This window comes from Marinicella pacifica (genome assembly GCF_014636635.1).
GTDB lineage: Bacteria > Pseudomonadota > Gammaproteobacteria > Xanthomonadales > Marinicellaceae > Marinicella > Marinicella pacifica.
This window is the reverse complement of the sequence record NZ_BMEO01000002.1, coordinates 288357-403699: the sequence shown is the minus strand read 5'-3', so window position 1 is coordinate 403699 and position 115343 is coordinate 288357. Positions and strand designations below refer to the sequence as shown.

Annotated in this window: 101 protein-coding genes, 2 tRNA genes and 3 pseudogenes (2 of these 106 cut by a window edge); 56 read left to right on the top strand and 50 right to left on the bottom strand. The window is 46.2% G+C overall.

Features of this window, described 5'->3' with window-relative positions:
- The 3 genes from gyrB to IEV16_RS03850 form a co-directional block, all read left to right on the top strand.
- A protein-coding gene (gene gyrB / locus IEV16_RS03860) for a DNA topoisomerase (ATP-hydrolyzing) subunit B (RefSeq protein ID WP_188364350.1) crosses the window boundary here: on the top strand, positions 1-983 show its 3' portion. It extends 1399 nt beyond the left edge of the window; 983 of the gene's 2382 nt are visible here — the last part of the coding sequence; its start codon lies off the left edge, out of view; its stop codon occupies positions 981-983.
- Positions 976-1887 (top strand): Grx4 family monothiol glutaredoxin, encoded by a 912-nt coding sequence (grxD, locus tag IEV16_RS03855; protein ID WP_188364349.1) that lies wholly within the window; start codon positions 976-978, stop codon positions 1885-1887. The genes gyrB and grxD overlap by 8 nt, the downstream gene beginning before the upstream one ends.
- A gap of 222 nt (positions 1888-2109) precedes the next feature.
- A tRNA-Lys gene (locus tag IEV16_RS03850) sits at positions 2110-2185 on the top strand.
- 278 nt (positions 2186-2463) lie between these two features.
- Here the strand turns inward: IEV16_RS03850 and IEV16_RS03845 are convergent.
- The 3 genes from IEV16_RS03845 to xth are packed head-to-tail and all read right to left on the bottom strand — an operon-like array spanning position 2464 to position 4341.
- Positions 2464-3030, bottom strand: coding sequence for a YceI family protein (locus IEV16_RS03845; RefSeq protein ID WP_188364348.1), 567 nt, complete (start codon positions 3028-3030; stop codon positions 2464-2466).
- Between the two features lie 7 nt (positions 3031-3037).
- A complete protein-coding gene (locus tag IEV16_RS03840; protein ID WP_188364347.1) occupies positions 3038-3559 on the bottom strand; it encodes a cytochrome b in 522 nt (173 codons plus the stop codon).
- Positions 3560-3573: 14 nt separating this feature from the next.
- Positions 3574-4341 carry an exodeoxyribonuclease III gene (xth, locus tag IEV16_RS03835; protein WP_188364346.1) on the bottom strand — a complete coding sequence of 256 codons (768 nt, stop codon included), beginning with the start codon at positions 4339-4341 and terminating at the stop codon, positions 3574-3576.
- A gap of 164 nt (positions 4342-4505) precedes the next feature.
- Between xth and ruvC the strand changes: the two genes are divergently transcribed.
- From ruvC to IEV16_RS03785, 10 genes are all read left to right on the top strand, one after another.
- On the top strand, positions 4506-5021 hold the full coding sequence (gene ruvC, locus IEV16_RS03830) for a crossover junction endodeoxyribonuclease RuvC (RefSeq protein ID WP_188364345.1): 516 nt from the start codon (positions 4506-4508) through the stop codon (positions 5019-5021).
- Positions 5018-5620 carry a Holliday junction branch migration protein RuvA gene (gene ruvA, locus IEV16_RS03825; protein ID WP_188364344.1) on the top strand — a complete coding sequence of 201 codons (603 nt, stop codon included), beginning with the start codon at positions 5018-5020 and terminating at the stop codon, positions 5618-5620. The genes ruvC and ruvA overlap by 4 nt, the downstream gene beginning before the upstream one ends.
- 3 nt (positions 5621-5623) lie before the next feature.
- Complete coding sequence (gene ruvB, locus IEV16_RS03820; protein WP_188364343.1) at positions 5624-6661, top strand: Holliday junction branch migration DNA helicase RuvB; 1038 nt, start codon at positions 5624-5626, stop codon at positions 6659-6661.
- Positions 6658-7065: a YbgC/FadM family acyl-CoA thioesterase gene (locus tag IEV16_RS03815; RefSeq protein ID WP_188364342.1), complete on the top strand. Its 408-nt coding sequence runs from the start codon at positions 6658-6660 to the stop codon at positions 7063-7065. The genes ruvB and IEV16_RS03815 overlap by 4 nt, the downstream gene beginning before the upstream one ends.
- Positions 7066-7084: 19 nt before the next feature.
- Positions 7085-7753, top strand: coding sequence for a protein TolQ (gene tolQ, locus IEV16_RS03810; protein ID WP_229728233.1), 669 nt, complete (start codon positions 7085-7087; stop codon positions 7751-7753).
- Between the two features lie 2 nt (positions 7754-7755).
- The gene (locus tag IEV16_RS03805) at positions 7756-8169 is read left to right on the top strand and encodes an ExbD/TolR family protein (RefSeq protein WP_188364341.1); all 414 of its coding nucleotides are present in this window, start codon (positions 7756-7758) and stop codon (positions 8167-8169) included.
- A gap of 12 nt (positions 8170-8181) precedes the next feature.
- A complete protein-coding gene (locus tag IEV16_RS03800; RefSeq protein WP_188364340.1) occupies positions 8182-8949 on the top strand; it encodes a cell envelope integrity TolA family protein in 768 nt (255 codons plus the stop codon).
- Positions 8950-8986: 37 nt separating this feature from the next.
- Complete coding sequence (tolB, locus tag IEV16_RS03795) at positions 8987-10234, top strand: Tol-Pal system beta propeller repeat protein TolB (RefSeq protein WP_229728232.1); 1248 nt, start codon at positions 8987-8989, stop codon at positions 10232-10234.
- Positions 10235-10251: 17 nt separating this feature from the next.
- Positions 10252-10671 (top strand): OsmC family protein, encoded by a 420-nt coding sequence (locus IEV16_RS03790; protein WP_229728231.1) that lies wholly within the window; start codon positions 10252-10254, stop codon positions 10669-10671.
- A 97-nt stretch (positions 10672-10768) separates the two neighbouring features.
- Positions 10769-12652 carry a GGDEF domain-containing protein gene (locus tag IEV16_RS03785; RefSeq protein WP_188364338.1) on the top strand — a complete coding sequence of 628 codons (1884 nt, stop codon included), beginning with the start codon at positions 10769-10771 and terminating at the stop codon, positions 12650-12652.
- On the opposite strand, the gene IEV16_RS03780 is transcribed toward IEV16_RS03785, so the two are convergent.
- On the bottom strand, positions 12625-14421 hold the full coding sequence (locus tag IEV16_RS03780) for an ABC transporter transmembrane domain-containing protein (RefSeq protein ID WP_188364337.1): 1797 nt from the start codon (positions 14419-14421) through the stop codon (positions 12625-12627). The genes IEV16_RS03785 and IEV16_RS03780 overlap by 28 nt on opposite strands.
- 117 nt (positions 14422-14538) lie before the next feature.
- Between IEV16_RS03780 and IEV16_RS03775 the strand changes: the two genes are divergently transcribed.
- The 4 genes from IEV16_RS03775 to IEV16_RS03760 all read left to right on the top strand — a co-directional run bounded on the left by IEV16_RS03775 (position 14539) and on the right by IEV16_RS03760 (position 18223).
- Positions 14539-15384: an alpha/beta fold hydrolase gene (locus IEV16_RS03775; RefSeq protein ID WP_229728244.1), complete on the top strand. Its 846-nt coding sequence runs from the start codon at positions 14539-14541 to the stop codon at positions 15382-15384.
- A 6-nt stretch (positions 15385-15390) separates the two neighbouring features.
- Complete coding sequence (locus IEV16_RS03770; RefSeq protein WP_188364335.1) at positions 15391-16917, top strand: B12-binding domain-containing radical SAM protein; 1527 nt, start codon at positions 15391-15393, stop codon at positions 16915-16917.
- Positions 16910-17809 carry a 1-aminocyclopropane-1-carboxylate deaminase/D-cysteine desulfhydrase gene (locus tag IEV16_RS03765; RefSeq protein ID WP_188364334.1) on the top strand — a complete coding sequence of 300 codons (900 nt, stop codon included), beginning with the start codon at positions 16910-16912 and terminating at the stop codon, positions 17807-17809. The genes IEV16_RS03770 and IEV16_RS03765 overlap by 8 nt, the downstream gene beginning before the upstream one ends.
- Positions 17810-17875: 66 nt before the next feature.
- Positions 17876-18223: a DUF4870 family protein gene (locus IEV16_RS03760; RefSeq protein WP_188364333.1), complete on the top strand. Its 348-nt coding sequence runs from the start codon at positions 17876-17878 to the stop codon at positions 18221-18223.
- Here the strand turns inward: IEV16_RS03760 and IEV16_RS03755 are convergent.
- Positions 18220-18660 (bottom strand): DUF2231 domain-containing protein, encoded by a 441-nt coding sequence (locus IEV16_RS03755; RefSeq protein WP_188364332.1) that lies wholly within the window; start codon positions 18658-18660, stop codon positions 18220-18222. The two genes, IEV16_RS03760 and IEV16_RS03755, sit on opposite strands and share 4 nt — an antisense overlap.
- Positions 18657-19001 (bottom strand): hypothetical protein, encoded by a 345-nt coding sequence (locus IEV16_RS03750; protein ID WP_188364331.1) that lies wholly within the window; start codon positions 18999-19001, stop codon positions 18657-18659. The genes IEV16_RS03755 and IEV16_RS03750 overlap by 4 nt, the downstream gene beginning before the upstream one ends.
- A 98-nt stretch (positions 19002-19099) precedes the next feature.
- On the opposite strand from IEV16_RS03750, the gene IEV16_RS03745 reads away from it, so the two are divergent.
- Both IEV16_RS03745 and IEV16_RS03740 read left to right on the top strand, forming a co-directional pair.
- On the top strand, positions 19100-19735 hold the full coding sequence (locus IEV16_RS03745; protein WP_188364330.1) for a helix-turn-helix transcriptional regulator: 636 nt from the start codon (positions 19100-19102) through the stop codon (positions 19733-19735).
- Positions 19732-20214, top strand: coding sequence for a methylated-DNA--[protein]-cysteine S-methyltransferase (locus tag IEV16_RS03740; RefSeq protein WP_229728230.1), 483 nt, complete (start codon positions 19732-19734; stop codon positions 20212-20214). The genes IEV16_RS03745 and IEV16_RS03740 overlap by 4 nt, the downstream gene beginning before the upstream one ends.
- Here IEV16_RS03740 and IEV16_RS03735 read toward each other — a convergent pair whose 3' ends face one another.
- Entirely contained in the window at positions 20215-22779 is a 2565-nt protein-coding gene (locus IEV16_RS03735) for a serine/threonine-protein kinase (RefSeq protein ID WP_188364329.1), read from the bottom strand.
- Positions 22780-22890: 111 nt separating this feature from the next.
- Between IEV16_RS03735 and IEV16_RS03730 the strand changes: the two genes are divergently transcribed.
- The 3 genes from IEV16_RS03730 to IEV16_RS03720 all read left to right on the top strand — a co-directional run bounded on the left by IEV16_RS03730 (position 22891) and on the right by IEV16_RS03720 (position 26691).
- On the top strand, positions 22891-23442 hold the full coding sequence (locus tag IEV16_RS03730; protein ID WP_188364328.1) for an NADPH-dependent FMN reductase: 552 nt from the start codon (positions 22891-22893) through the stop codon (positions 23440-23442).
- A 2-nt stretch (positions 23443-23444) separates the two neighbouring features.
- Positions 23445-23831: a DUF302 domain-containing protein gene (locus tag IEV16_RS03725; RefSeq protein WP_188364327.1), complete on the top strand. Its 387-nt coding sequence runs from the start codon at positions 23445-23447 to the stop codon at positions 23829-23831.
- A 337-nt stretch (positions 23832-24168) separates the two neighbouring features.
- Complete coding sequence (locus IEV16_RS03720) at positions 24169-26691, top strand: heavy metal translocating P-type ATPase (protein WP_188364326.1); 2523 nt, start codon at positions 24169-24171, stop codon at positions 26689-26691.
- Positions 26692-26785: 94 nt separating this feature from the next.
- On the opposite strand, the gene IEV16_RS03715 is transcribed toward IEV16_RS03720, so the two are convergent.
- From IEV16_RS03715 to IEV16_RS13540, 3 genes are all read right to left on the bottom strand, one after another.
- On the bottom strand, positions 26786-27514 hold the full coding sequence (locus tag IEV16_RS03715; RefSeq protein WP_188364325.1) for a hypothetical protein: 729 nt from the start codon (positions 27512-27514) through the stop codon (positions 26786-26788).
- A 285-nt stretch (positions 27515-27799) separates the two neighbouring features.
- Complete coding sequence (locus IEV16_RS03710; protein WP_188364324.1) at positions 27800-28579, bottom strand: acetoin reductase; 780 nt, start codon at positions 28577-28579, stop codon at positions 27800-27802.
- Between the two features lie 102 nt (positions 28580-28681).
- The gene (locus IEV16_RS13540; RefSeq protein ID WP_188364323.1) at positions 28682-28786 is read right to left on the bottom strand and encodes a transposase domain-containing protein; all 105 of its coding nucleotides are present in this window, start codon (positions 28784-28786) and stop codon (positions 28682-28684) included.
- Between the two features lie 159 nt (positions 28787-28945).
- Between IEV16_RS13540 and IEV16_RS13600 the strand changes: the two are divergent.
- Both IEV16_RS13600 and IEV16_RS13595 read left to right on the top strand, forming a co-directional pair.
- Positions 28946-29089, top strand: a pseudogene (locus IEV16_RS13600) (transposase); the annotation flags it as partial.
- The gene (locus IEV16_RS13595; RefSeq protein ID WP_443093945.1) at positions 29072-29215 is read left to right on the top strand and encodes a pentapeptide repeat-containing protein; all 144 of its coding nucleotides are present in this window, start codon (positions 29072-29074) and stop codon (positions 29213-29215) included. The pseudogene IEV16_RS13600 and the gene IEV16_RS13595, both read left to right, overlap by 18 nt.
- Before the next feature lie 48 nt (positions 29216-29263).
- Here the strand turns inward: IEV16_RS13595 and IEV16_RS03695 are convergent, their stop codons facing one another.
- Positions 29264-30190: an NHL repeat-containing protein gene (locus tag IEV16_RS03695; protein WP_188364321.1), complete on the bottom strand. Its 927-nt coding sequence runs from the start codon at positions 30188-30190 to the stop codon at positions 29264-29266.
- A 230-nt stretch (positions 30191-30420) separates the two neighbouring features.
- Here IEV16_RS03695 and IEV16_RS03690 point away from each other — a divergent pair.
- The 3 genes and pseudogenes from IEV16_RS03690 to IEV16_RS03680 form a co-directional block, all read left to right on the top strand.
- Positions 30421-31224 (top strand): annotated as a pseudogene (locus IEV16_RS03690) (IS982 family transposase); the annotation flags it as partial.
- Positions 31225-31419: 195 nt separating this feature from the next.
- A pseudogene (locus IEV16_RS13530) lies at positions 31420-31626 on the top strand (transposase); the annotation flags it as partial.
- A 370-nt stretch (positions 31627-31996) separates the two neighbouring features.
- Positions 31997-34117 (top strand): S9 family peptidase, encoded by a 2121-nt coding sequence (locus IEV16_RS03680; protein WP_229728229.1) that lies wholly within the window; start codon positions 31997-31999, stop codon positions 34115-34117.
- A gap of 106 nt (positions 34118-34223) precedes the next feature.
- Here IEV16_RS03680 and IEV16_RS03675 read toward each other — a convergent pair whose 3' ends face one another.
- Positions 34224-37355 carry a VPS10 domain-containing protein gene (locus IEV16_RS03675; RefSeq protein ID WP_188364318.1) on the bottom strand — a complete coding sequence of 1044 codons (3132 nt, stop codon included), beginning with the start codon at positions 37353-37355 and terminating at the stop codon, positions 34224-34226.
- 14 nt (positions 37356-37369) lie between these two features.
- A complete protein-coding gene (locus IEV16_RS03670; RefSeq protein WP_188364317.1) occupies positions 37370-38122 on the bottom strand; it encodes a LolA family protein in 753 nt (250 codons plus the stop codon).
- 420 nt (positions 38123-38542) lie between these two features.
- Here IEV16_RS03670 and IEV16_RS03665 point away from each other — a divergent pair, with 420 nt between their 5' ends.
- Together IEV16_RS03665 and IEV16_RS03660 are read left to right on the top strand one after the other, a co-directional pair.
- Positions 38543-40222, top strand: a complete 1680-nt coding sequence (locus IEV16_RS03665) for a hypothetical protein (protein ID WP_188364316.1) — start codon at positions 38543-38545, stop codon at positions 40220-40222.
- Positions 40223-40245: 23 nt separating this feature from the next.
- Positions 40246-41067 carry a DUF4097 family beta strand repeat-containing protein gene (locus tag IEV16_RS03660; protein WP_188364315.1) on the top strand — a complete coding sequence of 274 codons (822 nt, stop codon included), beginning with the start codon at positions 40246-40248 and terminating at the stop codon, positions 41065-41067.
- A gap of 99 nt (positions 41068-41166) precedes the next feature.
- Here IEV16_RS03660 and IEV16_RS03655 read toward each other — a convergent pair whose 3' ends face one another.
- Complete coding sequence (locus tag IEV16_RS03655; RefSeq protein ID WP_188364314.1) at positions 41167-43023, bottom strand: hypothetical protein; 1857 nt, start codon at positions 43021-43023, stop codon at positions 41167-41169.
- A 294-nt stretch (positions 43024-43317) separates the two neighbouring features.
- On the opposite strand from IEV16_RS03655, the gene IEV16_RS03650 reads away from it, so the two are divergent.
- Entirely contained in the window at positions 43318-43920 is a 603-nt protein-coding gene (locus IEV16_RS03650; RefSeq protein ID WP_188364313.1) for an HD-GYP domain-containing protein, read from the top strand.
- Between the two features lie 369 nt (positions 43921-44289).
- Here IEV16_RS03650 and arfB read toward each other — a convergent pair whose 3' ends face one another.
- Complete coding sequence (gene arfB / locus IEV16_RS03645) at positions 44290-44709, bottom strand: alternative ribosome rescue aminoacyl-tRNA hydrolase ArfB (RefSeq protein WP_188364312.1); 420 nt, start codon at positions 44707-44709, stop codon at positions 44290-44292.
- Between the two features lie 377 nt (positions 44710-45086).
- On the opposite strand from arfB, the gene IEV16_RS03640 reads away from it, so the two are divergent.
- Both IEV16_RS03640 and IEV16_RS03635 read left to right on the top strand, forming a co-directional pair.
- Positions 45087-46310 (top strand): hypothetical protein, encoded by a 1224-nt coding sequence (locus IEV16_RS03640; protein ID WP_188364311.1) that lies wholly within the window; start codon positions 45087-45089, stop codon positions 46308-46310.
- A complete protein-coding gene (locus IEV16_RS03635) occupies positions 46307-47188 on the top strand; it encodes a hypothetical protein (protein WP_188364310.1) in 882 nt (293 codons plus the stop codon). The genes IEV16_RS03640 and IEV16_RS03635 overlap by 4 nt, the downstream gene beginning before the upstream one ends.
- A gap of 141 nt (positions 47189-47329) precedes the next feature.
- Here IEV16_RS03635 and IEV16_RS03630 read toward each other — a convergent pair whose 3' ends face one another.
- The gene (locus tag IEV16_RS03630; protein WP_188364309.1) at positions 47330-48754 is read right to left on the bottom strand and encodes a pectate lyase precursor; all 1425 of its coding nucleotides are present in this window, start codon (positions 48752-48754) and stop codon (positions 47330-47332) included.
- A gap of 426 nt (positions 48755-49180) precedes the next feature.
- Here IEV16_RS03630 and IEV16_RS03625 point away from each other — a divergent pair, with 426 nt between their 5' ends.
- From IEV16_RS03625 to IEV16_RS13490, 3 genes are all read left to right on the top strand, one after another.
- On the top strand, positions 49181-49798 hold the full coding sequence (locus IEV16_RS03625; protein ID WP_188364308.1) for an HD-GYP domain-containing protein: 618 nt from the start codon (positions 49181-49183) through the stop codon (positions 49796-49798).
- A 104-nt stretch (positions 49799-49902) separates the two neighbouring features.
- A complete protein-coding gene (locus IEV16_RS03620) occupies positions 49903-50457 on the top strand; it encodes a DUF6438 domain-containing protein (RefSeq protein ID WP_188364307.1) in 555 nt (184 codons plus the stop codon).
- A 230-nt stretch (positions 50458-50687) separates the two neighbouring features.
- On the top strand, positions 50688-50822 hold the full coding sequence (locus tag IEV16_RS13490; protein ID WP_268234394.1) for a hypothetical protein: 135 nt from the start codon (positions 50688-50690) through the stop codon (positions 50820-50822).
- 41 nt (positions 50823-50863) lie between these two features.
- Here the strand turns inward: IEV16_RS13490 and IEV16_RS03615 are convergent, their stop codons facing one another.
- Genes IEV16_RS03615 through tehB form a run of 5 tightly spaced genes read right to left on the bottom strand, consistent with a single transcriptional unit; the run spans position 50864 to position 57036 of the window.
- On the bottom strand, positions 50864-52522 hold the full coding sequence (locus tag IEV16_RS03615) for an acetolactate synthase large subunit (RefSeq protein ID WP_188364306.1): 1659 nt from the start codon (positions 52520-52522) through the stop codon (positions 50864-50866).
- A complete protein-coding gene (locus IEV16_RS03610; RefSeq protein ID WP_188364305.1) occupies positions 52519-53682 on the bottom strand; it encodes an L-lactate dehydrogenase in 1164 nt (387 codons plus the stop codon). Before IEV16_RS03610 ends, IEV16_RS03615 begins: the two co-directional genes overlap by 4 nt.
- Positions 53679-55307 (bottom strand): FAD-dependent oxidoreductase, encoded by a 1629-nt coding sequence (locus IEV16_RS03605; RefSeq protein ID WP_188364304.1) that lies wholly within the window; start codon positions 55305-55307, stop codon positions 53679-53681. Before IEV16_RS03605 ends, IEV16_RS03610 begins: the two co-directional genes overlap by 4 nt.
- Positions 55308-55310: 3 nt before the next feature.
- Positions 55311-56441 carry an NAD(P)/FAD-dependent oxidoreductase gene (locus IEV16_RS03600; protein WP_188364303.1) on the bottom strand — a complete coding sequence of 377 codons (1131 nt, stop codon included), beginning with the start codon at positions 56439-56441 and terminating at the stop codon, positions 55311-55313.
- Positions 56442-56460: 19 nt separating this feature from the next.
- Positions 56461-57036 (bottom strand): tellurite resistance methyltransferase TehB, encoded by a 576-nt coding sequence (gene tehB / locus IEV16_RS03595; protein WP_188364302.1) that lies wholly within the window; start codon positions 57034-57036, stop codon positions 56461-56463.
- Between the two features lie 218 nt (positions 57037-57254).
- Between tehB and IEV16_RS03590 the strand changes: the two genes are divergently transcribed.
- On the top strand, positions 57255-58445 hold the full coding sequence (locus IEV16_RS03590) for a GGDEF domain-containing protein (RefSeq protein ID WP_188364301.1): 1191 nt from the start codon (positions 57255-57257) through the stop codon (positions 58443-58445).
- Between the two features lie 109 nt (positions 58446-58554).
- On the opposite strand, the gene IEV16_RS03585 is transcribed toward IEV16_RS03590, so the two are convergent.
- Complete coding sequence (locus IEV16_RS03585; protein ID WP_188364300.1) at positions 58555-60222, bottom strand: serine hydrolase domain-containing protein; 1668 nt, start codon at positions 60220-60222, stop codon at positions 58555-58557.
- 145 nt (positions 60223-60367) lie between these two features.
- Between IEV16_RS03585 and IEV16_RS03580 the strand changes: the two genes are divergently transcribed.
- Complete coding sequence (locus IEV16_RS03580) at positions 60368-60967, top strand: ATP cone domain-containing protein (RefSeq protein ID WP_188364299.1); 600 nt, start codon at positions 60368-60370, stop codon at positions 60965-60967.
- A 44-nt stretch (positions 60968-61011) separates the two neighbouring features.
- Here IEV16_RS03580 and IEV16_RS03575 read toward each other — a convergent pair whose 3' ends face one another.
- From IEV16_RS03575 to IEV16_RS03565, 3 genes are all read right to left on the bottom strand, one after another.
- On the bottom strand, positions 61012-61524 hold the full coding sequence (locus IEV16_RS03575; RefSeq protein ID WP_188364298.1) for a GNAT family N-acetyltransferase: 513 nt from the start codon (positions 61522-61524) through the stop codon (positions 61012-61014).
- 53 nt (positions 61525-61577) lie between these two features.
- The gene (locus IEV16_RS03570) at positions 61578-63428 is read right to left on the bottom strand and encodes a M48 family metallopeptidase (protein ID WP_188364297.1); all 1851 of its coding nucleotides are present in this window, start codon (positions 63426-63428) and stop codon (positions 61578-61580) included.
- Positions 63429-63669: 241 nt separating this feature from the next.
- Positions 63670-63745, bottom strand: a tRNA-Thr gene (locus IEV16_RS03565).
- A gap of 185 nt (positions 63746-63930) precedes the next feature.
- Here IEV16_RS03565 and IEV16_RS03560 point away from each other — a divergent pair.
- The 3 genes from IEV16_RS03560 (at position 63931) to IEV16_RS03550 (ending at position 66555) form a co-directional block, all read left to right on the top strand.
- Complete coding sequence (locus tag IEV16_RS03560) at positions 63931-64683, top strand: FAD-binding oxidoreductase (RefSeq protein WP_188364296.1); 753 nt, start codon at positions 63931-63933, stop codon at positions 64681-64683.
- A gap of 36 nt (positions 64684-64719) precedes the next feature.
- Positions 64720-64947, top strand: a complete 228-nt coding sequence (locus IEV16_RS03555; protein ID WP_188364295.1) for a hypothetical protein — start codon at positions 64720-64722, stop codon at positions 64945-64947.
- A gap of 264 nt (positions 64948-65211) precedes the next feature.
- Positions 65212-66555, top strand: a complete 1344-nt coding sequence (locus IEV16_RS03550) for a M28 family metallopeptidase (protein ID WP_188364294.1) — start codon at positions 65212-65214, stop codon at positions 66553-66555.
- A 5-nt stretch (positions 66556-66560) separates the two neighbouring features.
- On the opposite strand, the gene IEV16_RS03545 is transcribed toward IEV16_RS03550, so the two are convergent.
- Positions 66561-67226, bottom strand: a complete 666-nt coding sequence (locus IEV16_RS03545) for a hypothetical protein (protein ID WP_188364293.1) — start codon at positions 67224-67226, stop codon at positions 66561-66563.
- A 191-nt stretch (positions 67227-67417) separates the two neighbouring features.
- On the opposite strand from IEV16_RS03545, the gene IEV16_RS03540 reads away from it, so the two are divergent.
- The 3 genes from IEV16_RS03540 (at position 67418) to IEV16_RS03530 (ending at position 69805) form a co-directional block, all read left to right on the top strand.
- A complete protein-coding gene (locus IEV16_RS03540) occupies positions 67418-67663 on the top strand; it encodes a type B 50S ribosomal protein L31 (protein WP_188364292.1) in 246 nt (81 codons plus the stop codon).
- Positions 67664-67836: 173 nt separating this feature from the next.
- A complete protein-coding gene (locus IEV16_RS03535) occupies positions 67837-69126 on the top strand; it encodes a citrate synthase (RefSeq protein ID WP_188364291.1) in 1290 nt (429 codons plus the stop codon).
- Complete coding sequence (locus IEV16_RS03530; protein WP_188364290.1) at positions 69098-69805, top strand: class I SAM-dependent methyltransferase; 708 nt, start codon at positions 69098-69100, stop codon at positions 69803-69805. Before IEV16_RS03535 ends, IEV16_RS03530 begins: the two co-directional genes overlap by 29 nt.
- On the opposite strand, the gene IEV16_RS03525 is transcribed toward IEV16_RS03530, so the two are convergent.
- Positions 69802-71313 (bottom strand): peptide ABC transporter substrate-binding protein, encoded by a 1512-nt coding sequence (locus tag IEV16_RS03525; RefSeq protein ID WP_188364289.1) that lies wholly within the window; start codon positions 71311-71313, stop codon positions 69802-69804. The two genes, IEV16_RS03530 and IEV16_RS03525, sit on opposite strands and share 4 nt — an antisense overlap.
- Before the next feature lie 28 nt (positions 71314-71341).
- Here IEV16_RS03525 and IEV16_RS03520 point away from each other — a divergent pair, with 28 nt between their 5' ends.
- Positions 71342-72700, top strand: coding sequence for a glutamate--cysteine ligase (locus IEV16_RS03520; RefSeq protein ID WP_443093944.1), 1359 nt, complete (start codon positions 71342-71344; stop codon positions 72698-72700).
- Between the two features lie 34 nt (positions 72701-72734).
- Here the strand turns inward: IEV16_RS03520 and IEV16_RS13515 are convergent, their stop codons facing one another.
- Positions 72735-77213: a WD40/YVTN/BNR-like repeat-containing protein gene (locus IEV16_RS13515; protein WP_188364287.1), complete on the bottom strand. Its 4479-nt coding sequence runs from the start codon at positions 77211-77213 to the stop codon at positions 72735-72737.
- Positions 77214-77340: 127 nt separating this feature from the next.
- Positions 77341-78813: a sodium/proton antiporter NhaB gene (nhaB, locus tag IEV16_RS03510; protein WP_188364286.1), complete on the bottom strand. Its 1473-nt coding sequence runs from the start codon at positions 78811-78813 to the stop codon at positions 77341-77343.
- Positions 78814-79032: 219 nt separating this feature from the next.
- Between nhaB and IEV16_RS03505 the strand changes: the two genes are divergently transcribed.
- Positions 79033-81078 carry a hypothetical protein gene (locus IEV16_RS03505; protein WP_188364285.1) on the top strand — a complete coding sequence of 682 codons (2046 nt, stop codon included), beginning with the start codon at positions 79033-79035 and terminating at the stop codon, positions 81076-81078.
- 26 nt (positions 81079-81104) lie between these two features.
- Here the strand turns inward: IEV16_RS03505 and IEV16_RS03500 are convergent, their stop codons facing one another.
- The 5 genes from IEV16_RS03500 to pal form a co-directional block, all read right to left on the bottom strand.
- A complete protein-coding gene (locus IEV16_RS03500; protein ID WP_188364284.1) occupies positions 81105-83624 on the bottom strand; it encodes a serine/threonine-protein kinase in 2520 nt (839 codons plus the stop codon).
- A gap of 80 nt (positions 83625-83704) precedes the next feature.
- On the bottom strand, positions 83705-84385 hold the full coding sequence (queC, locus tag IEV16_RS03495) for a 7-cyano-7-deazaguanine synthase QueC (protein WP_188364283.1): 681 nt from the start codon (positions 84383-84385) through the stop codon (positions 83705-83707).
- Between the two features lie 14 nt (positions 84386-84399).
- Positions 84400-85056 (bottom strand): 7-carboxy-7-deazaguanine synthase QueE, encoded by a 657-nt coding sequence (gene queE, locus IEV16_RS03490; protein ID WP_229728228.1) that lies wholly within the window; start codon positions 85054-85056, stop codon positions 84400-84402.
- Positions 85053-85922 (bottom strand): tol-pal system protein YbgF, encoded by an 870-nt coding sequence (gene ybgF / locus IEV16_RS03485; RefSeq protein ID WP_188364282.1) that lies wholly within the window; start codon positions 85920-85922, stop codon positions 85053-85055. The genes queE and ybgF overlap by 4 nt, the downstream gene beginning before the upstream one ends.
- Before the next feature lie 73 nt (positions 85923-85995).
- The gene (gene pal, locus IEV16_RS03480; RefSeq protein ID WP_188364281.1) at positions 85996-86523 is read right to left on the bottom strand and encodes a peptidoglycan-associated lipoprotein Pal; all 528 of its coding nucleotides are present in this window, start codon (positions 86521-86523) and stop codon (positions 85996-85998) included.
- 421 nt (positions 86524-86944) lie between these two features.
- Here pal and IEV16_RS03475 point away from each other — a divergent pair, with 421 nt between their 5' ends.
- Positions 86945-87799 carry a hypothetical protein gene (locus IEV16_RS03475; RefSeq protein ID WP_188364280.1) on the top strand — a complete coding sequence of 285 codons (855 nt, stop codon included), beginning with the start codon at positions 86945-86947 and terminating at the stop codon, positions 87797-87799.
- Between the two features lie 16 nt (positions 87800-87815).
- The gene (locus tag IEV16_RS03470) at positions 87816-89069 is read left to right on the top strand and encodes a DUF4785 domain-containing protein (protein WP_188364279.1); all 1254 of its coding nucleotides are present in this window, start codon (positions 87816-87818) and stop codon (positions 89067-89069) included.
- Between the two features lie 43 nt (positions 89070-89112).
- Here IEV16_RS03470 and IEV16_RS03465 read toward each other — a convergent pair whose 3' ends face one another.
- From IEV16_RS03465 to IEV16_RS03455, 3 genes are read right to left on the bottom strand one after another with little or no spacing between them, the layout of a single operon-like run.
- Positions 89113-89682 (bottom strand): lysophospholipid acyltransferase family protein, encoded by a 570-nt coding sequence (locus IEV16_RS03465; protein WP_188364278.1) that lies wholly within the window; start codon positions 89680-89682, stop codon positions 89113-89115.
- A complete protein-coding gene (gene paaZ / locus IEV16_RS03460; protein WP_188364277.1) occupies positions 89682-91739 on the bottom strand; it encodes a phenylacetic acid degradation bifunctional protein PaaZ in 2058 nt (685 codons plus the stop codon). The genes IEV16_RS03465 and paaZ overlap by 1 nt, the downstream gene beginning before the upstream one ends.
- 10 nt (positions 91740-91749) lie before the next feature.
- Entirely contained in the window at positions 91750-92235 is a 486-nt protein-coding gene (locus IEV16_RS03455; protein WP_188364276.1) for a DUF4442 domain-containing protein, read from the bottom strand.
- Positions 92236-92337: 102 nt separating this feature from the next.
- Here IEV16_RS03455 and IEV16_RS03450 point away from each other — a divergent pair, with 102 nt between their 5' ends.
- Positions 92338-96648 carry a hybrid sensor histidine kinase/response regulator gene (locus IEV16_RS03450; protein ID WP_188364275.1) on the top strand — a complete coding sequence of 1437 codons (4311 nt, stop codon included), beginning with the start codon at positions 92338-92340 and terminating at the stop codon, positions 96646-96648.
- On the opposite strand, the gene msrC is transcribed toward IEV16_RS03450, so the two are convergent.
- From msrC to glnA, 3 genes are all read right to left on the bottom strand, one after another.
- Entirely contained in the window at positions 96645-97103 is a 459-nt protein-coding gene (gene msrC, locus IEV16_RS03445; RefSeq protein WP_188364274.1) for a free L-methionine (R)-S-oxide reductase MsrC, read from the bottom strand. The genes IEV16_RS03450 and msrC overlap by 4 nt on opposite strands.
- Positions 97104-97508, bottom strand: coding sequence for a large-conductance mechanosensitive channel protein MscL (gene mscL / locus IEV16_RS03440; RefSeq protein WP_268234393.1), 405 nt, complete (start codon positions 97506-97508; stop codon positions 97104-97106).
- A 100-nt stretch (positions 97509-97608) separates the two neighbouring features.
- On the bottom strand, positions 97609-99012 hold the full coding sequence (gene glnA / locus IEV16_RS03435; protein WP_188364273.1) for a type I glutamate--ammonia ligase: 1404 nt from the start codon (positions 99010-99012) through the stop codon (positions 97609-97611).
- A gap of 146 nt (positions 99013-99158) precedes the next feature.
- Here glnA and IEV16_RS03430 point away from each other — a divergent pair, with 146 nt between their 5' ends.
- Positions 99159-100508: a mechanosensitive ion channel family protein gene (locus tag IEV16_RS03430; RefSeq protein ID WP_188364272.1), complete on the top strand. Its 1350-nt coding sequence runs from the start codon at positions 99159-99161 to the stop codon at positions 100506-100508.
- Here the strand turns inward: IEV16_RS03430 and eno are convergent, their stop codons facing one another.
- From eno to IEV16_RS03410, 4 genes are all read right to left on the bottom strand, one after another.
- Positions 100509-101798: a phosphopyruvate hydratase gene (eno, locus tag IEV16_RS03425; protein ID WP_188364271.1), complete on the bottom strand. Its 1290-nt coding sequence runs from the start codon at positions 101796-101798 to the stop codon at positions 100509-100511.
- Positions 101785-102627, bottom strand: coding sequence for a 3-deoxy-8-phosphooctulonate synthase (gene kdsA / locus IEV16_RS03420; RefSeq protein WP_188364270.1), 843 nt, complete (start codon positions 102625-102627; stop codon positions 101785-101787). The genes eno and kdsA overlap by 14 nt, the downstream gene beginning before the upstream one ends.
- 8 nt (positions 102628-102635) lie before the next feature.
- The gene (gene pyrG, locus IEV16_RS03415) at positions 102636-104267 is read right to left on the bottom strand and encodes a CTP synthase (RefSeq protein WP_188364269.1); all 1632 of its coding nucleotides are present in this window, start codon (positions 104265-104267) and stop codon (positions 102636-102638) included.
- Between the two features lie 189 nt (positions 104268-104456).
- On the bottom strand, positions 104457-105092 hold the full coding sequence (locus tag IEV16_RS03410; RefSeq protein ID WP_188364268.1) for an energy transducer TonB: 636 nt from the start codon (positions 105090-105092) through the stop codon (positions 104457-104459).
- 142 nt (positions 105093-105234) lie between these two features.
- Between IEV16_RS03410 and IEV16_RS03405 the strand changes: the two genes are divergently transcribed.
- Positions 105235-105774 (top strand): pseudouridine synthase, encoded by a 540-nt coding sequence (locus IEV16_RS03405; RefSeq protein WP_188364267.1) that lies wholly within the window; start codon positions 105235-105237, stop codon positions 105772-105774.
- On the opposite strand, the gene folK is transcribed toward IEV16_RS03405, so the two are convergent.
- The 5 genes from folK to ftsB are packed head-to-tail and all read right to left on the bottom strand — an operon-like array spanning position 105771 to position 108213.
- Positions 105771-106283 (bottom strand): 2-amino-4-hydroxy-6-hydroxymethyldihydropteridine diphosphokinase, encoded by a 513-nt coding sequence (folK, locus tag IEV16_RS03400; protein ID WP_188364266.1) that lies wholly within the window; start codon positions 106281-106283, stop codon positions 105771-105773. The genes IEV16_RS03405 and folK overlap by 4 nt on opposite strands.
- 25 nt (positions 106284-106308) lie before the next feature.
- Positions 106309-106677 carry a SirB2 family protein gene (locus IEV16_RS03395; RefSeq protein WP_188364265.1) on the bottom strand — a complete coding sequence of 123 codons (369 nt, stop codon included), beginning with the start codon at positions 106675-106677 and terminating at the stop codon, positions 106309-106311.
- A gap of 41 nt (positions 106678-106718) precedes the next feature.
- Positions 106719-107204, bottom strand: a complete 486-nt coding sequence (gene ispF, locus IEV16_RS03390) for a 2-C-methyl-D-erythritol 2,4-cyclodiphosphate synthase (protein ID WP_443093939.1) — start codon at positions 107202-107204, stop codon at positions 106719-106721.
- Entirely contained in the window at positions 107197-107922 is a 726-nt protein-coding gene (locus IEV16_RS03385; RefSeq protein WP_188364264.1) for an IspD/TarI family cytidylyltransferase, read from the bottom strand. The genes ispF and IEV16_RS03385 overlap by 8 nt, the downstream gene beginning before the upstream one ends.
- 3 nt (positions 107923-107925) lie before the next feature.
- A complete protein-coding gene (gene ftsB, locus IEV16_RS03380; RefSeq protein ID WP_188364263.1) occupies positions 107926-108213 on the bottom strand; it encodes a cell division protein FtsB in 288 nt (95 codons plus the stop codon).
- 148 nt (positions 108214-108361) lie between these two features.
- On the opposite strand from ftsB, the gene IEV16_RS03375 reads away from it, so the two are divergent.
- From IEV16_RS03375 to IEV16_RS03355, 5 genes are read left to right on the top strand one after another with little or no spacing between them, the layout of a single operon-like run.
- Positions 108362-109273 carry an ABC transporter ATP-binding protein gene (locus IEV16_RS03375; RefSeq protein WP_188364262.1) on the top strand — a complete coding sequence of 304 codons (912 nt, stop codon included), beginning with the start codon at positions 108362-108364 and terminating at the stop codon, positions 109271-109273.
- 8 nt (positions 109274-109281) lie between these two features.
- Positions 109282-110523: an ABC transporter permease gene (locus IEV16_RS03370; protein WP_188364261.1), complete on the top strand. Its 1242-nt coding sequence runs from the start codon at positions 109282-109284 to the stop codon at positions 110521-110523.
- On the top strand, positions 110520-111686 hold the full coding sequence (locus IEV16_RS03365; RefSeq protein ID WP_188364260.1) for an ABC transporter permease: 1167 nt from the start codon (positions 110520-110522) through the stop codon (positions 111684-111686). Before IEV16_RS03370 ends, IEV16_RS03365 begins: the two co-directional genes overlap by 4 nt.
- A gap of 50 nt (positions 111687-111736) precedes the next feature.
- Positions 111737-112597, top strand: a complete 861-nt coding sequence (gene ypfJ, locus IEV16_RS03360) for a KPN_02809 family neutral zinc metallopeptidase (RefSeq protein ID WP_188364259.1) — start codon at positions 111737-111739, stop codon at positions 112595-112597.
- Positions 112598-112627: 30 nt separating this feature from the next.
- On the top strand, positions 112628-113134 hold the full coding sequence (locus tag IEV16_RS03355; protein ID WP_188364258.1) for an acyloxyacyl hydrolase: 507 nt from the start codon (positions 112628-112630) through the stop codon (positions 113132-113134).
- Here the strand turns inward: IEV16_RS03355 and IEV16_RS03350 are convergent.
- Positions 113105-114562 (bottom strand): gamma-glutamyltransferase, encoded by a 1458-nt coding sequence (locus IEV16_RS03350; protein ID WP_188364257.1) that lies wholly within the window; start codon positions 114560-114562, stop codon positions 113105-113107. The genes IEV16_RS03355 and IEV16_RS03350 overlap by 30 nt on opposite strands.
- A gap of 65 nt (positions 114563-114627) precedes the next feature.
- On the opposite strand from IEV16_RS03350, the gene hemL reads away from it, so the two are divergent.
- Positions 114628-115343, top strand: the 5' portion of a protein-coding gene (hemL, locus tag IEV16_RS03345) for a glutamate-1-semialdehyde 2,1-aminomutase (protein WP_188364256.1). Its footprint extends 559 nt past the window's final position; only the first 716 of its 1275 coding nucleotides appear in the window; its start codon is at positions 114628-114630; the stop codon falls past the right edge of the window.

Here is a 115343-nt window from a genome sequence, read left to right as displayed (position 1 = left end):
TCACTGCTTTGGGTTGTGGTATTGGCCCTCAGGAATTCGATGCGGATAAACTGCGTTACCACAAAATCATTATTATGACAGACGCGGACGTGGATGGTTCGCATATCCGTACGCTGCTTTTAACCTTTTTCTATCGCCAGACCCCTGAACTGATTGAACGCGGACATGTTTATATTGGTCAGCCACCATTGTATAAGGTTAAAAAAGGCAAGCAGGAGCACTACATGAAAGATGACGAGGAGATGAATGAGTACCTGTTAAACCGATCATTGGATAATATTCAGCTTTACCATCATCGGGATCAGCCTCCCATTACCGATGATGTTTTATACCGTCTGGTGAAAGAGCAAACCGAAGTGCGTTTAATAACGGAAAAGTTGTCGCTGGTGTATGATGAGAAAGTGATTAACACCCTGATGCAATTACCGCGACTTGAAAACAGCCAACAGGCTCCTGATCAGCACTGGTTGGACCAGGCCACACAATATTTAAACCGGGACAATCGCATTGGAATAGAATGGAAGCTTGCACATAATGCAGAAGACAATACCCTGGTGTTTGCCAAAAACAGCAACGGTTTAGTTGAACAAACGGTGTTGACAGATTTATTCTTTAAATCCAAAGACTATAAAAAAATGATGTCTGTGGCTGAAAAAAACAGTGATTTGATCAGTCAGGAAGCTTATTTAATGAAAGATGAGAATGAAATACCCGTAAAAAGCTTAAATGATGTGCTCAGTTACTTACTGACAACAGCGAAAAAAGGTTTAACCATCAGCCGTTTTAAGGGCCTGGGTGAAATGAATCCGGATCAGTTATGGGAAACCACCATGGACCCGGAAACCCGCCGTTTACTTCAGGTTACCATTGAAGATGCGGTGGCCGCGGATAAAGTGTTTTCCACCCTGATGGGTGATGTGGTGGAACCAAGAAGAGAATTTATACAAACAAACGCATTAAATGCAGGTAATTTAGATGTCTAATATAGATCAAGCCGTTAAACAGAGAATTGACGATTTAATACAGTCTGATAAAGTATTTTTATTTATGAAAGGCAACCCCCAAACGCCGATGTGCGGATTTTCCGGTAATACTGTGAAGATGCTCAATGATTTATTGGGTAACCAATACAGCACATTTAATGTCCTCGAGGATAATGCCATTCGGGAAGGTATTAAAACATACAGCGACTGGCCCACCATCCCACAATTGTACATTAACCAGGAATTTGTGGGGGGTAACGACATTATTTCTGAAATGTTTAACACCGGCGAATTACACGAAATGCTGGGCTTAAAAAAACCTGACCGCACGCCGCCTGAAATGAGCATCAGTGATGAGGCATTGAATCATATTAAAGAGGGTATGAAAGAGGCGGGAAGCCATAAACTGTTTTTATCCATTGATGATCAATTTAATACCCGATTTAGCCTGGATACCCCCAAAGGCTATGAAGTGGTGGCCACAGTCAAGGATTTAGATATTTACATGGATATCGGCACAGCGGAGCGGGCGCAAAATATTGAAATTTCATGGATTGAAGAATTACAAGGATCCGGTTTACGCATTAAAAATCCCAATGAACCACCCGCTGTACAAGAGCTTTCGGTGGCTGAATTGCAGGATTGGTTTGATACAGACAACGCTGAAAATCCAAAAATATATGATGTCAGGCCGGAAGATAAGGTGGCAGAAGGAACGGTTCCAGGCGCCAAACGCTTGGACAAAAATGCCATTGAAGAAATTGAATCCATGGACAAAGAAACCCCCTTGGTATTTTTATGCCAGGTGGGGCAGTCTTCCATGGCGGCTGCTGAATACTTTCGGAAAAAAGGATACACCAAGGTGTTTAATTTAACCGGTGGTTATAACGCCTGGAATGATTAAAAAGGTTGTCTCAATTAAGTAAAAAGCGCCTGACACTGGGCGCTTTTTTTATCGGCATCATAATAATTTAATCGAACAAGGGAATTGATGGATTCTTTGATTTTATATTAGATTTAAATTATTTCAAATTAATGGATAAAAATCCTTGCCTATTATTCCCAGATAATTTATCATTTCGCACCTCAATGAGACATGGCGTCTCATGTCTCAGACTTCCTTTATGGGTCGTTAGCTCAGCTGGTAGAGCAGTGGACTTTTAATCCATTGGTCATAGGTTCAAATCCTATACGACCCACCATTTCCCCAAAAAATAGACATTTCCTTTATTTTTTTGTTGTGTACTGCATTTAATATAAATATGGTTAAAAAATAACCAAAAAACCATCCACATATAATGACAAGTAAAAACAAATAAAATATTTTATTATCAATAATTTATAAGTTTTAATAATTGTTTAAATGGCTTTATATTAAAGATGAACTGGGTCATAGCCTAAAAACACTAATTTCAAACAAACTGACAAGCATAAAAAAACCACCGATGAACGGTGGTTTATAAATATGAAAAAAAATAAATTATTTTTTAATACCTTCTACTGATACCGTTAGATATAGTTTTTCAGAAGAAGGACCTAAACTTCTTTTAATTTTATAATCGCTTAAATTAATTTCTGTGGTGGCTTCGTAACCACGTCGGTGACCACCCCAGGGATCATCGCCGGCGCCCACAAACTGCACATCCAATTCAACTTCATTGGTGACACCATTAATGGTTAAATCACCGGTCATGGTGCCGTGACCGTCTTTGGTGGGTGTAAATGAAGAACTGACGAATTGGGCTGTTGGGTATTTGGCCACATTTAAAAAATCATCACTGCGTAAATGTTTGTCGCGTTCGGCATGATTTGAATTCACGCTGCCCGTTTGAACGGTCATTTCAATGGACGCTTTTTCAGGCGCATTCTCATCATAGGTAAATGAACCGTCAAAATTATCAAAACGGCCATACAACCAACTAAAACCCAAATGCTGAATTTTAAACTGGACAAAGGCGTGTTGCCCTTTGATATCCAAATCATACTCTGCCGCTTGAGCGGACAAAGTGCCCAAACCAAGAACTAAATAGTAAATAAACTTTTTCATACGTCTCCTAAATCATACGTTTTAAAGTGTCATCTTTATCGATAAAGTGATGTTTGACCGCACCGATGACATGAAGTGCCACAAATCCAATGAGAATATAGGCACCATATTCATGAATCCAACCCATAGTATCCACCACAGCACCTGAAAATTCTGTTAAAGCCGGTAAATGAATAAACTCAAACAATATTTTTGGCTGACCTTGAGCGGTCATCATCAGATAGCCGGTCATCACCAATGCTGTCACAAACACATAGAATAGAAATTGAATAAGCTGCGACAAAATGCGTTCAAAGGGTTTCACCGGAGGTGATAATCGTTTTTGCTGACCCGCGAAAAGTCGAATAATTTTAATTAACCAGACCAACATTAGTAGCATACCAAATGCGTAGTGTAATTCCGGCAGCCGGTTATACCAGGGACTGTAATAATCCAGTTCGACCATATACCAGCCACTGATGAACATAAAAAATATCAACAGGGCACTGAGCCAGTGAATTATTCGCGTTGTAAGGGTATATTTGTTCATAGACTACTCCGGTATTACCAATCAAACTCTGCCACCACGGGCGTGTGATCTGATGGTCGTTCGTTTTTTCTTGGTTCGAGATCGATATATGCGGCTGACAAGGTTTCACTGAGTTCATCACTGGCCAGAATTAAATCAATGCGTAAACCCATGCCGCGGGAGAATTTATTCATACGATAATCCCACCAGCTAAAATAGCCACCCTGATCATGTAGTAATCGAAAACTGTCCTGAAAACCCAGATCTAAAATACGGTTTAAAGCGCTTCGTTCTTCGGTGGTACAGAGGATTTTCTCATGCCATTTTTCAGGATCATGCACATCACGGTCATCCGGTGCAATATTAAAGTCACCCAAAACAATGACATTTTGGTAGTCATTGAGTTGTTGGTCGAGAAAGTCCGTGACCTTTTGTAACCAATTAAGTTTATAAGCAAATTTTTCGGTGCCCGGTGCCTGTCCATTAACCACATAAAGATTAACCACGCGGATATCATCAATGGTTGCCGCCAGGATACGGCGTTGTGGATCATCCAAACCTTCAATATCCGTAACAACATCATCCGGGGTTTGTTTGGCAATCATGGCCACCCCGTTATAGGTTTTTTGACCGGAAAAAACCACCTGATAACCGGCTTCCTCAATGGCTTTTGCCGGAAACACCTCATCGGTGATTTTGGTTTCTTGCAGCGCCAGCACATCCGGCTGTTCATGTTCAAGCCAATCAAGCACTTGCGGTAAGCGAACTTTTAGAGAGTTAACATTCCAACTGGCAATTTTCATACACTAAACAAATGATTATCAAAACAATGATTATAGTGAAAATAAGATAATCATTCAGCCAATTGACAACAATCACATAACAATTTAACGTCGCATCCCTTAAAATGTAGTCCTATGATAATGATTAAAAACCAATCAATGACCTGTTTCTATGAGATACATGCATGTTACGAATTTTAGGGATTGATCCGGGTTCGCGTTACACCGGAATTGGTATCATTGATGCCAGACAACAGCAACTAAGCTATGTTCACCATGAAACCATTCGTTGTGGAAACGGTGACTTTCCAGAACGTCTGGGTATTATTTTCAAGGGAATCAATGAGATTATTAGACAGTACAACCCCCATGAAATGGCCATTGAAACGGTTTTTATGGCTAAAAATGCCCAATCAGCGATAAAACTGGGGCAGGCACGCGGCGCAGCCATTTGTGCCACTCAGGCACAATCGGTTAAAGTCCATGAATATGCGCCCAAAGCCATCAAACAAGCGGTCGTGGGAAAAGGGGCAGCAGCCAAGACACAAGTACAATATATGGTTGGTTTATTACTTAACTTACAAGACAAAATACAAGAAGATGCGGCCGACGGCTTGGCAGTGGCCATTTGTCATGCCAATAACCGTTGGGCCCAACAACACGTCATGGCCGGTCGAACCGGTAGCTGGAGAAATTTGTGATTGGACTCATCAAAGGCCAATTGGCACACACCGAACCCCCTTCACATGTGATTATTGATGTGCAGGGTGTGGGCTATGAAATAGAAGTGCCCACGTCGGTGTTTTTTGAATTGCCGGAATTGAACAAGGATATTCAACTGATAATCCATCACCTGGTGCGCGAGGATGCCTCTATATTGTATGGATTCAGGAGTTTTTCCCAGCGACAGTTATTCAGAACGCTTCTTAAAGTTAATGGTATCGGTGCCAAATCCGCACTGGCGGTGCTATCCACCATGAGCTCGGCGGAATTCGCCCGGGTAATCGATGAACAAGACATGGCCGCCATTACCCAGGTACCGGGAATCGGTAAAAAAACCGCACAGCGCTTAATCATTGAAATGAAAGACAAGGTGAATATCGGTGAATTAGGTGGTACAAAAGACAGTGCGCAACCGGCCCGTCTCGGGGTTCAAAGTGAAGCAGTCAGTGCCTTACAGTCTTTGGGGTTTAAACCCCAGGAAGCGCGTCAAATTGTGAATAAAATCACCCAAGAAAATAAAGACCTGGCGGTTGAAGAGGTGGTGCGCTTGAGTTTAAAACAACAGGGAGGACAATAAGTGATGGAATTTGATCCAGAGCGCATTATTGATGCCCATAACACCGATGCCAGGGAGTTAATCATCGAGGCCAGCATACGACCGCAAAAAATAGAAGAATACCTCGGTCAAACTGAAGTCAAAGCTCAGATGGCGTTGTTTATTGAGGCTGCTCGAAAACGACAGGAAGCGCTCGATCATGTGCTTATTTTTGGTCCGCCGGGTTTGGGCAAAACCACCTTGGCCCATATTGTGGCCCATGAAATGGGGGTTCAATTGCGTCAGACTTCGGGGCCGGTTTTGGAAAAAGCCGGTGACCTGGCGGCTTTGCTCACCAATCTGCAGCCACATGACGTGTTGTTTATCGATGAAATTCACCGTTTATCACCGGTGGTTGAAGAGGTTTTGTACCCGGCGATGGAAGATTTTCAGATTGATATCATGATTGGCGAAGGACCGGCAGCACGTTCCATTAAACTGGACTTACCGCCTTTTACGCTGGTGGGTGCCACCACCCGGGCGGGTTTATTGACATCACCCTTGCGCGATCGTTTTGGCATCGTACAACGGTTACAGTTTTATGCGGTGGAAGATCTGGCTCATATCGTGGCGCGTTCAGCGGATATTTTAAATATTGAAGCTGAAGAAGGCGGTTGTCTGGAGGTGGCCAGACGTTCAAGGGGCACACCACGGATTGCGAACCGGTTATTACGCCGGGTTCGCGATTATGCAGAAATCAAGGGAGATGGTATCATTACGCAACAATTAGCAGCAGATGCCATGAATATGCTGCAAGTTGATCAACGCGGTCTGGATGAAATGGACCGTAAATTACTGGAAGTGATAACCGTCCAGTTTGAAGGCGGCCCGGTGGGCATTAATTCGCTGGCCGCGGCTTTAAGTGAAGAGCGTGGCACAGTGGAAGACGTGATTGAGCCATATCTTATCCAGCAGGGCTTAATGGCACGCACTGCGCGGGGACGCATTGCCACCCGTTTAACCTGGCAGATTATGGGTTTAAAACAACCGAAAAATCCCAACCGGGATTTGTTTGAAGAATGAATGACTTTTGTTATAAATGCCGTGTTTATTATGAACACACGGATGCAGGCGGTGTCGTATATCATGGGCGATATGTGAATTTTTTTGACCAGGCGCGCACCGAGTGGTTGCGTTATCATGGACTTGAACAAAATCAAATGCGCCGCGAAGCCGGTGTCTTGCTGGTGGTACACGGTATACAAATTGATTATTTACAACCTGCATTCTTAGATGATGAACTGCTGATTGATTGCCGGGTCAAAAGTCACAGCGGGGTCAGAATGGTGTTAGTACAATCCATTCGAATTGCAGATAAGCTGATTGCCAAAGCCGAAGTGACGGTGGTGAGTGTAAACGATCAACGGTTTAAACCAATGCGGTTTCCAACGCGATATTTAAACAAACTGATTGGTCAAAATGATTAGTTAACCATAGGAGCGTCTTGTGAACGACAGCGGACAATTTTATTTGGATATTATATTGAGTGCTTCATTGCCGGTTAAAGTGGTGATGTTGATTCTTATTCTGGCCTCGGTTTGGTCGTGGCTGATTATCTTCAGTAAAGGCAAAGTACTGGCCGATGCCCGTAAAAAGGCGAAAAAATTCGAGGAACATTTCTGGTCAGGGGTTGATTTGAATAAACTCTACCAACAACTTAACAGCAAAAAATCCAACGGAATAGCGCGCATTTTTACCGCCGGATTCAGTGAATTTCAACGTAAAAAGCAAAGCGGTCAGATCACCGTTAATTCGGTGGAAAGTGCTGATCGCGCCATGCGGGTGGCTTTGGGTCGTGAAATTGAAGATCTGGAGTCCCAGTTACCGACACTCGCCACCATCGGCTCCACCAGTCCTTATATAGGCTTGTTTGGAACAGTCATTGGGATTATGTTGTCTTTTCACGCCCTGTCTGATGTCACCCAGGCCACCATTGCCCTGGTGGCGCCGGGTATTTCAGAAGCCTTGATTGCCACCGCTATGGGTTTGTTTGCCGCCATTCCTGCGGTGATTTTTTATAACCGATACAGTGATAAGGTGGAACGCATTTATAGTCAGTATGATGCGTTTAAAGATGAGTTTTCGGCCATATTGCACCGCCAGATTGGTGAATAACGATGCGCCGACAACGTAAACTCAATGCTGAAATTAATGTGGTGCCTTACATTGACGTGACTTTGGTGTTACTGATTATTTTTATGATCACCACACCCTTGTTAAATCTCGGGGTGGACGTGAATTTACCAGAAGCCAAGGCCAATACCATCGACATTGATTCAGAACCGGCGGTAATCAATGTCACCGACAAAGGCGATTTGTATTTAAGTATTGGCGGTGAATATGAATTGTTAGACAGCCAAACCTTAGAAAAAAAACTGGCAGCCTTTGTTAAAGTCAATCCCGATGTGCCGATTATGATTGGCGCCGATAAAGCCGTGTCTTACGGTCAGGTCTATCAGGCCATGGCGGTGGCGCAACAAGCCGGGGCTAAAAAAGTGGGTTTGATCAGCGAGCCGATAAAACCGGATTAACCATTTATGGCCATGCACAAGGAACAAAAAAAGGCCCTGTTCTATTCTGTGGCATTACATGTTGTGTTGGTACTGTTGCTGTTTTTGGCCAACGGTCAGCAGGTGATAACACCGCCCAAGGGCATGGCCATTGAGGCCGAAATTGTGGATTTAAGCCAACCCATATCGGCGCCTGAGCCAAAAAATGAGCCAACTATTGAACCAAAACCCGAGCCTGAACCCGAGTCTGAATCTGAACCCGAACCCGAACCGGAACCCGAACCTGAGCCAGAACCTGAGCCACCAAAACCTGATCCGGCTGTCTTAAAACGCCAACAAGAACAGGCCGAGCGTTTAAAGAAACTGGAAGAACTCAGAAAAAAACGCCAGGCCGCTGAAGCCGCTGCTGAGGCACAGAAAAAACCTGAACAAGAACCCGTACAAACCACCATGGATAACAATGAACAAGAACCCAGTGGTCCCATCGGTACACCGGATGGCCGGGTTGGTCAGGAACCCAGCCTGCTAAACCGATACATTGCGGCCATTCAGGCGGATGTCACCCGACAATGGGCCCGACCTGTCGGAACCCCATCGGGATTGAAGTGTCAGATAAAGGTCAACCAAATTCCCGGCGGCGGGGTGATAAATGTCAGCATCGGCAGCCCCTGTAATGCGGATACGGTGGTGAAAAATTCCATCATCAATGCGGTTAAAAAAGCCGATCCATTGCCTTATGCCGGTTTTGAACCGGTGTTTGAACGACGACTTAATTTTATTTTTCAGTATCAAGGAGACTGACTTTATGCGAATACTCTTGACCTTATGCGTCCTAATAATGAGCCAACAGGCTCTGGCACAATTAAATATCACCATTGATGGCGGCAGCGCCAGTGCCATCCCCATTGCCATCACCGATTTTGTGTACCCGGAGGGTCCATTAAGTACCGACATCAGCGCCGTGATACGGAATGACCTGGCACGCTCGGGTCAGTTTGCACCGCTCGCCAAAGACCTGCTGGTGGAGCACCCCGCTGCCGATGCCGATATTAATATGGGTACCTGGCGTTTATTAAAAGCCGATTATCTGGCCTATGGTTCAATTCAGTCGGTTTCAGCCGGACGCATTGAAATCCGCTTTCGCTTATCTTCAGTGGCGGATCAAAAACAGTTGCTGGCCTTAACATTACCGATTAAAACCGATCAACTGCGTGCCGGGGCCCACTTTATTGCCGATAAAATATATGAAGAAATCATCGGCGTGCCCGGTGCATTCTCCACCAAGCTGGCATATGTGACGGTCACTGAAAACGCCAGTGGCGTTCATTATCAGCTGGTGGTTTCAGATGCCGACGGTTTTAATCCCCAATCGCTGGTCACGTCAAAAGAACCGCTGATGTCGCCGGCCTGGTCTGCTGATCGACAACGTCTGGCCTATGTATCTTTTGAACAAGGTAATTCCGCCATTTATATACAAAATCTGAAAACCGGAGAACGCACCTTGATGGCCAGTTTTAAAGGGATTAACAGTGCCCCAAAATTTTCTCCGGACGGCAGGCAACTGGCGGTGACCTTATCAAAAGGTGGTAATCCGGATATCTACAGCATCGATTTGTCCACTCAGGCAGTGACCCAACTCACCACCCATTGGGCCATCGACACCGAACCGGAATGGTCAGCGGACGGTCGGCGGGTTTTCTTTACCTCGGATCGTGGTGGTAAACCCCAAATTTATCAGCTTGATATCGCCTCCAAAGATGTCAGCCGGATTACTTTTGAAGGCGATTACAATGCCCGCGCCAGCCTCTCATCGGATGAAACTTATCTGGCCATGGTGCATGGTAATAATAATAATTTCAAAATTGGCTTATTGCACCGACCATCAGGAACCCTGCAATTGTTATCCAAAGGCCCCTTAGATGAATCCCCCAGCTTTGCGCCCAATGGCTCCATGGTTTTATATGCCACCAAGAACAGCTTGAATCAGGGGGTGCTGCGTGCAGTGTCCTTGGATGGTCAGACCACCAATGATTTGGTGTTATCAGACGGCAGTGTCCGTGAACCGGCCTGGTCGCCTTTGAATTAGGATGCATGATGTCAAAAGTGAACATTAAAACAGACTGGGTTGATAAGTACACCTTTATCAGCAGCAACGAAGACAATCAAAGTCTTATCATGGATGCACAAGTGGATGCTGAAGACAGCAAAAAAGCACCCACTCCCATGGAAGTGGTGCTGATGGGTTTAACCGGTTGTGCCGGTATTGATGTCAAAATGATACTCACTAAAGCGCGCCAACAGGTGCGCGCCATTCACATTGAAGCCAGCGGTGAACGGGCTGATGCGGTACCGGCAGTGTATACCAAAATCCATCTCCATTTTAAAGTCAGTGGTCAAAATTTAGACGATAAACAAGTGGCCAGGGCCGTGCAACTATCCGCCGAAAAGTACTGCTCGGTGTCAAAAATGTTGGAAAACAGTGTGCTAATCAGCCATGATTATTCTGTGGTGAAATCAAAATAAAATTCAAATATTGCAACTGATAGATCGCTCATTTCACAGCGCATAAAAATTATCGTATACTAATAAGTTCTTTAGGGTTTTGTGGGATGACAAGATAATGATATCAACCGTTTTTAAACCGGTCTTTTTAGGTTTTATCGGATCAATGTTTTTGAGTTTGGGCATGGTTTATGCCGCGGAGTTTGAAACGGCGGATGAAGAATTTCAAAAATTGACATCAGATCAGGCCAAATTGGCATGGGTTGAAAAGTATCAGTCTCAAGTGGCGCAGTGGCCGGTGCTTGATCAGGCCTATTTTTATCACCGTAAAGGCCTGGCTTTGGAAGTCAACGACGACATTGAAGGCGCCAAACAGCAGTTCAAAAAATCCATTCAATTATTTAAAAGCCTCGACACAACAGATCCGGGTTTGGTTAAAAGCCTGATAGATTTGGCCTATATGAAATACCTGCAGACCAACGATACCAAGGTTTATTGTCCCGATCGTCAAGAAGCTGTTGAGGTCGCCAGAAAAATAAATCACCCCGAAGCCTTATCGGCTGCTTTAATCCAGTTGGCGTTTTGTTTTCAAAACGGTTTTGACGAATTAACCCGGAGCCTTTCGGTGTTAGAAGAAGCCGCTGATGTGGCGAAAGAAAATAACCTGGCTCAGGGGAATCTGGCCATGATTTATAACGCCACCGGTAACCTATACCGCGCCAATCAGATCCATCAGCAAGCCTACGATTATTATCAAAAAGCCCATCAATTGTGGGTGGATCAGGATGACACCCAGGATATATTTAACATGCTCCACAATATGACCAGTGAAGCCATTGCTTTAGGTCATTGGGAACTGTCTGAAAATCATATTAAAGCCATGTATAAAATGGCTGAGCAATACCCGGATTTTAGTGACTTTCAGTTTTTTGCCGAATTTAATGCCGGGCAGCTGGCCTATACCCAACAAGATTTTAAAGGGGCCATCAGGGCCTATCAGGCAGCGCTGGCTTTGAAAAACACGACGCCCGAACAGTATTTTGTCAATATTGCACAAGGCCGTCTGGCAGTGGCGTATTTTCGTCTCGTGCAATATGACCAGGCTTTTCAGGCGGCTGATCAATATTTGACCGAAACAGATGTAAACAATGCCAAAGACTTTATTAAAGAAATCCATGTGATTGACCTGTTTTCACAATATAAATACGCCGAGGCTTTACAAGCATTTTGGGACATACTGGACAACACCGAGGACAATAACCGCCATTTTGTGAAAAATGCCGTGGCTTTACAGGCGATACGGTTTGGTGAAAATTTGGATGCATTACAAAACCAGGCCTCTCAGCAACAGCTGGCGATTAAACAACTGGAACTGGAACAACAACAAAAACAAACCCAAATCAACCAATTAACCGCCGTGGTGGTGGGTTTAATTGCCCTGGTCGCAGTGATCACTGCCTGGTTTTTATACCGGTCAAAAAAACACCATCAGATACGCGCCCGCCGGGATTATCTGACCCACATTGCCAATCGACGGCATATCATCAAAGTAGGACGCAGACTGTTGGCACAGTGTCAGCGTAAGCAACAGGATTTCTCGGTTATTATTATCGATATTGATGATTTTAAACCGATTAATGATGAATACGGCCATGCCGTTGGCGATGTGGTTATTAAGCAAGTGGTCAACACCATGCAATCAGGTCTGAGCGACAATCAGTTCCTTGGACGGATTGGAGGAGAGGAATTCTTGTTATTATTACCCGGTGTTAATAAAGGTCGGGCTTTTGCAGTGGCTGAACAGATTCGTCAACAGGTGGCCGGTAAAGCCATTGTGGCTGATGGCATCCGATTAGCCATCACGGTCAGCCTGGGTGTGGCAGTTAATCAGCCACCGGTGACCCACTTTGAAGAGCTGCTTAAGCGCGCCGACGATGCCATGTACCAGGCTAAAAAAGCCGGTAAGAACCAGGTTCAGCCTGTATCTTCTACTGCATTGTGAATAAACTGTAACTTCGCCAATCGGCCATACAGCGCGTTATGTTTCAGTAATTCCTGATGGCTGCCTGAAGCCACCAATTCCCCGTTATCCAGGACCAATATGTTGTCGGCTTTTTTGATGGTCGCCAGACGATGGGCAATCACCAACGTGGTGCGATTTTGCATGAGTTTATTCAAAGCCCGTTGCACCATTTGTTCGCTTTCGGCGTCCAGGGCGCTGGTGGCTTCGTCCAATAACAACACCGGGGCATCAGTCATAATGGCCCGGGCAATTGAAAGACGTTGTGCCTGGCCACCGGATAACCGCACACCGCGCTCACCTAAATAGGTGTCATAACGTTCAGCCAGGTTTTCGATAAATTCATGGGCATGGGCGGCTCTGGCGGCCGCTTCTATGACCACGCTGTCGGCATGGGGGCGGCCATAGGCAATGTTTTCTGCTGCTGAGGTGGAAAACAAGGTGGCATCCTGTGCCACCAGCGCAAACTGTTGCCGCAATTCGAGCAGGTCGTACTGATTAATGTTGACACCATCAATCAGAATTTCACCCTGTTGTGGTTCATAAAAGCGCATCAACAATTGAAATAAAGTTGATTTGCCGGCACCTGAGGGCCCGACCACCGCCACGGTTTGTCCCGGAACAATTTCAAAAGAAATGTCTTTTAAAACCGGTTTATCCGGTTGACTGGGATAGGCGAAGGTGACCTGATTAAATACCAGGTTACCCAGCACGGTATGTGCAAAGCGTTTGGGCTCTGGTGGCGATTGAATCGGGTTTTCGGTGTGCATGAGCTCCACAATGCGCTCTAACGCTCCCGCGGCTTTTTTTAGCTCACTCCAGACATTGGTTAATGCGCCGGTGGAGGTCGCCGCCATTACCGCATACATCACGAATTGACTCAAGGTGCCGGCAGTCATGGCGCCGCTGATAACGTCTTTAGCACCCAGCCACAGCACCAGAACAATGCCGCCAAATACAACACCACCAATCATCACCATCAGAATTGTGGTCATGCGTATAGAATTGATGGCCGCATCAAAGGCACGATTAACGGCCTCAAAAAAGCGTGCTCGCTCGCGTGTTTCCTGGCCGTAAGATTGCACCGTATGGATGGCGTTGATGGTCTCTGTGGCCAGGGCGGATGAATCGGCGATGCGGTCTTGTTCAATACGGGAAAGGCGTTGGATTTTCCGACCGGTCACCACCAGAGGAATCACCACCACCGGAATCAGAAAGCCGATATACATGGCCAGTTTCGGACTGGAAATAACCATCATGATGATGGCACCAATAAAGGTCACAAATGAACGCAAGGCAATGGAAAAGGTGCTGCCCACCACGGTTTCAACCAGGGTGGTGTCGGTGTTGATGCGCGACAGAATTTCACCGGTTTTGGTGGTTTCAAAAAATTCAGCCGATTGACCAATGACTTTGCCATAGACTTTTTTGCGCAAATCCGTCACCACCCGCTGGCCAATCCAGCTGACCCAATAATAGCGCAATGAGGTAAATACAATCATGGCAATGGACACTGCAAACACCAAAATAAAATACTGACTCAAGCGGGATGAGTTTTCAGCGGAAAAACCCAAATCAATCATCAATTTAAAAGCAACCGGAATACTCAAATTGGCTGCCGCACCGAGTATCAGAAACAGCAGGGCCGTTAAAATTGCATTTTTATAGGGTCGCAACAAAGGCAACACCAGTTTAAGCTGGGTCAGGGCTGCTTTTTCCGGTTCGTTGCTGTGGTTTTTAGATGAAGCCATAGCGATGATTTAAGACAAAGGCCAATTATACGTTGTCAATCGGCGTGTATATAGGAGATTTCTCTGTGAATATGCGATAATCTCAACTCTTTTCATAAACTAAAACACCTGTTTTTGATGTCACAATTCCCTTTTCAATTTTGGCCGGCCAAAGACCGAAGTCATAACAACCGACAGGCCATCTACTTTGCCCATGCCAACGCCTATCCGCCGGCCAGTTACCAGGCCATTATTGACGGTTTGCGTGAGATGGCACCGGTGATAAGTTATTTACAACGACCACTTTGGCCCACACCACCTGAACCTGAAACTGTGACCTCCTGGCATGATTTTGCGGATGATGTGATGGGTTTTTTTAAACAGGAAAAAATTACCCATGTACTGGCCGTGGGTCATTCCATGGGTGCGGTGTCGTCTTTTCTGGCTGCCACAAAACGTCCGGATTTGTTTAAAGCGCTGGTCATGATTGAGCCGGTGGTTTTTAGCCGAGGCTTTTGTTGGTTGAATCGAATCTTGCCGCGGTTTATTCGCCACCAAGTGCCATTGATTAAAAAAACCCTGCTCCGACCGGATCAATGGCCGAGTTTACAAGCGGCTTTTGATTTTCACCGCCGCACCCGTGCTTTTAAGCGGGTCAGCGATGAACAACTGTGGCAGTTTATTAATGCCGGTGTCAAAGCCGATAACACCGGCACGTTTCGACTGGCTTTTGATAAACACTGGGAAGCCCATATTTATCAGACCGTGACACCTTTCAGAAAACAACTGTTACAAAGTACTTTGCCTGTACTGGCGTTGCGTGGTGCCGAGACCGACACCATTCCGGCGGCTTTTTGGCAGCGTTGGCACAGTAACAACAATCATCAGCTCGTCGAAATTCCAAATAGCAGCCATTTATTACCCATCGAAAGACCCGAACAGGTGCTTTCTCATGTGATACCCTTTATCGAAAAGTATCAATAACAGACCATGAACACCGTGCTAAAAACACAAACCGCCACTCCGGATATTTTACTGACCACTTTGAACAGTAAGTACATCCATGCGGCCTTTGGTTTGCGTTATCTGATGGCCAATTTGGGTGAGCTACAGTCACAGGCACAATTACTGGAATTCACCATTCATGACCGGCCGATTGATATGGTTGAAAAAATCATCGAAAGCGGTGCCAAAATTGTCGGTTTCAGTGTATATATCTGGAATGTCACCGAAACCAATGAAGTGGTGCAGCTGTTAAAAACGGCTCAGCCGGACATCACCGTGGTGTTAGGCGGCCCCGAAGTCAGCCATGTACCTGATCAACCACTGGTGGTGTCCTGGGCAGACTATGTCATTAAAGGGCCGGGCGAACGCAGTTTCAGAAAGCTCTGCGAATCCCTGTTAAACCGGGAAAAACCTGCCCATCCTGTCATCCAGGGCGAAAGCGTGCCTTTGGAACAGCTGATTATGCCCTATGACTGGTACAGCGAAGAGGATTTAAAAAACCGCATTATCTATGTGGAAGCTTCACGCGGTTGCCCCTTTAAATGCCAGTTTTGCCTATCGGCATTGGATAAAACCGCTAAAGCCTTTACCTTGGATCGTTTTCTGGCAGAAATGGATCGCTTATACCGCCAAGGCGCTCGAAATTTTAAATTTATTGACCGTACTTTTAATTTAAAAATAGCCGATGCGGTGAAGATTATGGAATTCTTTTTAGCGCGCATGGACGATGATTTAACCGTACATTTTGAAGTCATTCCTGATCGCTTGCCGGATAAACTCAAAGACGTTATTCTGAAATTCCCACCCCACAGTTTACAGTTTGAAGTGGGGGTACAGACATTTGATCCAGAAGTACAACAATTGATTCAACGACGCCAGGATAACGACCGCTCAAAAGACAATATTCGCTGGATTTGTGAACACAGCCGCGCCCATATGCATGCGGATTTAATCTTCGGTTTGCCCGGTGATACCCTCACGGGTTTTGGTGACAGTTTTAACCAGTTATATGCCCTGAATCCACAGGAAATTCAGGTAGGCATATTAAAACGCCTGCGCGGTGCGCCGATTAATGCATTGACTCAGGAATATAACATGGTGTATTCCCCGCTGCCGCCTTATACCGTACTGCATACCCGTGATATCAGCTTTGAAGAATTACAGCGGGTCGGGCGTTTTGCCCGATACTGGGATATTTTCGCTAATTCCGGTCGTTTTCAGAACACTCTGCCGCTGTTGCTTAAAGACGATGCCTTTAAACACTTTATGGCCTTTTCAGATACCCTGTTCCGGGTCGAACAAAGCACCTGGAAAATATCCCAGCGCCGCCAGTTTGTTTTATTGTATCGTTTATTAAAAGACTATTTTGATGTTCAGGAAACGGTTTTAATGGCCGCTTTACAGGCTGACTTTGACCAAACCGGTGAAAAAGGCCGACTGAATGTCTTATTGAGACAAAATAAACAAGACAAAAGCTTTGTGGCCAACAAGCGCCAACAGCAGCATGGCTGAAGCCACACCGATTGAAAGCATCACCCTGCATGGTGTGAAAGTCTGGGTTAAACGTGAAGATCTGAATCACCCCATCATCCAGGGCAATAAACAACACAAACTCAAATACAATCTCATTCAAGCCACACAACAAGGTGCCGATACGCTGGTGACCTTCGGCGGTGCCCACTCGAATCATTTGCTGGCCACAGCTTACGCCGCGCAGCAGTCCGGTTTTAAGTCGCTGGGTATCGTGCGGGGTGATGAATTAAAACACGCCGAAGAGAACTGGTCAGATACGTTGAAACACTGCCGTCAGTTCGGCATGCAACTTGAATTTGTCCGTCGTGCAGATTACCGATTAAAACAACACAGTAAAGTGGTTCAGACTTTATTGAATGGTTTGGGTTCGACGTTTATTATTCCCGAAGGTGGCAGCAATACGGTGGCTGTTCAAGGGGTTGCAGAATGGTTACAAACCATTAAGACACAGTTAAAAGAACACCCAAGCCATATTATTTGCCCGGTAGGTACCGGCGGCACCCTGGCGGGGATTATCGCCGGTTGTGGGCTGAATCAGTGGCACTGTCAGGTTATCGGCATCAGTGTATTGAAAGGTTTACACAGTGTAAAGCATGCTATTAATCAATGGCTTAGCACCTACAACCGAAACCTGAAATTACCGAGTTGGCAAATAAACCATGAATTTCACGGTGGCGGCTATGCCAAATCAACAGCTGATATGTTGCACTTTGGAAGACAATTTAAGGCATCCAACAATGTCGCTTTGGATAAAATCTACAACCTCAAATCCTTTTATGCCCTCGACACATTAATTCAACAGTCTGTGATTGAATCGAGCGATCGACCGCTGATTATTCACACCGGTGGTTTACAGGGCGGAACAGCATGACTTATGGCATTTTAAAGAATGAATAGAAAATGCTAACATAATAAGTATTTGAGGTGAAATGAAACTATGAATACAGAGCCAACCCCACAAGGTGATGTCAGCACCGTTCGTTTAATTTATATTCTTTATCTGGTCAGTTTTATTGCCGGTATCACCGCCATCATCGGTGTTGTGATGGCCTATGTGAATAAAGACGATGCGGCTGAGTGGTTACAAAGTCATTACCAATTTATTATCCATACCTTCTGGAAAGCCCTGGTCATGTCACTCATCAGCATGGTGCTGATGATGGTTTTTATCGGCTTTATTCTGATTGTTCTGGTGATGCTGTGGATTATCGTTCGCTGTGTCAAAGGTCTGAAATATGTTGACCAGCGTCAGGCTCATCCGGATCCCACCGGTTGGGGCTTCTAATCCTTTGACTTCGGTTGTTTTTTAAAATGAGCAACACCACCGAGACCATGGGTATAGACCAAATGTCCGCCCAGGTAGGCGGTATAAATTAATAACACAAAGCCCACAGCAGAAGTCAGTAATGACCACAATAACAGCTGACTTGTCAGCATGGTCGGCAGTAACGCCCGGAAGCTAAAGGCAGCAAACAAAGCCAGCGCCCAGTACATGTGTTGTTCAATCCGTCGGGCGTTGGCTTGTTCCGGTTTCTGTCGTAAATAATCCATTAAACCGGCGGCCATGGCAATGACCGCCATAATACACGATGATACCACCACGAACTGGGTCAAATCAGCCCATTGCACACCATAGATATACTGATACATATCCAGAAAAAAAGTCACCGTCCAGCCAACAATGGGAAAATGAACAATCATCGGGTGTATCGGATGCTTCATAGTGTGAAAAATCCAGCCAATAAGATTAAAAAGGCAGTCACCGCTAATCCGGCATGAATAATCACCACCGCTTTGGGGGTGGGGATTTTACGCCAGTGAAAAGACGCCAGATAGGAACCCCCAATGGCGGCCACCACAAATAAGCCCAAAGCAGCTGATAATTGTGCCGCCCAGTCATGACTGGCTGCAGCCACCAATAAAATAATAATACCGGTGGCACCTAATAAAGCGTGCAACACCGATAATGCCCAGGGCGCTGTTTTGCCGCGCAATACGGAAGAGGCCAGGATCAGACCGCCTAAAGCCGCGATGCCAAAGATAATTAATGCATATAAAATCATAGTAACCCCAAATTGTTTTAAGTGGCCTTAGAATAGCACTATAAATAAACTTAAGCAACTATAAAGTATAATAAGTAAAATTATGATAGAATAACCCCATGATGAATTTTGACCGCCTTAACAACAGACAACAGCAAATACTGCGGCATTTGCTGTATAGTGAAATCGCTGTCACCATGGAACAGTTGGTTGATACAATCGGTATATCCCGCGCTGCCTTAGGCAAACACATGGATGTGCTGATGTCCTATCAATTGGTCGAAACTCAATTACAAGACAGCACCGGTGGCCGGCCCTCACGGGCTTTTAACCTGACGCAAGCCGGACGGGCCATCTTTCCTAAACAATATCATTTGTTTTCTCGGGCTTTAATGTCTGCCATCAGTGAAAAATTAGATGATGACAGCATTACGGAAATATTGACAGAAATGGGCGAGCAGTTGGCTGATCAGTTACAGCCTGAAATGAAATCTAATCAAGATAAAATGCAGGCCGTGAGAAAAATTATGGCAAGATTAGGCTATGAAACGGTTGAGCCTGATAGCGAATCCGAAAAAGATAGTTTAATTGCAAAAAATTGCGTATTCCATGATCTGGCCATCAACGACGAGCGCGTTTGTCAGTTGGATATTTCACTGATAAGTCACCTTCTGGGTGAGCCTGTTTATTTAAAAGAATGTATGGCCAAAGGTGGTCAGCATTGTCATTTTTGCACGGTGAACTCTAGAAAATGATGAATAACACACTACAACTTGACAGCCCCGTCGGCCCATTATTCTTACAGGCAGATGACAGCCATTTAACACGCCTGTCTTTTACACCACAGAACAAAGACTATCCCAGTCAAACATCGCATCCGGTATTACACAAAGCCCGTGAGCAGTTATTGGCCTACTTTAGACATGAAATCCATTCGTTTGATGTGCCGCTGAAATTCTCAGGTACGGATTTTCAAAACCGGGTGTGGCAACAACTGCAACAAATTGATTACGGCCAGACCGAAACCTACGGCCAGGTGGCAAAAGCCATCCATAATCCCAAGGCCGTCAGGGCAGTGGGCAGTGCCAACAACAAAAACCCGATCGTCATTATTGTACCTTGTCACCGCGTCATCGGTGCTTCAGGGCAATTGGTGGGCTATGGGGGTGGTTTAGGTGTGAAAGAATGGTTGTTAAAGCATGAACAATCCTTAAACAATCAGCCAAATCACTGACTATTCAGATTCGTTTATGGTTTGAAGGTGTTGCTCAAGTTGTTTGGCGTATACCGGATGATTGGTGACGATGGGGTTTTTAAGAAGTTCGGTGGCCAGTTGTTTGGCGCGCGGCCATTGCTGCTGTTCGTATAAACTTAGTTCCAGTGCCAGGCCACAGCCCACCACCAGCATATTGGTTTTATTAACTTTGCGGGCATTTTGATAGCAGTTGTTGGCTTGTTGTTGGGCTTGGTGAAAATCCCCTAAGCCGATATAGGCGCGAGCCAGCACCATTTGTGCATATTGACTGGCGCGATGCTGATCGCCTAGCGTTTTAGCCTGTTGATGGTAAATGTCAGCGGCCATCTGGCGGGCTTCTTCAAAATGCTGTTGTTGTAACAAAATGGCTGCCAGTGAGGTTTTTTGTTGTAAGGTTTCGCTGTGATTTTCACCGTAAAATCGACGATAACTGTCCACGCCTGAACGGCTGAAATCTAACGCCTGATCCGGCTTGCCCTGTGCCAGTAAAATACGCGCCATGGCCATATAAACCCGACCGGTTAAGGCGTGCTCTTCACCCAAAGAGCTCTGGGCTATTTCCAGCGCTTGACGGCCTTGTTGTTCGGCTTCGGCTAAATGCCCTAATGCCTGGTTGGCACTGGATTGAAATAACTTCATTTTAGCCACCAGGGGATGATTAGAATCATAAAACTGTTTTAACCGGGGTATAAGGTCATCCAATTCGGCTATACTTTCGGCAATATCTTCAGCCGATAAGCTCTGTAAGGTTTCGACCCGCGCCATGCGTAATCCTAACGTGGCTGAATGATTATCACCCCACAAATCCCGCGCATCGTTAATCGCTTCAGTAAGTTGTGTTAACGCTTCTTGGTTGCGATCTTGTAAATTAAGTGAATTGGCCTGTTCCTTAATAATCCGTGCCATTAACAAAGGTTGTTTGAGTTGCTCGGCCTGTTGCCGTGCGATTTGGTACTGTTTTTGTGCTTGCGCAAAATCACCATGATAATCTGCCAGATTACCGGTTAATTCGTGGTAGCTGAATAAAGCGATTGGATGACCACTCAACTGAGCGGGATTTATCGCCTGAAGTTGTTGTTCTGCCTGCGCGTAGTTATGTTGTTTTATGTGGGCTTCAGCCAGCGCTAGGTTATTGGTGAGGTCATCGGTATTGATTTGCTGAGCCAGGGTTAACTGCTTTATGGCGTTACTGTAATCATCGGCTTTTAACAGGGCAGCCCCTAACAGATGATTAAATTCGAATGCCAAAACAGGATCCTTGATTGGGTTTTCACGGGCATTGCGTAAAGCCTGCTGTAGCATTTCTTTAACTGTAATGGAACGGCCCTGTCGAATGTCCGGATCGGTCTGTTCGATGGCATTAAAAAACAAATTCCGTACTTGTTCGGTTTTGGCGGTTTGGGTTTTAAGGCGATCCAATTGCCAAAAACTGAATGCCAGGCCGGCGCTTAAAATAACAAACGTCACAACCAATAAACTCCCGGCAAAAGGCTGACGCCGAAAAAACTTTTTGGTGTTATCCCACAGGGAACTGTCGAAGGAAGCCAGAGGAAGCTGTTGTTGCCACAGTGCCAGATCCGTGACCAGCTGATCAAACTCCCGATAACGGTCCTGCGGTAGAAATTGCAGACCTTTGTTGATGATTTTCTTTAAATCACCATCCAGATCCGCCTGTCTTAAACAGCGTTTCTGCCAGCCCGGTTTGAAGTCTTTGTTATCGGGGCATAAACATTCCAGTAGCACGGAACAGTAACCGTAAATATCGGTGGCAAAAGAGACCGGTGAATCGCTGTTCTGAATTTGCTCCGGTGGCGAATAGGCTTGCGTATAGGCCTGGGTCTCAGCCGTATGTCGGGCGATGGCGGCGATTCCAAAATCCACCACCTTGAGGTGACCAAAGCCATCCACCAGAATGTTATTGGGCTTTAAATCGCGGTGAATAATATGGTTTTTATGGGCATAGTCCAGGGTTTTAGCCAGCGTGATAAATAAATCAATGGTGGCTTGTTGGCTCAGGCCGTTATCTTCAATATATTCAGTAATCGGTCTCGCTTCATGCACCAATTCCATCACAAAATAGGGAATGCCCTGGTCGCTGACCCCGCCATGATGCAAATCAACAATGTGCGGATGATGCAGGTAGGACAGGGTTTCCAGTTCGTCAACAAACAGCCGGCGAAGTTTACTGGTCAGTAAATGCGGTGGAATCAGTTTAATGGCCACATCTTTTTGGGCCTGGCTGTCGATTTTATGGGCACGATAAACTGCCGACATACCACCTTCAGCAATTAATTCCGTGATTTGGTAGCTTTCGATGGTGAACGATTCAAACACCTCATTTTTCAGCACAGTTTGTTGACCGACATTGGCTTGGGTCCGTTGTCGGCTGCGGCTATCGAGTAAAGTTTTGATGTGCTCAATGACGGATTCCGAGACATTGCTTTGTCGTGCCCGGGTGATAATGTCTTCCCGGTGCAAATGAAAGAAGCGATCCACAAATCGTTGTGCTTGTTCCTGTTCAATTTGTTGTTGGCTGGCTTTCATATATGTCATTGAGCGTTGCTTGAAATAAGAGGATATTACCCCAAATCTAAAAGGGTCAACACAGTTTAGCGCATATCAGACATTTAATAAAAACATACCGGAGGATTTCCCATGGCTAAAAAGAACATTGCCTTAATTGTCGGCTCTTTGAGAAAAGATTCGTATAACCGCAAAGTCGCCCACGAACTGATGCGACTGGCACCTGACGAACTGGATTTAAACATCGTCGAAATCGGTGACTTGCCGTTGTACAACGAAGATTTAGAAGCGGAAACACCCCAGGCCTGGAGCGACTTTCGCCATGCCATGAAATCCTCAGATGGTGTGATTTTCATCAGTCCGGAATATAACCGATCCATTCCCGGCGCCTTAAAAAACGCCATCGATGTCGGTTCCAGACCTTACGGCCAGAGTGTCTGGCAGGGTCTGCCCGGTGCTGTGATAACAGCCAGTCAAAGTGCCATCGGCGGTTTTGGGTCCAATCACAACATCCGTCAGGCGGTGGTGTTTTTAGATATTCCGATGATGCCGCAGCCGGAAGCCTACATCGGCCAGATTCAGAATTTATTGGATGATAATGACCGACTGGTGCCGGACACAGAGAAATTTGTGCAGAAATTTATCGACAGCTACCATGATTGGTTTAACAAACTCAGGAGATAACGATGTACTACCAGAAAACCACCCAAAAAGATTTTAAACAAGCCTCAAAAGACCTGGAAGACGCCGTCATTGCCCATAAATTCGGCGTCTTGCATGTCCATGATTTAGGCAACACCTTGCGCTCCAAAGGTATCGACTTTAAAGAAGACTGCCATGTTCTGGAAGTCTGCAGCCCGGCACAAGCCGACAAAGTCCTGTCCATTGATATGCAACTCAACATGGCCTTACCCTGCCGCATCTCGGTGTGGACCGAAGACGGTGAAACCAAAATCGGCATGATTAAGCCGGTGAAAATGTTATCCGACCTATCCTCTGATGCGCGTTTGGTGGAAGTCGCCACTGAAGTGGAACAAGCCACCAAAACCATGATTGACGAAGCCGCCGTATAGGCGGTACGGCGCAGGCCGGTACCCAGCGTCCTTTTACAGGCACAACGTAGGCGGTGCCGGCGCAGTCCGGTACCCAGCATCATTTGATCCGGAATGTACGCCACCTCCAATATTAGCCGCACCGGCACAAACCGGTGCCCGGCGTCCTGAAGGGTGCTGGGCATCCAAGCTTTATATCATTATTTATGCTAAAATCTTTACCCTGTTGTAGTTGGCAAAAACCACCAACCATCATGGCATAAAAACGTGTCAACCAATTGTAGATGGGCGTGGCCCATCACATGCCGTAACGGCGCAGACCGGTACCCGGCGTCTTTATTTGTAAGCAGGTAAAACAATGAACAAACAAACCTATCCCGTCACCGGCATGAGCTGTGGCGGCTGTCGTAAGCATGTCACCGAAGCCTTATCAGGTGTTCAAGGCGTCACCGATGTCAGTGTCGATTTAGACCAGAAAACAGCCGACATCACCTGGCAAGACGAGCCTGATTTCGAGGCCTTGCAAGCCGCCCTCAGCGACAGCACTTACGACATCTACCGACCCGGCGAAACCCCGCCTGAACCGGAAGAAAAAGAACCGGGTCATAAGTCTGAGAGGGGCAACGGCGTCTTCTATTGCCCGATGCATTGTGAAGGCGATAAAACCTACGACGCCCCCGGCGATTGTCCGGTTTGTGGCATGGACCTGGTGGAACAACAGCAGGTGCAGTTTGGTGTCGGTGATCAATACACCTGCCCGATGCACCCGGAAATCATTCGCGACGAGCCCGGTGATTGCCCCATATGCGGCATGGAACTGGTGCCCAAAGAACCGGACCTCAGTAGCGAGGAAAAAACCTATAAACGCTTACTCACTAAACTCTGGTGGTCGATACTCTTTACCTTACCGATATTTGTCCTTGAAATGGGCGATATGATTCCCGGTAACCCGATCAGCAAAGCCCTCAGCGAAACCACCCGAAACTGGATTCAATTGGTATTGTCGATACCGGTGGTGTTCTGGACCACCTGGATGTTCTTTGAACGGGCCTATAAAAGTATCAAAACCTGGAACCTGAATATGTTCACCCTCATCGGTATCGGTGCCGGGGTGGCGTGGTTATTCAGTGTCTTTGCCTTGTTATTCCCGGACACCTTACCGCCTGAGTTTAAAACCGACAGTGGTGCCGTGCATGTTTATTTTGAAGCCGCCACCGTGATTCTGACTTTGGTGCTGTTGGGACAGGTGCTGGAAGCCCGCGCCCACAGTAAAACCAGTGACGCGGTCAAAGAACTGCTCAAACTGGCGCCCAATAAAGCCACCCTGGTGGATGAAAACGGCGATGAACACGAAATCAGCATTAACGACGTCAGACAAGGCGATGTCCTGCGCATTAAACCCGGCGGTAAAATTCCGGTGGACGGCGTCATTAAACAAGGCGAGTCATCCATCGATGAATCGGCCATCACAGGTGAACCGATACCTGTGGATAAATCAGAAGGTGATAAAGTCACCTCCGGCACCATTAACGGCAACCAGTCTTTCACCATGACCGCAGAAAAAGTCGGTGCCGATACCTTGCTGGCACAGATCGTCACCATGGTCAACGACGCCAGCCGCTCCCAGGCACCGATGCAAAAACTGGCCGATACAATTGCCGGTTATTTTGTGCCGGTGGTGGTGCTGATTTCTATTATCACCTTTATTATCTGGGCGATATTTGGCCCGGAACCGGCTTATGTTTATGCCCTGGTGAATGCCATTGCGGTCCTGATTATTGCCTGTCCTTGCGCCTTGGGTCTGGCCACACCGATGTCGATTATGGTCGGTGTCGGTAAAGGCGCACAAAATGGCGTCCTCATTAAAAACGCCGAAGCACTGGAAAAAATGAGCCACGTGGACACCCTGATTGTCGACAAAACCGGCACCCTAACCGAAGGTAAGCCCACCGTTGAAACCATCGAGACCACCACTGACAAACTCAGTGCCGAGGAAGTCACCGCCCTGGTGGCCTCACTTAATCGCAGCAGCGAACATCCGCTGGCTACCGCCACCGTGAACTACGCCCGCGACAATAACATAGAATTATCCGAAGCCAGTGATTTTGATTCGGTCACCGGCCAGGGCGTTATCGGCACCGTGAATAAACAATCCCTGGTACTGGGTAACGATAAACTTATGCACAAAGTCAACGCAGCATTAACCGAAAGTGTACTCAGTCAGGCCAAAGACTTCCAGCAGCAAGGTAAAACCGTGTCTTACCTGGCTGTTGATAAACAGGTGGTCGGTTTTGTCGTGATCGGCGATCGCATTAAAAAGACCGCCGCCGACGCCATTAAAGCCCTGCAAGACGACGGCGTGAATGTCATCATGCTCACCGGCGACAATGAAGACACCGCCCGCACCGTGGCAAATGCCTTAAACCTCTCCGACTTTAAAGCCGGCATGCTACCACAAGATAAAATGGCATTCGTCGAGCAGCTACAAAACGAAGGCCATATCGTCGCCATGGCCGGTGACGGCATTAACGACGCCCCGGCACTGGCCAAAAGTAACGTCGGCATCGCCATGGGCACCGGCACCGACGTCGCCATCGAAAGCGCCGAAGTCACCCTCGTTAAAGGCGACCTCAAAGGCATCGTCAAAGCCCGCTTCCTCAGCGAAGCCGTGATGCGCAACATCAAACAAAACCTGTTCTTCGCCCTCATCTACAACAGCGTCGGCGTCCCCATCGCCGCCGGTGTACTGTTCCCGTTCTTCGGCTTACTGCTGTCGCCGATGATTGCCGCCGCGGCCATGAGTTTAAGTTCGGTTTCGGTGATTGGGAATGCGTTGCGGTTGAAGAGAGTTAGATTGGGTGGGTTAGGTGACCTATCTTAATGGTCGCATGAATTTTATTTTTGAAGTCAGTTAAAAATTGGTGTATTAATATGTAATTGATTTTTTTCGTCAGGTTAGCACTGTATTACAAATGTCAAACCTCAGGGGGAGTTGGGTTCTTCGTATCTCTGAAAGAAAAGTGATCAAAATTGTATTTTTTTAAAGCCTTTATTGTTGCAACGCTTGTCTCTTTCTCCGAGCGAATAATTGTATTTGTATCTATATTATTTTCTTCCATGTGAGTAGCCATTTGATTAATCAATTTTTTTACGGCTTCGGGAGTTTCACTTGAATTTACATTAGTTAATGCCAACAAGTTTACTGTATAGGTCTCATGCGATTCTATTTCCCTATTTGGCTCAACTGATATGTATAGGGCAGAAATAAAGTTATTAGTTTTTTTTAATAACTTTTTAAAGTTCCTCATAGTGCGCATTCTTTCATTGAACTCAGATGGCAAAGCTAACCTATTGTAACGCGAGGCCAACCATTGACATAAAATTCTGCTATTGTGGTCATCTAACTTTATGGTCTCATCGGGTAGTTGATCGATGAATTTGTCTTTAGAAATAGAACGCTTATTTTTTGCTTTTAGTTCTAAGTAAAGAGGAGTAGCCCCACTATTAGGATCAAGCTTTATTGCCTCTAAATTTAATACTCGAGGATTCTGTGAGTTAGTCATCATGGCATTTAGAGACTCAATTTCACTGCATATTATTATCTCAACTTCAGGCTCGTCCTCAATAGAATGATGGGCTATATCACAAGACTGACTTATCACAATCAGTTTTTGATTTTTATTTTCAATCCCTAGCTCACTCAATAACAGTTCTGTTAGGTTTTCTGAAATGAAAAACTAAAGGGGTCAGTACCCTTTAAAGTGTTTTATGGTATCTTAGTAATTTTGAGGGTTTAACCTTGCCAAGAAAGCCAAGGTTATTTGTTCCGCATATCGCCAATTATATGAGGCTAAAGGGTACTGACCCCTTTATTCTTTATGACTATCAAAATACATCTTGGATGTAATTTCAACAATTATGATCATATCAAATAGCTGCAAGGCATTGAAAACATGCCTTGCAGATTTAGAACTTGTTTTGATGATGTTTTAACGATAAACAAGACCACCATCAATGATGGGCGCTTGACCGGTCATATAATCTGAATCCGGGCCCGCCAGATAAGAAACAAATGCAGCCACATCTTCCGGTGTTTGTGCACGCCCAAGGGCGATTCCACCAACGAATTTATCATAGTTTTCGCCGATTTTAGCACCGGTAATTTCAGCCATGCGCTTATCAATCTCAACCCACATATCGGTGCCGACAACGCCGGGACAGTAAGCATTAACAGTAATACCATCGCTGGCATACTCTTGAGCCGACGCCTGTGTCAAAGCCCGCACAGCAAATTTGGTCGCTGAATAAATACCTAACAAAGGAAAGCCTTCATGTCCTGCAATAGAGGACGCGCTGATAATCTTACCTTTTTGCTTGCGCTGTTTAAATTTCGCGGCAGCCGCTTGTATGCCCCATAAAACACCTTCAATATTAACCTTTAAAATATTATCAACTTCTTCAGGCTTAAGTTCTGCAATGGATTGAATATTTGCGATACCGGCATTGTTAACGATGATATCAAAACCACCGAGCTCTTTTTCGGCGTGATCAACAGCGGCGTAAACCTCATCGCGCTTAGCGACGTTGGCTTTGAATGTGGTGGCTTTACGGCCAAGTGCGCGAACTTCATCGGCAACTGTCTGCATATTTTTTTCGTTCAAATCGACAATGGCAATGTCCGCACCATCGTTGGCTAAACGTAAGGCAATGGCACGTCCAATGCCCTGTCCTGCGCCCGTAATCAGGGCCACTTTGTTATTAATACTCATGATAATCTCCTTTCAATTTATTCAAAATCGCTTATCTAAAAATTAATGTAAGCGCCAAGTCAACCCCATGGTTGACAGCTTAGTTTAGCTGATTATGATTGTTTAATCGAGTTGGATGTTTTCAGGCAGCAGCTGTTCGAACTGCTCTGCTGTTTCACAGTTTGGAAGTCGGCGGTATATTTCGGTGAGATATTTTTCGGGATTCAAGCCGTGTACTAAAGGGGTCAGTACCCTTTAAAGAGATTTATGCTATCATACCAAATTTGAAAGGTATCTTATGCCAAGGAAACCAAGGTTCTTTATTCCCGATATTGCCAACCATGTTATTCAAAGAGGGAATAACCGTCAGGCTGTGTTTTTGAAGAAGAAGATTATCAAACGTATAAAAATTATTTGCATGATTCAGCTCAAGGTAGTGGCGTAAAAATTCATGCTTATGAATTGATGACTAACCACATTCATATTCTCGCCACAGCCGAAACAACAGACGGCATCAGTTTTAAGTTAAAGGGTACTAAGTTAAAGGGTACTAAGTTAAAGGGTACTAAGTTAAAGGGTACTAAGTTAAAGGGTACTAAGTTAAAGGGTACTAAGTTAAAGGGTACTAAGTTAAAGGGTACTGACCCCTTTAGTTAAAAAGCCCGTGTCATGTCACGGGCTTTGGTGGTTTAGAAGCTTAGTTTATTATTGGAATCGACGTGCTGTAAAAGCACCGAATACCATGAGTAACAAGCTCAAAAGAGCCAATACGTAAAAATTATTAACCGGCACCATTTGTGCAGGCCCAGTTCCTCTGGCGCATAAGGTGGCGGCATTGGCAGCCGGTTGTGCCAGCGAGATATCAAATTCAACGATTTCATTGCTGGCAATTGCCATAACATAAAGACTATTGCCAATGACACCAACACCTTCACCGTCTGAAAAACCATTAGCACCAGTGCCGGGAAAGTTTTCAATTTCGGTAAAAGATGAATCATAACTGCGTACCAGGTCAGTGCCACTGTCATAAATCCAAAAAACACAGCGTTGTTCATCAAAAGCGATGCCGTCCTGCGATGAGCCGTTAATGGGGTAGTTATTGATTAAATTGCCGGATAAATCATATTCAGACACTTTATTGCCCCCCGCGCCATCAACAACAAATAAATTATTAAGTGGTGCCGCATAGGTAATACCTTCCGGGAAGGTGGTTTCGGTTGACACATCGAAACTCGATAAGTAATTTCCGGCTAAATCAAATAAATCAACATCAGAAGCTGCTGTGTCGGTGAGATACAGTGTGCTACCGTCTGTGGTTATTCCGATGGGATTAGCGTTATTGGCCGCAACATTAATCGGGCCGGTAACCAATGGGCCAGCGGTTGATTGGCTAAAATATTCATTATTACTGATTTCAGTAACCAATAAATCGCCTGAGCCATTATGCTCCAGACCCACGGGCAATGCACCGGTAACACCGGTTGGTGGTGATGTAATCGATCCGATAAATGTACCGACCCCTCCGCCTCGGTTAGCGGCTGCAGGGTTAAAGGCTGTGTTATTGGGATCATCGGTTTGTGCAAACAGTGGCGCACAAAAAAGTAAGCTAAATAAGATCAGAAATTTTTTCATAGAAATACCCTTTTTTTAAATAAGACTCAAAATAAATCAAAACTTACAGGGGATTTTATAATTAATAACTAACCCCATGCATTATTTATTATAAATGAAATACAAATAAAATGTTAAATTAAATTATTATGAACCCGTGGTGCATTTAGAAAATAGTTGAAAAACAAGAAGTTACTCATAGCAAAATGCGGTATATTTATAAGTCTCGAAACTTGAAAATTACCAATACTATGAGTAACTTAGAATGCAGTTATATCAAAATATTGTCTGTCTTACAGCAATTAATTGAACAATCTAACTTTTTGAATCAAATCAGAATACCTAAACTATCAGATATTGAAGTTATCGCGTTGGCTTTAACAGCTGAATACTTAAATATTGATTCAGAAAGGGAGTTATTTCGCAGATTACCTGCGAGCTTATTTGACCAGATAGAACGTTCGGTTTACAACCGACGAAAAAGACAATTATTCATTTATATAGAAGCACTTAGGCAACAAATGGCAGATCAAATGACCACTGGAGAAGATCATTTTTTAATCGACAGTATGCCCTTGGAAGTGTGTAAGATTTCTCGTGCAGGGCGTTCAACTATATGTAACGATGATGTCGATACAGCGCCAAATCATGGTTATTGTGCCTCTCAAAGCATGAGGTATTACGGTTACAAATTACATGCGGTGTGTTCTGTGGATGGTGTTTTTAAACATTTTGACTTATCACCTGCATCTGTCCATGACATACATTACCTAAATGATATAAAAGGGCTAATGAAAGACTGTCATATCATTGGAGACAAAGGCTATTTGAGTCATCCTTTGCAACTGGATTTATTTGATACATCGAACATAAACCTGCATACTCCTATGAGAAAAAATCAACTAAATTACAAGAGGTTACCTTGGGTTTACAGCAAGGCAAGAAAACGAATTGAAACCTTATTTTCTCAACTGTGTGATCAATTTATGATTCGCAGAAACTATGCAAAAACGTTTAAAGGGTTCGCCACCAGAATCATGGCAAAAATCACTGCACTGAATAAAGGGGTCAGTACCCTTTAAAGAGATTTATGCTATGAATAAAGGGGTCAGTACCCTTTAAAGAGATTTATGCTATCATACCAAATTTGAAAGGTATCTTATGCCAAGGAAACCAAGGTTCTTTGTTCCCGATATTGCCAACCATGTTATTCAAAGAGGGAATAACCGTCAGGCTGTGTTTTTGAAGAAGAAGATTATCAAACGTATAAAAATTACTTGCATGATTCAGCTCAAGGTAGTGGCGTAAAAATTCATGCTTATGAATTGATGACTAACCACATTCATATTCTCGCCACAGCCGAAACAACAGACGGCATCAGTTTTAAGTTAAGGGTACTGACCCCTTTAGTTTATTTATTCGGTATCTATCACTATTTAAGGCGAGAAAAAAAGTAAAAACCCTCAAAAAAGTGATCATTTGATTTAAAAAATAAACAAGGACAAGCACCAAATGTAAAACCTCATTCATGATATTGGTTTAATTAAAGCTCAATAAAATATCTAAAGATGGGCATTATGGGGTGACAAAGTTTGAGTAAGGTATCTAATATCCTTGGATTGATATGTTAGGTGAGTTTGCCGGATTCTTGTCAGGCGGTATCGATTTAGATGCCTGTCTTTTGTCGAAGTCCTGAAGTGAAGTTGTATGACTTTAAATTTTCACATGGGTCGATTAATATGGCGTTAGGCGACTATCGTTAGGGCGTTTAATAACACTGATAGGCGTGTTTCTGGAATTTTATAAGTTCAAAACAATGAGGAAAGAATGAGAAAAATCGATTTAAAGAGAACAAAAGGTCGTCACCATCAGGGTGGCAATCAGCGGTTTATGTGGATTACTGGTGTTGTTTTAGGTTTGTTGGTTGGGTTTAGTGCGCATGCTAAAAAGGACATCATGACCTTAGAACAAATCGTGACGGCGCATTATGTGGGCAGTTCGGTGGTGTCATCTGACGGTCAGTTGACGGCTTATACTTTGGTGAAGCCGCGTACGCCTTATGAGGATGAGGATGGGTCACATTATGTTGAGCTGCATGTGGTGGATAAACAAGGTAACTCAAGGCCTTTTATTACCGGTGAGGTATCTGTGTCTTCGGTGCAGTGGAGCCCGGATGGCCAGTCGATATATTATCGCGCTAAGCGTAACGATGATAAATACACCTCAATTTACCGTATTCCGGTGGATGGTGGTGAGTCGGTTAAAGTCATTTCTCATAAAAATAATATTTCTTCGTTTTCCCTTAATTCAGAAGGTGACAAATTGGTTTTTGTGGCCAAGCCGGAGAAAGACAAGTCGGAGAAAAAGCTGGAAAAGAAAGGTTTCAAAGCTGAAGTCTATGAAGAGGATATTCAATTTAACCATGCCTATCAAGTTAATCTAAACAACTTAGAAGACGAACCGGTTCAATTAAATATTGATGAACATATCTTGTCAGTACAGTTTCATCCCGGGAAAGATCATGTGCTGCTTCGAACCACACCAACGCCGCATATCGATGATAATTATACATCCTCTGAATATGGTATTTATCAAATTGACGGTGAGCGTATTCAGGCGTTTAAAACCGAAGGTAAGCTGGGTGAAGCGGAATGGTCGCCCAATGGCAAATATGTCGCCATGATTGGTGCCGAAGATAAGCATGATCCGGCCAGTGGCCGATTGTTTGTTGGTCGCAGTGGCAACGGCAAGATGACTGAATATGTTAAAGACTATGCAGGTCATGTCAAAGCCATTGAGTGGCTGTCAGATTCTCAACTGGCCTATATGGGGCATATTGGCACCAGCAGTGAAGTCAGTGTCATTAATCTCGATACGGAAAAAGTTGACAACAGGCTGCCACTCGGCAAAGCCGTGTTAAGTAACTTTGATGTCAGCGAAGACGGCAAAACCATGGTTGCGACCGTTGGCCACGCTGATCATCCGCGAGAAGTTTACTCGGTCAATAACGGTGATTTGAAGCGATTAAGCCATTCCAACCCCTGGCTGGAGAATATCGCCATGCCGAAGCAGGCATCCATTAAATACACCGCGCGTGATGGTCTTGAGCTTGAGGGGATTCTGGTTTATCCCATTAACTATACAAAGAATCAACGTTATCCTTTGATTATGATGGTGCATGGCGGTCCTGAAGCCCATATCAGCAATGAGTGGCTGGATCGTTATGCTTACCCGATTAAACATGCTGCCGGTAATGGTTTTGCGGTGTTTCTGCCGAACTATCGCGGCAGTACCGGTCGCGGTGTTGAATTCAGTAAAAAAGGTCAGGCCGATTATGCCGGTGGTGAGTTTAATGATTTGGTGGATGCCATCACCCATTTATCTGATGAAGGTATTGTCGATAAAGCGCGTGTTGGTATTACCGGCGGTTCCTACGGCGGTTATGCCTCTGCCTGGGCAGCCACCGCCTTAAGTGAGCATTTTGCCGCCAGTGTTATGTTTGTGGGCATTGCCAATCAGCTGTCAAAGTTCGGTACCACCGATATCCCCAAGGAAATGTACAACGTGCACGCCCGCAATTACCCCTGGGATAAATGGATGTGGATGTTGGAGCGTAGTCCGATTTATCACACCGATAAAGCACAAACGCCACTGCTGATTATGCATGGCAAAAATGACACACGGGTACATCCGGCGCAGTCTATGGAGTTGTATCGCTACATTAAAACCCGCACCGATACACCAGTCCGTCTGGTGTATTACCCGGGCGAAGGCCACGGTAACCGCAAAGCCGCGGCGCAGCTGGATTATGCCAAGCGCTTAATGCGCTGGATGAACTTCTACCTCAAAGGTGAGAATAAAGGTCAGCAAATCCCACCCTATGACCTGGACCATCAGGCACAGCTTAAAAAGGATGCCGAAGACAATGACGCTGAGGCATCATTTTAAGATGTCATTTGCCTTTGAGAATTTTGTATCGCGGCTATTCTGTTAAGCCCGTTTCACAAAAAAGGGGTCACGAAGACCCCTTTAAGGTTGGCTGTCAGGCAGTTTGTTAATGGTGGATATGACCACCATTGATTAACCAGGCTTTGTTCACCGGTTGTGAGGTCAGACCCATGCCGTTTTTCTCGTCCCAAGTGGTTCGGTCGATTAATTTGATGGCATCATCTTCACCGAGTTGCTTATTGATGGCCGGCAATTGTTTACTCAGCAATGCTTGACCGGCCTGAATGGCATTGGCCACATCATCTATCAGTTTATCCGCCAATTGGTATTGGGTCTGACTGGGCTTGCCACTGTAAGCAACCACATGGCCAAACAGTGTACCGAGCTGTTCGCGCAGTTTGGATTCACCGGTGATCATGCCCTTTTTGGTGGCGGTGAATCGGGCATTTAATTTTTTATAGGCCTGTTCAAATTTTTCTGCTTTCTTTTGCGCGCCGGTTGACAGGTCTTTTTTCTCATGCAGCTGCGAAACCACATCCTGTAATTGACTTAACTGAAAGGTCAAATCATTAATCGCGTTGTAAAGTCGCATGGATAACTGTTGTTGCTCTTTGCGGTCTTCAAGGGTGTGCGATGATCTCGGATCAGGCACCAAATCAACAGTTGAATAATAACTTTTTTTTCCTTTAATCAGCTCAACCTTATAACGACCCTCTGCCACCCTGGGGCCGAGAAAACCGGGGACCAATGAAGTGGATGGCGGAAATTTCGGTGCTTTTAAACGCATCGGCCAGTCCACGCGGTTAATGCCACGCCTTTTCCCGGCCACCAGGCTGGTAATTACCTGATCGTTTTCGTCCAGAATGTTGATTTTCATGTCACCGAACATATGGCGTTTTTTCAGATAATAGCTGATAACCGCCACCTCTGAAGGATTGGATCCAATAAAATCATCACCTCCGGAAAAACTCTGTAAGGCCCCGCCTTCTACCATCACCGCCGGTCTGGATGGTAGCATCACCACATTTTCGTTAAGTTTATCCTGTGTCAAAGCACGCAAGGGCGAAATGTCATCGATGATGTAAACCCCGCGACCGTGGGTGGCAAGAATCACATCATGTTCAGTCGGATGAATCACCAAATCATGCACCGCAACCTTGGGCAGATTTTCTTTAAATCTGGCCCAGTTTTTGCCTGAGTCCAGACTGATGTAGAGGCCAAATTCAGTTCCGAGAAACAACAAATCGGGGTTTACAGTATCTTGTTTCAAGACCCAGGCATAGCCGAGTTCATCGGTTGGTAAAGCATGCCAGGTGCGACCAAAATCATTCGTTTGAAAAGCATAGGTTTTCATATCGCCGCTGCGATGACCGTCAAATGTCACGAAAGCGCTGCCCACCTGATGCGGGCTGGCGGTGATGCGTGAAACCCAGGTACCTTTGGGCACCCCTTGGATGTTTTTACCCACATTTTGCCAGCTTTCTCCGGCATCTTTTGAGACATGTATCAGGCCGTCATCTGTACCCACCCATAACAGTTGCTTATCAAGTATAGATTCTGCTATGGTGTAAATGGTTGCATTATTTTCAGCTGTTGAGTTATCAAGGGTTAAACCGCCGGTATCGGCCTGTCGCTGACGTTTTGGGTCATCAGTGGTGAGATCAGGTGACAGGGTTTGCCAGGATTCACCCCGGTCCGTGGATTGATGTAAATATTGTGAGCCGTAGTAAATCGTGCCGGGGTTCGCTTCACTGACCAGCAACGGTGTGTTCCAGTTAAAGCGCAAAGGTTTTTCACCTTCATTGGCAACCGGCGGAATGTGCTTAAGCTCACCAATGGTGCGGTTTAAACGCAGTAATTGACCGCCCTGGTATTCTGAATAAATGATGTTATGGTCGAGTTTGTCAACAAAGGCCCAAAAGCCGTCACCCATGCCGATTGAATGCCAGTCACCGGGTTTAATACCGCCCGGGGCGCGAGAAGGACCTGCCCAGGAACCATTGTCCTGCAAACCGCCATACACATGGTAAGGCCATTGGTCATCATGAGAAACATGGTAAAACTGACTGACGGGCAAGGTGCCCACCATACGCCAGTTACCCCCTTTGTTGTAACTGATATAAACACCGCCGTCTGTGCCTAAGACCAACTGGCTGGGATTATCAGGGTTTATCCATAAGGCATGGTGATCCGGATGAATCGGAATATTAAAGCCGCCTGCAAACATGGATGAAAACGACTCACCGCCGTCAACGCTGGTGACAGTGATAAAACTTGGTTTATAAACACGTTCCGGGTCTTTGGGATCCACCTGTAATTCGCCAAAATAAAAAGGACGCATCTGGATCATGCCGGCATCCGATTTTTTGTGCCAGGTTTTGCCCATGTCATCACTGCGATACAATGCGGTCTCTTTGGCTTCCACAGTGGCATAAACCGTGGTGCTGCGGGAATTGGCTATGGCCAAAGCAATGCGGCCTTTGTCATCCTGGGGCAAACCATTGGTCATTTCCTGCCAGCTGTCACCACCGTCAATTGACCGGTATAAACCACTGCCTTCGCCGCCTGACGTGAAATAGTCAGGATAACGTCTAAACTGCCACATACCGGCATAGAGAATATTCGGATTATTGGGGTCAATGACGAGATCAGAACAACCGGTTGATGCATTCACATACAACACTTTTTCCCAGGTTTTGCCACGGTTTGTGGTGCGGTAAACCCCGCGTTCTTCAGCGTCATTCCACAAGGCACCGGTGGCGCAGACAAACACGGTGTCGCCGGATTGACTGCTGACTTCAATGGCGGCGATGCGTTCGGTTTTTTCAAGACCCAGGTGCTGCCACTTGTCACCGCCATCGGTTGACAAATAAATTCCATCACCGACTGAAACGGTGTTTCTGACCCAGGATTCGCCGGTACCCACCCATACATGCGAAGCGTTGTTGGGGTCGATTTTGACAGCACCAATGGATTGGTTATGATCATCAAAAACAGGTTCAAAACCGACACCGCCGTCTTTCGATTTCCAGACACCACCACTGGCCGTGCCCACATAAATAACGGGTGTTTCATCAGCGGTTGCATCCAGTGCCGCAATCCTGCCGCTCATCACAGCAGGCCCGATAGCACGTGCCTTTAAGCCGCCAAAGGTATAGGCATCCACCTTAACCGAATCGGCTTGAGAAAGCACGGGCAGTAAAACACCCGCCAACAAACAAACAGTCGATAATTTCATGTTTAAACTCCCGATTACTCAGCGGCCTCTTGCTGTTCTGTTTCAACAGGCATTTGAAACAATGAATCATCGACGTCAACATTTAACGCCACATCTTCAAAAGTCAGATTTTGTACCACTGAGCCATTCATTTTGACACTCATGGCGTGGGCCATCGGGTAGCCGGATTCACCCACTTCTTTATAATCACTGAAGTATGTTTCGGCTTCAACTTCCTGACCCATCATGTTCATTTTTGTTCGGGTCATCACTTCAATCATGTATTCTTTATCCAGAAACACGGTGACCACATCACCGCTGGGTTTGGTGGCTTTGATTTCAATCACAGGTGTGCCTTCAATTTCTGTGTTACCAATCAGCTCCAGTTGAATACCTTTGCTTTCATGGTCAACCAACGGACCTTCCAGATCGGCTTGTTCTTTAATTTGTTTCAGCTCATCTTCTGACATCGCCACAGGTTCGGTTTTGCCCATGAATGGCATCACTTGCCAGCCTTTTTCGCCGTCAAAAGCCTGAATACCTTTCATACCCTGAAGTTCAAAAGTGGTGTAAATTTTATTGGGTGATTTGAAAATAAACGTAAATGGGGCTTCCATTGCGCCCATGGTCATTTTACCGGTGGTTTTAATGGTTTTTGTGCCTTTAATGACCTCCATACCGCCTTTGGCTTCAATGTAATCTGCCAACACACTGTCCAGGGTCATTTCTGACTGTGCCACCCAGGACACACTGATTAACAACACGACCGCTAATAATTTACTTTTCATGATGAACTCCAATTTGAAGATTAAAAGCCAATGATTGTAATGACACCGCCTCAGAAAATACAGTGCTGTTCGTCATGTATCACAAACAAGATAGAATCTGATGGCAAACTGCAGAGCGGTGTTTAAGGTGATTCCTGATCCAGTAAAAAGCTGAGCAGCTTGCCCCGCCGAGCCGGTTAGGCCAACGGTGTTGAGATATGTGATATTGGCGCCGTCGAACGGGCGGTTTTGAAAACTCTATCTTTGTCGATTCATTTGAGTGATAAAATGATTGTGAAGATGTCACAGACGTGTTGCTGAGCCGGGATCAGTGGCTTAAGCGCGAAGGATTTTCCTTATTATCAGCTCTGATTTTTGTTGCGCTGGTTTTTGGGTGACTATATCATGTAGGATATATCCAATAATAAGAGGGTTGAATTAATGAAAAGTTGGAAAAATGTAAGCTTGGTGTGTCTTATTCCGCTTGGGTTTGTGGTCACATTAGTGCAAGCTCAAAACGGTGGTAAAACACTGTCAAACGGAGTTTATGTCAGTGATCCGGTGGTCCCCTGGGTGCTTGATATTGATTTGCGTGATATCACGCCGGAGCCGCCCTGGCAACCTGGTGACCCGATTCAGGTGGTTGCTGAAGGTCTTCACTCAGACGGACCGACAGAGCAAATTATTGGTTGGCAGGATCCCGCATTACAACAAACCGGTGAGGGTGTCAGTTATCCCGGACAATTTTTGTTTGCTTTTGAGGCCCATCCACCGGGCAATTCAAATCCACCGGATACGGTGGGAACGGTCGGCCCCAACCATTATATCAGTATGGTCAATCCGTCTCGATTTGCCGTTTGGGATAAAAATGGTCAGAATTTAGTGCCGGAAATCGCCTTGAATTCATTATGGAATGGCGGCTCCTCTCCTTGTCAGGACGGGGACGGTGATCCCATTGTTATCTACGATCAACTGGCTGACCGCTGGTTGTTACAAGAGTTTGATTTAACCGATAATTCATTTTGTATTTATGTGTCCCAGGGCCCTAACCCGGTGACCGACGGGTGGTATTCCTACGCTTTTTCAGCCCCCAATTTTCCGGATTATCCCCAATATGGGGTCTGGCCTGATGCCTATTATGTCAGTACTTTTGAATCACCCAATGTCAGCGTATATGCTTTTGACCGAGCGGCCATGCTGGCCGGACAAGCAGCCACCTATCAACGTTTTGCAACCCCTCATTTAATCGGCTCTTCACCGCGGGTGACACGCATTTTGCCCAGTGATTTGGATGGTACAAATTTACCGCCCGGCGTTAGCCCGCCCAATACATTCGTGCGGTCTGTGCATGAAGATATGGACAACAGTAACCCGGTCACCCGCTTAGAAATGTGGGAGTTTTCAGTGGATTGGGTTACACCGGCCAATTCAAGTTTTACTCTGGCCCAAACCTTGAGTCCGCAACCTTTTGCTTTATTGCCCTGCGCCCCGGGTGTTCGAGATTGTGTCTCCCAACCGGGCACATCCAATAAAATAGACGCTTTATACAACCGCGCGCTGCGTCAATTACATTATCGGGTAAATAACGCCAATGCCGAGTCTATGGTGCTGAATCAGGTTGTGGATGTGGGTGGCGGTGTCGCCGGTATTCGCTGGTGGGAGATTCACCGTCAGGGTGGCAGCTGGACTTTGCGTCAGGATTCCACTTACAGTCCTGACAACACACACCGGTTTATGGGCTCAATGGCAATCAATTCTTATGGAGACATTGCTTTGGGTTACAGCGCCAGTTCTGATACGGTCTATCCTTCGATTCGGGTTACGGCACGGGGTGCCAATGATCCGTTGAATCAAATGACCATGGATGAAATGACTTTGGTGCCGGGGGTGGCTTCAATCACTTCAAGTCAACGCTGGGGTGATTACACTTCTATGGATGTGGATCCGGCAGATGAAAATGTTTTTTGGTATGTTAATCAGCGTGTTAATTCCGGCAACCAGCGCAGTGTTTGGGTGGGTGCCTTTCGGTTTGTGCCCCCCAACGGTAATTATCTGATTTTTAAAGATGGTTTTGAAGGAGACCTTATTTTTAAAGATGGTTTTGAAGGGATGACACCTTAACAGTGCACGCTATATTTTTTTATATGGTTGGCTTAATCAAGCAAGTGATGACTTTGTTGCTTTGGATGATGGGAACTTTCCATGTCAGTGTGGCGATGGCGGAAGAATCCTCAGTTCAAACACAATGGCTTATCAATACGCTTAAAGATTCATTCCCCGTTGCGCATGGTGATACCCTTGTTTTTGAGCATTCTGTGGGTGATGTGCGCATTAAAACCGCAGACACAGATCACATTGAAATCACCGCCATGGCTCAATACCACAAAGATGATCCCAGAAAACCAAACATCCAATTAATTACCCCGCCTAACAGCGAATCTGAGAAAACACAGCGTCTGAGCGTTGGCTTTTCTCATCTTGAAATCACTGAAAACAAAAGCTGGTCAAAACGGCGCATTGATGTTGGTATCATTGTTCCCAAAAACTTGCCGCTCAAAGTGCACACACAAGCAGGGCTGATTGAGGCTAAGGACATAGAAGCCAGAACCGAATTTAAATCACTCAGTGGGAATATCACCTACAATGGATCAGGAGATTCTCAAGCCACTTCAGAGCGAGGCGCTTTATTTTATAAACTGTACAAAAAAGCGGCATCACAGTCAGTTGATTTGACAACTTTGACCGGTGATATTCACATCGTCTTGTTAGAGGGTACACCATTCAAAGCGGATATCCGAACCCGCGGCCCAATCACATCAGATTATTCCATTCAGATTAATCACGATGCAGGCTCACCGCTCAAACACGGCCGCATAAAAACTAAAAAATCCGGTTCTGATTTTACACTTAACAGCCACAGCGGCGGTGTCAGAGTGCAGATGATCAATGCGGTCGCCAATAAATAGTCCATTTTGAAAAGCTTTATTGCCTTTGGGGGTATTATCAGAAAACCGAACACGTGTACATTAACCACCTGCTTTACTCAGCCAGCAATATTAAATTTATTAAAACCGATCGTAAAAAATCACATCATTGAAATGATGACCATTATCGTATTCAAAGGCGCCCATATCAAAATACCCCTGCACAGGTGACGTCATTTCGTAACCACGGGGGACACTTAAAATATCGTGGTGTTTAGGCTGATAGAGATGGGTATTGCAATAATCAATCGGTGGTGAAATCAGGGATAACTGGTAATCATTATCCGGTGCATTTAGAAACTCAGGATTCAGCCCGATCACCAGCGCACCAAAGCCTGCCGGTAGCTCGTTGGAATCGTGCAGTAACAAGCAGTTTCCGCTGAAGTGATGGTTGCCGGCATTATTGATACTGGCAGCCGGTGCATTCCAAATAATGCTGTTATTCAGATGTAACGTTTGTTCAGTGTTGGCAGTCTGACCCAGACGGAACACGTTATCACTCAGGTTATCGGTCACTGTGTTAAAGGCAAAATCAAGGCTCACTTTTTCATCCATATGTACCAAAGCAGGGGTTTCACTGATCTCATCCCGGTTACCATAGATCACATTACCTTCCATGACATGGTGACAATCATCGTTTCGGTTTCCTGCCAGCCAGGCCACAGCCGTGTCCCCTGCGATATTATGGCGGATGGTGGTCTGGTAAACTTCAAAATGACCACATCCTTCACTGTACAACGCACCCAAAGAAGAAACATTGCCTTCAATCAGTGAGCACAATTCATCGGCAAAACATTCGCCCGGTTGTTTTTTGACGGTAACGCGGGCCCCATTCAAAGCAGCGATGGCTGAACCACGTTGCGCCCGGTTGTTAGTTAAGCGGGCATTGATAAGTGTGATACGGCTGTCTTCACCATAGGCGAACAGGGCGCCGCCAATATTACTGTGATTGCTGTTGGTGTTGATGTTTCCATGCATATTGAAGTAATGACTGTCGGAGCCTTTTAAGGTCAAAGAGGCATTAAACGCATAGATACCGGCGCCCTGTATCTCAGCGGTGTTTGCATTGATGCCTTCAAAAAAATCCGGTTCATTGGCATGACCACTTTCAATCAAGCCAACACAATGGTTGTCAGCATATAAGCCGCCGCCAAGATTTGCCTGATTATGTGACAGGCGCGTGTCGCTGTCCAAATATAAGTGGCCACCGGAACAATAAATACCGCCACCCTGCGGGGCTCTGTTGGCGGTGATGGTCGAATCATTTATATTTAAAAGACTGTCCGATGTCACAAGAATACCACCGCTGTTTATGGTCGCATCGTTACTACTGATAAAAGCGTCTGTGATGATGACTTGTGCGCCGCCGGAAATCACCATTGCTCCGCCCACATTGGCTTCATTAAATCGAAAAGTCACATCTTCCATAATGACTTTTGCACCTTCATGACCGGACACATACATACCCCCGCCATGCGTGGCTGCCGTATTATTTTTGATATCAACACGATTCATAATAACATCGAGGTGACCCAAAATATCCAGTCCACCGGCCAAATTATTGGCAGACGTCATGCCTTGAGTGAGCTTGAGGTTGTGTAATACCACGGTTTGGTGTGGATGACCCGCAGCCGCGGTGGTGGCGATGCGCATGACGGTGGTGGCGTTATTTCCTGATAATTCCGAATAGGGAAATCCAGCCTGACCGGCCCGGGCATCGGTACAGTTGTTAAACCCACCCTCAATAACCACTGAGCGGTTAACGATTTCAACCGCGCTGTATGTGGATTGGTTAGTCAGTCTGATGTTTGCATGGTTATTGATGGCTGACTGCAACTGTGCCGGCGGTAAATCACAGGCTGCATCGGTACCGACTGTCACAAAAGCCGGACTGTTGGCAGATAGAAGAACAAAGGCCACAATTAATATTAATTTCATTTTATACGCTCAGTGTAATTAAACTTAATGCACACTGTAAAAAAAACCAGCCTTTGAATCCTGAAAAAAGTTTGAAAAAGTCTGAAATTCATAAATCATTTATGAACCAGTGACATATTGGGAATAATGGCCATATGCCCGAGATCATTCCGGCGAATATAGAAAAACACTGATAATTTTTTATAAAATTCACGTAACCTTGTGAAAAACGTGTTTTAATTAAATATTAAAAATTCTCTTTGCTAACAACCCCGAACGTGCTCTGACAAAATAATTAAATTGAGGAAATTAAGTATGGCTTTGCAAGACGCACTTTTTCAGGTGTTGATTAAATACACGAAGTCCTTGTCCGTGGCACTTGAATTTCGTGATTTCTTGACACACCTGCATTCCAAGCGGGTGAGAGAATTGTCAGTGCTGATTGGTGAGCAGTTCGGGCTGTCGAATGATGAATTAAATTTGCTAAAAGTTGCTGCCGAATTTCATGACATCGGCAAAATTGGCATTCCTGACCATATATTGCTTAAGCCCTCTGAATTTGATCAAGATGAATGGGAAATCATGAAAAAACACTCTGAAATCGGCGCGCAAATTCTGGCTTCGACAGAAGTCAAAGGTTCACAACATGTGGCGGAGATTATTCGGCATCACCATGAACATTATGATGGTTCAGGCTATCCGGATAACTTATCGGGTGAAGCCATCCCAATCTGTGCCAGGATAATATCCATCGCTGACAGTTACGATGCCATGGCAGAAACACGGTCTTACAGCCGCAGACGAACACACGCTGAAATCATGCACATTTTACATTTTGAATCTGGAAGTAAACATGACCCGATGCTGGTTCATATTTTCAGTAACATTATCGAAACCAGTCGCTTTAGGGTGGAATAAGTTGTGTTTAAAGTAACATTTGAGACACCCGATACGAAATGAATTGCGATTCACAGTTGATCCATTTAACGGCTAAAAAAAATCACTTGATGATATCGATCAATAAAGCCCGGAAAGAACCTGTAGCCAAGAAAATTGCCCCGACACCGTTATCACGATTGATGGTGATCATCATGAAAAAAGCGGTGGTGTTTATGTCGCTTCCAGTCATGGGCTTTTTACCGACATTCATGTGAAATTTGGTCATAAAAGCAGAAAAGTGGATTTAGATCATTATTTTTTGGATGATAATATAGACATTAGAGAGGCTATTTTTGCAGATTTTGATGCCGGTCCTGAGTTAAATATAACTCAAGGAGCCCGCGTATTCTATTCATCACTGGAAACCGGTTTACGCAGTTTTTTGATGTGACCTTTGCGGGTTTTGGCATCCAGGCGTTTCTTTTTCGCGGCTTTGCTTGGGCGTGTTGGTTTGCGTTTTTTGGGCTGAACCACCGCGGCTTTAATCAATTCTTTTAATCGATTGAGGGCATCATTCCTGTTTTTCTCCTGGGTTTTGAATTGTTGGGCTTTGATAATAATCACGCCGTCTTTGGTGATCCGCTGATCAGATAATTTAAACAATTGTTCTTTATAAAAATCCGGTAAGCTGGAATTCTCAATATCAAAACGCAGGTGAATGGCGCTGGCGACTTTATTAACATTCTGGCCACCCGGCCCCTGGGCTCGGATAGCGGTGAGTTCAATGTCAGCGTCAGGAATTTCAACTGTGTTGGATAGTTTGAGCATGTGATGTTTTGTTGAGTATTCACAAGTTTAAGTCAGCTTTTTAAGTCTCGTTAAGAATATATCATTATATTGTGTCCCAGTACATCAAGCCAAACCTTAAGTGCATTGAAAAGTTTGTTGAATTGAGACTATTCCAAGGCAGGTTGAAGCTTAATAACACCGAGAGAGATATAATTTGTAATAATTAATGAGTAGGGTTGTAAGAAATTTATTGTATAGGGTGCCAATTTTTCAGTTATTTAATACCACTAATGTGGTGATTAATTGATGGGGTATAAAAATTGATCTGTGAATATCAGTTGAACATTTTCGAATTTGTTACAATCGAGATTAAAGCCTATTTTTAGTGGAATCAATTTATAAATCCAGAGGGAGCGATGAAAAAGACATACATTTTAATCCTACTCATTGTGGCAATAATTGCCTTCATGGTTAGTTATCTAGTGCGTCAAGAATCGACGGAAGAAAAATTGGATAAGCCGGTTTCCAAGCCTAACGTGATTAGTCAGGCAGAAATGAAAGTCCTACCTTCCGGGTTCGATCAAGAGAAGTGGCAAAAGGAACATGATAAAAAAATGGCTCAGCATGAACAGTTCTGGCTTTCTTTTCTGGCTGATAGTGATCTCAAAGCGATGAATTCAAAGCCCACTTACTTAGAGACCTACCGGGATTATATTTATTATGAGGGCTGTGTTTCGATAATTAGTAATATCTTAAATAATATGGATCCGTATTTATTTACTTTGAGAAGGAATCAATCAATTAATGAGCTGCCGTTAGTTCAACAACAGGCCCTAGAAAAGCGACTAAGCAAATGCATTCAATTATCCGATTTCAGTCATCGAAGATATGACGCCGACGCAGCCCATGTTCAGCTGAAGAAAAGGTATGAAGCAATCAGTCCTAAGACAGCGAATGAACAGCAGTTGGCAAGGGCTTTGAAACTGATTCAAGACTTTAAAACGACCCGAAACAAATTAACAAGCGCGGAAAGAGGTCAAAATATTGATCATCAATTGTATTATGACCTTTATAGTATGCGCAGAGAGTTGCAAAATCAAAGGCCTAAACCGACCACTATCTTTGGTGGTTATAATGAATCAGATCAACTGATTGTTGACCAGTTGAATAGTCAGATTGCCGAGATTGATCAAAGGATTTTAGACAACAAGCACATAGATACCGCTCAAGTTGCTGAACTTAATGCTGAAGTTAAACGATTAATTGGCGAACTGCAACGGGTTGTTGTTAATACACTGTCTTCAGATGCCTATCTGGCGGTGTATGAATTAATCGAAAAACAAACATCTGAAGATAATATGCAATCGCTCGAAGCCAAATTTACCGGCGGTATTCAACTGATTCCCAAAGAATATGAGGCCTATTTGATACCGATATTGGTGCATTTTCGGGCGTGCGAATTGTCACACCCTTGTGGTCAGGAATCCTTGTTGGTGGAACAGCAGTGTTTGAACTTTAGAAATGAAAAAGCGTCTCAGGCATGTGGCAGTGATTTGATAGATTTCTATTTGGACTACTACCTGTCACCCAATCAGTTGTTCGATGTGGAATATGTTCTTTCAGAGGGGTATTCATCATGAAATATGGTTTTACATTATTGGTTGTTTTCGCTATCGCTTTGTACTGGTACGTTAGCCAGGAGACACCCAAAAAGGAAAATGTTGGTGAGGTCAATGGAACCAATAAAATGGCAGCTGAAAAAGTTGTTGAGCCGGTCATAAAAAAGACTGATATTACAGCGAATTCTATAGATGCACAGTCAGATATAGTGCCGATTAAGCCATCGATGTCGGCGTTACCTGAGGGGCAATTCTTTCACTCTGATCCTTTGGTTGATGCGTTTATCGGGTTGTACAGGTATTCATCGTGCCATTCTGTGATGGGGAAACAGGCGCGTTTTCAGCAGGTGAGATCAGGTTTGAATGAAAATCAAAAGAAACATTTAAACCTAAACATGAGGCAGTGTGAGCAAAATCAGGAGCTCATGAAACAATATTCACAAGATCGGGTTATGTACCAGTTAAGCCAAATGGAAAAGAATAAATCGATGCGCGATAAATACGCCGCCATGTTTAGTCAAGACACTTTAGGTGAGTCAGAAAAAGCAGATATAAAGCAAAGAATCAGTCAGTTAGTTGGTTTGGAACTGTTGGTATCCACCATGTTGTATAAGAAATATTTCCATCTTGAAATTCTACCGACGTTTCAAAAAGAGCTCCAGGCGCATAATTTAAAAATGGTGGATTATGTTGTTCAACAAGCCTTTATTTTAATTGCTTGTGAAAGGGGTGTTGACTGCTCGGCTACCAGCCCGATGATGTATTCGCGCTGCCTCAAAAATGAAAATGCCTGTGGTGTGGATTTTACAAGCTATATCAACAAGCATTACACACCGGGTATCCGCAATGAAATCCTAATAAGTAAACGTTTGTTGCAAAGCATTTTCAGTTTCAGTTGACCATATAGGAAGGAATAATCTTGGGACTTATGCGACTGCTAATGACCATAACGGCCATTCTGCCTCACCACTTCACCCTGGGCGAAACCGCCTGACTTCAATGGCCTGGTCTAATCGTTTCAGCAGCTTTCCCTTTTGGGTTTATTCAAAACCATCGACAAAAATCACATCATTGGTTAATTGTGTGGCCAGGCCATTGATGTATTCTTCGATGGCGGTGTAGCCTGATGGCATGATGGTGCTGTGGTCATTGCCATTTTGAGGATTTAATCCGTGGTCATCTTCCCATGTGTCGGGCATGCCATCATCGTCGCTGTCCAACGGAGACACGCCGGGCGTGAGACCTGCCATCAAATCAGCGGGACGGTAATTTCGCCATGAGCCGCTGCGTTGATGCAGTTCCTGTATGGACTGCCGGGCTACGATATCATGCGGGTAAGCGCCGATACCGGGTAACAATTGATTGAGCAAATCATCCGGGCTGGTCATGACGGGTGTGGCATAGCCTGGCTCACCGCTGAAGTCAAACACCCCGGTTTGGTTGAACTGGTTGGCATTGATACCGCAACAGGCAAAGGTATAGGCATTACCAAAAGCCACATCATCCCATGGATTTTGTACGGTACCGATGTATTCTCCCGGGTCTTCCACCAGATTATCCTGCAACCAGTAGGCGGTTGGGATGGGTGGTGAAGGATTTTCCGGGTCAAACCAAAAGGGTGACAAATTGATGCTGGGTCCGGCGATATAGTGGTTACCCATGATGTTGAATTCCCCGTCTGCCACATTGTGATGAACAAAACCCTCGCGGCCGTTGTAAGTGATGTTGTTAATCACTTCTGCCGGACCCACTGACAAGGCCGGGGTGCGGTTTCTGGCGTGGGTGAACAGGTTATTGATGATTGAAATATAACCACCTGTGCGATCACCGGGCTGGCAATTACCGCTGTCTAAACAGGGCCTGTGGTTAATCACACCCTTGTTGTGGGTCCAGCCATTGGCCGTATCATAGATGGGAAAAGACAGGTGCGAATGCTGAATGGTGATGTGCGCCGCACCGCCCCAAAAATCGATGGTTTCATCTGCGCCATGAGAGGCGTCGATGTGATCCAGCATGACGTTGTTGGCGGTGGAAAACTGGATGGCATCATGCTGACTGGCAGGCCAATTGCTGTCTGGATCAGGCGGCCTGATGCGCATGTGACGAATGATGATGTTGCCGGTGTCTGAATTATAAGTGGTATACAAATGCCCCGCCAAAGTAATGCCGGCGCCCGGTGCCGTCTGTCCAGCGATGGTCAAATCTCCATGAGGTATGTGCAAATCTCCGGTGATCAGTCCGGACACTTCAAACACCACAATCCGCGGTCCCGGCTGAGAAACCGCCCATTGCAATGAGCCAACACCAGAGTCATTGAGGTTTGTGACGATGTGTACGTCACCACCCCGCCCACCCGAGACAAAGGCCGCAAAGCCAGCGGCTTCTGGAAAGGCTTTAAGCTGTGCCCACACGCCATGAGTTGACAACAACAATACAATTAACATCAATGGTTTAGGTATTTTCATCAAACAGCTCCGGCATAATTTATCAATGACTACGGCCAGTATTTGAACACATTGTACTGTGCATTACTGCGCCATGATTCACGTTTCAATCAATTATTGTGCTGGTGGCCGCAATGCTGGCAGTGTCTGCAATTTGATGCCTGTCCTCGATTATTTCTGAAAAAGCGCTGAAAAAGTGATAAAGAAAATGAAAAAGTGGCTTTACCATTTCAATGCTTAAGATAACAGTGGCTTGACCTGAGAAATTTCTTGAATTACCCGTTCTGTCTCGATGTGAACTTGCTGAACATATTCTTCTTAGATGTTGGGTTTATCTGTTGTATCAATGCCAATCTGTTCATGTTGAATTTATGTTAAGATAATATGCATATCCAAATTCAACGTATCTGATTTAGAGAATTTGCAGGTATATTTAGGAAGGTATAAATGGAACTGAAAGATCAGTATTTTCATTCATTGCTCAAGTACACAAAGGCTTTGTCGGTGGCGCTGGGTTTTCGTGATTTACTAACACACCTCCACTCCAAACGCGTCATGGGGCTTTCTGTGCAAATTGGCAAACATTTCGGCTTGTCGAATAATGAGATTAACATTTTAAAGATTGCCGCAGAGTTTCATGACATAGGCAAGATCGGAATACCCGACCATATTTTGCTCAAGTCTTCGGCATTTGACGAAGACGAATGGTCAATCATGAAACAGCATTCTGAAATTGGCGAAAAAATATTGGCTTCGGCTGAGGTCAAAGGTGCACAACATGTTGCCCTTATCGTTCGCCATCATCATGAGTACTACAATGGCTTAGGCTATCCGGACAAATTAGCGGGTAAAAATATTCCTGTTTGTGCACGGATTATCTCTATCGCTGACAGTTATGATGCCATGGCGGAGACTAGATCATACAGCCGCAGACGAGCACATTCTGAAATCATGGATATCTTGCACCAAGAATCGGGCACAAAGCACGACCCTGAGCTCATTGCTGTCTTTAGTGAAATTATTGAAACCAGTCAATATAAAGCGGGTCACTTTAATCCAGTATAAATTTGCCAGAGTATTTTATGTCTTTGGGCTCATTCTAAGATACTTCAAAATAATAAGTAAAAAAACAGTATCATAATGGGCTTTAAGACCACACAAGGCAATCAATGACCACGTACATAATTCAAAAGCCTGTTTTAAGCATTCTGCTCTTAATGCTCATCTCTTTAAATGCTTTCTCACAGGATTACGATGGTGTGTTGGACGAGGATGTTTTCATTAAATTAGAGTATTCCGGTTGTTATCAAGGGAGTTACTGTCCAAGATTCGATATTACAATTTCGGGTAGCGGTTTGGTTATTTATGAAGGAAGGAATGATGTGGCCAAAATGGGGGTAGTTCAAAAACGCATTGACAGACAGAAAGTGGCTGATTTATTGACGCAGATTTTTCAGCTTAGATTCTTTGAGAGAGAAGATGAGTCTTCAAATTGCCCTGATACTGTTATCACGATTGATGGTGGCAATTATGAAGAAAGTGGTGGTGTTTGTTTCGCTTCCAGTCATGGGCCTTTTACCGACATTCTCGTGAAATTTGGTCACAAAAGCAGGAAAGTGGATTTAGAGCATTATTTTTCAGATGATTATGTGGAAATTTCAGAAGCTATTATTGAAACGGCTGGAGTTGAAAGTTTAATTGTGGAGAAAAAGACATCCGATTAACTTTGTGGTTTGTCTATCAATCAGTGCTGCCACGTTGACTGTAAGGTTTTTCTCAAAGACACTGGATGCCGTCTTTTGACGGCAAGACCAGCACCCTAAAGAATTCACAATAAACTTCTATAACACAACAAAGGTATACATTCCCATTAGGTTTATGGTTTGAAAAGGCTGCTGGTCAAGTCCGGCGATATAAGGCAAAATATTCTCATAGAATTAACCATGAAAAAAATATGAATAACAGTGACGATGACAGCTGGATGGATCTATTAATCGAATTGTCTAAAGAAATTTTAAAAGCCGGTATTTGGATTGTTCTGGGTGTTTTTATGTTAGCAATGATGTATTTTAAGATCACCTATACCTAAACTTATATGATCTTAATCATTCTAAAAATTATTTAACTTTCTCAGGGCGCCAGTTTCTTTTTTAATGCTTTTGAAACCGATAAGGGTAAACTCGGCATGGAACGCAGTAGCCAGGGCAGGATTTTGCGTTTTGTTTTGTTGAGTGATTCGGGGATGATGGCTTCGATTAAATGGGGGCCGGGTTGGCTTTGGGCGTATTCCAGGGCTTTGACCATGTCTTCGGCAGTTTGCACGCGGACACCGTGCACGCCCATGCTGTGGGCGATTTCTGCGAAATTGATGGGTGGGCCGGTTAGATCCAGCTGGGATTTGGCTTTATCGCCGGAGTCTTTGGCGCCGACCCGGTCCAGTTCAATGTTTAAAACAGAGTAGGCGGCATTGTTGAAAATTATTGAGGTCACGTTTAATTGTTCACGGGCCATGGTCCACAGGGCCTGAATGGTGTACATGGCGGTGCCGTCACCAATTAAAGCATACACCGGGCGCTCGGGGCAGGCAATGGCGGCACCGACGGCATTGGGTAGGCCCTGGCCAATGGCGCCACCAGTTAAAGTTAAAAGGTCATGACGAGGTGCGCCGGCGGTCATGGCGGCCAGCATCAGGGTCGAGGTAATGCCTTCGTCAATCAAGATGGCGTTGTCCGGCAGCAGATGGCCAACGGCTTTACAGACTTTCTCGGCGGTTAATTTACCAACAGGACTAACCGGTTGTTTTTTGGGTTGCAGTTTGGGTTGTGCCCGGTCTGCTCCGACGGCTGTTACCAACTTGTTGAGACTGGCCAGAGCGTCCTGATCGGGGGCCGCTAAGGTGTGCACCTGACAGCTGTCGGGCACCAGGTAACTCTTTTTATCGGGGTAGGCAAAGAAAGACACCGGTGCTTTGGCATCTACCAGGATTAAATTTTTAATATCACTGAGCTGCACCATGGCCAGTTCTGCCAGGTAGGCGATGCGTTCAATGTAGGGTAAACCGGCACCTCGTTCCATGCGGGTGGGGAAGGTTTCTGCCAATAAGGTGACACCCTTATGTGCCGCGATTTTGGCAGCGGCCAGAATGGTCGGTTCGCGCAAGGCATGGCCGCCCAGTAATATCGCGGTTTTTTGACCTGAACTAACCGCCGTGGCGATGGCTTCCAATGTGGCCTCATCGGCTGCTTCAGGGGTTGGTGGTGATAGAGGTTCAACGGCGACGCCGCCTTCGCCCCAGGAGACATCGGCGGGTAAAATTAAGGTCGTCACCTGCCCGGGTTTTGCGCGGGCAGCGGCAATCGCTTCAGCGACATCCTGGCCCAGTGTTTCGGTGCTGGTGGCAGTGCGACAAAAGCCCGGAGAGACATTGCGCGCCACGGTTTCGATATCCGATTGTAATTGTGCATCGTATTTGACATGGTAGGTGGCGTGGTCACCGACGATGTTGACCACGGGGACCTTACCCTTACGCGCGTTGTGCAGATTGGCCAGTCCGTTGCCTAAGCCACAACCCAGATGCAACAGGGTCACCGCAGGCTTATCGGCCATGCGTGCATAACCATCGGCGGCACCGGTCACCACACCTTCAAAAAGACCAAGCACAGCACGCATTTTTGGTTCATCATCGAGTGCTGACACAAAATGCATTTCGCTGGTGCCGGGGTTGCTAAAACAGACCTCAATACCGGCATCGACCAGGGTTTTCATTAAAGATTGTGCACCATTTGTCATTGTTTCTCTCCAGTTTGGTCAAGTTGGTCCGGACCAATATCATTAATTCGGATGACACCGGTCAGGGTCATGGCCATGCGCAATTCCTGTTGCAGACCGGTCAGTAAGTTGTTCAGACCAGTCTCACCGCCTGCTGCCAACGCCCAGGCCCAGGGTCGTCCAATCATAACACCTTGGGCGCCCAAAGCCAGCGCACGGAAAATATCCACGCCACTGCGAATCCCGCCATCCACCAGAATGGCCGTTTTGCCATGAACGGCAGTCACAATGTCCGGTAATTTACCCGCACCTGAAGCAACGCCGTCTAATTGCCGGCCGCCATGGTTCGAGACCACAATGCCATCGCTGCCACAATCCACCGCCTGCCGGGCATCATCAGCGTCCAGAATACCTTTAAGCATTAATCGGCCCTGCCAGCGTTGGCGTAACCAGGCGATGTCGTCCCAGGTCACGGTGGGGTCAAATTGGCTATCTATCCAGGTTTTTATGGCGTCCAGATCATTGGCACCCGGCATCACATCACTGAGGTTACCAAAATTAAGCGGGCCACCGCGTAAGGCCACATCCCAAAGCCAGCGAGGCCGTGATAATAAGTGTATTATTTTTAAGGTTTTGGCACGCACACTAGGGCTGGATAAGCCGTTGCGGGCATCACGGTGGCGCATGCCCGGCCGGGGTAAATCAACGGTGAATACCAACGTCCGGCAACCGGCAGCCCAGGCTTTATCGAGCAGCGCTTCGATGCGGTCACGATCTCGCAACATATACAGCTGAAACCAGATGGCCCGGTTAACCGCTGTCCGGACTTCTTCTACCGAACAGATGCCAACCGTGGACAGGGTGAATGGTACACCTGCGTTTTCTGCACTGCGTGCCGCCTGCACCTCACCACGGCGTGCCATCATGCCGGCCAGGCCAATCGGTGCCAACACCACCGGCATGGCACAGGTTTCACCCAGGAGTTGAGATGAGGTATCGACCTGATCAACATCCACCAGCACCCGTTGGCGCAGGGTTAAGTGGTGCCAGTCTGATGCATTGGCACGCAGTGTCTGTTCGTCGGTGGCACCGCCATCCAGATAATCAAACAGGAATCGAGGCAAACGCCTGCGAGCGCGGTTGCGGTAATCTTCGGCAGTTACAGGAAAACGTAAGGTCATGTATTCTCTCTCCCGGTTATGGATTGCACCGCTGTTTTAGCGGTGAGAATGCAGCCGGGTAAAAAGGTGCCTTCCAGTGAGCGTTTACCGTTGGCGCCGCCACCGCCAAAGCCGGCGGCTTCACCGACACAATAGAGGCCGTCAATGGGTTTGCCATCGGCATCCAGCACCCGACTGTGCAGGTCGGTTAGTAACCCCCCAAGGCTTTTGCGGGTAATGAGTTGCATGCGAATGGCGATAAAGGGCCCGGCGCCTTTTTGTTGTATCGGTGCCGGTTTACAGGTGCGTAAGCGATCCGGTTTCCATTGCCGGGCGTGTTGAATCAGTCGAATCTGGTGGTCATTAAACAGCTTTGTATCTCGGGTGAAATTGGCATCAAAGGCATCGGCGGTGGCCTGCAATGTTTTTGGGTTGATGTCATTGGAGCATGTCAGGCGATTCATTTTAGCCGCCAGTTCTTCCAGTGTATCGGCCACCAGAAAATCACGGCTTTCCCGTTGCATTTGTTGTACCAGACGGTGATTGCCGAACAGCAGTTCTTTAATAAACTGCGGGAATTGTTTATCACGGATGCGCTGATTATGTTCGGCACCGGAGATGGCAAATTCTTTGGCGGCGATGCGCCAGTTTAACAGATGCCAGGTCCAGGGCTTGTCTTGTTCAGCCACCCGTTGACAAAGCCAGTGGGTATCATAGCCGGTGACCAAAGGCTCGGGGCCAATGCGATCGCCCTGATGATTCAGCCATAAAGCCGATTTGCAGGGGATGGTGGATAAGCCGTGTCCGGGAAAATGCGGATAGGGATGCGGAAAACTCGCGGCATAATTCCACATCTCACCGGCATGGGTGATTTGGCCATCGAGTTTATCGGCGACCCAATGATGCATCTGACCGTCCGCAAAGGGATGGGCGCCGTTTAACATCTCGCTTGGTTGTGGTCGATCATCGGGCCAGTTTTTGCGACATTCTTGATGGCTGCCATTGATGCCACCGGTGGCCATCACCACCGCGCGTGCACGTAAACGAACCGATTCGCCGCTGGCTTCGTTGATGGCCAGTGCACCGCTGACTTGACCCGCTTGTCGGTCTAATTCGGTGACGCGGTGCTGGTGCAGCAGCGTTAATTGATCGTGGCTGCTGTCCTGGTGCAAGGCCGTGATTAAGGTTTTCACCAACTCACGTGCTGTGCCCCAAATCACATGATATCTGGGTACACGATTACCTTCGCCGAAACGACCGCGTTCTACCCAATTCACCGCCGGTAAGAATTTAATCCCTTCTTTTGTTAGCCAGTCGTACACTTCGGCGCGACAGTGCTCGACATAATGGCGCGCCCATTGCAGGGGCAGCCGGTCTTCAGTATTCAGTTCGCCAAATCTAAGCCAGTCTTTAAGTGCAATCTCCGGTGAATCAGTAATTTTCATTTTTTGTTGCAAGGGCGTATCCACCAGCAGCATGCCGCCAAAGGCCCAGCGTGCCAGCCCCCCAAAACGTTCCGGCGTATCCCGGTCAACCAGCGTGACGGACAGACCTGCGCGTACACTCTCTAAAGCGGTAACAATGCCGGCCAGCCCGCCACCAATCACCAAAACATCCGAAGAAATGATGTGTGACGATTCAACCATGCCTTACCCGCGATATTGGCGTAAGTAGCGTTTTTCAAAAAAGCGCTTGGCGTAATGCATTATCCGCAGGGGCGGTAAGAAGGTGGCGCCTTTGTCGTTGCGTTTGATAAAAATGCCGTGGCTGAGGGAGTCGATAATACACAACAGTTCGTGGTGAATTTTATCGAGTTCAGCGGTGTCATTGTGCAGTAAGCGCAGCGCATTGGTGGCGGCCACTTTGGCCTGGATATCGGCGGCATGGGCTTGTTTGGGTTGCCATTCGGGACCGGGAAAACTACCCGCATCACCGGCCACATAGACATGCTTAAAACCGGCCACCTGGGTGTGCTCATTAGCAGCTATCATGCCACCTGAGGAGCGCGGAAGACTGGTATTGTCCAGCCAGGCAGCGCCGGTCATACCCGGCATAAACAGGATGAGATCAGCGGCAATTTCACCGGCTTCTGTGATGACACTTTTTTCGGTAAAGCCTTTAATTTTATGACCAAGATGAGTCTCTACACCCTGTTTGCGCATCAAACTCATCAGCTTACCGGGCACATCCGGGCCCAAGCGAACACCGGGTTTATCCTTGGGATTAAAAAACACCAGCTTAAACTGATCGCGTCGGCCCTGTTTTCGCAATAAGGTTTCGATAATAAACACAAACTCAAACATGGGACCGCCGCGCATGGCGGTGGGTTCTTTTGGATTGCCGCCAAAACCCATCGCAATGGTGCCGGATTTCATGGCCGCCAGTCGCTCGCGAATCTTTTCACCCACCTGGATACCTTCGCAAGGGGTCAGCACATGCTCAATGCCCGGCAGTTTTTTTATAAAACGACCGCCACCGGCAATTATCAGGGCATCGTTCTCAATCGACTCGGTCTCGGTAAAAACCTGACGACCATCATCAGAAATTTTCTGTACTTTACCGGCGACAAAGTTGACGCGCATTTTTGTAAAGTAATGGGTGAGGTCAATGCGTAAATCATCGGCTGTTCGCAGCTCGGTTGGTAGCCAAATAACACTGGGTAAATAGACGAACTCAGCTTTCGGGGCGATAACCGTTATGTCAACGCTTTTTGATTGTTTGCGCAGCGTTTTGACCGCGGTGAGTGCCGCGAAACCCGCACCGATAACCGTTATTCGCATAAAAAGACCTCCCAATTCATTATGACTGATTCGGTTTGCGCGCTAACAGGGTGGCAAACTGTAGTTGCGCACCATTGTGCATGGTGCCGATGTCTTCATTATACTTGAGTAATTCCCAACCGACGTAGGCTTCGCTTAACTGACCCGCATTGAAGGTAAAAGGGAACGGAACCGGGCAGGGGTGCTGGTCTGTATCCATGGCGCAAACAATCAGGTTATAACCACCGGGCAGGGTATGGGCTTGCATATCAGTGATCATCGCATCAACCCGCGCAGGATGAAGAAACATTAAGGTCACGGTACAGGCGATAAAGCCATAATCTTCGCTGAGTTCGGCCTGATTCAGATCGTAAACCTGCGCCTGTATGTTGTCGATGTTCTCTGCAGTCACAATCTGCTGCAGCCTTTGAATGGCATTGGGATTATTGTCCACAGCTGTGACCTCAAAGCCCAGTTGACTTAAGTACAATGCATTGCGCCCGCTGCCACAGCCCATATCCAAAACCCGGCAGGGTTCAACGGTTTTGCAGGCCGCGACCACTTCACTGTGGGCCGGATTTAAGCCGTAACGGCTGTTAATTTCATTAAATGACATTCAGTCAACCTTTCTATTAGTTTATTCTTCAATTATAGTTGATTTGAGGATTGTCATCAGTAAAGTTACACACAAATTTGCTTGGTTATTCTTCAATGGGTTCAGAATTATTGACTGTGGTTATACATAAAATAATTTTAAAATTCCAACAAATTGGTAATCATGGTATGAATAAATGATAATAGACTGGTTTATCAATCCATCAAACACATCAACCCATGAATGGTATCACACTGCTGACCGTTGATATTGTCACCATCGCCTTTGCACGGGCTATCATGCAAATGATGCTTGGTGGTTTATTGCTGTACATGGGAATAAGGCAATTTAATCAGGGTGCAGCCAGATGGTGGGCGCTGGGGTTTTTTGTGAATGGTTTATCGTTATTTGCCTTTTCTTTTGATGTGCCCGAAGCATGGTCCATTGTGCGCAATACATTCAATCATTTGTCGATGGGTGTCGCATCGGTGTTTTTCCTCATGGGTTTTTGGCGCTTTGGTCAGCAACCGATTAATTCCTGGTTGCTTATTGTGCTGATGGCTTTTCCTTTGACAAGTATTATCGCATGGGAATTGTTATGGCCGAATGCCCGTTTTCGGGTGTTGTGCACAGCTTCCGGACAAGTGCTTTATTTTATCGCACTCCAACAAATCCTCGCTCAACCCTTTCGAATTGAATATGCACGCATTTATCGGCGACTGCGCTATGTTGTGGTTGTTTATATAATAATTTTTGTCTGGGCATATGCCAGCATAGCTCAACTGCTGCCGACCACCGCAGTTACCTCATTGAATTATCACCGGTCCATTTTTAGTATCGCCTCTTTACTGTTTATGTTGACTCTGGCCGTTGGCTGTTTGGCCTTGAAGTTTACCTCGCTGGCGATTCGCAATGCAGATCTGGCGATGCATGACTGGTTAACCGGTTTGCTTAATCGTCGGGGATTTTTCCATGAAATTGAATCCAATCAGCAAGTCAAGGGCGGCGACAGAAAAATAACGGCTTTGCTGGCCATCGATATTGATAGGTTTAAAAAAATCAATGACGCTCAGGGTCATGCCGCCGGTGATCAGGTACTGCAGTATGTTTCAGAGCGGCTGAAATTATACGATAGTGAGAACCGAATCATTGCCCGCATGGGCGGTGAAGAGTTTCTCATCACTTTATTTGACACGTCACAAGAAGATGCCATTAAACTTGCTGAAGAATTGCGCCAACAATTTGCTCAAAACCGGGTGGCTTTATCGAACCAACAATCAGTCCGGTTAACCATCAGTATCGGTGTGCATGAGGTATCACAACAAGAACATATTGAACAGTCACTGGCGCACGCCGATGAGGCCCTCTATGCGGCAAAAAGACAGGGTCGAAACCGGGTTATTTTGTCGAAAACTGAGCAGAAAGACTGATGAAGGAAACCCATTATGCTCGAAAATTTATTTCATATCAGTATTCGATAGAATATTAGCGGTCCTCAAAGAGAGCCAATGTTAAGTTAGGCAAATGCAAGAGAACTTTTTATTCTTTTTTCCGCATCTCAAAGCTGCGCGACATTTGGGTGAATTGCATGCTGTTTGTTTCAGGATTAAAAACCATGGTGATATTCGCCGGCGAGAAGCTAAATTCAGTATCGCTTTGTACCGTGAGTAAGAACGCACCCTGACCGGTGGCCTGCGCCATCAGCTGTCCGTTTTCGATAAAGACCTTGATGTCCAGTGGAAAACCTTCTGTGGCATATACGCCGGTGTATTGCTGTAAGGTTTCTAAGGGGATTTCGGCGGCTTTGGGCTTAGCGGCATCGTTGCGTTGATAAACGTTTTTATGCTCACCCTGATTTAAAGTAAAGCTGTTCATGTCTTCGGTGAACAGCATCTCAATACCCGCCGGTTGGAAGGTAAAGCGGCGTTCACCGTCCGGTGTCAAGGGAAAGGCGCTCTGGCCGGTGGCTTGTGCCATCAGTTGGTCTTCCATCAGCATCACCTCGATATCCAGCGGGCTGGTATCGCTCTGGAAATAGCCGGTGTACGGCTTTAACTCATCCGCTTTAATGTCCAGGGCGGCCATTTTATTGTCCAAAGAATGACCCAAATAAGCATCAATCAGGGCGCTGTTGAGATCGTCCACAGTGAGTTTATTCAGGCCGTTACTCAACACCACGGTGGTGACGTCAATGTCGGGGAAATATATCGCATGGCTGGCAAAACCTTCGATGCCGCCATTGTGCCAGTAGCCGATGATCTCCTTATCCTTGTTTTTGACTTTGGTTTTAAAAATCCCATAACCAAAACCGTCGGTGAGTGAAATCATTTTCTCGAAATGCTCTTTGGACAATAATTGGTCATTAAACAAGCCCCGAAAGAAGCGATTTAAATCATCGCTGCTGGAAATAATCGCCCCGGCGGCACCGGCCACGGACAGACTCCAGGGATCGATGCTTTGCCATTGGTCTTCGTCATTGTGCCATTGATAGGACTTAATCTCAGCGCCATGACTGTCTGTCCCAAAATAAGTATGCTGAAGGGCCAACGGCTTAACAATGTGCTTGTTGAGTAAATCGGCATAACTTTGGCCACTAACCTGTTCCAGAATATAGCCAAGCAAAAGGTAATTACTGTTGCTGTAGGCGGCTTTTTCACCGGGCGCAAAAGCCGCCGGTAAGGCCTCAATCCGAGTCACCATCTGTTCTTCAGTCTGAGGTGATTGGTAATACGACATAAAATCAGGACTGTCGGTGTAATTGGCAATCCCAGAATGGTGATTCAGCATATGACCGATGGTGATGTTTTTGGCGTTGGTAATTTTTGGGTAATATTGGCTCAAAGGTGTGTCTAAACTCAGCTTGCCGGCCTCAATCATTTTAAAAGTCAGTACCGCCGTAAATGTTTTACTGATTGAGCCGATTTTGTATTGATGCATTTGTTTATCATCAGCGATAACGATGCTTGACCCGTCTTCAGAAGGCAGCCAGGTTTGTTTAAAAATTGTTTCATCGCCCTGATACAAGGCCCAGGTGCCCAACACACGATTATGTGTGGCCAGAGCCTGTCCATATTCGTTTAACGGCACTTCTGATGTGCGATTTATATCCGTTTTAGCTTGGACCGAGGCATTTAAAAACAAGCCGGTGACAATTAAAGTTATCAGTGAAAAGAGCTTGAAGTGACGTAAAGCGAATGGTGTTGTCATGGCAATGATTGTTTTTCAATACCTGAGTCTAACATGGATATGTCAATCATTTCATGTGAGGAAAGTCATACCAATTGATGTAAATCAATGCCAAGACACAACACGGTGGCTACATTAAGAAAACTGGAAAAAATATATCAATTTCATGAACCCAAGCCATTCATTCACATCCACAAATTCCGACAAAATCCAGGCCGTTCCCAAACGGATTATAAAACGTAATTTACAGGCAGTGGATTTTGATAGTGAACGCTTAAACCGAACCCTCAGTACCATTCGCAAGCAATACAAAGAATATAGCAAAGACAAGCAAGCCCGACTTCAGGCGCAAATTCTGCGTTATTTAAAATACCACCAAGGCGGTGCGCCGGAACCGTCGGTGCTACAACTCCAGGACGCCATTGAACAAAGTTTGTTCAGCAATGCCTATTACAAAAGTGCCAAGTATTTCATCAGCCACCGTGCCGAAAAACGGATTCTCAGACAACAGCGGCAGCACCTAAAATTATTAATCCGCGCCATACACGATGAAATTAACCATAAACCCACCAGCCAGACCCATGCGATTAATCCGGCGCTTACCACAACTGTCTGTCTGTCCCTGTTTGCGCAAATGGTTCATCAAACCCCCGACAGTCTAACGGAACAGCCCGAACTCAGTGCGGCATTAAAAGAACATATACGCTCAGTACCGAGCGATGATTTAATGGCGTTGCTGACTGAGATTGAAGGGATTATTGGCTGATATTATCGACACTACAATCAAAGCATCGTTTTAATGCCAACTAATTATTGAATCAACAATTTTTGGTAAAGATTAACGGCGTCTTCTTCCGTTGACAGCTGCGCTTGTTTGACAAAATCAAAACTTAATTTCTCGATTAACCGGATTGAAGCGATATTGCCCGGGCTGATAATGGCGTAAAGTGTATCGAGTTTTAGTGCTCTGGCATGCTCAAGCACGGCCAGTGAAGATTCATAGGCAAAACCCTGCCCCCAATGCGCCTCACTGATGGCAAAGCCGATATCCGGCGCATCCAAATAATCCCGTTGCACCAGGCCGTTTACACCGATCGGTTCAAGCGACTGCCTGTCCTCAAGCAGATACAACCAAAAGCCATGTTTCTGATAATTCGCTTGCACAGCCTGAATAAATTCCCGGGTTTTAGCAAGACTCGACAAACCGCGATTACCAATGTGCTCGATAAAGGCGTCCTGGTTATAAAGATCAAACAGAAACTCGGTGTCTGATGGCTTTATGTGGCGGAGTTTCAGGCGGTTTGTTTGGGTGATGGTCGACATTGAGAGCCCGTCATAAAATGTTAAACTTAATAGTTGGGTAAGGTTGCCGCCATTTAAAAAAGTTGAAGGGTGTGATTGCGGATGGTGTTGGCTAATTTTTTATGTTCAATATTGACAAATGTGTAGTAGCCATTCAATTCAAGCGGGTAATCAGTTTCAAAAGTTGCGGCTTCTGATTCATTTGTATGAAGTTCAAAAAGAATCACGAACATGGCGGCATCAGGATTGGTTTTGAGTCGTTTCTGGCACACCCAGGCATGGCGAATACCATCGTACTTTCGGACAGATTTTTTGAGTTCGCTGAGTTCTTCTTTTGATAAATCTGTTCTGAAAAAATCATCTTTTACATGGGTTGTGGTCACTTCCTCATACAATGCCTCTTCTTGATCGTAGAGATGATCAATGGTGAGCTGAATACGCTCGGCTTCTTCGGCCATGTTATTTTGTTGATAAAAACCTAACAAATGATGGCTTGCTTCCTGGGCATAGTCACCGTTGTGGAGAAGGCGTTCTAAAAATTGAGCACCTTTTGCATGGTTTTTTTCGAGAAAATAAGCACCAATATGATACAGCGCATTGGGTTCATTTTTATTCTGACTCAGCACTTCTTTAAAGGTGTGAAGCGCTGTTTTACGTTGTTGTAAAAATAGTTGTAAGTGGGCTTTTTCAAGCAACTCATCCTCTGAAAGCGGTGTCTTTTTATCAAGCTCATCGATTCTGTTAAGGGCATCCTGTCCTTTCGCATGGGTGTCTTGCCAATATTGCTTGGCATCCTTGAGCCAATCTTGTGCCAAAGGCATTAAGTAATTAGCAACAAAATGCGTGAACCAAACTTCTGAAACAGTGGTTTTTGGATTAAAGCTGAATTCTGGTTTGGCGTCAATCGCTGTTAATCGGTCTTTCAGGGCAGGGTGGGTGTCCTGGAGATTGGTTTTGGCTTTTAATTTTTCGGCAATGATGGCCTGTTGTTTGGCCGGATCAAGCTGAAAAGTTTGAATATTTTTATGACTGTTCAAAAAATAGTTCATATCGATATGCGGTTGAACAAAGACCTGTTTCTCAACATTTTTCCAATAGCCTGAGAAATAACTTTCTGACATCACTTCAAGCCCCACCAAAGCTTGCGCCAGAGCCTCAGGTGATGTGGCTTTGGTGGCGATGGCATCGGCTTCAAACTCATTGGCGCGTGCCAAAGCAAATGAATACGCATTAAAGTAGGGGGCATACCATGAAAAAAAGTAGCCAAATACCCACTTAGCCACGGTGCTCACATTCATCACGGCATGTTGAATGTTCATCCAGCTGATTCTGATACGATAAATCCAGCCGTTAAATTTTGAATGGCCGCCTGATAAATGGCCTAATTCGTGTGCAATCACCGCCATGGCTTGTTCTTCGTTGAGACACATTAACAAATCAGCACCAAGAATCAAGGTGTTTTTTTGCCACCCGAATATGCCCAAACGGGGTCTTTGGTGAATGGCTGCATTAAGTTCAGGTGTTAATATAATGCTGTGAATTTTGGGCGTCTTAAGCTGTTTTCGAAGCACGGAAACTTTTTTAAAGAGTGCGGGTGCATCCTTTTTATTGATCCGCAAGCCTTCCGGTTCGGGTATTTTGATAAACAGGGAACGGAAAATAACGTAAACAACCCCGAGCACCAAAACAATCATTTTGCTTTTAATTAAAAATAGCAAAAACACCGTTGATTTGATGGCCATCCAAACCAATCCTGCTAAAAATGATAAACATAAAAACAAAATAAAAAATAAATACCCATAGCCGATAAAAGCCAGCCATTTAAGTTTGTTTTTATACGCATTTGGATTGTTGTCAAATTCCCTTTCGGCTTTTGCGACAATGTTCTCAAATTGCTGCCTTCGTTCCGTTGCTGATTTGGCCATGTGAATTTTTTTATCGATTTGAAGTTGCGACAACACAATATTAACTGGATTTTAACAACAGACAAAGCAGTTTCTTTGATTGTTTCTAACAGTTATCAGTTTTTAGTGAGACGGATGGGTTTCCATGTATTTGCGGGAGAAGATGGTTGATGTGGGTTTGATGTCTTTGGATATTCAACACCAGGGCAATCCGAAGACGTTGTGGTTTTTAAAATATAAAGTCGATAGGGGGAATTTGAAATGGTGCCGACACGAGGAGTCGAACCCCGGACCTACTGATTACAAGTCAGTTGCTCTACCAACTGAGCTATGTCGGCACTGGTTGGCGCTCGTTTTTAAGCGAGGATGCGAAGTATAGTCAAATTATGGGGTGTGTTCAATCATTTTTTGATCAAAAAACCGCTTGTGGTGTCGGAATTGGCTTTGTTAGGAGGTGTTGCTTTAACTTTGACGCGTGTCTTGAGATAATGGCGATTCTGATTCAATAACTGATTAAAAATACATGACCCCTTTTTCTCTTGTGTTCAAAGAACAGGTTCCGTTAAATGACCATTCGGTATCGATTCGATTTAAGGTTGAAAGTGAGACACCACTGGTGGCGATTGCGGGGCAGTTTGTGCGTTTGCATATGCAGCAGGATGATGGCTTTGATACTTTTAGAAGTTATTCCATTGCATCCATTTTTACCGAAGAAAAATGTGAGCTGGATGAGATTGAGATTGCCATGACCTGGGTTGAAGGCGGTTTGGCCACCCGAAAGCTGGCGGCTTTACAACCGGGTGATCGGTTAGAAGCTTCGGGGCCTTATGGCCGGTTTTGTTTGTTGCCGGATCATCACCAACGCTATTTTCTTATTGCCACCGGTACCGGTGTGACGCCGTATCGTGCCATGTTGAATGAATTAAAAAATCGACTGAAGGCAGGTTCTGAAGTATTTGTGGTGATGGGGGCGCAGGACGCACCGGGGCTTTTATATGAAGCGGATTTTCGCGCGGTTGAAAAAGCGTATGGCAATTTTCATTACATTCCCTGTTTATCACGCCGGGAACGAGAACAACCGGCCCTAAATGACCGTACAGGTTATGTGCAAAAGTTTTTAGCTGAGCTGGATTTTGATGTGGATTCGGACATCGCTTATTTATGCGGTAATCCGGGTATGGTGGATGAAAGCTTCGCTTTATTAAAGGATAAAGGCCTGCCGGTGACCCTGATTAAACGCGAAAAATATGTCAGTCCGCCGGTGAAGAAGAAATAAACTGGATTCAATGCACGAAAAGTCTATAATCATGCAATGAGTACGATGCAATTGATACAGATGTTTTTGGCGGTTTTGCTGATTGTATCCGTTATGATCGGTGTTTACTTGTTAAATAAACACCTCAAAAACCTCACCCAGAAACAACAACAAATTAACCAAACCCTCGAAGACATCGCCCGCTCACAAAGAATCCTCGCCAATAACCCCAAAGATTTCGAAGAAACCAAACGCATTAGCCAGATTAAAGATAAATTTAGTTAACTTACAATAAGTTTATTTATCGTATGCAAAAAGCCACTTAACTGTGTAAGTCTGAACGCAACATTAATCTCCTGGTACAGCGTGATACAATCAACCAAGATTACGCGAAACAGCCATTTGAATATGTAAAATAGGCAGCAAACGCATTCTCGAATCGTGAATGAACCCCTTAAATTGGTTTAATGCAAGAATTGTGAATTCAAGCCGCATGTCGAAGTGGCAAGTTGTGGTAGCATAAACCTATCAGTATCACACACCAAACATATGAAAAAGATTTTATGCTTTTTGGCACTGTTTTTTCTGCAGTCAGTCTTCGCCAATACAGACGAATTAACGGTACTCAATGTTCATGGCATTGGCCCTCAATTATTGAACGAAGTGAAACAATCCCCACAAGTCGATTGGTGGCTTGAAATGGGCGATGAATTGCTGGTGGTCACCGCTGACAATAATCACCAATGGCCGCCGGGTGTTGTGGTTAAAACCGTTTTAACTGATATTGATGTGTCTTCCCTGGCTTTTCATGTTTTGGGACATTGTGACCATTCTGACAATGATCAGCTTTTACACGACAATCTTGATCCTATATTTTCAGGAGATTTGGTGCGGATAATCAACACGTCGAAAATCCGTGATAAGAAACAGCTGCTCGCCCATAAATCCATCCTGCCTTTTCAAAAAAATACCGTTCTTAGTTATCAAATCAGTAACCGTGCTTTAAATAAAAGCCTGCAAAGAAATGATGATATTCAATATGTACTGAATCAGGTGAATCAGAATCGCTGGTTTAACCAGGTTGACTATCTGGCCGGTTTAAACCGGATGCTGGAAGCCGATCTGATGATCGCCGGTGAGTGGTTGGAGAATCATTTTAATGCCTTAGGCCTGAACACGTCGCGGGTTTCTTTACATGCCAATTACCGGGGCTTTAATGTGCTGGGGTTTCAGGTCGGTACAACACGTGCCGATGACTGGTATGTGGTGGGGGCGCATATGGATTCCCGAAACCAAAACAAGAATGATTTTTTACCGTCGCCCGGTGCTGAAGACAATGCTTCAGGTTGTTCCGGTGTATTGGAAATGGCCCATGTCATTTCTCAATATAAGACCGAAGCTTCGATTGTCTATATGTGTTTTATTGAAGAAGAGAATGGCTTAAAAGGCTCTCAAGAAGTGGTGACCCATTTTACCAATACAGGTGATATCGCTAAAATCAAAGGCATGCTTAATATGGATATGATTGGTTATCGCTCTCCGGGGAACAACACCGCCGTGGCCGGTACCAATTCACAACAATACCAAAGTCTGGCGCAGCAAGTGGCTTTGAACGGTCAGCTGTACACAGATTTGGATTGGCAAGTCAGTTTGAATATGTGTTGTACTGATTTTGTCAGTTTTAGCCAAGCCGGTGTTCCGGCGGTGACCTCCAATGAACCGGATGTGTGGAATTATTTTGCTTACCATACGGTCAATGACCGGGCAGAAAATATCGATCCGAGCATGGGTGCGGGTATTGTCCGAGCCAATCTGGCCACATTAATTGATTTAGTGGGTGTGGATTTTAATTCAGGCGATTTGATATTTGCTGAGTCTTTTGAAGCGCCGTAAATGTTTTATTCAAAAGCCTGTCTGTCTTCTAATATCGCCAGCCATTGATCGGCGATAAACTTCGGCGGACTGAGCAGGTTTATTTTTAAATCACCTTTGCGGTTGGCCAGGCATTGATTGGCAAATTCACCGGCCAGGTTTTTTTCAGTAAGATTAATGCAGGGATCGTTGTTGGCCATTTCAGTGAGTCGCTGGTTAATTTCATGGGTTGATGAAATGGTTTTAAGGCGACCACGCATTAAATTGGCACACATGGGTTGTTCGTCCACACACTGGGCAAAATCGATGTTGCTGGGTGCGACCAGCAATTCTTCGCGCTGCAAAATGCGGATATCACGGGCGGTTTCACGCCGATAAATGGGGTGAAGATAAGCCCATAATAAGATGGGCTTAAGAATTTGTTGTTGATAAAAGCTGTATTGGTGGTAATTTTCGATGAGTATTTTTGAATTGGCCACCACCGCCGACGGGTTGTTATCAATCATCAATAAATACAAGTTAATGATGTTGTCGTTTTTAACGGACATCGACAGGGTGTCACGGGCCACGATGATGGCACTTCGGTCTTGGCTGATTAAGGCATTGACCAATGGGTTGTAATCGGGTTTGTTGGGTGCAGCGGCACACGCGACCAGAGCAAAAATAATGATCAGTAATACAAGCTGTCGCATGGATTTTGGTCGTTAAAAGACGCCATTGTAGCGCCAGAAAATAAAAAAGAAATGTGAAACAGTCGCAATTTTGAATTTTGATGGAATTATTTTGTCTTGCAGCCCCTTGAAAAGTGTATTGTGGCTTTACTTTACGGGCTTTGTTCTTTAAAATACGCGGTCTTGTTTTGGACAGAACACCGGATATAATTATGAGAAAAGACATTCACCCTGAATACCGTGAAGTGGTATTTCAAGATGCAGGCGCAGATTTCGCGTTTTTGACACGCTCCTGTCTGCACAGTAATGAAACCATCAAATGGGAAGACGGTAACGAATATCCTTTGGTAAAAATCGAAATTTCATCCAAATCACACCCTTTTTATACCGGACAGCACAAAGTGGTTGATTCCGGCGGTCGTGTGGATCGATTTAAACGCCGTTACCAAAGAAAATAAAGGCGACACGCCAAAAATGATTAAAAAAACCCGATTGAAGTCGGGTTTTTTTATGGCTAAAAAAGCCAATTTTGACTTCGGTCATGGGCTTTTGTTTTAAACGGTTTCAATAAGATGCTAAAATGAACGCTTGTTTGAAACCCACACAAGCTGTGTATTTGGAGAATAATAAGATGAGTGACGACGTTGTAAAAATCACCACCCCTGAAGGAAAAACCGCCGAACTGCCGGTCAAGCGTTCCGTGTTAGGTCCGCCCACCTTTGACATCAAAACCCTGCACCAGCAAACCGGCTACTTCACTTATGATTCGGGTTTTGCGGCAACGGCCGCCTGCACCAGTGACATCACTTTTATTGATGGTCAGGAAGGGGTTTTGTTGTACCGTGGTTACCCCATCGAACAGCTCGCCGAAAACAGCAATTTTATGGAAGTGTCGTATCTTTTGCTCAATGGTGAATTGCCCACCAGCCAGGAGTATGATGATTTCACTTCTCTGATTACCCGTCACACCATGGTGCATGAGAAGATCCGTTCTTTTATGAAGGGTTTTCAGTACGATGCCCACCCGATGGCCATGATGATGAGTGTGGTGGGTTCTTTTGCCGCTTTTTATCACAATGACACCGATGTCAATAATCCCAAAGACCGTCATCTGGCAGCGATTCGCCTGATAGCCAAAATGCCGACCGTGGCGGCTGCGGTCTATAAAAACTACATTGGCCAGCCGATTATGTACCCCAACAACAGTCTGAATTTTACCGAGCGGTTGTTGCACATGATGTACGGTGTACCTGCTGAACCTTACGAGGTCAATCCGGTGGCTGCCAAAGCGCTTGATTTGCTGTTTATTTTGCATGCCGATCATGAACAAAATGCCAGTACCTCAACGGTGCGATTAGTCGGTTCAACCGGCGCCAATCCGTATGCCAGTATCGCAGGCGGTATCGCATCCCTGTGGGGCCCGGCGCATGGTGGTGCCAATGAGGCGGTGCTCAATATGCTGGATGAAATCGGTGATGTCAGTCAGATTGATAAATTCATTGCCAAAGCCAAAGATAAAGATGATCCGTTCCGCCTGATGGGATTTGGTCACCGCGTGTATAAAAACTTTGACCCACGGGCCACCATAATCCGCAAAGCCACCCATGATGTACTGGATGCCCTGGGCATTGACGATCCGCGTCTGGAGCTGGCCATGAAATTGGAGGATATAGCGCTGAAAGACCCTTATTTTGTTGAACGTAAGCTGTATCCGAATGTGGATTTTTATTCGGGGATTATTTACAAAGCCCTGAATATTCCGGTGCAGATGTTCACCGTCATGTTTGCGCTCGCACGCACCGTCGGCTGGACTGCGCAATGGTTAGAACAGCACGAAACCGCCGATACCCGCATTGGTCGCCCTCGTCAGGTTTACCGGGGTGCCAAAAAACGTGACTTCGTGGCCCGCCATAAACGCTGAAAACAGATTGCAACAGTTGGATTTTGATCCGGCTGTTGTCCTGAATAAACTCGATGATGACTTAACCCTGTCCTATGTGGACGGGGTTTTGTCTTTACGGCATCAAGACCAATCTTTTCAGTCGCTGGCCATTGATTTTTGCAGCCCACAATTTCTTTATCGCCTCAAGCGTGCTGCCCATGAACAGTTGGTGAAAGCCTGCCGCATCAAAAACCAATCTAAAATTCGGTTATTGGATGCCACCGCGGGTTTGGGCCGGGATGCGATGATATTGCAGACGGTCGGTTTTAAAGTCACCGCCTATGAGCGTCATCCCCTGTTAGCGGCTCTTATAGCCGATGCCTTAACGCGAATTCCCGCTGACCGGGAACCATTTGACTTGCAAATCGGTGATGCCACCACGGTTTTTCAGAGCGGTGATTTCGATGTGATTTATTTGGATCCGATGTTTCCTGACAGCAAAAAATCAGCCCGGGTTAAAAAAGATATGGCGATTTTACAACAGCTGCATCAGCACACAAGCGATGACAGTCATGAATTATTCAAAGCGGCCTGGCAGGCCAGCTGTCAACGGCTGGTGGTGAAAAGGCCGCAAAAATCCGCCACCTTGAGTGATGCTAAACCCACGTTTCAGATTAACGGAAAAACCTGTCGTTTTGATGTTTACCAACGTGCTTAAAAGTGCAGATAACGGCTTAAATGTTGATCTGACAGATTATCGACATAGCCTTTGAGATCAGGATTGACCAAATGCCGGGACACATAAAAGTACAAAGGAATCATCGGATATTCTGATTGCAAAACAGCCTCAGCCTGTTGTATCAATGGCTTTCTTTTGTCTGCGGCGGTTGTGGTTCGGATTTGTTCAACCAGCCGGTCATAGGCTTTGTTATTAAAATGATAATAATTAAAACGTGAAGTCGATTCAAACAGCTGCAGATAATTCAGCGGATCATTGTAATCGGCAATCCAACCGCCTCTGAACACTTGTTTGTTCGGTCCTTGGCGGGTTTTGATAAAGACTTTCCATTCTTGGTTTTTTAGCTGGGTTTTAACCCCTAAGAACTGACGCCACATGGCGGCCACTGCCAGCGCTGTTTTCTTTTGGTTGTTGCTGTTGTTGTAAAGTAACTGCAGGCGGTCACTTTGGGTATTGAAGTTACTTTGTGCTAAATAATGTCTGGCTTTAACCGGATCAAAGCCATTGCCGGTATTGTCTTCAGACGGAATCAGACCAAACGCCGGTTTCTGACCCGATTTCAGTACTTTTTCAACCAGAATATCACGGTCAATGGCGGCATTCAGTGCTTTTCGCAAAGCGATGTCTTTAAGGTGCTTATCGGCTAAATTCAGGCCAAGAAAAAAACTGCCGTTATAGGGCGCAATACGCAATGCCTCGGGATAATGCGCGCGTAACCAGTCCAGCTGACTGTCGGGAATGGTTTCGGTGATATCCAGTTCAGCGGCTCTGAATTTGAGTAATTCACTGTTCTGATTTTCCGTGACCACATAATTTACACGACCAACCTGAACGCTTTGGGCAGCATGGAAATGGGGGTTTTTATGTAATTCTAAGCGCTCATGCGGCAGGTGTTCGGCGATTAAATAGGCACCATTGTAAACCGCCCCCTCGCTGCGATGCCTTGCCGAGGGAGCAAACACCGGTAATACCAGTTTTGCCGCAAAGCCGGGATCCGCCCGGTTTAATTGTATTGTGATTTTTTTCGGTGATGCACTGCTGACCTGCAACGTGCCCTGATGACGCAGATTATCGAATAAAAATGCATACGCAGAGGCGGTTTCAGGTGCCACCGCTTGCTGCCATGCATGAATAAAATCAGCGGCCACCACCGGCTCACCATCACTCCAGCGGGCCTGGTCTTTCAGTGTTATTTCCCAGTTTAATCCGTTTTCACTGACTTCAACATGTTCAGCCACCCCCAAAACCGGCTCACCGTTTATATCGTAAGTAAACAGACCTTCATAGACATCCAATAAAATGTGGTGGCTGTTGAGACCTTGTGCCCGGTGCGGATTTAAAGAATCCGGTTCAGCACCATTGCCCCGGTTGATCAGCGAAGAATCAGCCACGCACTGCCAGCTGATGGTCATGAGGATTAGATATCGTAAACAGGTGATATAAATATCCATAAATGAAGTGGTTTTATGGGTTAAGTTTGGTATCATTTTATATCTTATTATCTTATACCGGCGCCTGTCTATGACCAAGCACATAAGCATTGAATCCAAACATGAACTGATTGATTATCTGGCCGCCGGATGTAAACCAAAATCGATGTGGAAAGTTGGAACTGAACATGAAAAATTTGGTTTTCATCGCCACAGCTTAAAACCGCTTCATTACACAGAACCCGGCGGCATCCGCGATATTTTACAGCAACTGGCGGATAAGCACGGATGGCAACCGGTTTATGAGCAGGACAACATCATTGCTTTAAGTCGCCATGGTTGTTCTATCACTTTGGAACCGGGTGGACAACTGGAATTATCCGGGGCGCCCTTAAGCGATGTTCATCAGACCTGTGCTGAAACCAATCAACACTTAAAAGAACTCAAAAGCATCGCCGAACCCCTGGGCACGGCCTTTTTGGGCATGGGTTTTCAACCCACTGCAAGCCGTGATGACATTCAGTTTATGCCAAAAGATCGTTATAAGATCATGAGCGCCTACATGCCCAAAGTCGGCTCTTTAGGTTTGGATATGATGAAACGCACCTGTACCATTCAGGCCAACCTGGATTTTTCTTCTGAAGCGGATATGGTGAAAAAATTTCGGGTGAGTCTGGCTTTACAGCCGGTGGCCACCGCTCTATTTGCCAATTCACCGTTTACCGATGGCCGGGTCAATGGTTATTTGAGTTACCGTTCGCATATTTGGACCGACACCGACCCGCACCGCTGTGGTATTTTGCCTTTTGTGTTTGAACCGGGCATGGGGTTTGAGCGTTATGTGGATTACATGCTGGATGTGCCGATGTATTTTGTACAGCGCAAAGGTAAATACCTGAATGCAGCGGGTTTATCGTTTCGGGATTTTTTAAGCGGTCATCTGAAGATATTACCGGGCGAAAAACCCACCATCAAAGACTGGGAAGATCATTTAACCACTGCTTTCCCGGAAGTCAGGCTGAAAAAGTTTTTAGAAATGCGTGGTGCCGATGGAGGTCCCTGGCGCAGAATTTGTGCCTTACCGGCTTTGTGGGTAGGCCTTTTGTATGACGACACACAACTGAATCAGGCGGCTGACTGGATAAGTGACTGGACTCAGGAAGACCATGCCTATTTACGTAGTCAGGTGCCGAAATATGGTCTGTGTACTGCGTTTAAAGGTGAAAAGGTGCGTGATTTGGCCTTACGCATGTTGGCCATGTCCCGCGCAGGCTTAGAAAAACGTGCCATCAAGACCTCATGTGGCAAAGATGAAAGCGTGCATTTAACCGCGCTCCAGGAAATTGCCGACACCGGGGTAACACCGGCCGAAAGAAAGCTGGGTAAATACCACGGTGTCTGGCAACAGGAACTGAGCGAAATATACCGTCTTTGTGCCTATTAAAAAAGCCCACCTGAAGATGGGCTTTGTCTAATCATTAATGACCCGGAAATAAGGTTTTAATGGGGATGCCCTGGCGCTGCCAGTGGCCGCCTTCCACGCCATCATAGGTTAAGTCAAAATCGGTGAAGCCGTCGGTGCTTAAATCCCGAAGGGTATTTTGCAGATTAAAGCGTAAGGTGCCAATCTGACTGTACGTTAAATTCTGTGGTGCGGCATCTCGCGGGTAACCCTGTATCTGGAAGAAGCCGGTTTCGTAGTCTTGTCCGGTTTGTAGACCGGGTTTATCAGCCAGGGCCCAGCGTGAAGCGCCATCGCCGTCATAATAAAACAAATAGGTCTGGGTGGTGTTTCTGGCGTGAATAACCGAAAAACCCCAGCCTTCATCCAGATCTCCCGCGTACCATGAGTTACCGAAATCAGGCTCGGCTTTGTTTTCGTTGGAGACAATCGGTTGAATGCACCAGGTTTGCTGCTCATTATTGATGCGCCACTGGGCCAATGCCACCTGATCCAGATTGCGTTCAGTGCCATCCTGACAAGCCACATGATTACGGGCGGTTTGGTTATTAAAATCAAACCGTAAGCGGCCATCTGTCAAAGCAGGATCGGGCACCAACGGGAAACCCTGGGCCGGATTGATGCTGTAATCGTATTTTGGCTTTTGCAGAGTGTCGGGTTCATAGGCATCATTTAAAGTGCCGTTTTCCAAGAAACTGTAAGATAAATACCATTCGGGTTTGCCATTGTCATCATAGGTGTAAAACATACTGTAATACAAATCATCGCGACCGGTGTATTCGATAATAAATCCGTGGCCATTGTATTTCGGATCATACCATGAGCCTTTTAACGGGCGGACATTGCCGCTGTTGACGCAACTGTCACAGACAAATTCCTCGCGGTTGTAAACATGGGTTAAGCGGATGTCATCGACCCAAAATCCGGTGTTTTGTGAGTTGTAATCAGACAACACGCGGAAGCGGAAACGGATGGTTTTTCCGGCATAGGATTCGCCCAGATCAACCGTTGCCTGACGCCAGTTAGGCCTGTTGCCGGACCAGGCGAAATGACCCTGGGCAGTGTTGTTGTTAGCCAGTTGACCATCGTAAGGAACCGAACTTAAAACACCAATATCAAACCAGGTTTGATCATCGGCTAATTGCATTTCAAGAACCGCGCCATCCCAAAATTGATTTTGTCCAAATTCTAAATCATAGGCCAATGCGAAGCTCAGAACATTGCCGCCACCGGCCAGTGTCAACCAGGGTGAGGTTAAGGTTTTGTCAGAGTAATTATTTTCAGAAGAAGCAAACCAGCCGGCCTGACCGCTATAAGCCCTGTTTGAATCCTGAACCCAGTTACTGTAACCCAGATTTAACTGAGCTTGCATCATGTCGTTATTTTCTGCACCGGCAAAGAAATCACCGACGCTAAGAATCCGGTCAACCGCGGTTTTAGGGGTCACGCTGAGGTTAAATTCTCCCAGTTCGGTGATCACGGTCACCGGCACATCAATATCAGCGGCACAACTGGCGGTCGCATCCAAGTCAACTTTAACGGAAACCTGACGGCGGCTGAAAGGCGGCAAATTAACGTGTTTGGTGCCATCAAGCACCGTCAGTGTACCTGCATTGTTCAATGAAACGGCCACCTGATTCAGGGTTTGGTCACTGTGGTTTTCTAGCATCAGCATCAGATGACCCTGTTCGCCTTTGTCCAGATAATTGTCATCATCACAGCTGGCATCCGTGGCGATAAATTTAACCAAAGAGACGCTGACCGGATTGCGTTGCGCGCGGTATGTGCCGCGACCATGGGTTCCGATAAACAAATCATGATCACCGTTCCAGACCAGATCCATCACCCGCGTAAAGGCAGGACCATAGTCATAGCGTAACCAGTTATAGTCAGTGCCGTTAACGGTTTCGCCCACCCATAAGCCTAACTCACTGCCGACAAATAAGCGATTGGCATTCAGCGGGTCATTAATCACCTGATACAAGGGGATATCGGGTAAATTTCCGGCAATTGAAAACCAGCTTTGGCCGCCGTTTGTACTTTTAATCAGGCGGTTTTCAAAATAGCCGCCTAAGGTCAGGTAATAAGTCTGACCGGTGGTGTCAAATTCATCCACCCGGATGTCTGTGACAATGCTCGGATAAGGACCGATGACTTGCGAATCTAAAGTGATTTTGGTGACGCTGTTGGTTGAACCCAAACCGTCAATTTTGATCAGTTGTTGCGCATTGACATTGGCCATACCGGCCAGCGCCTGGCTGGGTTTATGCGGGTTAAAAGCCACCGCAGAAACCGATGCGCCGTTAATAACACCCGTAATATCTTGCCAGTTGGCATTGCTTAATTGTCGAATATTATTAGAATAGTAAACCTTGTTGGTGCCCACCAGCATGCGGTTACCATTGTTATCATCCAGAACATAGGGCTGAATAAATAAGGCCCCGTCGGTGTCCGGTAATTCGATGGCTTCTGCAGTCAGACCGCCGGTTCTGGAGCCGTAGAGCTGGCCTCTGACATAAGAATTATATACATATTGACTCTGTTGCTGATCCCAGGCGCTGTAACCGCCGTCTCCGCCTTGCCATTCGAGCCAGTTTTGCTGGTCACCGAAATAGATCTGAGCGCCATTATCTTGTGTGCCGGAATTAATAAATTGACCATCGGGACTGACAGCGATGCCATAGGATTGGGAAATATTTAAACCGTTGTTTAAATCAAAAAATGTTGCGCCACCATCTTCAGATTTGGATACGCCGCCATCTGTCACAAAGTAAATGTCATTGGGGTTATGGGGTGAAAAGAAATAGCCGTGGTGATCGGCATGAATATAACGTTCAATCTGACCGGGTGCCGGATACCAGGCAGAATTTTTGACAATACTTTGACCGCCATCGTTGGAACTGTATAAATCAATGGCGCCCACCAGCACATGATTGGCATCGTTGGGATTAACAGCCACCGCCAGATCGTACCAGCCCTGACGTTCGATAAAATTTGTTTGGGAAACGGTTTTATTAAATTGTAACTGAGTGCCCGGGTTGGCTGTCCATAAACCAAGCGTACCACTGGTTCCGCCTCCGCTCAAATCAACGGCTTCTTTAGAAACCGCCACATAGACCTTGCCGGTCTGGGCAAAACCCAGCTCCATGCGCTCAACTTCTTCAATGGGTAATCCATGGTTGTTCAGTATCTGCCAATTATTACCGGCATCCACAGAGCGCATGATAAAGCGATTTAAATCCACCACGGTGGCGGGTTTAACCACCCCGCTGACGGCACCGGGGTTGTTAATGATGTTATTGCCAATGGTTCGTGCAATCATGACCGCAGGGATGGTGATGGTGCTGTCTTCGCCACCCATGATGATAGGCAGAGAGTTGTCATTTTGATAGACTAAAACCACTTTGGCGCCGGCATTTTGGGCGTTTTTAACTTTGACAGTAAAATCACACTGGCCACGTTCAATCAGCGCAATCTTACCGCTGATGTCGTTTTTGATGGATTCACAGGCATCCTGGGTGGCGCCGACATTGTCTCTGGCCAGTACAATTTCGCCGGTGATACCGTTGGCGGGAAGTTCGCCGCCAAAAGCCGCCGGTACCGCGTCATACTGACCGGCGATACCGGCAGGTGCGGTGACCAATAAGGTGGCTTTGACCTGATTGGGTGCACCAAAATGATAAGCCAGTAAATGCTGGCTGTTGGCCGGATCGCGTTTTAAATCTGTAAAGCCGCGACCGCTGGTCTGATGACCGCTACTTTCTTGCCAGCTCACCCCCAGGTTGTCAGACCGCATAATACCGGCGTTGGTGGCTGCCAGAAGGACATCACTGCCGGGAATGCGCGCCAAACGGTTAACGTAGTAAAAGTCCGGGTTGTCGGTGGCAGATAACTGCTGCCAGGTTTCCCCAAAATCTTCAGACACAAAAACACCCGCACCTTGCGCGGCATCAAAGTTAAAAAAACCTTCACCGGTGCCGATAAACACCCGTTCAGGATTATCCGGATCTATCAGCATGCTGCCTATGGCAATATTCGGTAAAAAGTCTGTCTTGGGTTGCCAGCTTTGTCCGTCATCTGTGGATTTCCAAACCCCGCCTGAAACACCGCCGGCCAGCAAATAACCCGGTTTGTCGGGGTGAATGACAAAGCCCCGTATGCGACCTCCAAATACGCCGGGACCCATTTCGTCAAAACGCATGGCAAGCGTCTGGCCCGATTTGAGGTTTTTCTCAACACCATGCATTTGACGCTTTACAGCCATATTCAGCTGTGAAGGGTTTTGAGTACCCGTGGGTGTCCTACGCCGATCTGCAAGCCAGCGCGCCGCCTGATCCGGTTTGTCGTATTGTTTGGGTTCTTTTTGCTTTTTAAAAACGTCGGTGTCTTTAATTTTTAGGGATTTTTCCGTGATTGACGTTTCCGTTTCCGGAAGCAAAATCCAAACAGATACAGCCAGAATAGTCAGCAACAAAAAATTAACGATAAGCTTCATGATTATGCGGGTCAACAAAAAAAGATTATTCTATCACAATACCTGTGAATTCTATTTTTTTACCGACGGCAACAAAAAAGCAGGTGCCAATAAGACACCCGCTTTATCAATCGCTCACTGTGATATTTTACTGAAACAAATAAGCCACAATTGACAACACAATGGTGTAAGGCAAAGCCATCCAAACCATGCGCATATAACCCAAACGGATGGCCGGGGCCAGCGCGGAAGTTAACAGGAACAAAAAGGCTGCCTGGCCGTTGGGGGTGGCAATTGAGGGAATATTGGTGCCTGTGTTAATCGCCACTGCCAGGGTTTCAAGATGTTCTCGGCTGATTTCACCGGCATCAAAGGCGGCTTTGACTTCATTGATATAAACCGTGGCCACAAACACATTGTCACTGATGGCCGATAACACCCCATTGGCCACAAAGAAAGCTTTCGGCTGTAAGTCCATATCCATGGCCAGCACCCATTCAATTACGGGGGTAAACAAGTGAAGGTCATGAATCATGCCGACAATCACAAAAAAGATACACAACAAAGACACAAAAGGCAGCGATTCTTCAAAGGCCGGCCCAATGCGGCTTTCATGGTTAATGCCGGTTAAAGCAGTCACAATCACCAACAGTGACAAACCGACCAAACCCACTTCCATGATATGCAGTGCCAGACCGATGATTAACAGCACACCACACAAACCCTGAACGATTAAGCCGTATTTTTCGACCAGCGTTCGCTTTTCGTCTTCTTCATGCAGGTAGTCTTCCAGAACTTTGCGAACACCATCATCTAATTTGGTGCCGTAGCCGAATTTCCGGCCAAACAGCTCCAACACAACCACCATACACATGCCGGCAATAAATACCGGAATGGTGACATGAAACATTTCCAGGGCAAACTGGACAAAATTCCAGTCCATTTTTTCACTGATTAATAAGTTTTGCGGTTCACCCACCTGGGTCATGACCCCGCCCAAAGCAGTACCAATGGCGCCATGCATCACCAGCGATCGGATAAAGGCACGGAATCCGGATAAGGTATCACCACCCATATCCACAAGACTGTCGTCTTCATCATTTTTAGCGGCACCGGACATTGAATGGACTTTTTCATAGACCCCGTATAAAGCCACAAACACGGTGATTAAAACCGCCATCACGGTTAAGGCATCCAAAAAGGCTGATAAAATGGCGGCGGCGGCAGAAAACATCACCGACAGAACAATTTTATTTTTAACCTTAAGTAAAATTTTACCAAAGATAAAAATCAACAGCGGCTTCATAAAGAAGATGAAACTCACCATAAACACCAACAGCATAATCACGCCGAGGTTCTGGTTGATTTCATACCAAACGGTTTCCGGTGTGGTCAGTCCCAAAGCCAACACCGCCAGCGCCAGCAAACCGCCGGATTGTAATGGGTAGCATTTCAGGGCCAGCGCCAGGGTGAGAATAAACATACCAATAAAAGCCCAACCCATAACGGTTTCACCCAGTATCAGGTTCAATGGGTATGCTGCCACCAAAAAAGCCAAAATAAGGGTTTTGAACCAATTGGGGCTGTTGCCCAAAAATTCACTGTAAAAAACTCTAAACATCGGAACTCCGTGATTAATTAATTATTATTCAAGCGAAAATTGCTTATCAGTCAGCAGAGTGAGGATCCGGTAAGCAGTCGCTTGATTTCGCCAGCCGTGCATTTTAGCATGACTGATACCTATATTTTAAATTTTCCCCCGTTACGCACCCCCAAACTTGGGGGTGTTGTCTGATGAAAATAATCCTTACACTGAGCGCAACTATTTTTGGAGTTAACGATGAAATACTTATTTTTGTTACTGTTAAGCAGCTCGGTGGTGGCTCAGCCCTGGTCACTGGTAGAGGATATGGCGCCCGCCGAAGCGGTGGAAGGCGATTATGGCATCGGCATGGCTTTTGCCGGTGATTACCTGGTGGTGTCCTGGCCACGTACATTTTCCGGTGGTCTAACTTCGGGAAACACACCGCCGGATGCATGCGGTGAGGTGATTACCTATGAAAAAGTGAATGGCGCTTACCAGGAACTGTCGCGCCTTAGTGCCGCCGAATTGGTGGGCAGCTGTGTCAAAGGTGATGGTTTTGGTTATGCGCTGGCTTATGATAATGGCCGATTAGCCATCGGCATGCCGGCCGGTGTGCGTGCCGGCATGGGCCGTCCAGGCGGTGCCACCGATGCGGATTCCCGGGTGTTTTTAACCCATTTTGACAATGGCAATTGGGTACTGGATGAAACCCTCATGGCAGATGATTTGGGTGGCGGTCGTGGTATGGGTATGCAACTGGTTTTGGAAGATGATGTGTTGTTGGTTCATGCCCATGAATACGACACCATTTACGGTTTTTCATTTGTGGTGAGTACCGGTGTGTATGTGTTTGAAAACAGTGGCAATGGTTTTGCGCAAACCCAGAAACTGTCTGAGAATTTTCATTTATTCGGCCAGGATTTTGATATTGAGAACAATCAAATTGTTGTCGGTGCCTGGGGTCAACAGGCGCTAACGCAGCCGGGGCGTATTTATGTCTATGACAAACAAGGTGCAAACTGGGTATTAAGCCAAACCATTAATGACACCCGCAACACCAACCTCGGCAACCAGATTGCCATCGTCGATAACATCATGGCGGTTGGCGCAGTGCAGGCCGGCGGCAATGGGGCAGCGGTTATTTTTGAAAAATCGGGTGGAAAATGGCAGGAAAAACAGTTCATTCAACCCAACGACAGTGCCTTTAATGATCAGTTTGGTATTCGGCTTGAATTACAATCCGGCGAACTCGTGGTGGGTGCCACTGGTGGCACCAACACCGGGCAGCAAGGTGGTTTCAATGTTGGTGCGGTTTATTATTATGAGGCCGATAGCCAGGGATTATTTAATCAGGTGCAAAAACTTGAAACACTGGATCCTGACACCGGCGATGACCAATTCTCAGCCAATTTAATTTTTAATGACACCGATTTATTGGTCAGTGATAACAGCGGCGGCACCATTGACAATGGTATCACTGAACTGGCGCACTACAGCCGTGAATCAAGCGGTGGACCGGTGGATACCGTTGATGTCAGTGCCAAAACAGCCGGGCTTTGGACCGTGGATGGTGTTAACAACCAGGGCGTCAGTATAGAAATATTGAATGATGATCGGGTGGTGATGTATGCCCAGGTGAATCACAATGGTGACGACTTATGGTTGTTTGGTTACGGTGATTTTAAGGACAACATCATTGATATCGGCGTCGGGCGTACCAGTGGCGCCGATTTTGGTGCTGATTTTAATCCCAATGACGTTGAAATTGAGGCCATTGGTTCCGCTGTCATGACATTGTCTGCTTGTCACCAGGCTGAACTTCTGGTCGATTTAACCGGCATCAGTACGCAAAGTTATGCCTTGACAAAAACTGTTGAAGTGCTGGGTAACGAATGTGGTAACAACACCAAAATTTTACCCAACGGTATTTCCGGTTCCTGGTTTGACCCCAATCGAAATGGTGAAGGCTATAGTGTCATTATGTTTAATGACAACGGCCAAAGCAAAGCCCATGTCAGCTGGTACACCTATGATCAAGGCCAGCCTTTGACCTTAACGGGTATCGCCGAAGTCAACGGTCAAACACTTGTGGTGAATGAACTAAACAGCTTTTCAGGCGCTGATTTCTTGTCCGGCACCAGCCAGGCAACAACCCGCGGCCAACTCAGTATGACTTGGGATAAGTGCCGAACCGCTGAAGTTGAGTACGATTTAAGTGCAAGCGGCTTAGACAGCGGCACCATGGATTTAGTCCAACTGAGCATTTTAAAAGACACGGACTGTGGTTCTCTCAATAAATAATATGTAGCACCTCATCAAGGATGAGATTAAGGCGCTGTGGCTTCGGTCATCAGCGCCTTTCTTTCATTGGAAGATTTTACCCGTGGATGATCTACTCCAAAAATTTTAATCAATGCCGGGTTTGAGTATGCCAGCAGCTCTTCTGCTTGCTCAATATGACCCAATTCAATGGCCACAGCGGCATAAGCATCCGCCACAATGGCACAAAGCGGCTGATCCACACCAAGATCCTTTTGGCATTTAGGGTGAATGCGCTCATAAATCTCATTAACCTGATCATAACGTTTTTGCTTAAAATAAATGGTGGCCATGTTATGAGCAAAATTAATTTGATTATGCACATCGGGTTCGACTGAATTTTTATCAATGTCTATGGCCTCTTGATACAAGCTCAATGCATCGTCTAATTTACCCACATTTTGTAAAGCACCGGCTCGAATATTTCGTAAAATGACTGTGTAACGGTGGCTGGAACCAGCCTGTTCTATCATGGCTGGCAATAATGAACTTGTCATGATGTCCGCTTGTTCAAAATCTCCGGCATACATGAAGGCAGTGGCTTTATTAATTTTAGCCAGCAAGGTGGATATACTGTTATCCCCATAATTTTTTTCCATGCCCCTAACCACCTGATCATATAGTGTCAAGGCTTCATCTATGCGGTTTTGCATACGCAAGGTAAGTGCCAGTTCCTGCTTTAAATCTAAGGTGACCGGGTGTAATGATCCCAGCGTGCCAGTGGTGTCGGTGACCAGACTTTCAAAGCGCTTTTCCGCCAGCTGAAATTGACCCGTATTTCGCTCAATATATCCCATGTTTTTTTCAATCGCTATCTTCATTTGAGTTGAGTTATAAGGGCTTTCAAGCAATTGATTAAGAATGACCATGGCTTTTTCGTGTTGAGAAATAACCGCATAGTGACCCGCTTTTTCTATTTCCAATCGATTGATTAATTGGTTCGCTTCATATTCATTAACGCCCTTTTTAAGATATTCATTTAGTTCACGATTATACTGATCAATGTTGGCCAATTGCTGTTGAGGACGACTGGCGCGACCCAATGCCACAACTTGTTGTATACCTAATTGAAAGTAAAGCAGTTCATCTTTAGGTGCCTGCTCAATGCCTTTATCATAATGTTGTATGGCTTCGTTGATCATATCCAGCGACTCATATGCATTGCCTAAAATAAGTCTGATTTGTGCAGCCACCAAAGGTTCTGAAGACAAGGACTGATTGATGTCATATCGACTGCCTTGCAATACCTGTTTCACCGTTAAGGTTTCTCCCAATGTGTGTCCCGGATTGGCATTGAGGAATAAATCATTCACAAAAGCCACCACTTGGCGATTGCTTTCTGCTTTTTGTTCCGCATAGGTTCGGGCTTGTTGTTCTTTTAAACCAAATGAAACAGCAAACACCAGGCCGGTTAATAGACCGATAAAGGCCAGTGCCGTGCCGGTCACCAGAGCTTTGTTTTTACGGGCGGCTTGTTTCAACCAATACCAGGACGACAAATGAGCCACCGATAACGGCTCATGATTTAACCAGGCTGTCAAATCGTTCATTAATTCAGAAACCGATTGATAGCGTTGTTGGGGTTTTTTTTCCAGGGCATGATGTACGATGGCTGCCAGACCGTCATCGATTTTGTCATCAAGACTGACCAAAGACGCCGGTGTTTGGTTAATAATTGCATGCACCGCCGAGAAAAACTGATTGGCTTCTACTTTAATGGGTAATCGACCGCTAAGCAGCTGGTAAAGCACCACGCCCATGGCATAGATGTCGCTGCGTAAATCACTTTTATCACTGCCGGTTATTTGTTCAGGGCTCATGTACCCTAAGGTGCCGACAATATCACCGGTGCCGGTTAATTGGGTCAACATTTGGGTGGCTTCAGCGCCTAAGGTGGCAATCCCAAAATCCAGTAAAATCGGCTGCCCTTGTTCATTCACAAGAATATTATCCGGTTTAATGTCCCGATGAATCACGCTTTTCTGATGGGCATATTTGAGTGCATCCAATACAGAAATGCTCATCTCAACAATGGCCGTATGGGATAAAGCCTTTTGCCGAATGTATTCATCAATGGCGGTGCCTGAAATATAGTCCATGACCAAAAAAGGCAGTTTTTGGTCGGTCACCACAAATTCACCGAAATCTTTAACCCGGGCAATGTTGGGATGATCTAAACGCGATAAAACCCGGACTTCATGATGAAAGCGACTGAGTTGATCATCATTGAGCCACATATTGGGAATTTTAACGGCGCATTGTTGGCCAGATTGGTCTGTGGCTAAAAACACCCGACCGTTGGCACCACGACCAATCAATTTAATCAGTTTATAGCCCGGAATTTCGGGCACAAATGAGGCATCTAATGAGGGGCTTTGTGAATCAGGCAAAGACGCCAGCCACTCAGTTTTATCGGGATAATGCTGAATGAATTCTTCTATCAGTACCGGTCTTTGGGTCGCATCTGCGTGGCTGATGGCTTGTAGCCGGCTGTAAAAATTGTTGATGTCAAAAGGTTCAGACTGCATGGTGGAATCAAGGGGTTAAGAGTCTTAAATCCTACCACAGTTGCCGGCTATTTTAGCCAAGTTTTAATGACCGTGATGGTTTATTGGTATCGGGTGGGGTCGCTCAGTCCGGCCTCTTTAAAGCCCATTTTCCGGTGGTGACAAGAATCACAACGGCCACAGGCACGGCCTTGATCATCGGCCTGATAGCAACTCACGGTTAACGCATAATCCACACCGAGTTTTGTTCCCAGTTGAATAATTTCGGCTTTGCTTAAATCAATTAAGGGTGTTTTCACTTTTAGTAAACGCCCTTCTTCCACCGCCGCCACGGTGCCCAAATTGGCCAAACGCTCAAAAGCATCAATAAATTCCTGCCGACAATCGGGGTAGCCTGAATAATCCACCGCAGTGACGCCGATGTACAGGGCTTGGGCACCCACCACTTCTGCAAAAGCCAGCGCAATGGACAAGAAAATGGTGTTTCTGGCGGGCACGTAGGTGAGCGGGACCTGGGTGGATTGTGCATCATAATCAGAAACAGCGAGACTGTCATCGGTTAATGATGAGCCGCCAAAAGCGGCCAAATCCATTTTAATTTCTTTGTGGGTTTTGGCACCACCGGCTTTAGACACCTTTTGTGATGCATTCAGTTCAGACCGATGCCGCTGACCATAATCAACAGCCAGTGTGTGGCATTCAAAACCATCGGCACGCGCAGCGGCGAGCGCGGTGGCCGAATCCAAACCACCTGATAATAATATAACGGCTTTTTGAGTCATGATTTAAACAATGCTTAGGTTCCGGGGGTGTCGCCCCACAAGTGTTTGTGCAGTTGAATTTGCATGCGCACGGGTAAATGATCCGCTAAAATCCATTCGGCCAGTTGCCTCGGAGGCAGCACATCAGCCACCGGCGAAAACAGCACCTGACAGCGTTGATTTATGGCATATTTTTTCAATGTTTTAACCGCCCACTGATAGTCTTCTTTATCGGCAATTACAAATTTTACCTGGTCATTTTCACTGACCAAATCCAAATTGGCATAATCATTTTTCATCATCTCACCGGAACCCGGCGCTTTAAGGTCAATAATCTTAATGACCTTAGGATGTACATCAGACACTGATAAAGCACCGGCGGTTTCCAGACTCACCGTGTAATCGGCATCAATCAGTCGGTTAATCAGACCATGGACCCGCTTTTGTGCCAGCGGTTCACCACCGGTGACACACACATAAGGCGTTTTATGTTGCGCGACTTCTGCCAAAATAGCCGCGTAAGTCATCCATTGACCACCACCGAAAGCATATTCGGTGTCACACCACACACAGCGCAAAGGACAACCGGTTAGCCGCACAAATACCGTCGGCAAGCCCGACAGTGTGCTTTCACCCTGCAGTGAATAAAAAATCTCATGGATTTTCAGTTGTTCACTGCGGTCTTCAGTCAATTGATTTTACCTTCACGTTTGAGCAGGTTCAGTCGATTTTGTGCCAGCCGCGCCACTGAATCATTGGGAAAACTGTTCATCACCTTGTTTAAGGCATTCTGTGCCTGGCTATAATCTTCCAGCTCATGGTAGGTGTAGCCGATTTTTAACAGGGCATCGGGTAATTTGGCGCTTAAGGGGAACTGTTGTTCCAATTTCTGAAATGCGGCCAAAGCCAGTGGGTACTGACGGGTCACATAATAACTTTCACCCAGCCAGTAATAGGCATTGTCGGTTAACTCGTGATTTGGATAAGTCTGGATAAAATCCTCAAAAGCGCGGGCTGATTCTGCAAAACGACCTTGTTTGAGTTGATTAAACGCTTGTTGATAACGGCTTTGTGCCTGCGGGTCGCTGTCGTCTTGTTGCACAGAGACAGCCGCCTCATTCAGGGTTTCGGTGGTCAATTCAGCCTCAATCGGCGCCCGTACTTCAACCTCGTCAATCTGTGTTGGCGTGCTTTGGCTTTGTTCCGAGGATTTCAGGTTGTCTTGTAGCGCGCTGTCGGTGGTGAGTTCATTGGGTTTTGGTTTGACGCCCGCAGTGGCTTTTTCCACCTGTGTCAACCGGCTGTCCATATCCACATACAGAACTTTTTGACGTTCTTTTAGCTGATTAATTTCATGGGCTTGTTGTTCAATTTGACCTTGCATGGCGGCAATTTGAGATTGCAGCTGCTGAATCTGAATAACCAGATCGGCGACATTGGCCTCACCACCGGATTGTTGTTCCAGTTTGGTCAGACGTTCCTGAATTGATAACTTTTGTGCGCCGGCTGTGCCGCTTAACAGCAAAAATATCATGATTGAATTGATGAATTTAAACATGGTTAGGGTTCCTCATGAATAAAAAAACCCGACCTGTGCCGGGTTTTTTTAGACCGTTCATTAACGGCAAAGTTTATTTTGCGGTGTAAACAATCACAGCACGGCGGTTTTGAGACCAGCAAGACTCATCACTACACGTCGCCACCGGACGTTCTTCGCCGTAACTCACCACATTAATCTGGTTGTCGGAAGCGCCTTCGGCACGCAATAAGTTGGCCACGGCATTGCCGCGTCGCTCACCCAGTGCCAGATTGTATTCACGTGAACCGCGCTCATCAGCATGACCTTCTAAGGTCATACGGGCTGACGGATTTTCACTCAGGTATCGGCCATGCAAGGCAATAATGTCTCTGAACTCGGCACGGATTGTGGATTGGTCAAAGTCAAAGTAAATCACCCGTTTTGACAATAAGCTGTCCGGGTTATCCAAATCTTCCGGGTTACAGCAGATCGGGCCATCATCCATCGGTTGGGTATCAACCACTTCAGTATCTGTTGTGGTATCCGTGGTATCCGTATCCGGTTTAACCTCGTCTTTTTTACACGCCGTAAAGGCAAAAGCGATGAGTAAAATAAGGGCTAATTTTGTTATTGTGTTCATAGTCACTCCAAGGGTGTAGAGAAAAATCGATTCAACCACATAGTTTACAACAAATCCAATTTAATTAAACGGTTTTTTATGTTTATTAAGGTGTTGTGTTTGATGGCGACAATCGGTATGAAATGCCCGAAATTAACAATAGAGACCACTGCATAAGTCGTGAATCATGTTAAAAAGTTTGAAAAGCTAAATTTCTGCGTTAGAAAACTAATCAATAGCCCTGCTATTACTCGCGTTTCCTGCCTTGAACTTTAGCTTTTCAATTCTTTTTTCCAAAGCTCCAGACTTATGCAGAGGTCTCAATAATAAATAATAATCAAACGAACGTTTGAAGTATAAACTCTAATGTGCTATAAATTCTTTCCGCTTTAAGGGTATTTTTCTTAAAGCTAATAATTAAATGCTAAAAGAGGAGACTTTCATGAAACACAAATCTGGGCTTTTATTGTGCCTGCTATTTTTATCTGTGCCTGTATGGGCAAACACCGGTGTGGCTTTCGTCCACGGCACAGGCCATCAAACCAATGCTGCTTCGGATTACTGGACCTGGTCAAACATCAATTCCATCCGCCAGGGTCTTTCAAATCAAAGTAATTATGTGGTGATTAACTGTAATTTTGAAAAGTACATGTGGGACAGTGCCGCGGCAGGTTGTCTGGCCGGACAGCTGACCACTTTCATTAACCAGAAAAACATCACCGATATGGTGGTCATCACCCATTCAAACGGCGGCAATGTGATGCGATGGATTATGTCCAACCCCACCTGGGATTCGCGTTATCCGAACATCATCAGTAAAATCCGCTGGGTTAACGCGCTTGCGCCCTCTTCAAAAGGCACACCCCTGGCCAATGCGGTGATGCAAGGCAATGTGTTTGAATCTGTATTGGGCTGGATTTTAGGCTATAAAAGTGATGCGGTAAGAATGCAGCAGACTTCATGGATGAGTTATTACAACAGCCAGTATTTATATGGCACCTCAGGGCGTCCGGGTTTACCGAAGGGTTTTTGGAATGTGGTGGGTTCAGATGTCAAAAGTTCGCCGTTTAGTGGTAACGCCTACTGTGGTGGCTATGCCCAGAGTGTCGGTCTTGAGGTAACCCAAAACTGGCTCAGTTCCTGTTCCGATGGTTTTTTGGAATGTTCCTCTCAAGCCGGTGCCGGCAGCACCTGGTTTTATGATACTTCCCGGACAAAGAGCGGACGCGTGCTGAACCACAACCAGTCAAGACGTGATTGTTTTGATTTGGATAAAATTTTACGAAACGATCTTTAAACCACAGGAGACAATCATGAATACAATTAAAAAACTATCCATTGTGAGCCTGTTGGGTTTATCATCATTCGCTTTGGCTCAATACACCTCCGAGTGGACGCAGCTCCCACAACAGGTTGAGTTGGTAAACAACGGGTCTTTGAAAAATTTTGCCGAACCCGTGAACCATGAACAGCAAACGATAAATTTCCATTTTAGCCTGCTGGGCGATGTGGCACCAACCACTCAAAACCAGGGGTATCTGGCTGAATCAAAACAGTATTGGTTAAACGCAACTGCAGATAAGCTGAGTCAGGGTATTGAATTACCGGTGACTTCAGATTTGGCGGTAATTCGCATCAACCCGTTAAATCCCAATAAATCTACTGCATCATTCAGTCAGCAAGACATTGTGGTAAGCCAATTCGGGCAGCCTTTGGAAGTGGCGGTTTTTGCCAATGCAGAACAGCTGAAAGCCACCGGCATGCCGGTATCCGATCACACCGTGGCCATGAACGTCAACACCCGGCCGGGATTGTTGCGGTTAAGCCTGCCTCAGGCTAATAAGTCTTTAGCCAAAGGCAATATTTTTGTGGTACATGTGTTTGAACCCAACAGTGACTATGTGTTGCAATTAAAAACTTCGCAACAACAATATAGCGCCAATCAGGCATTCAAAGTAAGCAGTCAACTGCTTTCAGCGCAACACAGTCACAACATGCTTATTTCCGGTTACATTACCGGGCCCAATGGTGATAAAGTGGCCGATCTTGTGTTTAACCCAACCAAAAACGGTGATTATGAGGCGCTGATGGCGCCTTTAAGCGGACAGTCACTGGCTCACGGATTGTGGGAAGTACACACTGTGGCCAGCAGTGATGTGAACGGTCTTAAAGTGATGCGCGATGTGTCATCGGCTTTTGCGGTGAGTGTGCCGCTGGCCCGCTTTAACCACGCACTGACGGTTGAAAACCATAATTTGAAAATGGGTCTGGATGTGGCCATGGCCGGTCGTTATGAAGTCAGTGCCGTATTATCAGGCATGGATGCTGCGGGTGAAAAACAGCCTCTTGCCATGCTCATGTCAGCAGCACAACTGAACAAAGGCCAGGCATTTTTGCAACTTGAATTGCCGCGGGATTTAATCAAACAATCGGGTTTAACGGCTCCATTTATCATAGAGCAGATTAACCTGAAAAACCAAAGTTTGATGGTGCCGGTACAACAGATCAGTGCCACCATCCAATTATTACCGCTCGAAAAGCCCATTAACCGGGGTGATATCAGATAAGGTTTATCAATCCTTGAAAGACCCGGCTTTTTCGCCGGGTTTTTTATTCATCTGCGGGTTCAATTTTAAGTCGGACAGGGCCTTGGTATTGCGGTTTTTTGCCTTGGATTCCGGCATAAAAATCGCGCACCTTGTCCATGTCTTGGGTCACCTGACCGCTGGGCATAAATCGACCCCCCAGTTTAATTTGTTTTTCAGCAAAATTTAATGTCGCCATTACGATGGGCACGCCTGCGCCGCAGGCAATGTGATAAAACCCCGATTTCCAGTATTTCAGGCGACTGCGGGTGCCTTCGGGTGACATGGTCAAAATCATGTGTTGACGCTGTTTAAACTGTACCACCATTTGCTCCACCATGTTGAGCTTTTGGTCGCGATAAACGGGGATGCCGCCGAGGGCTTTAAACCACCAGCCCAGCGGTGATTTAAATAAGCTGTCTTTGCCTAAAAAACTGACTTTTAATCCCACCGCCGATTTGGCCAGAACCCCATAGACAAAATCCCAGTTACTTGTGTGCGGTGCCACAATCAACATGTATTTTTTATCCGCGGGTAAATCGTTGATAATTTGCCAGCCAAGAATTTTTAAAATCCACCTGGACAATCCCCCCATCAGTTTTCATCCTCCACAACCGCTTCAAACTTCGATGCCACCAGGGTTAAAATATCGTATTGTGCCACCACTTCATGGTTTTGATTGGCGGCTCGGATAAACCATCTCACCTCGCCATAACCTTTGCCGCGGCGGTAGGCTTTTTGTTTGCAGGTAAACTGTATGGTGATCTCATCACCGGGATAAACCGGTTCGGTGAAACGCAAGTCATCAAGACCGTAATTGGCCAGCACCGGACCTTCTTCTGGATAAACAAACAAACCCGCCGCCATCGACACAATAAAGTAACCATGGGCCACCCGCTGATCAAAAAACGGATTGCGGGCGGCGGCGGCTTCATCCATATGGGCATAGAAATGATCGCCGGATAAATCCGCAAAGGCTTCAATATCGGCCAGCGTGATGGTGCGGCTGTCGGTGGTTAATGATTGTCCGACTGTTAAATCTTCAAAGTGTAGTTTAAAGGGATGTTGCGGTGGTTTACTGGTTTTTGCGCCGGGCAAATACTGTCCGATAATGCGGGTCAATGTGCTGGGTGAGCCTTGTAAGGCGGTGCGTTGCATATAGTGGAGTACCCCACGGATACCACCCAATTCCTCACCACCACCGGCCCGTCCGGGGCCGCCGTGGGTTAAATGCGGTAAAGGTGAACCATGTCCTGAGGATTGTTTGGCCGAATCCCGGTTAATGAGCAATAAACGGCCATGGTACGAGGCGGTGTTTATCACCAGTTCATTCACCGCTTCATCATCGTAACCAAAAATCGAACCCACCAAAGAACCTTCACCCATATTGGCCAACTGCGCCGCTTCTTCAATAGAATCGTAACCCATCAGGGTACTGACCGGGCCAAAGGCTTCAATGTCATGCACTTCGGCGCAATTTAACGGATCGGATGCGCGCAATACAATCGGCGAGATAAATGCACCGGTTTTTTGATCACCGTCAACCACTTCTACCCGTTTCGTATCACCATAGACACTAACCGCGTATTGGGACAACTCCTTTACCCGCTGGCGTACTTCTCGTTGCTGATCAAGACTGGCCAAAGCCCCCATTTTCACGGTTTCATTGGCCGGATCACCAATCACCATGTTAGCGAGTTTATCTGATATGGCCTCACTGACCGCATCCATTAACGCATTCGGTACAATGGCACGGCGGATGGCGGTACATTTTTGTCCGCATTTGACCGTCATTTCACGCACCACTTCATTGACATAGGCTTTAAATTCAGGTGTATCCGGCGTCGCATCAGGCGTCAGAATGGAACAATTCAATGAATCGGCTTCCATGGTAAAGCGAACCCCTTGCCGCATGATATTGTCTTTTGATTTCAGATATTGACCGGTGGAGGCTGACCCGGTGAATGCCACCACATCTTGGCCGTCCAGTAAATCCAGTAAATCACCGGTGGAACCGCAAATCAACTGAACCGCGCCTTCCGGCAAGACACCTGAGGCCACCATTTCACGAAACATGAGTTCTGTTAAATATGCTGTATCAGAGGCCGGTTTAACAATCGCCGGCATACCCGCCAATAAAGTCGGTGCCAGCTTTTCCAGCATGCCCCAACAGGGGAAATTAAAGGCATTAATATGCAGCGCAACACCTTGCATTGGTGTACAAATATGCTGACCAATAAAACTGCCGTCTTTGGATAAAGGCTCATACGCGCCGTCAATATAAACCGTGTGGTCCGGCATTTCACGGCGACCTTTGCCGGAATAGACAAACAAAGTACCGATACCGCCTTCAATATCTATCCAGGAATCCTGACGGGTGGCACCGGTGGCGCGGGAAAGTTGATAAAAGTCTTCTTTCTTCGACAATAAATGCAAAGCCAGTTCTTTGAGCATCAAAGCCCGCTCATGGAAGGTCATCTGTGCCAGTGATGCCTGCCCTTTGTCTCGGGCATAATCGCGCATAGCGGCAAAATCCAGTCCTTGACTTGAAATGTGTGCCACCGGTTCGCCGGTAATGGCGTTGTGGCATGTTTTAAAACCGTCATCAGCCTGATGCCATTGATCTTGCGCGTAAGAATGGAGTGTTTTCATAGAATATATTTTACTGTGTAGGTGAAAGTAACCAGGTGACAGTCACGCGGGTAACTTCATCACCGTCGGCATCGAATATATGTGTCCGCACCCGGTATTCTGTTTTGTCTTCAGTCACGGTGGGAATCGCCACATCGGCTTTGGCGATTAAATTGCCACGCGCTTTTTTGAGGTACTCGGTATCAATGCGGGTCACTATGCCGCGAACCGTATCTCCCAGGCCTGTCAGCATAGCCAGTCCCCCGGCCATTTCACCTAAATTGGCGGTTGCCAGGGCATGCACCGAATTGAGGTGGTTGGTGTTAGCACGGCGATAAGGCAGTAAAACTTCACAGCGGCCGGGTTCAAGCAATTTTACCTGCGCTTTGATGCTGCCTGAATAGGGCACATGTAAGGCCAGTATTTTGTTAAAAAGCCATGGGCCTAAAGGTTTGTTGTGTAATTTTTGCCAGTAATGGTAAAGCCGCTGGCCGGCGGCCGCTTTGGATTGGGTCATGTTTGAATTATATCATGACAGGCTGGTGAATCTTGCTAAGAATATAAGCGAACATTGTCGGTGTCTGTGTTATATTAATTCAGCACTTTTATGGACGTAACTATGGGCAGTTTTTTTAGTTTGACGGTTTTTACATTGGTTCTGTTAGGCTGTTTTCCCGCTTGGGCGACAGCCCGGGACGTGGCCTTCGGCGAAAACAGCAACACCCAGTTTGTCAATGTCATCCATTACGACCAATACAACGGCTTACTCGGACGCAAAGTGACCCAGATAGACCAGGATTCTGAGGGTTATCTTTGGATTGCCACCCACCAGGGACTCAACCGCTTTGACAGTCAAAAATTCATCCATTTTTCGCAGGACAGCTTAGACGCCAACAGTTTACCCAGTAATGAAATTTCTTTGTTTGTTCAGACAACGCAGGATATCTGGATTAGTTTAAACAACGTGGGTTTGGCTCTCTACGAAAAGGCGTCGAATCAATTTAAGCTGATTCCGCAAATTGAATTAGCTGATGCTGACAGTGATCAGGGTATCTTTAAATCCATGGTGTTCGCTCTGGCAGCAGATCACGCGGATAACATGTGGGTTTTTCAGTTTGACGGCGGTATATCAGTATATAATCGTCAAAACCAAAAATTCAGTCATTTGACACCGGAAAACACACCCTGGTTGCAGTCGGTGCGATTTTTTGATGCCAAAACCGCCGCCAACGGTCATATCTGGGCGGTCACCTTAGAAGGCGTGGTCTATGACATTGATCCAAAGACTCATCAGGCGGATATTCATCGTCTTGATATAACCGATCCTTCTGCAAAAGAGGCCCGGATTTACGGCATAAGCCAAAGTTCGGATGGTGAAATTTACCTGGCCGCTTACCGCGGTGTTTACCGGTTTGATGCGCAGCAAAATAAATTTAACCGCATCATCAGGCGTGAACACTTCAGTCTGTTAATGGGTGAGCCCTTAACGGTGCGCAACATCACTGTGGACAGTGCCGGAAGACTGTGGTTGTCAACGGTGAAGGGTCTGGCTCTGTTTAACAACGGTTTGTTGAGCCGCATTCAATTTATCAGTCAGGGTGAAGTGCTGGGTGATGACATCAATATCCGGTCGGTGTATGAGGACAAAGAGCATAATATATGGGTGGCCAGCGATAATATGGGTGTGATGCGCCTGAATCACCGATGGCATGAAACAACCATCAAAAGACCTTTTTCTGAAGATGGATATATTCACATCGATAACTATGTGCACAGTGCGGGAGATTTTGATGACAGCTTCTGGCTTTATGATAGCCGACAGCACAGCCTTACACTCAACCATTATAAAAACGGACGTTTTAAAACCCTCAAAACCTTTGGCGATGATCAGCAGCTTCCCGACCAGATTAATGGACTGTACTTAGACCGGAATTATCGGCTTTGGGTGGTGTCTGCGATGGGACTATACCGCCTCGATCCGGTGACCAAACTTTTTGAGCCGATGGGAGATCACCCCGGTGCAAGGCTGATTTTTGAAATCGGTCATAAGTTGTTTGTTACATTTTATGGCGATAAACAACTGTACCGTTGGTTTGAACAAGATCAAAGCGTTCGGCCTGAAGATGGACAACTGTTTATGAATGACATCCAGAATAACCCGGTGTTTGACCGCCAGGGCCATGTCTGGCTAACCGGAAACAAAGGTTTGGAGGTGTTGGATAAAAACAGCCTGGAACCGATCCGGGTCATCCGGACACAGGAAGGTTTTAATGACATCATGCTGGAACAGGATGTGGTCTGGTTGTTGTCTAACGGCAAAATTCTGCGTTACCGGCTACAGGATAACGAACTTATTCATCAGGACACAAGTCGTCTCAACCAGCTGGTTTCAACCGACGGAATTTATCGCCTGAAAATCATCAATCAGCAGTTATGGCTTACCGGTCAGACTGGTGTTGTGGTCATAAATCCTGATGAAAACCGCATCATTAAACGCTACACCAACACCGACAATCTGCCCGGACGTATGGTTCATAACACCTTTGCCATGCACGACGGCAGCACCATGATGGTGACTGCCAACGGTTTGGTGCATATCAAAGACCCCTCTGCGAACACGTACTCAGAACACCCGGCAACCTTGGTATTAGAACGTATCCGACACAACGGGGAAACGGTTTCGTCATTGTCACAACTGCCTTATAACTATGGGAGTATACAAATTGACTACCAGCTTTTGTCATTTAGTCAGCCGGACAGTCACCGCTATCAATATCGCTTAACCACAGACCAACCCTGGTTAGATGCGGGACATCAAACCAGCCAGAATTTTTATCAGCTGCCGGCTGGTCATTACCGTGTACAAATTCGAGGCAAAAGTCTGAATCAGGATTGGTCAGAGCCGCTTACAATGGCCTTTCAGGTAACCAAAGCGCCCTGGAAAACTGAACGGGCTTATTGGCTTTATGCCGCACTGGCATTCATTTTGGCGGCGGTTTTGTTTTTAATCGCCCGAAAGCGCTGGCAGTACAATCAGGAACTGAATTATGCCAGGGAAAAGCAGACCTTTGTCGAAAACCAACTGACCTTGACCCATTCGCTGGTGCAGTCGGTGGACGTGGAAGAATTATTTGCGCAAATCAAACAACGCCTGGGGCAACACATCCAATGTTCGCGCATCGAAATATGCTATTGGAATAACGACAATAATGACCAGATTTTCAGTGATCCGCATCTCACCGTGGCAGAGAAGAACCGACTGGGCAGTCTGGCACTTTCTTTGTATGAGTCAGAAGAAAAATACCGGCTTGAAACAATTGACGGTAATTATCTGTTGCATGTTTTATTCAGCCATTCTGAACAGCGGTTGGGGTTAATCACTTTTAGCCGACAGGACGGTGCATTTAAGAAAAACAGCATTTCTCTGGCCATGGCGTATGTGGCACAGGCTTCTCTGGCGATTGAAAATGCACGATTGTTTCAGGCAGTGCAGCATCTGGCCGAACAAGCGAAAATCTCAAGCAAAGCCAAAAGTGACTTTCTGGCGCAGGTGTCTCACGAGATTCGCACACCAATGAATGGCATTCTGGGCATGAATCAGTTGCTTTTGGAATCACCGCTCAATGCAGACCAAAGGCTGTATGCCGAAGCGGTGAATGAATCCGGTGAACACTTGCTGGATATCATCAATGACATTCTGGATTTGTCTAAAATTGAAGCCGGTAAACTGATGTTAGAACATAAAGCCTTTGATCTGGTGGAACTGGTGGATGAAATGACCCAGTCTTTTGTTTCAGTCAGCAAAAATAAGCGGCTTGATTTTATCACTTGTCTGGATGCCGAATTACCCGCGCACTGGTTGGGTGACGCCACACGCATTAAACAAATTATCATTAATCTTTTGAGCAATGCCTTTAAGTTTACCCAACAAGGTCAGGTCATGTTCAGTGTTCAGCCCGGTCATCATGCTGATGAGGTTTTAATTGTGGTGAGAGACACCGGAATGGGTATTGAGCAAAGTATGATCAATAATCTGTTTGACCCCTTTGCCCAGGCGGACAGTTCCATCACCCGTAAATACGGTGGTACCGGGCTGGGCTTGAGCATCGTTAAACAATTGTGTGAAAAAATGGCCGGTGATATTCATATTGACAGCCAGCCAAAAAGCGGCACGGAAGTCAGTTGTTTGATTAAGCTGACCCCGAACCCATCAGTTAGCCATGGGCCGGTTGCATCACGCAGCACCGCTTGCGTCATGGCCAATGATTCAGCGGTTAAATCGGCACTGGCCGAATACCTGCTGCGATTGGGTTTACTGGTCAGTTATGACATTGAAGAACCGTTTGATTATTTATTTGTGGTTGATCGCGATGAAACACCCTACCAGGAAGCCATTGGCATTGCTCAACGGGACTTTAGACCGGTTTATCTTGTGAAAAGCCAACTGCAAAACAACCCAAGACATCAAGGCTCTTTTAAAGTGATTAATTGGCCTTTCACTTTTAAACAGTTGACCGATTTAATGCGCGCACCTCAACAACAAATAAAGCCTGAACCCAACCCCATTATAAACGGGCGACCGCTGCATTTGTTGGTGCTGGAGGACAACGCCATTAATCAGCAGCTTTTACTGGAATTGCTGGAAAAAGCCGGTCACATGGTGGATATTTTTGATGACCCGTATCAAGCCCTTAATGCGCTTGACCGGAGTCGTTATGATGCCTTGTTGGTGGACTACCACTTACCCAATATGACGGGCGTAGATTTTGTTTTAGCCGCCCGCGAAATCGGTCATGCCTGCAAAGTGGTGATGATGAGTGCGGATATTTCCGATGAGCTGAAGCGACGCTGTCAACAGCACAACATGGATAAACTGATTATTAAACCCTTTAAAATTGAAGTTTTAATGCGGCTGCTGAATCCGGATTAAGTTTGTGGCGTTATCGCATGCTGATACAATTCGACCACCCGCTCAAAAAAATCAACATCGGCATCCGTAAAACGATTGAAATCAGGGCTGTCCACATCCAAAACGCCGCTTAAGCTTTCTCCATAAAAGGGCACCACCACTTCAGAGCGACTGGCGCTGTCACAATAGATATGACCGCTGAATGTCGACACATCATCCACCCTGAGGGCGGATTTTTTATCAAAGGCGGTTCCGCAAACACCCTGACCAATCGGTAATCGGGTGCAGGCCGGTTGGCCATGAAACGGACCTAAGACCAGCTCGTTGCCTTGTTGATAATAAAAACCCAACCAATTTACTGCGTCCAGATTACGGTATAAAAAAGCCGATAAATTGGCCGCATTGGCCAAAGGGTCGTGTTCCCCTTTGAGCAAGGCGGCCAATTGTTGTATTAATAATTCCTGATTCTTTTCCACTTAATTTTTTTCTTTCAATAAATCTCTGATTTCAGTGAGTAAAAGTTCTTCTTTACTGGGTTCTGGTGGCGCTTCCGGTTTGGCTTCTTCTTTGGCTTTAAGTTTATTCATCACCCGAACCACCATAAATATGGCGAAGGCGATAATCAAAAAATCAATGGTTGTTTGAACAAAAGCACCCCACTGTAATAACACAGGTTCGGTATTTTCAGTGCCTTTTTTAAGAACAATGGCCAGTTCCGAAAAGTCAACACCTCCAATGAGCAACCCCAAAGGCGGCATCAAAACACCATTGACAAAGGCTGAAACAATTTTACCAAAAGCAGCACCAATAATAATACCCACTGCCATATCCATCACATTGCCTTTAACCGCAAATTTCTTAAATTCAGACATCATACCCATAGCATTTCCTCTTTTTATGATTGAAAAAAGCGCCGACTGAAGACAACCGACGCTTTTGATTATAACCAAGCCTTATTAACTTGTGAGAATTTTTATGGGGTTATAATGAATAATACATATCAAATTCGATGGGGTGAGTGCTCATGCGCAACCGTTGTACCTCGCGCATTTTGACCGCGATAAAACCATCAATCACATCATCGCTAAAAACACCGCCGGCTTTCAGAAATTCACGGTCCTGATTGAGGGCTTCCAGCGCCTGATCCAGCGAATGACAGACTGTGGGAATGTCTTTGGCTTCTTCAGGGGGTAAATCATAGAGGTCTTTATCCATCGCCGAACCCGGATCAATTTTGTTTTTGATGCCGTCTAAACCGGCCATCATCATCGCCGCAAACATTAAATACGGATTGGCCATGGGATCGCCAAAGCGCACTTCAATGCGCCGACCTTTGGGGTTGTTGATAAAGGGAATTCGCACAGAGGCTGAACGATTTTTGGCAGAATAAGCCAACATCACCGGGGCTTCAAAACCAGGCACCAGACGTTTATAGGAATTGGTGGATGGGTTGGCAAAGGCATTGATGGCGCGCGCGTGTTTAAAAATACCGCCGATGTAGTACAAAGCGGTTTGCGACAAACCGCCATAACCTTCACCGGTGAAAAGGTTGACACCGTCTTTCATCAGTGATTGGTGGACATGCATGCCGCTGCCGTTGTCGCCGATGATGGGTTTTGGCATGAACGTGGCCGTATAACCGTAATCATGGGCCACATTATGAACCACATATTTCATCATCAGAACTTCGTCTGCTTTTTTTACCAGGGTGTTAAAGCGCATCCCGATTTCACACTGGCCGGGTCCGCCCACCTCGTGGTGATGAACTTCCACTTCAAGACCGATGTCTTCCATCACTTTACACATCGCTGAGCGCAAATCGTTCAAACTGTCCACCGGTTGCACCGGAAAATAGCCGCCTTTATGGCGGGGGCGGTGACCCATATTTTCACGCGCATCGGTGGCGGTATCCCAGTGGCCTTCACGGGAATACACTTCAAAATTCATTTTATTGGGTTCGGTGTTCCAGCTGATGCCGTCAAACACAAAAAACTCAGGCTCAGGACCAAAAAAAGCTTCATCGGCAATACCCGATTGTTGCAGATAGGCTTCTGCACGCTTGGCGATTGAGCGCGGATCGCGTTCGTAACCCTGCATGGTGTTGGGTTCTAAAATGTCGCAACGCACCACCAGCGTCGGGAACTGACTGAACGGATCCACAAAAGCACTGTCTTCAACGGGCATCAGCACCATATCCGATTCATTGATGCCTTTCCAGCCGGCAATGGAAGAGCCGTCAAACATTTTACCGTCTTCAAACAAATCCTCGTCCACTTGTGAGATCGGTAAGGTCACATGATGTTCCTTGCCAATGGTGTCACAAAACCGCAAATCAACAAAGTCAATGGCGTGCTCTTTTATTAAATCAAAAATTTTATCGCTCATGGTTTGGCCTGTATTGAAAGTCAAGTATTGTAAGGGATTGGCAGTAAAAATAACACTGAATTCCCGGTCATTTCACAGTCTTAGAGCGGCCTAATTTATGTCTTTGATTGTGCTAAAATAAAAACACTTTTGCATGCGATGGTCTTATGACAAAACCCAACAATACTTTGTGGCTGGTACTGTTTTTATATTCTTTTTCGGTGTTTGCGCAATCAAATCAGTCCGATCAACCCATGCAGGACAGCAGCCAAACCATCGATGTCAAAGACACCGTACAGGATCAGGCCATCGCCCACCGTTTACAGCGTATCCTGGACAGTTCGGGCCGATTTAATGAGATTGATGTTGAGGTTGAAGAGGGTATTGTATTCTTAAAAGGTGAAACCCATTCATCTGAATATAAAACCTGGGCAGAACACCTGGCCCAGCGTACCGAGGGCGTGATTGCGGTCATTAATCAACTGCGCTTATCCACGACGTCAAACTGGAGTTTTCAGCCGGCGGTGGATGAAACCATCAATTTATACCATGATTTTGTCCGCACCATCCCCAAAATTATGATTGCTCTGGTGTTGTTAATCATCACCTGGCTGGTGGCAAAATCGGCGTTTCAAGTGGCCAGTCGATTATTTCGCCAGCGCATCAAAAACCCTTTTGTCATGCGCTTATCGGCACGACTGGCGGCGCTGCCGGTGGTGGTCATCGGTCTCTATCTGGTTTTGCAGGTCACCGGTTTGACTAAACTCGCGCTGACCCTGCTCGGTGGGACCGGTTTAATGGGCATTATTATTGGTCTGGCTTTTCGCGACATTGCCGAAAACTTTCTCGCCAGTGTGCTCATCAGCGTGCAGCGTCCGTTTAAAATCAACGATTACATTAAAGTCAATGACACCGAGGGTGTGGTGCAAAGCGTTACCACCCGCGGCACTGTGATTATGACCCTGGATGGCAATCATATTCACATCCCCAACGCCACCATTTACAAAAACACCATCATTAATGTCACCGCCAATCCCAAAATCAGACAACAGTTCACGGTCGGTATTGGTTATGATGACGGTATTGCGAAGGCTCAGCAGATTGCCACAGAAACCATGGCTGCTCACCCGGCGGTGCTCGATGACCCGCCGCCTCAGGTACTGGTGGATAACCTGGGCGCGGCCACCGTGAATTTAGAGGTTTATTTTTGGGTGGATGGGGTCAAAAACAGTACCAGTAAAGTGAAATCTGCGGTGATTCGACTGGTCAAGCGCGCTTTTGATGAGGCCGGCATCAGCATGCCCGACGAAGCCCGCGAAGTGGTGTTTCCAGAAGGCATTCGTCTGTTGACTGAAGACAGCCCGGTATCTGAAAAAGTAGAAAAAATCCCCCACGAACCGGCCCTAAGTGATGCCGAAGAAAATCTCAGCAATGAAGAAGTGGCCACCATTCAGCAACAGGCTGAACAGCACCAGCTCAGTGAGCAAAGTCAGAATCTCATCAAAGACGACGGCTGATTAAAATAAATTGAGCAGGTTAAAAGCGTGGCGACCGGCAAAATGTGCGTTCGTGCCCAAGCATTCTTCAATGCGTAACAGCTGGTTGTATTTCGCCATGCGATCAGAACGACACAAGGATCCGGTTTTAATCTGGGTGGCAGAGGTGGCCACCGCTAAATCAGCGATGGTGGCATCTTCGGTTTCCCCGGAGCGGTGTGACACCACGGCGGTGTAACCGGATTTTCTGGCCAGTTCGATGGCTTCTAAGGTTTCAGTTAAGGTGCCGATTTGATTGAGTTTAATCAGAATCGAATTGGCAATCTTTCGATCAATACCTTGCTGAAATATCCGCGGATTGGTGACAAACAAATCATCGCCCACCAATTGGATTTTATCGCCCAGCTGTTCAGTCATATACTGCCAGCCATCCCAGTCGGCTTCATCTAATCCATCTTCGATGCTAATCATGGGATATTGACGCACCCAATCCGCCAAAAAGTTGGTCATCTGTTCGGACGATAACTGTTTGTTTTCACCGGCCAGATGGTACAGACCATCGCGATAAAATTCGGAACTGGCGACATCCAGACCCAAATACACATCTTTGCCTGCTTTGTAACCGGCCTGTTCGATGGCTGTCAGAATCACCTCAACCGCAGCCACATTGGAAGCCAGATTTGGCGCAAAACCACCTTCATCGCCAACCGCGGTGGACAACCCTTGTTTTTTTAACACAGATTTCAGGGCATGAAAAATCTCGGTGCCGGCACGTAAACTTTCAGCAAAAGAATCAAAGCCGGTGGGTAACACCATAAATTCCTGCACATCGACATTATTATCGGCATGGGCACCGCCGTTGATAATATTCATCATCGGCAGCGGTAATTGAAAATCATCCACCGTGGCAATGCTCTTAAATAAAGGCTGTTGCTCTTCAGCCGCCACCGCATGGGCATAGGCTAAGGACACACCCAATAAGGCATTGGCACCGAGTTTGCTTTTATTGTCAGTCCCGTCTAAATCCAGTAAGGTTCGGTCTAACCGTGCTTGACTGTCAAATTCTTGACCCTCACAAGCCGCTGCAATGGTTTGATTGACATTGTTGACCGCTTTTTGCACACCTTTACCCAAATAACGGCTTTTATCGCCATCGCGTAATTCGATGGCTTCTCGGGCACCGGTGGATGCCCCCGAAGGCACCATGGCGCGACCAAAAGCCCCTGATTGTAAGGTGATGTCACATTCTAAGGTTGGGTTGCCACGTGAATCCAACACTTCACGCGCATGAATATGTTTAATGCCAGTCATCAGTTTCCTCCGCAAACGGTTGGCTCTTGACCGTTTCATCAATTCTTTTTAAGGTGGTTAATAAGGCTTTCATTTGTGACAAGCGCACCGCATTGGGGCCGTCACTTTTGGCTTCTTCGGGTTTCGGGTGGGTTTCCATAAACAGACCTGAAATCCCTGCAGCGGTGGCGGCTCGCGCCAGCACCGGAATATGTTCTCTTTGACCGCCTGAAGTGCCGCCTTGGCCACCGGGTAATTGGACTGAATGGGTGGCGTCAAACACCACGGGACACTCGGTTTCACGCATCACCGCCAGTGAACGCATATCCGAAACCAGGTTGTTGTAACCAAAACTGGCACCACGCTCGCACACCATAATCTGTTCGTTACCGGTGGAACGGGCTTTTTCAATCACATTTTTCATGTCCCAGGGTGCCATAAACTGGCCTTTTTTCAGGTTCACCGGTTTACCGGCGGCACAGACCCTGAGAATAAAGTTGGTCTGCCGCACCAAAAAAGCCGGCGTTTGCAGGATATCCACCACATCCGCCACCTCATCAATGGGACTGTCGTCATGGACATCGGTAATCACCGGGACACCGATTTGTTTCTGGACTTCAGATAAAATATTCAGGCCTTCTTCCATGCCCAAACCGCGAAAAGAGTCTAATGATGTGCGGTTGGCCTTGTCATAGGAGGATTTAAAGACAAAGGGAATACCGAGTTCATCGGTGATTTCCTTTAAGTGACCGGCGGTGTCGATGGCCAGTTGCATGGATTCAATCACACAGGGCCCGGCGAGCAGAAAAAAGGGTTGGTCCAATCCGGCTTCAAAGTGACATATTTTCATAATTTGCCTTATGTTGTTTTTTTATAGTTTAACGCAGCTTCAATGTAATGGCTAAATAAAGGATGGCCATCACGCGGTGTTGAGTTAAATTCGGGATGAAACTGGCAGGCTAAAAACCACGGGTGGTCTTCTAATTCAACAATTTCAACCAACTGGCCATCGGCCGAGTGACCTGAAAAAACCAGTCCGGCTTCAGCCAATTGCTCACGGTAATGGTTATTAAATTCATAACGATGCCGATGCCGCTCACTAATCACATCTTGTCCATACACGTTAGCCGCCAGGCTGTCCGCTGACAACTTCGTGTCCTGTGCCCCTAAACGCATGGTGCCGCCTAAATCAGAATGGGCATCCCGGTATTCCTTTTGACCCTGGGCATCCATCCACTCTGTGATTAAACCAATCACCGGATGCGGGGTTTCAGGATTATTTTCCGTGGTATTGGCGTTATCCAGGCCGCATACATTGCGGGCAAAATCAATCACCGCGGCATGCATGCCGTAACAAATACCTAAATAAGGAATCTTTCGTGATCGTGCCTGGCCCACCGCCCAGATTTTGCCTTCAAAACCCCGGTTACCAAAGCCACCGGGTACTAAAATGGCATCCAGTCCATCCAATAAAACGGGATCCGGATTGTTCTCAAGTTCCTCTGAATCAATGTGCTTGATATTGACTTTGGCTGATTTGCGAATACCGGCATGGCGCAGGGCTTCGTTCAATGACTTATAGGCATCGCTGTGCTCCAAATATTTACCCACCATGCCGATGGTCACTTCATGTTCGGTGTTGGCTTCAGCCGCCACCACACGCCGCCACTCGGATAAATCGATGTCGCCACATTGTAAAGACAACCGTTTCACCACCAGCTGATCAAAACCTTCTTTATGCAATTCTTCGGGGATTTGATAAATATTGCCACAATCAAGGACCGGAATCACGGCCTCGGATTTGACATTGGTAAACAGGGCAATTTTGTCTTGTTCAGACTGCGGGATACTGTGCTCACTGCGACACAACAGGATATCCGGTTGAATACCGATTGAGCGCAATTCTTTCACCGAATGCTGCGTCGGTTTGGTTTTTAATTCACCGGCGGCGCTGATATACGGCACCAAAGTTAAATGCACAAACAAGGTGTTTTCAGGGCCTTCTTCAACACCCATCTGGCGAATCGCTTCCATAAAAGGCAGAGATTCAATGTCTCCCACGGTACCGCCAATTTCCACCATAATGACATCGAAGCCTTCAGCGGCTAAGCGGACTTTTTCCTTGATTTCATCGGTGATGTGCGGAATCACTTGCACCGTACCACCGAGGTAATCACCACGGCGTTCTTTGCGAATGACGTTCTCGTAAATTTGGCCGGTGGTGTAATTATTGTGGCGTGACATCCTGGTGCGCACAAAACGCTCATAATGACCCAAATCCAGATCAGTCTCGGCACCATCCTCGGTGACAAATACCTCGCCGTGTTGAAACGGACTCATGGTACCAGGATCTACATTAATATAAGGATCGAGCTTCATCAGCGTGACTTTGAGTCCACGGGCTTCTAACAAAGAGGCCAGCGAAGCCGCAGCAATTCCTTTCCCCAATGACGACACCACGCCACCGGTCACAAATACATACTTAGCCATAACGGTTAATTTCAGAAATGTACATTGAATGAATGTTGCCCACTTTTAACCGAACACACGAAAAGAAAAGTGAACACCAGAAAGGACGTGTATTATAACTTATCAGAACCGCTAAAAGAAAGTTTAACGGCCGATAATGACGCCATCAGCACACCAAATGTGTTACAACTTGGTGTGCTGATGGTTTTTTTATTGATCCAACGTAAATTCGATTTTTTGCACGACTTTATAGGGAACGATTTTGCCATCCACTTTTTTGGGGTGGAAGGTCCATTTATAGACGGCTTTTTTGGCGGCTTGCTCGAACATACCACGTGGATCCGCGCCAAGCACAGAAACACCGGTCACGCGGCCATCGGTACCGACGCTGATCATTACTTCCACCCAGCCTTCAGCCTGACTGCGCATGGCTTTGGGTGGATACATGGGGGCAAAACCTGATTTCAGTCCGCCATTCTCGTGACTGACGACACCCAGATCATGGCCTAATCCGGTGTGCGTAAAATCCTTGTAAAGCTCAATGCTTTTAGTGTCCATTTTTCCCGGCGTTACCCGTGGCACATCACTGTCATCGGTGGTAACATCCAGAGATGGCATGGCCGGTGGTGTAACGGTTTTTTCCATTTCAGGTGGAATCGGTCGATCCGGTGTATGTGGCTTAATGACTTCAGGTGAGCTTTTGACAAAATTAAAGGCGATGTTGGTATCAGAAGCGTTCGATTTGAATTCAGCTGGCGTTAAAAAACTCAGCATCAATAAGAATAAGCCAATGGCAACGATAAATCCCAGAAAACCGGATAAGGTGGAGCGAATCATGGTCTGCATAGTCTGTCCTCTTTCAAGTAAAACCCCCGCTTTCATCACAGCTAAATAACCGCCGTTATAATTTGTGACCCCCGGTTTTTAATTTGGTTTAATAAAATTATTAATTCGGGTAAAGTAAAGTCATCTTGAAAACACACGCTAAATGTCTGAGATTATTGTTTTTAATAAACCCTATCAGGTGATGTCACAATTCACCGACAGCCAAAATCGGACCCATTTAGGTGACTATATCGACCAACCCGGATTCTATCCGGCCGGCCGTCTGGACTATGATTCAGAAGGTTTAATGCTGCTTACGGATGACGGCAAACTTCAACAAAAAATCAGCGGTTCGGGTTGGCACAAAACCTATCTGATTCAGGTCGAAGGCATCCTCAAAACCAAAGAATTACAGCGATTAAGGACAGGCATCACGATTAAAGACTATCAGGCCAAAGCCGTGGAAGTGGCGGTAATGGCGAAAAAACCCGGCTGGCTATGGCCGCGCACTCCACCGGTGCGCTTCCGCAAAAAAATACCCACCAGCTGGCTCACAATCACCTTAAATCAGGGAAAAAACCGACAGGTTCGACATATGCTGGCAGCCGTTCACTTACCCGTATTACGGTTAATTCGGATTAAAATTGGCGATATTGAAATGGCCGGTTTAAAACCGGGTGAGTGGCAAATGCAAACTGTTTAATTAAACCAATTTTGGCTATTAACTAACGTGATTGTTGCTGACTCTGAGGCATCAAGCTGTTGCCAGATATCCGCAACTTTTTGTCCCGTTTCGGGATGTATAAGCTCAGGTACTAGGTCACTTAAAGGCTTGAGCACATACGCCCGTTTGATTAATTCCGGTCGAGGCAAACGTAGGTTTTTATGCTTTAAGATAAACGTACCGGCCAACAATATATCCATATCCAAAGTGCGATTGGAAAAACGGCTTTGGTTTCGGATGCGACCACAGGCATATTCCAATTCTCGCAACCATTTTTTGAGTGCTGTTGGCGAAAAAGCACTGTCAAAGGCCACCACCATATTGTAAAAATCCGGGCCGTTAAAGCCATAGGCCGGTGATTGATAAACCGGTGAACAATCGACTGTCCGGAATGAAGCTTTTAAAAATTGAATCGCACAAGTCAGGTGCGCGCAGCGATTCAGGTTACTGCCCAGTGATACATAATAACGAATGCGTTGTCTATTCACCGGACCATTATTTCCATGTGCTTAATTACAAGAAAAAGGTCGGATTTTTGGTCACGGCCACGGCAGCAATGTAGATAAAGGTGAGGGTCGCCAACAAATAACCAACCCAGCGCATTTGACCATGACCACGCATGGCTAAAACACCAAAACCCACATAGAAAAACAACGCCACAATTTTAGTGGTTAACCAGGGTGAATTACCCAAAGTAAAGCCAACGATAACCGCCACCGTAATACCGGTCGCCAGTAACAAGGTATCAATCACATGCGGGGCTATTTTATAAAATTTTCCCGGTTTTCGGGCTTTGACCGCAAAGGCCCAATAGCGGAATTGAAAGAGTAAGATGCTGATAACAGCCAATAAAGCATGGGAATGTTTTAAAGCCGGATACATGATATTTCCTTATTTAATAGACAGGCGATATCTTATCAGAACTAATCGACGGTTGTCAGTAAACAGATGGCTTGCGCGGCCATGCCCTCCTTACGTCCGACAAAACCTAATTTTTCGGTGGTGGTGGCTTTGACGCTGATTTGATTGCCTTTAATATTCAGAATTTCAGCCAATTTTTCCTGAATGGCTTTTTTATGCGGCCCAATCTTCGGCTGTTCGGCCATGATGACCGCATCAATATTGCCAATTTGATAGCCGGCTTGCGTCATGAGCTGTTGACAATGTCTCAGAAAGTCGGCGCTGTCGCAATCCGCCCATTGCGGATCACTCGGCGGGAAATGATCGCCGATGTCACCCAAAGCCAGGGCCCCCAAGAGGGCATCGCAGATGGCATGAATCAGTACATCACCGTCAGAATGAGCGACAAAACCACGGTCAAACGGAATGCGGACATTCCCCAACATCAAGTGGTCTCCGTCACCAAAAGCATGCACATCAAAACCCAAACCCACACGCATATCAATCATCTCCTTTAGTCATTTTGTTGCTCAGAAAAGACTCAACCTGAGGTAGTTGTTCAGCCCGGGTCAGTTTAATGTTTCCGGCATCGCCTTCGACCATAAGCGGCTGCTCACCCATGGCTTCCATCGCTGAAGATTCATCGGTGATGGTCGTTCCTTGTTCATCCGCTTCCAACAAAGCCGCCAATAAGTCGCCCAAGGGAAACATCTGCGGAGTTAACGCAGCAAACATCTGATCCCGGCAGATGGTTTTATCGACCTGAAATCCATCCCGTGAAAACTTTAGCGTGTCGTGAATGGTGTTGACCAGAAGGCCACCTCGGTTTTTCGACACACACACATCAATCAGGGCTTGAATGTCTTTCTCCAAAACACAACAGCGCGCCGCATCATGCACCAGCGCCCAGTCAGCCTCATCGGCACCGGCTTGTTGTAAAGCCTGTAATCCAAGGCGCACTGATTCGGCCCGGCTTAATCCGCCAACAGTCAATGTTAAACCAAAAGGCGCGGCAAGATTTAGCCGTTTAATGATGGTGTCATCAGCGCTGTGGGTAATCACCGCAGAGGCTAAGGGCAGATTTTGAAAAGCAGCCAGGCTGTGTTCCAGAACCGTCTGCCCGGCAATCGACACATATTGCTTGGGTATTGTCAAAGACTTCATGCCGGCGGCAAAACGCTGACCACTTCCGGCAGCCAATAACAGTAAATGTATTCGCTGCGACATACGTTAATTCTGATCTTCCGGCGGATTTACCACCTGAATAAAAGTTTCTCCATCCTTGACCATGCCCAGTTCCGAACGGGCCCGTTCTTCGATCGCTTCCAGCCCGGTTTTTAAACTCGCGACTTCGGCTTCCAGACGGTCATTGCGCCGCTTTAACTCATTAATCTGTGCCTCTTGCGCATCCAATTGCTGCTGTTTTTGCTTTAAATCCTGCCGCCCACCGTCACCAAACTGCCACTGCCACAGCGCCAGAATTAATAACACGAATAACACCCCATTCAGCCACTTCACCGTTTGTCCGTTCGAATTGAATCAGCGCTTATTGTACCAGTTTTAAGCGCCAAGCATGTCAACCAGCGGCATTTATGACCAATGTCACATTGTTCGGTCCTACAATATTGTGATACCATGATTTTAAAATAAGAATCGGGGATGCCACGTGTTGCGCGTTGTTCAAATTTCTAAGCATTTTGGTCAAATTAAGGCCGTTAATCAGGTTTCATTTGAGGTTAAAGCCGGTGAGATTTATGGTTTGCTGGGACCCAATGGTGCCGGAAAATCCACCACCATTCGTTGTTTATCGGGTTTAACGGTGCCGGATGAAGGTGAGTGTTTGATTAACGGTTATTCGATTCACAGCGAACCGATTAAAGCCAAACAGCATTTGGGCCTGGTGCCGCAGGATTTGGCTTTGTATCAGGATTTATCGGCGCATGAAAATTTACAATTTTGGGGCCGTGCCTACGGCTTATCAGGACAGGTCCTAAAAGAACGTCAAGCAACGGTACTTGAACAGGTTGGATTGGATAAACGGGCCAAAGAACCGGTGAAAAATTTTTCCGGCGGTATGAAACGGCGTTTAAATTTTGCCTGTGGCATGATTCATCAACCCAAAGCCCTGTTATTGGATGAACCCACCGTGGGTGTTGACCCACAGTCCCGGGAGCATTTACTCAACGCCATTGAATCGCTTAAACAACAAGGTACCGCTGTACTCTACACCACACACTACATGCAGGAAGCCGAACGATTATGTGATCGGGTGGGTATTATTGATCAGGGTAAAATTATTGCGCAAGGCAGCGTCGCGGAACTCAGAAAACAAATGGATGAAAAGGATTTAATTACCCTGGAAGGTCAATTTGATGAAGCGGATAAAACCAAAGTGGCTGATTTTGAGGTGATTGAATGTTCTCCCCAGCAGATGCGGCTGATGGCCGTCAATGCGTCGGGACATTTGTCGGAGTTACTTGCCCGTTTTCAACCACAGCAGATTCATCAGGCTTCGGTGCAACAGGCCAATCTGGAAAGTCTGTTTATAAAACTCACAGGCCGTGAACTGCGCGATTAAAACCATCGATGTTATCTTTATCTCAATTAATCGCGAAAATCAGACTGCAATCGGTGCTGCGTGAAAAATGGGGGCTGTTTTCCTGGCTGACCATTCCCATCATCATTGTTTTTTTGATGAGTTTTATCACCGGTGGCGGCAGTCAGGATGAGTCGCGCGGCACATTACTGGTCACTGATTTAGATGATTCGTTTGTCTCAAATTTACTCGTCAACAGTTTATCTCAAGGTGAGCTGTCCGGTTGGATTGGTATTAAAAAAGCCGACACTAAAGAAGCGCAAGACATCATGCAAGCCGGCGATGCCAGTGCCTGGCTGACCATTCAGGCCGATTTTGCCGACGACTTCCTGAATCAACAACCCACTCAACTAAGTCTGGTTAAAAATCCGGCCCAAACAGTGATTCCCGACCTGATTGAATCGGCTTTATTATTATTCACGGATGCCGGCGGCTATATCCAGCAATTATTCAGTGATGAACTCGCCACCATCGCCGCCATTAACAGCAATAATGACTTATCCGATCTTGAATTCACCGCCTTGAGTCTGTCGATTCGTGATCGCATTGATGTGTTTGCCGATAATTTAGACCCGCTGTTGATTGAATTAAAAGAACGCCAAACAGAACAAGAAACTAATTCGCCTTCGGTGAATTTTGGATTACTGATGTTTCCTGGCGCCATTATGATGGCTTTGCTGTTTAGTATCAGCTCATTGGCCATGTTGATCTGGGCGGATTTACAATCAGGTGTTCTGACTCGGCTGAGTGCTTCTTCACGCGGCTTAAGCGCTTATTTTCTCGGCCAGCAATGGGCTGTTTTGGCTATTTTTAGTGGTGTTGTGTTGTTGTTAACGGTGTTAGGCGGTCTGTATTTTGGTTTACCTGTGCAGCAATGGCCGCTGTTGATTATCGGCCTGGTCATCAGCGGATTTGTGATGTGGCAAATTCTGTTATCGCTGGTACTTTTGATGCCAACACAACGTTCGGCCAATATCGTGGTCAACGCAGCCATATTCCCTATTTTAATGTTGGGTGGTAGTTTTTTCCCCATGGAAGCTTTACCGGACTGGCTGGCACAAATTGGCTTGTATTTCCCCAATGGCTACTTCCTGCAGGCCATCAAAGATGCGCTATTTAATCAAAACAATTATTTAATGACAGCGGGTCTGATAGCTGCTGGTACGATTGTGCTGTTTTGGCTGATAAACCGGGCTTTATTAAACCGTTTAACGAGGCGAAATAACGCATGAAAAACATCCGATTTATTGCCGTTCAGGACCTGATGGTCACACTTAAAGACAAAATTGTTTTGATGTGGCTGTTTATAATGCCCATCGTGTTTTTTGCTTTTATCGGCTCCACCACCGGGGGTTTAAGTGGTGGTCAAAATACGGTTAAAACCTTGGCAGTTTGGTATGCCGGTGACACCCAGGACCCGGTTTATGAACAATTAAGTACTTACCTGCAAGACAATAATTTTGCCCTGCGACTGTTTAACGATCAACAGACTTTATACAAGGATAAATGGACTTTTGAAGACTATAACCGCCAGCTCTGGATACCGGAAAATCCGGCCCATTCACTGTTAAATAACCGGGCGGTCGAAATCACTTATCGGTTTTCCGGTGGCGGTATGGACAGTGATTATCAGGTTTTTAAACTCTATAAATCAGTCTATAAGACACTGGCTGACACCATCGTCTTGCGCAGTAATCATCCGCAACAGGCTGCGCTGTTGGACTTTTCGGTTCTGGATGACCGCATTAAAGCCATTAACCTCGAAGTCAGTTCTGCGGGTGAACCAAGAATTATTCCCAATGGTTACAAGCAAGCGGTGCCGGGTATTTTGGTCATGTTTGTCATGATGATTGCCCTGACCAGTGGCGCCATCACCCTCTTATTGGAGCGGCAAAGCGGTGCCCTGGAGCGTCTGGCGGCGGCACCGGTTAAACGCAGTCATCTGATTATCGGTAAATGTGTGGGCAAATGGCTGTTGACCACCTGTCAGTTGATTTACGGCATGATCATCGGCAGTGTCCTGTTTTCCATCAGCTGGGGACCCCACTGGCATTGGGTGTTTATACTGCTGTTGATGTGGGCCGGTGCCTGCGCCGGACTGGCAGTTCTTTTGGGCTCATGGGGTAACAGCGAATCCCAGGTCAGCGGCATTGCTGTTATAGGCTCTTTATTGTTGGCGGCTTTGGGTGGCTGTTGGTGGCCGATTGAGGTGGCACCGGTCTGGATGCAGCAATTGGCCATGTTCCTGCCCACCGGCTGGGTGATGGATGCCTTACATCGCTTAATGTATTTCGGTGACAGCCTGAGCGATGTCAGCAACCATCTGATTGGACTATTTATCTTAATGCTGCTGGCTTTGACCTGGTCCTATCAAAAATTTAAATTCTCCGACTAAAATATTATTAGACTTTCCGCTATAATTGATTTTTTCAATTAACTAATCTTATGCGCTGGAAAAACAAAAGAAGGAGTCAACGGATTGATGACCGTCGCGGTCGCGGTATCGCCAAAGGTGGCGCTAAATTGTCAGGCGGTGTGGTTATCATCGCCATTATCATTGCCGTTATTACTGGTCAAAATCCATTAACACTCTTAGGCGGCATGATGCAACAAGACGGCGGCCAAAGTCAGCAGGTTGAAATTCCACAGCGACAATCACCGGCTCAACAACAGCACGCTGATTTTAGTTCTGTTATTCTGGCCTCCACCGAAGATGTTTGGTCGGCAATTTTTCAACAACAAGGCCAACAATACCCGGCACCGACCATGGTTTTGTTCGATGGTCGGGTTCAGTCGGCCTGTGGCGTTAATTCTGAGGCTGTCGGCCCCTTTTATTGTCCTGCGGATCAAAAAGTTTATTTGTCTTTAAGTTTCTTTAAACAACTTGAACAATTGGGTGCACCGGGCGATTTTGCCCGCGCTTACGTCATCGGACACGAAGTGGGTCATCACATCCAGAATATCACCGGTACCGAACGCCAGGTGCGTCAATGGCAACAACAGGCCTCATCCACGTCGCAAGTGAATCAGCTTTCGGTGCTGATGGAATTACAGGCCGACTGCTATGCCGGGGTCTGGGCGCACCATGCCAACAAACAACAAAACATGCTGGAACCGGGTGATGTGGAAGAAGGCCTGCAAGCCGCAGCGTCCATCGGTGATGACAGTTTACAAAAACGTGCCGGTCGTCGTATCAATGTGGAAGCCTTCACCCACGGCTCATCGCAACAGCGGGTTAAGTGGTTAAACACGGGTTTGCAAAGCGGTCGCTATGAGGCCTGTAACACGTTTCAGCAAGGCGCTTAAAACAATAATTTGACAAGAGGATTGCCCACCATGGATATTCGAAAAACCATCGGGTTTGGCTGTTTGTTGAGCCTGAGCTTTATCGTCCATGCACAACACCCTTTTAATAAACACACCAACCGCCACAGTGTGCAAATCTATGTGGGTCAAATCAATGCTTTTAACGGCAGTATCCGCAACGCTGTTTTGGGTCTGGAATACCGTTTTCCCAAATTTTCCAGGTGGGGTCTGGTGCCTGCTGTTGGTTACCTCAATTCCGATAAAGGGGCTGAATACAGTTATTTCGATATGAAATACACTTTTGAACTAAGTGAACATTGGGGGTTGTTAATCAGTACCGGTTTGGGGTTTTTTGATGATGGTGATTTATTGGATTTGGGCCACACCATAGAATTCAAATCGGGTTTTGAAGTTTTTTATGAATTTAAAAATCAACACCGCCTGGGTTTGGCCGGACATCATTATTCAAACAGCCGTTTGTCCAAAAAAAATCCCGGCACAGAATCATTAACCCTCGGATATACCATCGTTTTTTAAGCCCACAAGCCCGCAGCCATGGCGCCGAAAATCGCCCACGGCGGCGATGGTTTCTCCGGTTTGTACCGCATTGACACCACCAAAATAGAGGTTATGGTTTTGCCATTGGGTCACATCAACCCGGTTTTTAAAGTGGTCTATATCAGCACCTGAAAACCCCGGTTCCAAATCCAGGTGCTTATTTTCTATGTGCATCCGAGGTCTTTCCACAGCGGTTTTTAATAAACTGTTGTTATAAATTAAATGATAAGCCACCTGAAAAATGGCGGTTTTAATCCGGTTTGATCCTCCGGAGCCAAGCGCGAATTGATTATTTGGGTGATGAATTATGGTGGGCGCCATCATTGAGCGCATCCGCTGGCCCGATGTCCAGTTAAAAAAACCTTCGCTGTTGATATCTGATTCGCCGAGGAAATTATTCATCATAAATCCACAATCGGGTACCACAAAACCGTTGCCTTCCCCATTGCTGATCGTTAAAGCGGCTAAATGGCCGCGGTTATCAGTCACACTGATATGGGTGGTGCCCCGTGAAACGGTACTCAGCCTTTTATTTTTATTCTGTTCCATGGCGAACATGGCGTCAAACACAGGCTGTTGAGTCGCTGTGTTCTGGCAATGTTTGAGTTGGTCAGCAATTAACAAACCGCCGGTACTGGGTGTCGGATTGGTCAGTACGCGATAATCACCACACTGAATAAGCAAGGGTTCTCTGATGACGCATTTATAACGGGCAAAATCATTTGCTTGTAGTAAACAATCTGCGCTATCGTACATCTTGGCAGACATTGGTTGGCGGTAAAACCAATCAGTATCTGACTTTGACAGGGTGTCCAAAAAATCTGCCAGCTGTTTGTTTTTCCATACAGCGCCGTGTGTCAGTCCATGATAGAGTTGCTCAGCTTCTTGGCTTGCGCTGATAACTGGTGTAAGAATTTTGGCCACAAAAGCCTGCTGTCGGTTGACCTCTATGCCTTTGGCCGCGGCCTCAATGGCCGGTAGTGCCAATTGTGTTAACGGCATCGAGGCTAACTTTTCATGGGCCTTGAAAATCCCCGCCACCACACCGGGCACTACCGCGGCCGCACGCCCGATGTGAAATTCCTGGGATTTGTCGCCAAAATTACCCGAAATCGGATAAAAATCCCAATCAGAAGGCGCTAAATTGTCGCTATCAATCAGTGGGGTATTGGAAAAAAAATCCAGTAACTTTGGCGTTTGTCCGGGCCCTGACACCATTAAAAATCCGCCTCCACCCGGGGAGGACAACAGAGGTTCTGACACAAAGGACATCAGCACCGCCGCAATAATGGCATCATAGGCATTACCGCCTTGTTGCAGGGTTGTTTCAGCGGCCTGAGCCGTGAGTCGATGACCGGCTGCCACAGCATGGGTTTGCATGATGTTGTCAGATTCAAAACTCTCCATTGTAGAACATGCCAATTGGTTGTGAAAACATTTATAATGGCGGCACGAAAATAATATTGACCAACATGAACAAAAATCACGCATTATTTACCCAGGCACAACAATACATCCCCGGCGGTGTGAATTCACCGGTGCGGGCTTTTCACGGTGTCGGCGGCGAGCCGATTTTTATCAAAGCCGCCAAAGGCCCTTATATGTACGATGTCAATGACAAGGCTTATATTGACTATGTCGGCAGTTGGGGGCCAATGATTGCCGGTCACAGCCACGACCGTGTATTACAAGCGGTGCATGCTGCGGTGGATCAAGGTTTGAGCTTTGGGACGCCGGCTGAAGCGGAGATAACCCTCGCCGAAAAAGTATGCCGGATGATTCCTTCGGTGGATTTGGTGCGGATGGTGAATTCCGGCACCGAGGCCACCATGAGCGCCATTCGCCTGGCCCGTGGCTTTACCGGTCGCGATAAAATCATTAAATTTGAGGGCTGTTACCACGGACATGCCGATTCCTTTTTAGTGAAAGCCGGCAGCGGTGTGGTGACCTTAGGTATTCCGGGATCACCGGGTGTGCCCAAAGCCACCGCAGATTTAACCCTGACCGTACCTTTTAATAATCTGGATGCCGTTAAACAAGTCATGGCCGAACATGGTGATGATGTGGCGGCCATTATTATTGAGCCGATTGCCGGTAATATGAACATGATTGAACCATTACCGGGCTATCTTCAGGGCTTAAGAGAAATTTGTGACCAACAGGGCAGTGTGCTTATTTTTGATGAAGT

Coding starts and splice junctions, on each gene's coding strand:
- IEV16_RS03650 (WP_188364313.1), top strand. CDS start 43,318: ATGGCTTTGCAAGACGCACTTTTTCAGGTGTTGATTAAATACACGAAG.
- IEV16_RS03680 (WP_229728229.1), top strand. CDS start 31,997: ATGAGAAAAATCGATTTAAAGAGAACAAAAGGTCGTCACCATCAGGGT.
- tehB (WP_188364302.1), bottom strand. CDS start 57,036: ATGTCATTTAATGAAATTAACAGCCGTTACGGCTTAAATCCGGCCCAC.
- IEV16_RS03620 (WP_188364307.1), top strand. CDS start 49,903: ATGACCACGTACATAATTCAAAAGCCTGTTTTAAGCATTCTGCTCTTA.
- IEV16_RS03625 (WP_188364308.1), top strand. CDS start 49,181: ATGGAACTGAAAGATCAGTATTTTCATTCATTGCTCAAGTACACAAAG.
- IEV16_RS03770 (WP_188364335.1), top strand. CDS start 15,391: ATGAACACCGTGCTAAAAACACAAACCGCCACTCCGGATATTTTACTG.
- IEV16_RS03385 (WP_188364264.1), bottom strand. CDS start 107,922: ATGTCGCAGCGAATACATTTACTGTTATTGGCTGCCGGAAGTGGTCAG.
- IEV16_RS03780 (WP_188364337.1), bottom strand. CDS start 14,421: ATGGCTTCATCTAAAAACCACAGCAACGAACCGGAAAAAGCAGCCCTG.
- IEV16_RS03720 (WP_188364326.1), top strand. CDS start 24,169: ATGAACAAACAAACCTATCCCGTCACCGGCATGAGCTGTGGCGGCTGT.
- mscL (WP_268234393.1), bottom strand. CDS start 97,508: ATGGGTATGATGTCTGAATTTAAGAAATTTGCGGTTAAAGGCAATGTG.
- IEV16_RS03580 (WP_188364299.1), top strand. CDS start 60,368: ATGAACCCAAGCCATTCATTCACATCCACAAATTCCGACAAAATCCAG.
- IEV16_RS03675 (WP_188364318.1), bottom strand. CDS start 37,355: ATGAAATTATCGACTGTTTGTTTGTTGGCGGGTGTTTTACTGCCCGTG.
- IEV16_RS03575 (WP_188364298.1), bottom strand. CDS start 61,524: ATGTCGACCATCACCCAAACAAACCGCCTGAAACTCCGCCACATAAAG.
- IEV16_RS03815 (WP_188364342.1), top strand. CDS start 6,658: ATGAATGACTTTTGTTATAAATGCCGTGTTTATTATGAACACACGGAT.
- IEV16_RS03590 (WP_188364301.1), top strand. CDS start 57,255: ATGAATGGTATCACACTGCTGACCGTTGATATTGTCACCATCGCCTTT.
- IEV16_RS03755 (WP_188364332.1), bottom strand. CDS start 18,660: ATGAAGCATCCGATACACCCGATGATTGTTCATTTTCCCATTGTTGGC.
- IEV16_RS03750 (WP_188364331.1), bottom strand. CDS start 19,001: ATGATTTTATATGCATTAATTATCTTTGGCATCGCGGCTTTAGGCGGT.
- IEV16_RS03555 (WP_188364295.1), top strand. CDS start 64,720: ATGAGTACGATGCAATTGATACAGATGTTTTTGGCGGTTTTGCTGATT.
- IEV16_RS03805 (WP_188364341.1), top strand. CDS start 7,756: ATGCGCCGACAACGTAAACTCAATGCTGAAATTAATGTGGTGCCTTAC.
- IEV16_RS03545 (WP_188364293.1), bottom strand. CDS start 67,226: ATGCGACAGCTTGTATTACTGATCATTATTTTTGCTCTGGTCGCGTGT.
- IEV16_RS03845 (WP_188364348.1), bottom strand. CDS start 3,030: ATGAAAAAGTTTATTTACTATTTAGTTCTTGGTTTGGGCACTTTGTCC.
- IEV16_RS03730 (WP_188364328.1), top strand. CDS start 22,891: ATGGCTAAAAAGAACATTGCCTTAATTGTCGGCTCTTTGAGAAAAGAT.
- IEV16_RS03785 (WP_188364338.1), top strand. CDS start 10,769: ATGATATCAACCGTTTTTAAACCGGTCTTTTTAGGTTTTATCGGATCA.
- paaZ (WP_188364277.1), bottom strand. CDS start 91,739: ATGAAAACACTCCATTCTTACGCGCAAGATCAATGGCATCAGGCTGAT.
- IEV16_RS03470 (WP_188364279.1), top strand. CDS start 87,816: ATGAATACAATTAAAAAACTATCCATTGTGAGCCTGTTGGGTTTATCA.
- IEV16_RS03605 (WP_188364304.1), bottom strand. CDS start 55,307: ATGGTTGAATCGTCACACATCATTTCTTCGGATGTTTTGGTGATTGGT.
- IEV16_RS03450 (WP_188364275.1), top strand. CDS start 92,338: ATGGGCAGTTTTTTTAGTTTGACGGTTTTTACATTGGTTCTGTTAGGC.
- IEV16_RS03395 (WP_188364265.1), bottom strand. CDS start 106,677: ATGTATCCGGCTTTAAAACATTCCCATGCTTTATTGGCTGTTATCAGC.
- IEV16_RS03745 (WP_188364330.1), top strand. CDS start 19,100: ATGATGAATTTTGACCGCCTTAACAACAGACAACAGCAAATACTGCGG.
- IEV16_RS03765 (WP_188364334.1), top strand. CDS start 16,910: ATGGCTGAAGCCACACCGATTGAAAGCATCACCCTGCATGGTGTGAAA.
- IEV16_RS03615 (WP_188364306.1), bottom strand. CDS start 52,522: ATGACAAATGGTGCACAATCTTTAATGAAAACCCTGGTCGATGCCGGT.
- IEV16_RS03365 (WP_188364260.1), top strand. CDS start 110,520: ATGAAAAACATCCGATTTATTGCCGTTCAGGACCTGATGGTCACACTT.
- IEV16_RS03585 (WP_188364300.1), bottom strand. CDS start 60,222: ATGACAACACCATTCGCTTTACGTCACTTCAAGCTCTTTTCACTGATA.
- IEV16_RS03775 (WP_229728244.1), top strand. CDS start 14,539: ATGTCACAATTCCCTTTTCAATTTTGGCCGGCCAAAGACCGAAGTCAT.
- IEV16_RS03610 (WP_188364305.1), bottom strand. CDS start 53,682: ATGACCTTACGTTTTCCTGTAACTGCCGAAGATTACCGCAACCGCGCT.
- IEV16_RS03505 (WP_188364285.1), top strand. CDS start 79,033: ATGAAATACTTATTTTTGTTACTGTTAAGCAGCTCGGTGGTGGCTCAG.
- pyrG (WP_188364269.1), bottom strand. CDS start 104,267: ATGGCTAAGTATGTATTTGTGACCGGTGGCGTGGTGTCGTCATTGGGG.
- IEV16_RS03725 (WP_188364327.1), top strand. CDS start 23,445: ATGTACTACCAGAAAACCACCCAAAAAGATTTTAAACAAGCCTCAAAA.
- IEV16_RS03710 (WP_188364324.1), bottom strand. CDS start 28,579: ATGAGTATTAATAACAAAGTGGCCCTGATTACGGGCGCAGGACAGGGC.
- IEV16_RS03665 (WP_188364316.1), top strand. CDS start 38,543: ATGAAAAGTTGGAAAAATGTAAGCTTGGTGTGTCTTATTCCGCTTGGG.
- IEV16_RS03475 (WP_188364280.1), top strand. CDS start 86,945: ATGAAACACAAATCTGGGCTTTTATTGTGCCTGCTATTTTTATCTGTG.
- IEV16_RS03635 (WP_188364310.1), top strand. CDS start 46,307: ATGAAATATGGTTTTACATTATTGGTTGTTTTCGCTATCGCTTTGTAC.
- IEV16_RS03455 (WP_188364276.1), bottom strand. CDS start 92,235: ATGACCCAATCCAAAGCGGCCGCCGGCCAGCGGCTTTACCATTACTGG.
- ruvB (WP_188364343.1), top strand. CDS start 5,624: ATGGAATTTGATCCAGAGCGCATTATTGATGCCCATAACACCGATGCC.
- IEV16_RS03655 (WP_188364314.1), bottom strand. CDS start 43,023: ATGAAATTAATATTAATTGTGGCCTTTGTTCTTCTATCTGCCAACAGT.
- IEV16_RS03800 (WP_188364340.1), top strand. CDS start 8,182: ATGCACAAGGAACAAAAAAAGGCCCTGTTCTATTCTGTGGCATTACAT.
- IEV16_RS03640 (WP_188364311.1), top strand. CDS start 45,087: ATGAAAAAGACATACATTTTAATCCTACTCATTGTGGCAATAATTGCC.
- pal (WP_188364281.1), bottom strand. CDS start 86,523: ATGAACACAATAACAAAATTAGCCCTTATTTTACTCATCGCTTTTGCC.
- xth (WP_188364346.1), bottom strand. CDS start 4,341: ATGAAAATTGCCAGTTGGAATGTTAACTCTCTAAAAGTTCGCTTACCG.
- IEV16_RS03740 (WP_229728230.1), top strand. CDS start 19,732: ATGATGAATAACACACTACAACTTGACAGCCCCGTCGGCCCATTATTC.
- IEV16_RS03600 (WP_188364303.1), bottom strand. CDS start 56,441: ATGCGAATAACGGTTATCGGTGCGGGTTTCGCGGCACTCACCGCGGTC.
- IEV16_RS03540 (WP_188364292.1), top strand. CDS start 67,418: ATGAGAAAAGACATTCACCCTGAATACCGTGAAGTGGTATTTCAAGAT.
- IEV16_RS03405 (WP_188364267.1), top strand. CDS start 105,235: ATGTCTGAGATTATTGTTTTTAATAAACCCTATCAGGTGATGTCACAA.
- IEV16_RS03735 (WP_188364329.1), bottom strand. CDS start 22,779: ATGAAAGCCAGCCAACAACAAATTGAACAGGAACAAGCACAACGATTT.
- IEV16_RS03695 (WP_188364321.1), bottom strand. CDS start 30,190: ATGAAAAAATTTCTGATCTTATTTAGCTTACTTTTTTGTGCGCCACTG.
- IEV16_RS03570 (WP_188364297.1), bottom strand. CDS start 63,428: ATGGCCAAATCAGCAACGGAACGAAGGCAGCAATTTGAGAACATTGTC.
- IEV16_RS03430 (WP_188364272.1), top strand. CDS start 99,159: ATGACAAAACCCAACAATACTTTGTGGCTGGTACTGTTTTTATATTCT.
- IEV16_RS03660 (WP_188364315.1), top strand. CDS start 40,246: ATGGTTGGCTTAATCAAGCAAGTGATGACTTTGTTGCTTTGGATGATG.
- queC (WP_188364283.1), bottom strand. CDS start 84,385: ATGACTCAAAAAGCCGTTATATTATTATCAGGTGGTTTGGATTCGGCC.
- eno (WP_188364271.1), bottom strand. CDS start 101,798: ATGACTGGCATTAAACATATTCATGCGCGTGAAGTGTTGGATTCACGT.
- IEV16_RS03550 (WP_188364294.1), top strand. CDS start 65,212: ATGAAAAAGATTTTATGCTTTTTGGCACTGTTTTTTCTGCAGTCAGTC.
- IEV16_RS03760 (WP_188364333.1), top strand. CDS start 17,876: ATGAATACAGAGCCAACCCCACAAGGTGATGTCAGCACCGTTCGTTTA.
- IEV16_RS03500 (WP_188364284.1), bottom strand. CDS start 83,624: ATGCAGTCTGAACCTTTTGACATCAACAATTTTTACAGCCGGCTACAA.
- IEV16_RS13515 (WP_188364287.1), bottom strand. CDS start 77,213: ATGAAGCTTATCGTTAATTTTTTGTTGCTGACTATTCTGGCTGTATCT.
- IEV16_RS03630 (WP_188364309.1), bottom strand. CDS start 48,754: ATGAAAATACCTAAACCATTGATGTTAATTGTATTGTTGTTGTCAACT.
- tolB (WP_229728232.1), top strand. CDS start 8,987: ATGAGCCAACAGGCTCTGGCACAATTAAATATCACCATTGATGGCGGC.
- ybgF (WP_188364282.1), bottom strand. CDS start 85,922: ATGTTTAAATTCATCAATTCAATCATGATATTTTTGCTGTTAAGCGGC.
- ypfJ (WP_188364259.1), top strand. CDS start 111,737: ATGCGCTGGAAAAACAAAAGAAGGAGTCAACGGATTGATGACCGTCGC.
- IEV16_RS03370 (WP_188364261.1), top strand. CDS start 109,282: ATGTTATCTTTATCTCAATTAATCGCGAAAATCAGACTGCAATCGGTG.
- glnA (WP_188364273.1), bottom strand. CDS start 99,012: ATGAGCGATAAAATTTTTGATTTAATAAAAGAGCACGCCATTGACTTT.
- IEV16_RS03355 (WP_188364258.1), top strand. CDS start 112,628: ATGGATATTCGAAAAACCATCGGGTTTGGCTGTTTGTTGAGCCTGAGC.
- IEV16_RS13490 (WP_268234394.1), top strand. CDS start 50,688: ATGAATAACAGTGACGATGACAGCTGGATGGATCTATTAATCGAATTG.
- IEV16_RS03840 (WP_188364347.1), bottom strand. CDS start 3,559: ATGAACAAATATACCCTTACAACGCGAATAATTCACTGGCTCAGTGCC.
- IEV16_RS03535 (WP_188364291.1), top strand. CDS start 67,837: ATGAGTGACGACGTTGTAAAAATCACCACCCCTGAAGGAAAAACCGCC.
- grxD (WP_188364349.1), top strand. CDS start 976: ATGTCTAATATAGATCAAGCCGTTAAACAGAGAATTGACGATTTAATA.
- IEV16_RS03350 (WP_188364257.1), bottom strand. CDS start 114,562: ATGGAGAGTTTTGAATCTGACAACATCATGCAAACCCATGCTGTGGCA.
- arfB (WP_188364312.1), bottom strand. CDS start 44,709: ATGCTCAAACTATCCAACACAGTTGAAATTCCTGACGCTGACATTGAA.
- IEV16_RS03560 (WP_188364296.1), top strand. CDS start 63,931: ATGACCCCTTTTTCTCTTGTGTTCAAAGAACAGGTTCCGTTAAATGAC.
- IEV16_RS03670 (WP_188364317.1), bottom strand. CDS start 38,122: ATGAAAAGTAAATTATTAGCGGTCGTGTTGTTAATCAGTGTGTCCTGG.
- IEV16_RS03410 (WP_188364268.1), bottom strand. CDS start 105,092: ATGCAGACCATGATTCGCTCCACCTTATCCGGTTTTCTGGGATTTATC.
- IEV16_RS03465 (WP_188364278.1), bottom strand. CDS start 89,682: ATGGGGGGATTGTCCAGGTGGATTTTAAAAATTCTTGGCTGGCAAATT.
- ispF (WP_443093939.1), bottom strand. CDS start 107,204: ATGATTGATATGCGTGTGGGTTTGGGTTTTGATGTGCATGCTTTTGGT.
- nhaB (WP_188364286.1), bottom strand. CDS start 78,813: ATGTTTAGAGTTTTTTACAGTGAATTTTTGGGCAACAGCCCCAATTGG.
- ruvC (WP_188364345.1), top strand. CDS start 4,506: ATGTTACGAATTTTAGGGATTGATCCGGGTTCGCGTTACACCGGAATT.
- IEV16_RS03525 (WP_188364289.1), bottom strand. CDS start 71,313: ATGATACCAAACTTAACCCATAAAACCACTTCATTTATGGATATTTAT.
- kdsA (WP_188364270.1), bottom strand. CDS start 102,627: ATGAAAATATGTCACTTTGAAGCCGGATTGGACCAACCCTTTTTTCTG.